Annotated in this window: 102 protein-coding genes, 2 tRNA genes, 1 other RNA gene, 4 riboswitches and 1 other annotated feature (2 of these 110 running past the window's edge); of the genes, 21 read left to right on the top strand and 84 right to left on the bottom strand. The window is 55.9% G+C overall.

Translation table 11 applies throughout. The annotated features are described in order from the left end of the window. The 6 genes in view from EL294_RS06380 to EL294_RS07895 are tightly spaced (at most 10 nt apart) and all read right to left on the bottom strand, a layout consistent with a single transcriptional unit that may run on beyond the window. Positions 1–3,150 carry the 5' portion of a phosphoribosylformylglycinamidine synthase gene (locus tag EL294_RS06380; protein ID WP_126465918.1) on the bottom strand. It extends 1,791 nt beyond the left edge of the window, so the window shows 3,150 of its 4,941 coding nt (coding positions 1–3,150); it begins with the start codon at positions 3,148–3,150; its stop codon lies off the left edge, out of view. Between the two features lie 9 nt (positions 3,151–3,159). Further along, positions 3,160–4,683, bottom strand: a complete 1,524-nt coding sequence (gene purH / locus EL294_RS06385; RefSeq protein ID WP_126465920.1) for a bifunctional phosphoribosylaminoimidazolecarboxamide formyltransferase/IMP cyclohydrolase — start codon at positions 4,681–4,683, stop codon at positions 3,160–3,162. Continuing rightward, on the bottom strand, positions 4,680–5,234 hold the full coding sequence (gene purN, locus EL294_RS06390) for a phosphoribosylglycinamide formyltransferase (protein WP_126465922.1): 555 nt from the start codon (positions 5,232–5,234) through the stop codon (positions 4,680–4,682). Before purN ends, purH begins: the two co-directional genes overlap by 4 nt. 2 nt (positions 5,235–5,236) lie before the next feature. Further along, entirely contained in the window at positions 5,237–6,268 is a 1,032-nt protein-coding gene (purM, locus tag EL294_RS06395) for a phosphoribosylformylglycinamidine cyclo-ligase (RefSeq protein WP_126465924.1), read from the bottom strand. 10 nt (positions 6,269–6,278) lie between these two features. Further along, complete coding sequence (gene purF / locus EL294_RS06400) at positions 6,279–7,625, bottom strand: amidophosphoribosyltransferase (protein ID WP_126465926.1); 1,347 nt, start codon at positions 7,623–7,625, stop codon at positions 6,279–6,281. Beyond that, complete coding sequence (locus tag EL294_RS07895) at positions 7,622–7,765, bottom strand: hypothetical protein (RefSeq protein ID WP_164715249.1); 144 nt, start codon at positions 7,763–7,765, stop codon at positions 7,622–7,624. Before EL294_RS07895 ends, purF begins: the two co-directional genes overlap by 4 nt. A 388-nt stretch (positions 7,766–8,153) precedes the next feature. Between EL294_RS07895 and EL294_RS06405 the strand changes: the two genes are divergently transcribed. After that, a complete protein-coding gene (locus EL294_RS06405) occupies positions 8,154–8,984 on the top strand; it encodes a patatin-like phospholipase family protein (protein WP_126465928.1) in 831 nt (276 codons plus the stop codon). 46 nt (positions 8,985–9,030) lie between these two features. Here EL294_RS06405 and EL294_RS06410 read toward each other — a convergent pair whose 3' ends face one another. After that, positions 9,031–10,380, bottom strand: coding sequence for an S-layer homology domain-containing protein (locus EL294_RS06410; RefSeq protein ID WP_164715250.1), 1,350 nt, complete (start codon positions 10,378–10,380; stop codon positions 9,031–9,033). A 345-nt stretch (positions 10,381–10,725) separates the two neighbouring features. On the opposite strand from EL294_RS06410, the gene EL294_RS06415 reads away from it, so the two are divergent. Next, positions 10,726–10,950, top strand: a complete 225-nt coding sequence (locus EL294_RS06415; protein WP_126465933.1) for a hypothetical protein — start codon at positions 10,726–10,728, stop codon at positions 10,948–10,950. Positions 10,951–11,295: 345 nt separating this feature from the next. On the opposite strand, the gene EL294_RS06420 is transcribed toward EL294_RS06415, so the two are convergent. Next, on the bottom strand, positions 11,296–11,766 hold the full coding sequence (locus EL294_RS06420; protein ID WP_126465935.1) for a hypothetical protein: 471 nt from the start codon (positions 11,764–11,766) through the stop codon (positions 11,296–11,298). 203 nt (positions 11,767–11,969) lie between these two features. On the opposite strand from EL294_RS06420, the gene EL294_RS06425 reads away from it, so the two are divergent. Next, positions 11,970–12,635 carry an S-layer homology domain-containing protein gene (locus EL294_RS06425; RefSeq protein WP_126465937.1) on the top strand — a complete coding sequence of 222 codons (666 nt, stop codon included), beginning with the start codon at positions 11,970–11,972 and terminating at the stop codon, positions 12,633–12,635. Positions 12,636–12,647: 12 nt separating this feature from the next. Next, complete coding sequence (locus EL294_RS06430; RefSeq protein WP_126465939.1) at positions 12,648–12,758, top strand: S-layer homology domain-containing protein; 111 nt, start codon at positions 12,648–12,650, stop codon at positions 12,756–12,758. A 38-nt stretch (positions 12,759–12,796) separates the two neighbouring features. Here EL294_RS06430 and EL294_RS06435 read toward each other — a convergent pair whose 3' ends face one another. Both EL294_RS06435 and EL294_RS06440 read right to left on the bottom strand, forming a co-directional pair. Next, positions 12,797–14,869, bottom strand: a complete 2,073-nt coding sequence (locus EL294_RS06435) for a catalase (protein WP_126465941.1) — start codon at positions 14,867–14,869, stop codon at positions 12,797–12,799. Positions 14,870–15,046: 177 nt separating this feature from the next. Further along, a tRNA-Pro gene (locus EL294_RS06440) sits at positions 15,047–15,123 on the bottom strand. Between the two features lie 151 nt (positions 15,124–15,274). On the opposite strand from EL294_RS06440, the gene EL294_RS06445 reads away from it, so the two are divergent. Continuing rightward, complete coding sequence (locus EL294_RS06445; protein ID WP_126465944.1) at positions 15,275–15,763, top strand: ferritin family protein; 489 nt, start codon at positions 15,275–15,277, stop codon at positions 15,761–15,763. Positions 15,764–15,846: 83 nt separating this feature from the next. Here EL294_RS06445 and EL294_RS06450 read toward each other — a convergent pair whose 3' ends face one another. The 13 genes from EL294_RS06450 to EL294_RS06510 form a co-directional block, all read right to left on the bottom strand. Beyond that, positions 15,847–16,572, bottom strand: a complete 726-nt coding sequence (locus EL294_RS06450; RefSeq protein ID WP_126465946.1) for an amidohydrolase family protein — start codon at positions 16,570–16,572, stop codon at positions 15,847–15,849. Next, positions 16,569–17,093 (bottom strand): ECF transporter S component, encoded by a 525-nt coding sequence (locus EL294_RS06455; RefSeq protein WP_126465948.1) that lies wholly within the window; start codon positions 17,091–17,093, stop codon positions 16,569–16,571. Before EL294_RS06455 ends, EL294_RS06450 begins: the two co-directional genes overlap by 4 nt. Before the next feature lie 768 nt (positions 17,094–17,861). Further along, positions 17,862–19,025 carry a double-cubane-cluster-containing anaerobic reductase gene (locus tag EL294_RS06460; protein WP_126465949.1) on the bottom strand — a complete coding sequence of 388 codons (1,164 nt, stop codon included), beginning with the start codon at positions 19,023–19,025 and terminating at the stop codon, positions 17,862–17,864. A gap of 24 nt (positions 19,026–19,049) precedes the next feature. Next, entirely contained in the window at positions 19,050–19,817 is a 768-nt protein-coding gene (locus EL294_RS06465; RefSeq protein WP_126465951.1) for an acyl-CoA dehydratase activase, read from the bottom strand. Position 19,818: 1 nt separating this feature from the next. Further along, on the bottom strand, positions 19,819–20,049 hold the full coding sequence (locus EL294_RS06470) for a putative Se/S carrier protein (protein ID WP_126465953.1): 231 nt from the start codon (positions 20,047–20,049) through the stop codon (positions 19,819–19,821). A 3-nt stretch (positions 20,050–20,052) separates the two neighbouring features. After that, positions 20,053–21,180 (bottom strand): aminotransferase class V-fold PLP-dependent enzyme, encoded by a 1,128-nt coding sequence (locus EL294_RS06475; RefSeq protein ID WP_126465955.1) that lies wholly within the window; start codon positions 21,178–21,180, stop codon positions 20,053–20,055. A 137-nt stretch (positions 21,181–21,317) separates the two neighbouring features. After that, positions 21,318–23,042: a hypothetical protein gene (locus EL294_RS06480; RefSeq protein WP_126465957.1), complete on the bottom strand. Its 1,725-nt coding sequence runs from the start codon at positions 23,040–23,042 to the stop codon at positions 21,318–21,320. Beyond that, positions 23,039–23,962 carry an AAA family ATPase gene (locus EL294_RS06485; RefSeq protein WP_371828954.1) on the bottom strand — a complete coding sequence of 308 codons (924 nt, stop codon included), beginning with the start codon at positions 23,960–23,962 and terminating at the stop codon, positions 23,039–23,041. Before EL294_RS06485 ends, EL294_RS06480 begins: the two co-directional genes overlap by 4 nt. Before the next feature lie 70 nt (positions 23,963–24,032). After that, positions 24,033–25,526: a murein biosynthesis integral membrane protein MurJ gene (gene murJ / locus EL294_RS06490; protein WP_126465959.1), complete on the bottom strand. Its 1,494-nt coding sequence runs from the start codon at positions 25,524–25,526 to the stop codon at positions 24,033–24,035. Between the two features lie 6 nt (positions 25,527–25,532). After that, positions 25,533–26,552: a polysaccharide deacetylase family protein gene (locus EL294_RS06495; RefSeq protein ID WP_126465961.1), complete on the bottom strand. Its 1,020-nt coding sequence runs from the start codon at positions 26,550–26,552 to the stop codon at positions 25,533–25,535. Positions 26,553–26,561: 9 nt separating this feature from the next. After that, complete coding sequence (locus EL294_RS06500) at positions 26,562–27,950, bottom strand: stalk domain-containing protein (RefSeq protein WP_126465963.1); 1,389 nt, start codon at positions 27,948–27,950, stop codon at positions 26,562–26,564. 68 nt (positions 27,951–28,018) lie between these two features. Beyond that, positions 28,019–29,680 (bottom strand): hypothetical protein, encoded by a 1,662-nt coding sequence (locus EL294_RS06505; protein ID WP_126465965.1) that lies wholly within the window; start codon positions 29,678–29,680, stop codon positions 28,019–28,021. After that, positions 29,673–30,593, bottom strand: coding sequence for an FUSC family protein (locus EL294_RS06510; protein ID WP_126465966.1), 921 nt, complete (start codon positions 30,591–30,593; stop codon positions 29,673–29,675). Before EL294_RS06510 ends, EL294_RS06505 begins: the two co-directional genes overlap by 8 nt. A gap of 126 nt (positions 30,594–30,719) precedes the next feature. Between EL294_RS06510 and hpf the strand changes: the two genes are divergently transcribed. Continuing rightward, positions 30,720–31,259, top strand: coding sequence for a ribosome hibernation-promoting factor, HPF/YfiA family (hpf, locus tag EL294_RS06515; protein WP_126465968.1), 540 nt, complete (start codon positions 30,720–30,722; stop codon positions 31,257–31,259). Between the two features lie 99 nt (positions 31,260–31,358). On the opposite strand, the gene EL294_RS06520 is transcribed toward hpf, so the two are convergent. Together EL294_RS06520 and EL294_RS06525 are read right to left on the bottom strand one after the other, a co-directional pair. Next, positions 31,359–32,627: a sensor histidine kinase gene (locus EL294_RS06520; RefSeq protein ID WP_126465970.1), complete on the bottom strand. Its 1,269-nt coding sequence runs from the start codon at positions 32,625–32,627 to the stop codon at positions 31,359–31,361. Further along, positions 32,627–33,322 carry a response regulator transcription factor gene (locus EL294_RS06525; protein WP_126465972.1) on the bottom strand — a complete coding sequence of 232 codons (696 nt, stop codon included), beginning with the start codon at positions 33,320–33,322 and terminating at the stop codon, positions 32,627–32,629. The genes EL294_RS06520 and EL294_RS06525 overlap by 1 nt, the downstream gene beginning before the upstream one ends. 73 nt (positions 33,323–33,395) lie before the next feature. Between EL294_RS06525 and EL294_RS06530 the strand changes: the two genes are divergently transcribed. Together EL294_RS06530 and EL294_RS06535 are read left to right on the top strand one after the other, a co-directional pair. After that, a complete protein-coding gene (locus tag EL294_RS06530; RefSeq protein ID WP_126465974.1) occupies positions 33,396–34,331 on the top strand; it encodes a YihY/virulence factor BrkB family protein in 936 nt (311 codons plus the stop codon). A 10-nt stretch (positions 34,332–34,341) separates the two neighbouring features. Next, the gene (locus EL294_RS06535) at positions 34,342–35,121 is read left to right on the top strand and encodes a PhzF family phenazine biosynthesis protein (RefSeq protein WP_126465976.1); all 780 of its coding nucleotides are present in this window, start codon (positions 34,342–34,344) and stop codon (positions 35,119–35,121) included. A gap of 43 nt (positions 35,122–35,164) precedes the next feature. Here the strand turns inward: EL294_RS06535 and EL294_RS06540 are convergent, their stop codons facing one another. From EL294_RS06540 to EL294_RS06605, 14 genes are all read right to left on the bottom strand, one after another. Further along, a complete protein-coding gene (locus EL294_RS06540) occupies positions 35,165–35,794 on the bottom strand; it encodes a ComF family protein (protein ID WP_126465978.1) in 630 nt (209 codons plus the stop codon). Continuing rightward, positions 35,769–37,973 (bottom strand): SF1B family DNA helicase RecD2, encoded by a 2,205-nt coding sequence (gene recD2 / locus EL294_RS06545; RefSeq protein ID WP_126465982.1) that lies wholly within the window; start codon positions 37,971–37,973, stop codon positions 35,769–35,771. The genes EL294_RS06540 and recD2 overlap by 26 nt, the downstream gene beginning before the upstream one ends. 7 nt (positions 37,974–37,980) lie before the next feature. Next, positions 37,981–39,165 carry a methionine adenosyltransferase gene (gene metK / locus EL294_RS06550; protein ID WP_126465984.1) on the bottom strand — a complete coding sequence of 395 codons (1,185 nt, stop codon included), beginning with the start codon at positions 39,163–39,165 and terminating at the stop codon, positions 37,981–37,983. A 43-nt stretch (positions 39,166–39,208) separates the two neighbouring features. Beyond that, positions 39,209–39,305, bottom strand: a riboswitch (SAM riboswitch). A 112-nt stretch (positions 39,306–39,417) separates the two neighbouring features. Continuing rightward, on the bottom strand, positions 39,418–40,758 hold the full coding sequence (locus EL294_RS06555; RefSeq protein ID WP_126465986.1) for a butyryl-CoA:acetate CoA-transferase: 1,341 nt from the start codon (positions 40,756–40,758) through the stop codon (positions 39,418–39,420). A gap of 302 nt (positions 40,759–41,060) precedes the next feature. Further along, complete coding sequence (locus tag EL294_RS06560; RefSeq protein ID WP_126465988.1) at positions 41,061–41,510, bottom strand: OsmC family protein; 450 nt, start codon at positions 41,508–41,510, stop codon at positions 41,061–41,063. Next, the gene (locus EL294_RS06565) at positions 41,497–42,681 is read right to left on the bottom strand and encodes a cobalamin-independent methionine synthase II family protein (protein WP_126465990.1); all 1,185 of its coding nucleotides are present in this window, start codon (positions 42,679–42,681) and stop codon (positions 41,497–41,499) included. Before EL294_RS06565 ends, EL294_RS06560 begins: the two co-directional genes overlap by 14 nt. Beyond that, positions 42,656–43,489 (bottom strand): phosphate/phosphite/phosphonate ABC transporter substrate-binding protein, encoded by an 834-nt coding sequence (locus EL294_RS06570; RefSeq protein ID WP_126465992.1) that lies wholly within the window; start codon positions 43,487–43,489, stop codon positions 42,656–42,658. Before EL294_RS06570 ends, EL294_RS06565 begins: the two co-directional genes overlap by 26 nt. Positions 43,490–43,502: 13 nt before the next feature. Next, positions 43,503–44,627 carry an acyl-CoA dehydrogenase family protein gene (locus EL294_RS06575; RefSeq protein WP_126465994.1) on the bottom strand — a complete coding sequence of 375 codons (1,125 nt, stop codon included), beginning with the start codon at positions 44,625–44,627 and terminating at the stop codon, positions 43,503–43,505. Between the two features lie 175 nt (positions 44,628–44,802). Then, the gene (gene lysS, locus EL294_RS06580) at positions 44,803–46,314 is read right to left on the bottom strand and encodes a lysine--tRNA ligase (RefSeq protein WP_126465995.1); all 1,512 of its coding nucleotides are present in this window, start codon (positions 46,312–46,314) and stop codon (positions 44,803–44,805) included. A gap of 23 nt (positions 46,315–46,337) precedes the next feature. Beyond that, a complete protein-coding gene (gene greA, locus EL294_RS06585) occupies positions 46,338–46,814 on the bottom strand; it encodes a transcription elongation factor GreA (protein ID WP_126465996.1) in 477 nt (158 codons plus the stop codon). A gap of 128 nt (positions 46,815–46,942) precedes the next feature. Further along, positions 46,943–47,887 (bottom strand): tRNA dihydrouridine synthase, encoded by a 945-nt coding sequence (locus EL294_RS06590; RefSeq protein WP_126465997.1) that lies wholly within the window; start codon positions 47,885–47,887, stop codon positions 46,943–46,945. Beyond that, positions 47,888–48,661, bottom strand: a complete 774-nt coding sequence (locus EL294_RS06595; RefSeq protein ID WP_126465998.1) for a type III pantothenate kinase — start codon at positions 48,659–48,661, stop codon at positions 47,888–47,890. Positions 48,662–48,679: 18 nt separating this feature from the next. After that, positions 48,680–49,450, bottom strand: coding sequence for an ECF transporter S component (locus EL294_RS06600; protein ID WP_126465999.1), 771 nt, complete (start codon positions 49,448–49,450; stop codon positions 48,680–48,682). Between the two features lie 36 nt (positions 49,451–49,486). Then, positions 49,487–50,434, bottom strand: coding sequence for a P1 family peptidase (locus EL294_RS06605; protein ID WP_126466001.1), 948 nt, complete (start codon positions 50,432–50,434; stop codon positions 49,487–49,489). A 206-nt stretch (positions 50,435–50,640) separates the two neighbouring features. Here EL294_RS06605 and EL294_RS06610 point away from each other — a divergent pair, with 206 nt between their 5' ends. Next, positions 50,641–53,067: a transglycosylase domain-containing protein gene (locus EL294_RS06610; protein ID WP_126466002.1), complete on the top strand. Its 2,427-nt coding sequence runs from the start codon at positions 50,641–50,643 to the stop codon at positions 53,065–53,067. 93 nt (positions 53,068–53,160) lie between these two features. Here the strand turns inward: EL294_RS06610 and thiC are convergent, their stop codons facing one another. The 10 genes from thiC to thiS all read right to left on the bottom strand — a co-directional run bounded on the left by thiC (position 53,161) and on the right by thiS (position 61,215). Next, positions 53,161–54,462 carry a phosphomethylpyrimidine synthase ThiC gene (gene thiC / locus EL294_RS06615; RefSeq protein WP_126466004.1) on the bottom strand — a complete coding sequence of 434 codons (1,302 nt, stop codon included), beginning with the start codon at positions 54,460–54,462 and terminating at the stop codon, positions 53,161–53,163. 1 nt (position 54,463) lies between these two features. Beyond that, positions 54,464–55,243: a bifunctional hydroxymethylpyrimidine kinase/phosphomethylpyrimidine kinase gene (gene thiD / locus EL294_RS06620; RefSeq protein ID WP_126466006.1), complete on the bottom strand. Its 780-nt coding sequence runs from the start codon at positions 55,241–55,243 to the stop codon at positions 54,464–54,466. Further along, positions 55,240–55,929: a thiamine phosphate synthase gene (locus tag EL294_RS06625; RefSeq protein ID WP_126466008.1), complete on the bottom strand. Its 690-nt coding sequence runs from the start codon at positions 55,927–55,929 to the stop codon at positions 55,240–55,242. Before EL294_RS06625 ends, thiD begins: the two co-directional genes overlap by 4 nt. 1 nt (position 55,930) lies before the next feature. Beyond that, complete coding sequence (thiM, locus tag EL294_RS06630) at positions 55,931–56,746, bottom strand: hydroxyethylthiazole kinase (protein ID WP_126466010.1); 816 nt, start codon at positions 56,744–56,746, stop codon at positions 55,931–55,933. A 65-nt stretch (positions 56,747–56,811) separates the two neighbouring features. Further along, a riboswitch (TPP riboswitch) is annotated at positions 56,812–56,908 on the bottom strand. 157 nt (positions 56,909–57,065) lie between these two features. Then, on the bottom strand, positions 57,066–57,845 hold the full coding sequence (locus tag EL294_RS06635; RefSeq protein ID WP_126466012.1) for an EFR1 family ferrodoxin: 780 nt from the start codon (positions 57,843–57,845) through the stop codon (positions 57,066–57,068). A gap of 36 nt (positions 57,846–57,881) precedes the next feature. Beyond that, positions 57,882–58,496 (bottom strand): thiamine phosphate synthase, encoded by a 615-nt coding sequence (gene thiE, locus EL294_RS06640; RefSeq protein ID WP_126466014.1) that lies wholly within the window; start codon positions 58,494–58,496, stop codon positions 57,882–57,884. After that, a complete protein-coding gene (gene thiH / locus EL294_RS06645; protein WP_126466016.1) occupies positions 58,493–59,656 on the bottom strand; it encodes a 2-iminoacetate synthase ThiH in 1,164 nt (387 codons plus the stop codon). Before thiH ends, thiE begins: the two co-directional genes overlap by 4 nt. 12 nt (positions 59,657–59,668) lie before the next feature. After that, positions 59,669–60,430: a thiazole synthase gene (locus tag EL294_RS06650; RefSeq protein WP_126466018.1), complete on the bottom strand. Its 762-nt coding sequence runs from the start codon at positions 60,428–60,430 to the stop codon at positions 59,669–59,671. Position 60,431: 1 nt separating this feature from the next. Then, positions 60,432–61,031 carry a sulfur carrier protein ThiS adenylyltransferase ThiF gene (thiF, locus tag EL294_RS06655; protein ID WP_164715252.1) on the bottom strand — a complete coding sequence of 200 codons (600 nt, stop codon included), beginning with the start codon at positions 61,029–61,031 and terminating at the stop codon, positions 60,432–60,434. Then, a complete protein-coding gene (gene thiS, locus EL294_RS06660) occupies positions 61,021–61,215 on the bottom strand; it encodes a sulfur carrier protein ThiS (RefSeq protein WP_126466021.1) in 195 nt (64 codons plus the stop codon). The genes thiF and thiS overlap by 11 nt, the downstream gene beginning before the upstream one ends. A 199-nt stretch (positions 61,216–61,414) precedes the next feature. Here thiS and EL294_RS06665 point away from each other — a divergent pair, with 199 nt between their 5' ends. The 5 genes from EL294_RS06665 (at position 61,415) to gorA (ending at position 67,534) form a co-directional block, all read left to right on the top strand. Further along, the gene (locus EL294_RS06665; protein ID WP_126466023.1) at positions 61,415–62,605 is read left to right on the top strand and encodes a quaternary amine ABC transporter ATP-binding protein; all 1,191 of its coding nucleotides are present in this window, start codon (positions 61,415–61,417) and stop codon (positions 62,603–62,605) included. Continuing rightward, entirely contained in the window at positions 62,595–63,437 is an 843-nt protein-coding gene (locus tag EL294_RS06670; RefSeq protein ID WP_126466025.1) for an ABC transporter permease, read from the top strand. The genes EL294_RS06665 and EL294_RS06670 overlap by 11 nt, the downstream gene beginning before the upstream one ends. Further along, positions 63,434–64,306, top strand: coding sequence for a glycine betaine ABC transporter substrate-binding protein (locus EL294_RS06675; protein ID WP_126466027.1), 873 nt, complete (start codon positions 63,434–63,436; stop codon positions 64,304–64,306). Before EL294_RS06670 ends, EL294_RS06675 begins: the two co-directional genes overlap by 4 nt. Positions 64,307–64,674: 368 nt before the next feature. Continuing rightward, positions 64,675–66,054: an alanine/glycine:cation symporter family protein gene (locus EL294_RS06680; protein WP_126466029.1), complete on the top strand. Its 1,380-nt coding sequence runs from the start codon at positions 64,675–64,677 to the stop codon at positions 66,052–66,054. A gap of 124 nt (positions 66,055–66,178) precedes the next feature. After that, positions 66,179–67,534: a glutathione-disulfide reductase gene (gene gorA / locus EL294_RS06685; RefSeq protein WP_126466031.1), complete on the top strand. Its 1,356-nt coding sequence runs from the start codon at positions 66,179–66,181 to the stop codon at positions 67,532–67,534. A gap of 83 nt (positions 67,535–67,617) precedes the next feature. Here gorA and EL294_RS06690 read toward each other — a convergent pair whose 3' ends face one another. The 5 genes from EL294_RS06690 to EL294_RS06710 form a co-directional block, all read right to left on the bottom strand. Further along, positions 67,618–71,283, bottom strand: coding sequence for an S-layer homology domain-containing protein (locus EL294_RS06690; RefSeq protein WP_126466033.1), 3,666 nt, complete (start codon positions 71,281–71,283; stop codon positions 67,618–67,620). Between the two features lie 211 nt (positions 71,284–71,494). Next, on the bottom strand, positions 71,495–72,703 hold the full coding sequence (locus tag EL294_RS06695; protein WP_126466035.1) for an FprA family A-type flavoprotein: 1,209 nt from the start codon (positions 72,701–72,703) through the stop codon (positions 71,495–71,497). 78 nt (positions 72,704–72,781) lie between these two features. Next, positions 72,782–73,537: an exodeoxyribonuclease III gene (locus tag EL294_RS06700; RefSeq protein WP_126466037.1), complete on the bottom strand. Its 756-nt coding sequence runs from the start codon at positions 73,535–73,537 to the stop codon at positions 72,782–72,784. Position 73,538: 1 nt separating this feature from the next. Further along, entirely contained in the window at positions 73,539–74,357 is an 819-nt protein-coding gene (locus EL294_RS06705) for a tRNA 2-thiocytidine biosynthesis TtcA family protein (RefSeq protein ID WP_126466039.1), read from the bottom strand. Positions 74,358–74,500: 143 nt separating this feature from the next. Beyond that, positions 74,501–75,181 (bottom strand): phosphoribosylaminoimidazolesuccinocarboxamide synthase, encoded by a 681-nt coding sequence (locus tag EL294_RS06710; protein ID WP_126466041.1) that lies wholly within the window; start codon positions 75,179–75,181, stop codon positions 74,501–74,503. A gap of 583 nt (positions 75,182–75,764) precedes the next feature. On the opposite strand from EL294_RS06710, the gene EL294_RS06715 reads away from it, so the two are divergent. Both EL294_RS06715 and EL294_RS06720 read left to right on the top strand, forming a co-directional pair. Next, positions 75,765–75,840, top strand: a tRNA-Thr gene (locus EL294_RS06715). A gap of 142 nt (positions 75,841–75,982) precedes the next feature. Continuing rightward, entirely contained in the window at positions 75,983–76,942 is a 960-nt protein-coding gene (locus tag EL294_RS06720) for a stalk domain-containing protein (protein ID WP_126466043.1), read from the top strand. A 42-nt stretch (positions 76,943–76,984) separates the two neighbouring features. Here the strand turns inward: EL294_RS06720 and EL294_RS06725 are convergent, their stop codons facing one another. The 15 genes from EL294_RS06725 to EL294_RS06795 form a co-directional block, all read right to left on the bottom strand. Further along, positions 76,985–78,343: an amidase family protein gene (locus EL294_RS06725; protein WP_126466045.1), complete on the bottom strand. Its 1,359-nt coding sequence runs from the start codon at positions 78,341–78,343 to the stop codon at positions 76,985–76,987. Positions 78,344–78,392: 49 nt separating this feature from the next. Continuing rightward, complete coding sequence (truA, locus tag EL294_RS06730) at positions 78,393–79,136, bottom strand: tRNA pseudouridine(38-40) synthase TruA (RefSeq protein ID WP_126466047.1); 744 nt, start codon at positions 79,134–79,136, stop codon at positions 78,393–78,395. Continuing rightward, the gene (locus tag EL294_RS06735; protein ID WP_126466049.1) at positions 79,133–79,939 is read right to left on the bottom strand and encodes an energy-coupling factor transporter transmembrane component T family protein; all 807 of its coding nucleotides are present in this window, start codon (positions 79,937–79,939) and stop codon (positions 79,133–79,135) included. The genes truA and EL294_RS06735 overlap by 4 nt, the downstream gene beginning before the upstream one ends. Beyond that, on the bottom strand, positions 79,932–80,795 hold the full coding sequence (locus tag EL294_RS06740) for an energy-coupling factor transporter ATPase (protein WP_126466051.1): 864 nt from the start codon (positions 80,793–80,795) through the stop codon (positions 79,932–79,934). Before EL294_RS06740 ends, EL294_RS06735 begins: the two co-directional genes overlap by 8 nt. Then, entirely contained in the window at positions 80,768–81,601 is an 834-nt protein-coding gene (locus EL294_RS06745) for an energy-coupling factor transporter ATPase (RefSeq protein WP_126466053.1), read from the bottom strand. Before EL294_RS06745 ends, EL294_RS06740 begins: the two co-directional genes overlap by 28 nt. Before the next feature lie 914 nt (positions 81,602–82,515). Further along, positions 82,516–83,025, bottom strand: coding sequence for a tryptophan transporter (locus tag EL294_RS06750; protein ID WP_126466055.1), 510 nt, complete (start codon positions 83,023–83,025; stop codon positions 82,516–82,518). A gap of 355 nt (positions 83,026–83,380) precedes the next feature. After that, a complete protein-coding gene (gene thiW / locus EL294_RS06755) occupies positions 83,381–83,857 on the bottom strand; it encodes an energy coupling factor transporter S component ThiW (protein WP_126466057.1) in 477 nt (158 codons plus the stop codon). Between the two features lie 115 nt (positions 83,858–83,972). Then, on the bottom strand, positions 83,973–85,448 hold the full coding sequence (locus tag EL294_RS06760; RefSeq protein WP_126466059.1) for a D-alanine--D-alanine ligase family protein: 1,476 nt from the start codon (positions 85,446–85,448) through the stop codon (positions 83,973–83,975). Positions 85,449–85,515: 67 nt separating this feature from the next. Continuing rightward, complete coding sequence (gene carB, locus EL294_RS06765) at positions 85,516–88,734, bottom strand: carbamoyl-phosphate synthase large subunit (RefSeq protein ID WP_126466060.1); 3,219 nt, start codon at positions 88,732–88,734, stop codon at positions 85,516–85,518. Positions 88,735–88,746: 12 nt separating this feature from the next. Continuing rightward, the gene (locus EL294_RS06770; protein ID WP_126466062.1) at positions 88,747–89,793 is read right to left on the bottom strand and encodes a carbamoyl phosphate synthase small subunit; all 1,047 of its coding nucleotides are present in this window, start codon (positions 89,791–89,793) and stop codon (positions 88,747–88,749) included. Between the two features lie 9 nt (positions 89,794–89,802). Further along, entirely contained in the window at positions 89,803–90,699 is an 897-nt protein-coding gene (locus tag EL294_RS06775) for a dihydroorotate dehydrogenase (RefSeq protein ID WP_126466064.1), read from the bottom strand. Next, the gene (locus EL294_RS06780) at positions 90,687–91,364 is read right to left on the bottom strand and encodes an iron-sulfur cluster-binding protein (RefSeq protein ID WP_126466066.1); all 678 of its coding nucleotides are present in this window, start codon (positions 91,362–91,364) and stop codon (positions 90,687–90,689) included. Before EL294_RS06780 ends, EL294_RS06775 begins: the two co-directional genes overlap by 13 nt. After that, entirely contained in the window at positions 91,345–92,268 is a 924-nt protein-coding gene (gene pyrB, locus EL294_RS06785; RefSeq protein ID WP_126466068.1) for an aspartate carbamoyltransferase, read from the bottom strand. The genes EL294_RS06780 and pyrB overlap by 20 nt, the downstream gene beginning before the upstream one ends. A 217-nt stretch (positions 92,269–92,485) precedes the next feature. Further along, positions 92,486–92,665: non-coding RNA, 6S RNA (gene ssrS / locus EL294_RS06790), on the bottom strand. 17 nt (positions 92,666–92,682) lie between these two features. Beyond that, positions 92,683–93,561 (bottom strand): RluA family pseudouridine synthase, encoded by an 879-nt coding sequence (locus EL294_RS06795; protein ID WP_126466070.1) that lies wholly within the window; start codon positions 93,559–93,561, stop codon positions 92,683–92,685. A 51-nt stretch (positions 93,562–93,612) separates the two neighbouring features. On the opposite strand from EL294_RS06795, the gene EL294_RS06800 reads away from it, so the two are divergent. After that, complete coding sequence (locus EL294_RS06800) at positions 93,613–94,413, top strand: NAD(+)/NADH kinase (protein WP_126466071.1); 801 nt, start codon at positions 93,613–93,615, stop codon at positions 94,411–94,413. A gap of 23 nt (positions 94,414–94,436) precedes the next feature. Here EL294_RS06800 and EL294_RS06805 read toward each other — a convergent pair whose 3' ends face one another. The 15 genes from EL294_RS06805 to murB form a co-directional block, all read right to left on the bottom strand. Next, the gene (locus tag EL294_RS06805; RefSeq protein ID WP_126466073.1) at positions 94,437–95,666 is read right to left on the bottom strand and encodes a glycosyltransferase; all 1,230 of its coding nucleotides are present in this window, start codon (positions 95,664–95,666) and stop codon (positions 94,437–94,439) included. Positions 95,667–95,679: 13 nt separating this feature from the next. Continuing rightward, positions 95,680–96,474, bottom strand: a complete 795-nt coding sequence (locus tag EL294_RS06810; protein WP_126466075.1) for a J domain-containing protein — start codon at positions 96,472–96,474, stop codon at positions 95,680–95,682. Continuing rightward, positions 96,467–96,832, bottom strand: coding sequence for a metallopeptidase family protein (locus tag EL294_RS06815; RefSeq protein ID WP_164715253.1), 366 nt, complete (start codon positions 96,830–96,832; stop codon positions 96,467–96,469). Before EL294_RS06815 ends, EL294_RS06810 begins: the two co-directional genes overlap by 8 nt. Positions 96,833–97,643: 811 nt before the next feature. Next, positions 97,644–99,257 (bottom strand): Na+/H+ antiporter NhaC family protein, encoded by a 1,614-nt coding sequence (locus tag EL294_RS06820; protein WP_126466079.1) that lies wholly within the window; start codon positions 99,255–99,257, stop codon positions 97,644–97,646. 93 nt (positions 99,258–99,350) lie between these two features. Beyond that, positions 99,351–99,522: riboswitch (Lysine riboswitch) on the bottom strand. Between the two features lie 64 nt (positions 99,523–99,586). Further along, complete coding sequence (zupT, locus tag EL294_RS06825) at positions 99,587–100,381, bottom strand: zinc transporter ZupT (RefSeq protein ID WP_126466081.1); 795 nt, start codon at positions 100,379–100,381, stop codon at positions 99,587–99,589. An 8-nt stretch (positions 100,382–100,389) separates the two neighbouring features. Beyond that, positions 100,390–100,695 carry a DUF4298 domain-containing protein gene (locus EL294_RS06830; protein WP_126466083.1) on the bottom strand — a complete coding sequence of 102 codons (306 nt, stop codon included), beginning with the start codon at positions 100,693–100,695 and terminating at the stop codon, positions 100,390–100,392. A 49-nt stretch (positions 100,696–100,744) separates the two neighbouring features. Then, the gene (locus EL294_RS06835) at positions 100,745–101,251 is read right to left on the bottom strand and encodes a folate family ECF transporter S component (protein WP_126466085.1); all 507 of its coding nucleotides are present in this window, start codon (positions 101,249–101,251) and stop codon (positions 100,745–100,747) included. Between the two features lie 30 nt (positions 101,252–101,281). Beyond that, positions 101,282–101,376: riboswitch (THF riboswitch) on the bottom strand. 69 nt (positions 101,377–101,445) lie between these two features. After that, positions 101,446–103,191 carry a pyruvate kinase gene (gene pyk / locus EL294_RS06840; protein WP_126466087.1) on the bottom strand — a complete coding sequence of 582 codons (1,746 nt, stop codon included), beginning with the start codon at positions 103,189–103,191 and terminating at the stop codon, positions 101,446–101,448. A 9-nt stretch (positions 103,192–103,200) separates the two neighbouring features. Next, positions 103,201–104,157, bottom strand: coding sequence for an ATP-dependent 6-phosphofructokinase (locus EL294_RS06845; protein ID WP_126466089.1), 957 nt, complete (start codon positions 104,155–104,157; stop codon positions 103,201–103,203). A 7-nt stretch (positions 104,158–104,164) separates the two neighbouring features. Further along, positions 104,165–107,596 carry a DNA polymerase III subunit alpha gene (locus tag EL294_RS06850; RefSeq protein ID WP_126466090.1) on the bottom strand — a complete coding sequence of 1,144 codons (3,432 nt, stop codon included), beginning with the start codon at positions 107,594–107,596 and terminating at the stop codon, positions 104,165–104,167. A 57-nt stretch (positions 107,597–107,653) separates the two neighbouring features. Beyond that, entirely contained in the window at positions 107,654–107,911 is a 258-nt protein-coding gene (locus tag EL294_RS06855; protein WP_126466092.1) for an HPr family phosphocarrier protein, read from the bottom strand. Further along, positions 107,898–108,857, bottom strand: coding sequence for a DNA-binding protein WhiA (gene whiA / locus EL294_RS06860; protein ID WP_126466094.1), 960 nt, complete (start codon positions 108,855–108,857; stop codon positions 107,898–107,900). Before whiA ends, EL294_RS06855 begins: the two co-directional genes overlap by 14 nt. Before the next feature lie 28 nt (positions 108,858–108,885). Continuing rightward, positions 108,886–109,896 carry a gluconeogenesis factor YvcK family protein gene (locus EL294_RS06865; protein ID WP_126466095.1) on the bottom strand — a complete coding sequence of 337 codons (1,011 nt, stop codon included), beginning with the start codon at positions 109,894–109,896 and terminating at the stop codon, positions 108,886–108,888. Then, positions 109,889–110,734, bottom strand: coding sequence for an RNase adapter RapZ (gene rapZ / locus EL294_RS06870; RefSeq protein ID WP_126466096.1), 846 nt, complete (start codon positions 110,732–110,734; stop codon positions 109,889–109,891). The genes EL294_RS06865 and rapZ overlap by 8 nt, the downstream gene beginning before the upstream one ends. 3 nt (positions 110,735–110,737) lie before the next feature. Continuing rightward, on the bottom strand, positions 110,738–111,619 hold the full coding sequence (murB, locus tag EL294_RS06875; RefSeq protein WP_126466097.1) for a UDP-N-acetylmuramate dehydrogenase: 882 nt from the start codon (positions 111,617–111,619) through the stop codon (positions 110,738–110,740). A 108-nt stretch (positions 111,620–111,727) separates the two neighbouring features. Then, positions 111,728–111,961: a binding site (T-box leader), on the top strand. A 72-nt stretch (positions 111,962–112,033) separates the two neighbouring features. Between murB and EL294_RS06880 the strand changes: the two genes are divergently transcribed. The 4 genes from EL294_RS06880 to EL294_RS06895 all read left to right on the top strand — a co-directional run. After that, positions 112,034–113,074, top strand: a complete 1,041-nt coding sequence (locus EL294_RS06880) for a methionine ABC transporter ATP-binding protein (RefSeq protein ID WP_126466098.1) — start codon at positions 112,034–112,036, stop codon at positions 113,072–113,074. Further along, complete coding sequence (locus EL294_RS06885) at positions 113,074–113,739, top strand: methionine ABC transporter permease (protein WP_126466099.1); 666 nt, start codon at positions 113,074–113,076, stop codon at positions 113,737–113,739. The genes EL294_RS06880 and EL294_RS06885 overlap by 1 nt, the downstream gene beginning before the upstream one ends. Positions 113,740–113,764: 25 nt before the next feature. Further along, on the top strand, positions 113,765–114,643 hold the full coding sequence (locus tag EL294_RS06890) for a MetQ/NlpA family ABC transporter substrate-binding protein (RefSeq protein ID WP_126466100.1): 879 nt from the start codon (positions 113,765–113,767) through the stop codon (positions 114,641–114,643). 177 nt (positions 114,644–114,820) lie between these two features. Further along, positions 114,821–115,343, top strand: the 5' portion of a protein-coding gene (locus EL294_RS06895; protein WP_126466101.1) for a MetQ/NlpA family ABC transporter substrate-binding protein. Its footprint extends 344 nt past the window's final position; 523 of the gene's 867 nt are visible here — the first part of the coding sequence; the start codon lies at positions 114,821–114,823; its stop codon lies beyond the right edge, outside the window.

Consider the following 115,343-nt stretch of genomic DNA (forward strand, 5'->3'; position numbering starts at 1 on the left):
GTCGTCATAGCGGTTCAGGTAATGGCATTTTGCGTCCGCTTCCACTACGACCTTTTGTCGGCGCGCGGTCCCCGCGGTCTCGATAAAGGCGCGGTCCAATTCGGCGATCAGCACATCGCCGTAGTACATGCGCATATAGGGATCGGCGATGACTTCCGCCACGACGGTGAGTTCGAGATTTTCCTTCTTACATTCTTCTTCGAACAACGCGAGGTCTTCTTTTTCGATGACCACCGCCATCCGCTCTTGGGATTCGGAAAGGGCGATCTCACGCGGTGCGAGCCCTTCGTATTTTAAGGGCACCTTGTCGAGGTGGATCTCGAGGCCGTCGGCGAGCTCTCCGATGGCGACCGATACGCCGCCGGCGCCGAAGTCGTTACAGCGCTTGATTCTCGATGCCACTTGGGATTTGCGGAACAGGCGCAGGAGCTTTCTTTCCATGGGGGCGTTGCCCTTTTGAACTTCCGCCGATGCGGTATACAGAGACGATGCCGTGTGTTCCTTACTGGAACCCGTGGCGCCGCCGATGCCGTCGCGGCCCGTGCGACCGCCCAAGAGCAGAATCAAATCTCCCGGTTCGGGCGTGCCGCGCCATACGTCTTTTTCCGCCACGGCGCCCACCACCGCGCCGACTTCCATGCGCTTTGCCATATAGCCGGGGTGGTAGATCTCTTCGACGAGACCTGCGGGCAGGCCGATTTGGTTGCCGTAGGAGGCGTAGCCCACCGCCGCTTCGGTGGTGATTTTCTTTTGGGGCAGTTTGTTTTCCCAGGTCTCCTCCAACGGCGTACGGGGATCCGCCGATCCGGTGACGCGCATGGCCTGATAGACAAAGGCGCGGCCGGACAGCGGGTCGCGAATACAACCGCCCAGACAGGTAGAGGCACCGCCAAAGGGTTCGATCTCGGTGGGGTGGTTGTGGGTTTCGTTCTTAAACATCAAGAGATAGGGAATGGTCTCTTTCTCTTTCGTCGCCAAATCCTCCGCCTCGATCTCGATGCAAATGGAGCAGGCATTGATCTCTTCGGATTCTTCGATATTGGTCTTGATGCCCTTCGCCTTGAGGTGCTTTACCACAATGGTGCCCAGATCCATCAAGCTGACGGGTTTGGTGCGGTTCAGCGCGGCGCGCGTGGCTTCGTAGCGTCGGAAGGCCTCTTTGATATAGGGAGCGACGCCTTCTTCGAATTCGACGTCCAACTCCGTCAAGAAGGTGGTGTGCCGGCAGTGGTCGGACCAATAGGTGTCGAGGATGGCGAGTTCCGTTTCGTTGATGTCGCGGCCCAGTTCCCGAAAGTGGGCTTGAATAAAGGCAAAGTCCTCGATGCTCATGGCGAGATCCCGCGCTTCGAATTGCGCCTTTAAGGTCTCTTCGTCCCAGCTCGTAAAGCCTTCGACCACGGGGTTTTCGAGATTCTTTTCGCTTTCGCTCTGCAAGGTGGTGGGCACGCCGAAGAGGCTGCCGACCCGCTGGTCGACGGGATTGACCATCACCGATACGATTTCGTCGAAGTCCCCTTCTTCCAAATCGCCGCGGAAGTCGTAGACCGTGGCGGTGGCAGAGGTCAAATGCGTGTGGCCGAAGATCGCCGTCGCCGTGTCCATCACGCCGGCATTGCGCTGGTCGTATTGGCCGGGGAGGTATTCCACCACCAGGCCGTGGTCCATTCCGGCCGCCAGGGCATAGGCGTCTTCGTCGATATAATAGCGGTCGGTGGCGGGTTCGGCGAGCACCTCCCGGGCGAGTCGATCGACTTCTTCTCGCGTCAGGCCTTCGAGGTCGTATCTCGCGTAGATCTTTACGGCATCGAGCGCGATCCCCGATTCCTCGGCGAGTTGTGCCGAAAGCGCCTTGGCGCTCTCGTCAAAGCCTTCGCGTCGCTCCACATACACGCGGCTGACTTTGGGGCCGATGTCTCGTCGTATCTGCTTGTTCTCGAATCGGATCGCATCCGCCGCGGCATACACCTTTTCCATAGCGCGGTCGAAGTCGGCATCCGTCGCGGTGACCGTTAGCACGCGGCCGCCGTCGGTCACGAGCGCATCGCCTTCTCGTCGGGTGCCGGCGTGAAAGATCTTTACGTCCTTTGCCGCACCCAAGCCTTCGATGGCGACGCCCTTTTCCGAAGACGCCGGGTAGCCGCCGCTCGCGAGGGTCAAAGAGACGACCTTTTGTTCGTTTTCTTTCACTTCGACTGCCCCGAGGCGTCCCTCTGCCGTGGCGCACAAGATCGTGAGCAGATCGCCGTCTAAGCGCTCGAGCACCGATTGGGTTTCGGGATCGCCGAATCGGCAGTTAAATTCCAGGACCTGCGGCCCGTCGTTTCCGATCATGATGCCGATAAAGATCAGCCCGCGGTAGTCCATTCCATCGGCCGCAAGGCCCGCCATAAAGGGATTTACGATCGCATCTTCGATCTCCTCCAACAAGGGCAGCGCCTCCACATTGGGAGCATAGGTACCCATACCGCCCGTATTCGGGCCGCGACCGCCTTCGTAGATGGACTTGTGGTCCTTGGCGGTAGAGAGCGCCTTAAAGTCCTTGCTGTCGCAGAAGGCGAGCAGGCTCATCTCGAAGCCTTCCAAAAATGCCTCTACCACGACCTTGTCCGATTCGAACTTGCCTTCGTCGAAGACGTCGTTTACAAAGGCCTCCACTTCCGCCTCACTGCGGACGATTTTGACACCCTTGCCGGCGGCGAGTCCGTCGGCCTTCAGCACGCAGACCCTGTCTTTTTCCAACAGATTGCGCGCCGCCTGGCGTACGGCGTCTTCGTTTTCGGTCTCTATATACGCCGCCGTCGGAATGCCGTGGCGCACGCAGAAGTCCTTGGCAAAGGCCTTGCTGCCTTCCAAACGCGCCGCCGCTTTTTTCGGCCCGAAGATCGAAAGGCCCTCCGCCTCAAAGCGGTCGACGATGCCGTCGACCAAGGGCGCCTCGGGGCCTACGACGGTAAAGTCGATTTCCATTTCTTTGGCAAAGCGCACCAAGCCGCCGATGTCTGCGGTTTCGATGGCGATATTTTCTCCGATTTCCGATGTGCCGCCGTTTCCGGGGGCAAAATAAATCTTCTCTACCTCTTTGTTCTTTGCGATGGCCGCGCCGATGGCGTGTTCTCTTCCGCCGGCGCCTACGATTAATATCTTCACGGCTCCTCCTTAATGTCTGAAGTGGCGGATGCCGGTAAACACCATGGCCATCCCCGCCTCGTTACATGCCTTTACAGAGTCCTCGTCGCGGATCGATCCGCCGGGTTGAATGACGGCGCTTACGCCCTTTTCGGCCGCTGCCTTAACGCAGTCGTCGAAGGGGAAAAACGCATCGCTCGCCAAGGACGCCCCGGCAAAGTCGCGTTCGGGATGGTGGTGGAAGATATTTTCCAGCGCCCAGATCCGGCTGGTCTCACCGCCGCCGATCCCCAATGTCTTTTTGTCCTTCACCAACACCACGGCATTGCTTCGGACGTACTTGACCACCTTCATGCCGAAGAGCAGATCCACGTTTTCCGCCGATGTCGGCGCCTTTTCCGTCACCACATCGTAGCCCTCTTCGCCGTCTGTATCGGTATCTTGAATCAACACCTTGCCCGAAGCGAGGCGCAGTTCCTTCTCCGGCGCGCCGGCTTCGTAATCCACCTTGAGCACGCGGAGATTCTTCTTTTTCGTAAAGATTTCGAGCGCTTCGGGGGTGAAGTCCTTGGCCGCGACCACTTCCAAAAAGATCTTTACCATCTCCTCGGCACAGGCCGCATCTACCACGCCGTTAAAGGCGACGATGCCGCCGAAAATCGAGGTGTCGTCCGCCTCGAACATCCCCTTATACGCATCGAGCGCGCTGTCTGCGAGCGCCACGCCGCAGGGGGTGGCGTGCTTTAAGCCCACGCATACGATGCCCTCTTCCTCGACGAATTCGCCGGCGAGAGAGACCGCCGTGTTTAGGTCGTTTAAATTGTTATAGGAAAGTTCCTTGCCCTGAAACTGCTGCAGATGCGAAAAATAGCCTTCGGTCATGGGGTCGGTATAGACCGCCGCCTTTTGATGGGGGTTTTCGCCATAGCGCAGATCGCCGTCTTTTTTGAGCCCCAGGGTAAAGGTCTTCGCCTCGGAGTTCGTGGCTTCGGCAAAATAGCGGGCGATCATCGAATCGTAATACGCCGTTAGGCTGAACGCCTTCATAGCGAGTTCGCGGCGGAGGGCCATCTGATCGCCGCCTGTGCGGATCGCTTCGAGCACTTTTTCGTAGTCCGCGGGATCGGTGACGATATAGACGTCTTTGTGGTTCTTGGCGGCGGAGCGCACCATAGACGGGCCGCCGATGTCGATGTTTTCGATCAGTTCGTCGTCGCTTTTTTTGCTTAAGTAGGTTTCTTCGAAGGGATAGAGATTCACGCAGACCAAGTCGATATCTCCGATTTCGGAGGCTCGTACCGTCTCTTTGTGTTCCGCATCGTCCCGCTTATACAGAATCCCGCCGTGCACCTTAGGGTGTAAGGTCTTTACCCGGCCGCCGAGCATTTCGGGAAATCCGGTGTAGTCCTCCACGGCGAGGGCCTCGATCCCCGCTTCTCGAATCGCCGCGAGGGTGCCGCCGGTGGACAGGATCGTAAATCCCGCCTCTGCGAGTCCCCGGGCAAAAGATGCAATGTCGGTCTTGTCCGTTACGGACAGGAGTGCGTACTTCATAGTCTTTCCTCCTCACACAATCGAACGGCGATTTTTAAGAGCTGGTGTTCCAATACGAGCACCGTCTGTTGAATTTCCTCGGGAGATTGCAGGCGCGAAATGTCCACCGCGGTCTGCAGCAGGATGCGGCCGCCGTCGATGTCTTCGTTCACATAGTGCACCGTGGCGCCGCTGATTTTTTCGTTGTTTTCGAATACCGCTTCGTGCACCCGCATGCCGTACATCCCCTTGCCGCCGTATTTGGGCAAAAGCGACGGGTGGATATTGAGAATCCGCCCCTCGTAGCGTTCCAAGAGATCCGCTTCCAATATCTTCAGATACCCGGCGAGGACGAGAAAGTCGATCCCTTCCGCTTCCAGAGCGTCGAGCAGATCCCCATCGCCGGTTACAAAAGTTTTCTTTCCGTATGTTTCCGCCCGCACCAAACCGTAGGCGTCGGGCTTACTGGAGACCACCAGGGCGATCTCCGATTCAAAAAATCCTTCCCGCTCCGCTTCGAGCAGCGCTTCCAGATTGCTGCCGGAGCCGGAGATCAATACCGCAACCCGCATGATTACAGGAGCACGATGCCGCTGCCCGGCTGAATTTCGCCGATGCCATAGGCGATATCGTCGGTCTCTTCTCGTACACAGCGAAGCACCGCATCGGCCTCGTCTGCGGAGACAATCAGCACCATGCCGATTCCCATATTAAAGGAACGATAGAGTTCGGCTTCTTCTACGGCGCCGGTGTTTTCGATAAAGCGGAATAGTTCGCCCTTATCCCAGCTGTCCGCTTGTACCACACAGTCCAAATCCTCGGGCAGAATGCGCGGTACATTTTCCACCAAGCCGCCGCCGGTGATGTTCGAAATGCCCTTCACGCCGAATTGTTCCACAAGTTTCAGAACGGTCTTTACGTAAATCTTGGTGGGGGCGAGGAGCGCCTCGCCCACCGTCGTCGAAAGGCCTTCCGCTTCGCCGTCGACGTCCAGGCCCAGGTGGTCGAAGAAGAGCTTGCGCGCCAAACTGTAGCCATTGGAGTGCAGCCCCGTAGAGGCGAGGCCGATCACCACGTCGCCGGCTTGTATCTTTGCCCCGTCGATAATCTTCGCCTTGTCGGTAAGACCCACGGCAAAGCCCGCAAGATCGTATTCGTCTTCTTCATAAAGCCCCGGCATCTCGGCGGTCTCACCGCCGATCAGCGCACAGCCCGCTTGGCGACAGCCTTCTGCCACGCCCTCTACGATCTGCTGCATCTTTTCGGCATCGACGCGTCCGGTGGCGACGTAATCCAAAAAGAACAGAGGCTTCGCGCCCTGGCAGATCAGGTCGTTTACGCTCATCGCCACCAAATCGATCCCCACCGTATTGTGGACGTCCATCATTTGGGCGACGAGGAGCTTGGTGCCCACCCCATCGGTGGCGCCCAACAGCACGGGTTCTTCCATCGCCTTGGCGCCGGGAATGGCATATCCGCCGGAAAACAGGCCGATTTCGCCCAATACATTCTCGTCGTATGTGGAAGCGACGGATTTTTTCATCAATTCTACGGCGCGATTTCCTTCGGAAATGTCGACGCCTGCGTCTTTGTAGGACAGTTTCATACTCTTCCTCCTAAATCACCGTGGGATCGACGGGATAATCCCCATCGAAACAAGCCGTGCAGTAGCGGGAAATCTCTTTCTTGCCGGCGCTCGCCAGCCCCTCCAGAGAGATAAAGGCCAGGGAATCGGCCCCGATATTTTCTTCGATCTCGCGAATCGTCTGGTTCGCCGCGATCAGATTTTTCCGATTCGGCGTATCGATCCCGTAATAACAGGAATACTTCACCGGCGGCGAGGTGATGCGCATATGCACTTCCTTCGCCCCCGCCTCGCGCAACCGGTGGATCAGATTGCGGCTGGTGGTACCCCGCACAATCGAGTCGTCCAACAAGACGATGGACTTGCCGCGGACCACATCGACCAACGGGTTCAGCTTCAATTTGACCGCCATTTCCCGCTCTTTTTGGGTGGGCTTGATAAAGGTGCGGCCCATATAGCGGTTCTTCACCAACCCTTCGCCGAAGGGAATCCCCGATGCCTGGGCGTAGCCGATGGCCGAGGGAATGCCGCTGTCCGGCACCGGCACCACCAAATCCACATCGCAGGGCGCCTCTTTCCAGAGGATTTCCCCGCAGCGCCGGCGGAAGGTATAGGCGTTGATGTCGTCGAGATTCGCGTCGTTTCGCGCAAAGTAGACGTATTCGAAGATACAGTTGCGCGCGCGATTCTCGCCCTCGTAGGGGTACGAGTGGATTCCGGTCTCGTCGATCACCAAAATCTCTCCGGCCTCTACATTCCGCGTCATCTCGCCGCCGATAATCTCGATGGGGGCATTTTCACTGGCGACGATCACATCATCTCCGTCGCGCCCCAAAACCAGCGGGCGAAACCCGCTGGGATCGCGGAAGGCGACGACCTGTCCCTTCATCAGCGCCGTCACCGAATAGGCGCCCTCGATCACATCCATCGTGCGGCGAATTGCCTCCACGATGTCGCTCTCGTAGTAGCGGGTAATCAAGTACAGAATGACCTCCGTGTCGTTGGTGGTCTGAAACATCATCCCCTCTTCTTCGAGACGGGCGCGCAAAAGCTGGTAGTTGACCAGATTGCCGTCGTGGGCGATGGCGATCGTCTCGCCGCCGATAAAGCCCATCACCGGCTGAATATTATAGTCGTGTGCGCCGCCCGCTTTGGAATAGCGCACGTGCCCGATGCCGATATTGCCCGGCAGCTCCGCCAGCGTCTCTTCGTCGAACCCGTCGATCACCAGGCCCATGGCGCGCTTTCTGAGGATCTCTTCCCCGTTAAAGACCGCCATGCCCGCGGACTCCTGTCCCCGGTGTTGCAGGGAATTTAAGCCGTAAAATAGGCTCGGACTCACCGCATTGTTACTGTAAATACCGATAACACCGCTCATCGCTTGTTCAGAATCCTTTCCGATCCCAGAGCGACGAACCCGCTACGGGACGCCGCCTTTGTGTTTTTGTATCTCTCGTCCGATTGTCCCGACATTCCGGGACGGAAGACGATCATTCCGCCGCGAAGCACATCGCGCATGGCACCCTCCTAAACGCAAGAAAGAGATACGGTAGCCGTATCTCTTTTACCAACCGGCTACTGGGCCGGAGCAATCACACTCGTCGTCGGGGAAAACGTAGCCGCGCTGCGGGACGACATTTTCTTTTGCACTGATACAAAAAATCGCGCTTCTCCGCAGATCATCGAGTAAAATTCCCCCTTTTTCGCAAATATTGTATCATACTTCCCGCAGGGGAACAACGCTCTATCGGCGAAATTTCCGCACAACAGAGCGCCCCTCTTTTCACGCGTTTGCGACAAACCAATACCCCGCCTCCCGGTTGGCGTTGTTTCTTTGTCTGTTCTTAACCTACATTTCACAGAAAAGTGTTATCATTATAAGAAGAAACAGAAAGGATATGGTTGTATGCTCGGAATCATAGACGTGGGCGGCGGTACCCGAGGCATCTTCGGGGCCGGCGTTTTGGATTGCTGCCTCGACAAAAATATACAATTCGATTACTGCTCCGGCGTATCTGCCGGAGCGGCAAATCTTATCAGCTATGTGGCAAAACAACATGGCCGTTGCCGCACCTTTTATATGGAATACGCCTTTCGAGACGAGTATATGGGCTGGTCCCATTTTCGGGAGAGCGGCGATTTTATCAATCTGCGTTATATCTACGCCACCCTCTCCAATTCCGGAGGCGAAAACCCGCTGGATTATAACGCCATCGAAGCCTCTTCCCAGCGATTCGTCTGTACCACCACCGAGGCCGAAACGGGACGCCCCGCTTACTTTACCGAGGCGGATCTTGCCCGCGACAATTACCGCATCATCGCCGCCTCCTCCTGCGTACCCGTACTCAATCGACCGGTGGAAATCGACGGCCGCCCCTATGTAGACGGCGGCGTATCCGATCCCATTCCCGTCAAAAAGGCGCGCGAAGACGGCATAGAGCGCGTGGTCGTCATCCTCACCCGCCCCAAAGACTACTTTCGCCGCGCGCGCAAGGACCTTTACTTCGCCCTGCGCCTTCGGAGAAAATACCCCCGCCTCGCCCGCGCCATGGCGAATCGGGCAAAGACCTACAACCGCTCTCTCCGCGAGATCCTCGCCGAAGACGGAAAAGATATCCTCATCCTCGCGCCGAAAAGTACCGCCCATATGCGCACCCTCACCCTGAACAAAGACGCCATGGCCGCCATGTACGAAGAAGGCTATGCGATGGCACAAAGAATCGAAGATTGGCTATAAAAAAATGTCGCGATCCGAATGCGGATCGCGACATTTTTATGATCTGTTATTCGCGAAAATCATCATAGGTATAGTCAAAGGCCCATTCGGCGCCAGGATCATAGAGAATCCCCTTTACATAGCGCCAATCCTTCTTAGTTCTTGCCTTCTCTTTCTCGTATTCCGCTTTGTCTACCAGAACCAGACTGCCTGCCGGGGTGTCTTTTACGTCCTTGAGAATCAGAATCTTATCGGCGTCGTAGCCCGGCAGTTCTTCGAGTTTGCGGCAATAGTCCTTTAATCCCGCCGCTTCCAAGGTCTCGATGAAAATCGCCTTTTCCGTTTCTTCGTCGATCTTCGGATCTTGCGATTCTAACAACGCTTCATATACTTTTTCGTCGCCCCGGGCCATTTTCCGGACGCTGTCGGAAAATTTTTCTCCGTTCTCAGATTCGATCATATCGCGGATCGCGAAAGTATCGCCTTCGGGAACGAAGTGAATCTCTAAGGGCATCGCTCCGCCGGAGGTGTTATGGAATACCCCGTCTGTAAATTCATAGTTCTTATAGAAGATATTGGCAAGGACAATCACTTGCCCCCGATCCTGAAAGACTTTGACCGGCGTGGCAGAAATCCATTGGATCAGTGAAGCCTTTTCTTTGGGGAAGGTATCTCTCAAGCTTTGGCGCAAAAACGGTGCCAGTTTTTCCCCTTGGGGAAAGTCCGCCAACAAATCCCGATCGTCGGGTCCGCCGTCGCGGGTCATTTCGTTGATCGTCACGAGAATCTTCGCGAGCTCGGCGCGCGTCGTCTCATCGGCAGGACGGAACCGACCCGCTTCGTCGCCGCGCAGTATGCCCCAGCCGCGCAGGGTATCGGCCGCTTCTTTCGCGTACGACGCAATTTCCTCCGCATCGGCAAAGGGTTCGGCGGCGCGCTTCGGCACGGGCAATTCGAGTACGCCGGTGAGATAGCGGTACACGATCGTCGCCATTTCCTCGCGGCTTACGGCGCGGTCGGGCCGAAAACTCGCATCTTCATAGCCCTTTACCATGCCGTTCGCCTTGGCCCAGCGTGCGGCGTCACTATACCACGATCCCTTTTGCACGTCCTTGAAGGAATCGCCCGCCGCTTCCGGCGAGCCGGCTTGACGATACAGACCCGTTACCAACATGGCGCGGCTTACGGTCCCATTGGGCAGAAACTTCCCTTCGCCCACGCCCTGCATCAACTTTTGCGAAAAGGCGTCTTCGATAAAAGTCTTTGCCCAGTGCTTCTCAATGTCTCCGAAAACCGGCTTTGTCGCCGCAACCGCCTTGGGCTTCGGTGCCTCTTTTCCATAGATCGCTGTCGGTGCGGCGATCCCCGCCGCCAGCGCCATCGCCAAAGCGGATATCGCGATTTGCTTCTTCTTCATACTTCGCTCCTTTCCCATTAAAACTATACCTGTTCTGATTCTTAGTTTACCCTGAAAAAGCGCAGGGAAAGCGAGTTTTGCCGGAAACTAGATATTATATACTTTTTGTTCCGGATTGACGGAGAAACTCCTTCGCCCATAGGTCGGCATCCTACGACTATATATCTTACCGCGATAAATCGATATATTTCCATATCGCGTTTCTACACCGTTTCTCGTGAGAAACGAACCTCGCTCGACAAAAATTTTGTATTGCAGGGGGAATGTGATTTTTGTAGGATAAGAAAGACCGTTTAGTTTACGTATATTTAACACTTTATTTACCATAACTTGATTGGAGGTTCTATGCAAAGAAAACCCCTTATCGCCTGCGCCTTGGCCGCAAGTTGCCTTACATCCGTATTGGGCCCCGCGAACATCTATGCGGCGTCCGTAGCGCACTTGCCCGCCGCCGCGACCGCCGCCGCACAAAGGCAATCTCCGGCCGAAGAAATTCACAAGGTCGTCGTCAAACTGGAAAAGGACGGAAAGCCCTTAAAAGATAAGAACGTCGCTTTGTTCGTCATCTAAGAAAATACAGACCAAGAAGCGATCCCCGAGAGAAAGCGAATCACCCAAGAGCGCACGGAGAATCGCGGCGAAATCGCCTTTACCGTCGATCTGTCGAAGGCGTACTACATCGTCGCCGTGCAAGATGTCGAATTAGAATATATCCGAAGAGAACAATACTTCAGTACCGACGAAAAAGGCTCGGTCTACTTTTTGGGCGACAATCATATCGGACGCCCCGAAGAAGCCCGCCTCGAATTTACGGCGCTCGACAAAGACAAAGTCAAAAACCGGGCGCCCCTCACCGTCGTGGCAAAAGACAAAGAGACGGGCGCGCCGATCCCCGATCTAACGTTCCACATTCGCTTAAACAGCATACCCGGTATCGACTACATCAGTCAAACCACCGACGGTACGGGGGAAATGCAGTTTTTTCTCACCGCCGAACCGAATCCGGGCCGCGAATACTTCCTGGTGCCGGATCCGAGCGCGATGGAACTCTACGACTTCGATACGCCCCTCTTCGACTTTATGGTTGGGGAAACATACGACGATGTCGCCGGCCGTCTCGAGTATGGAATTATGCACGACAATCGTCCGGTCCTCGGAAAGTTCGAGATCCTCGCGACAAAAAAGGAAAAGAAACCCAATCTCGACGTCTTGCAACAAGCCATGCAAGCCGCGAGGGACTTCCTCCACGGGCATCGTTTTGTAGACACGCCGGAATCCTTGGCCGCTGAGGGCGCCCTTAAAAATAGCATTATCGCCACAGAAAAAACCCTGGGAGAACCCCGCATCGGAAAGGCGGAGGTAGATCGCCTCGTCGGCGAATTGCAAAACGGCGTCAAGGAGCTGCAGAAATATATCCGATCGCCGGAGGGTAACCCCAAGGATCCGGAGAATAAGAAACCGGAAAATGTCGTCCCCGGCAAGGGACAAGGCCCCGAAAAACCCGCGCCCGGCGAAGAAAAGAAACCCGACGAGCAGGTACCGACCCCCGATGCCCCGAATCCGACCCCAAGGCGCCGGAAGACGGAAAAATGCCGCAAAAACCCGGCGCTCCCGAGACCGAAAAAAATCCGGATGCCAAAACCCCCGGCGAGAAAAATCCCGCGCCGTGGAAACCGGCACCCGAGGGCGACAAAAAGCCCGAAAAACCCATGCCCGATTCGAATAAAAAACCCGAAGAAAAGAAATCCGCCCCCAAAGGCGATGCCGATCGCAAATCTGCGCCCAAATTCAAACCCCAATCCCCGCGCAAACCCGAAACGCCGAAGGCATCCGCCTTCCCCTTCACGGATGTGGCAGAAAACCACTGGGCGCGCCCCGCCATCGCCTATGTGGCGGAGAAGGGCTACTTCAACGGCAAGGACAAGGCCGTGTTTGCCCCGAACGACGCCGTCACCCGCGGCGAGTTCGTCACGGTACTCGGCCGCATGGCGAAGGTCCGCACCGCCGAGTACACCGGCGGCGATTTCGTCGACGTAGCGCGCGACCGCTACTACGCCCCCTATATTCACTGGGCGGCACAGGCGGGCTTGGTACAGGGCATCGGCAACCGCAAATTCGACCCCGATCGCCCCGTCACCCGCGAAGAAATGGCGAAGATCGTCGAAGCCTATATCCAATATCTCAAAAAGCAACCGGCACAAGGCGCATCCGTCGCTTTTCAAGACGCAGACCGCATCGCCCCCTGGGCCAAATAGAGCGTCGATGCCCTGGCAAAGGCCGGCATTTTGAAAGGCGATGCCGACGGCAACTTCGCCCCCAAATCTCCCTTTACCCGCGCCCAAGTGGCACAGGTGCTCTTTACCATCGATCATATGTAAAAAAAGGACCCTAGGGTCCTTTTTTTATTCGCAACTATTTATTTCGTAAGGTCGCGTTCCCAGTACCGCATTTCGGTGACGAGGTCGACCACTTTGTCGGCGCCGTCCTCCATGAGCATCAGCACGCCGGGTTCGCCCCTGCGCCCTTCGTCGAGATACGATTCGGAATCGGAGGCGACGATCAGGGGCTTGTAGTACTTGTAGGCGTCTTCGACGAATTGGCGAATCTCGCCTTTGAATTTGGGATCCAGCCCCTCGAGTCCCGCCACGTAGATGGCGTCGTAGAGCACGGTGTCGGTGGAGATAAAGGTCTCTTTGATCTCGTGTTCTTTTTTGCCCACGGTGAGGGTGCCGAGTTTGTCGGAGATGATGTTTACATACATCCCCGCCGCTTCCATGGCGTCTAGAACGGGAGCGACTTCTTTTTCGTCAAATCCTTCCCGAATCAATACGCCCACTTTGAGCGTTTCGGGTTTTTTGGGCTGATTGGCGAGGGACAGGGCGGGCGATTTGTCCACCGACTTGCCCTCGTACTTCAATTCTTCGCCCGGATCGGCGCCGGTGGTGTCGTCTTCGTGGGGGTTTTTCGCATCTTCCGGCGTAAGTCCCAAGTACGCGCCCACATCCTTCGCCGCCTCTTCGTCGACCCGCATCAGCAGATTGACCACTTGTTGACGCACTTCGGGCTTGGTAACCTTGGTCAGCTCGAACTTAAAGCCCGCCAAAGTGTGCTCGCGCTCCCAATCGGACAGAGAGTGGAAGTACAACCGCGCCTGGGTGTAGAAGTCGAGGAATTTCGCCGGCTTGGAACGGGTCTTAAAGCCCGACACCGCCTGCCTGAGTTCTTCAAAGCCGCCATCCGCCTTCGGATCGTTGTCCGAGAGCGAGTTGTGGGAGTAGTTGGTCTCGGAGGTGTGGATCTTCATCTGGTGTTGCCCGTCCCGCTGGTTGTTCGCCACATCGACCAGCGGCCGGTTGATGGGCAAATGCTGGAAGTTGGGTCCGCCGAGGCGGTGCATTTGCGTGTCGGTATAAGAGAAGATCCGCCCCTGCAGAAGCGGGTCGTTAGAGGGTTCGATCCCCGGCACGAAGTTGCCCGGGTGGAACGCCGCCTGCTCGGTTTCGGCGAAGAAGTTTTCTACATTGCGATTGAGCTCCAATACGCCGAATTCGGTGACCGGCACGATCTCTTCGGGCCACAGTTTGGTGGGGTCCAAAATGTCGAAGTCGAACATAAACTCTTGGTCCTCTTCGATAATCTGTGCGCCGAAAGTCCAACGCGGATAGTCGCCCTTTTCGATGGCCTCGATCAGATCCCGACGGTGGAAGTCCGGGTCCCGGCCTTGGAGTTTTTGCGCTTCGTCCCAGATCAGGGAGTGGGCGCCTAGCTCGGGCTTAAAGTGGAAGCGAATAAAATGCGCCACGCCCTCGTCGTTGACCAGGCGGTAGGTATGGATCCCGAAGCCTTCTACCATTCGCATGGAACGGGGAATCGCCCGGTCGCTCATTTGCCAGAATACATTGTGAATCGTCTCCGGATTGTTGGCGACGAAGTCCCAGAAGTTGGTATGGGCGGACTGCCCTTGGGGGATCTCGGTTTTGGGTTCGGGCTTAACGGAATGGATCAGGTCGGGAAACTTGATCGCATCTTGAATAAAGAACACCGCATGGGTGAGGCCCGGAATGTCGAAATTCCCCTCTTGGGTGTAGAACTTTACCGCAAACCCGTGGGGGTCGCGCACCGTATCGGCAGAGCCCTTCGAGCCCTGCACCGTAGAGAACCGCAAAAATACCGGCGTCTCTTTGCCCTCACCCCGCAAAAAGTCGGCGGAGGTATAGGCGCTCATATCGTTGGTGACCGTAAAGGTACCGTGGGCGCCGACGCCCCGGGCGTGCACCACCCGTTCGGGAATCCGCTCCCGGTCGAAGTGCTGCATTTTTTCCTGATGGTGAAAGTCCTGCAACAGCGACGGACCGCGCTGCCCCGCCTTTAAGGTCTCGGTATCGTGTGCTACCCTTACCCCTTCATTGGTGGTCATGGACTTGCCTTTTTCGTCTGTATAGTGCGCTTCCAGTTGTGTGCGCTTGTCGTCTTTTTTCGCGTTCGCCATAGATTTCTCCTTTCGAAACGGGTACTCTTACTGTGCTTCGATCGCTACGGAATCGTAGAAATCATGGGTGTACTAAAGAATCATTTACCCGCAATAGAAAGGGATAAACATAGGATGGGAAGCGCGAGAAAAAAGACACAAAAAAAACCGCCACACTTTCGCGTGGCGGTTTTGCGTTGGTCGAGATGACAGGATTTGAACCTGCGACCCCATGTCCCCCAGACATGTACGCTACCAAACTGCGCTACATCTCGTCGTCAACAATAAGTATTATAGCAACTTTACATAATGATTGCAACAACTTTATCTAAAAAAATGCGGGTTCGTATCTTTCGTCCGCACCAATATTTTTGGGCGAGACGGGTATAAGTATATGGAATCAATAAAAGCGAACCAGGAGGTATTATGAGTCACAAAGTAGACGGTCACGCAATTCTCGAATTATTGGCACAAAATGAAACCGAGGTCGCCCGCGTATATCGCGAGATGGCGGACAACGCCAAGATCGGCGACAAATTCTTCGAAAATCTCGCCGAAGACGAAGACTATCACCACGGCGTGTATTTGAAACTCGCCCAACAGGCAAAAGACGAAGGCGGCTGGGTCGTAGAGGAAGACGACTACGATTATTTCCGCCTGCGCCTACAACGCAGTCTCTTGGCAAAGCCCGAAGATCTGTACGAACGCGCCACCAAACTGCGCGATAAGATGGAAGTCTTCGAACTCGCCGAACGGGTAGAACGCGAAACCGTAGAGATCGTTCGCGAGCTCCGGGAGATCGTGCCCCGCTTTGCGCCGGAAGAATTGGAGAAAATCGAACGCCAGGAAAAAGGCCACTTGAAGATGATCACCGAGCGGATTCGCGACAATTTCCTGAATCCCCGCGGCCTGTAAATCGTCATCCTTTCCGACCGCCTTCGGGCGGTTTTTTGTTGCGCAAAAAAAGAGATGTGTCCACACATCTCTTTTGGCCGCGCTTATAGCTTGAGCAGTTTCTTGGCGTTGTTGTAAAACACATCCTGAAGGGCATCGTCGTCGAGCCCGCAGGTCAGCACCTTTTGAATCTCGACAGTGGGATGGTGAAAGGGCGAGTCGATCCCGAAGAGAATGCGGTCCTTGCCGACGGTCTCGTACGCCTCTTTGATCTTTACGCCCATGGGCATGCCGCTCATCTCGAGATACAAATTGTCGTATCTGCGCGCCATATTCAGCGCCGCCTCGATATACACCCCGTGGCCGTGGCCCATATGGATCATAGTGACGTCGACTTCGGGATACCGCTCCGCCAAAAGGGCAATGCTCCAGGGCAGCGAAAACGGCGGGTGTCCGCAGTGGATAAAGACGGGCACGTCGTGCGCTTTGGCAAATTCCATAACCGGATCCACCACCGGATCGTCGGCGACAAAGGCGTCGAATAGGGGCTGCATTTTAATGCCCATAAAGCCCTCGTCGACGATATAGCGCTCGAGCTTTTGATCCACATCGTCGAGCAAGGGGTTTACCCATACAAAGGGCACCACGGCGTCGGGATAACTTTGAAAGGCGTCCACGACCCGATCATTGTCGTGAAAAGAGCTGCCGGTGACAAAGGTCTTTTCGATATCATAGGTCTTCATTTGCTCGATCAGGACTTCTTTGGTAAAGGCGACATTTGCCCAGCCGCCGAAATCGCCCAGGTGGGTGTGTGCATCGATCTTTTTCATTCCAATCCTCCTTGTGCCATCTCCTTCAGTCGATTGCCGATCTTCGACGCCTCGAGGCGATTGACCATAATATTGCCCAGTACATAGCCGATCAGCGTCTGCATGGCAAGGGGCAAGAGCGCCGAGATCGCGGTGGCTATGCCGCCCACAACGACCCAAACCACACTGTATGCGGCGACGTGAAATACGCCGCCGATCAGGCCGCCGAGGAGAAATCCCCGAAAGCGGCCCTCGCCGTATTTCTCGGCGACGAGACCGATCAGAGCGGCGAATACGAATTTGATGACAAAGGTCGGGAGCGCCCATACGGCAAACCCCGATGCAATGTCGGCGATCGCCGCGCCGATCCCCGCGGCAAAGGGGGCGTATTTGCGGCCCAGCATCCATACGGAGATGATGATAAACATATCGCCCAAATGCGCATAGCCCAGCATGCCCCCTTCCGGAACCTTAAACGTGAAGGTGAACAGAAAGACCAGGGCCGCAAAAAGCCCGGTCATGGTGATATTTTTGGCTTTCACAATACCTCCTTGTAATATGTAAACTTGCAAACGATTGTAAGGCGCGCAAAAACGCCTTTACTGAAATATCATACCATAGAATGTTATGTAAATTTTACAAAGTATGGTTGAAAGTGTAAAAAGGATGGTATGCCTTTCGGCGGTGATACTTCCTTGTCATCCTGAGCGGAGAGAAGCGGAGTCGAAGGATCTCCGTATCCTATTGCGGGACGGCTGTTTTCACGATACCTATTACGTGTATCGTCGCCCGAAACAAGAGGGGACGTCACGCGTTTTGGCCTAGGCTTCTTTGCAAATACTTTACAGCGAAAGAGATTCTTCGACTCGGAACTAAGTTCCTCGCTCAGAATGACAATAAGGGGTGGTTGTGCGTTCCAAAGATGGCTATTGCGACACTCTTCCTTGTCATCCTGAGCGGAGAGAATCGGAGTCGGGCCGCTGCGTAGCCGTAAGCTATTGCATCCTCACCCTGTCATCCTGAGCGGAGCGAAGCGGAGTCGAATGGATCTCCGTACCCTATTGCGGGTCGACTGTTTTCACGATACCTATTACGTGTATCGTCGCCCGAAACAAGTGGGGACGTCACGCGTTTTGGCCTAGGCTTCTTTGCAAATACTTTACAGCGAAAGAGATTCTTCGACTCGGAACCAAGTTCCTCGCTCAGAATGACAATAAGGGGTGGTCGTGCGCCCGAAAAAGACTATTGCGCCCCTCTTCCTTTGCGATATGTAAAAAGACCCGCCATGGCGGATCTTTTTATGGTCCCTTTTACAGCATTTCGATAAATGCGGTAAGACGGGTGTTGAGTTGTCCTACGTCGGCTTGGGAGTAGTCGGTTTCTACGCTGATGTAGGGGATATTCTTTTCCTCGTTGACGAATTTTTGAATCGACTTGGATTCGATATTGTAGGTGTGGCAGGCGGTGAGGACGATTTCTACCACGCCGTCCACTTTGTATTCGTCGATCAAGCGATCTAAGAGTTCGTAGCGATTGGGGTTCGGGGTCATAACGGAGCAGCCGATGTCGATATAGCGATCGGCGAGGGCGTCTACCAATTCGTCGACGGTCTTGCCGCTTTCGTCGACAAAGCCGTTGGATTGTTTTTCGCCGGTGCAGTTTTCGAAGCTCACGACTACGGCGCCGTTGTCTTCGAGCGCCTTAATCACTTTTTCGGGCGCGCCGCCGGAGGGGCAGCCGGTGATGAGGATTCTGGGTTTCTTTTCCCGTCCTTCGCCGCCCTTATATTCTTCCATGATCTTGTCGCGGAGGGCATAGAGCTCGTCGGCGACGACGGATTTGTCGAACTTAAAGGTGGTGCCGTAGAGCGCCTTGTGCATTTCGAGGCCGTCGACGGGGGTGGGGTCGTTTGCCATAACGCGGGCGAGTTCCTGACGGGCCTTGCGGATGCCGTTTTCGGTCTTGATGGCATCGAGCAGGTTTTCGTAGGTCATTTTCGCGCCGAGCTTTTCTTCCAGGTATTCGATGGTCTTGTAGATCTCTTTCTTCCAGAGTTCGCTCGCCTCGGGGGATTGCGAATTTGGAAGCTCCATGACGTGTACGTCTTTAAACTCACGCATCAGCTCGTACATCTTCTTCTTGCCGTCACAGGTGGTCTCGCCGATGACGATGTCGGAGAAGTGGAAGTAGGGACATTTGTCGGTCTTTCCGAATCCGTAGCTGGATTTGATCAAGGGGCAAAGGTTCTTGGGCAGATCCTTTTCCGCCTCGGCGATGGTTTCGTCGCTGGTGGAGCAGAGGCCCACAGTGGCGGCGCCCAATGCGTTGGCGATTTCTTGGGGGAAATAGGTACAGTAGGCCCCCACCACGGGAATGCCCTGGTCTTTGATTTTTTTAACGGTCATAAAGCCTTGTTTTCTGGCGTCTGCAAATTCGTCGAAGATTTCCGGTAAGTCCTTTACGATGGTTTTCATAATTCCTCCTGCCATTCTATGTTGTCAATTTCTTTTTTTCTTTTCCTTGGCCAGAAGCGCCGCGCCCAAAGCGCCGGCGAACTGTCCCCGTTCGTCGATCTGTACTTCGCGTTCGAGCTTTTCAGAGAGCACGTCCGCAAAGTAGGGAATGCGGCTCAGGCCCCCGGTAAGGAGCACCGTTTCGGGAAAGTCCATCCGCGCGCTCAGGCCCGCGACCTTTTCCGCCACGGAATCCACCACGCCGGCGGCGATGTCCTCTCGGGGTCTTCCCTCGCCGATATAGCTGATGATCTCGGATTCGGCAAACACCGTACATAGAGAGCTGATGGGGGTCTTCTCCCCCACGCGCGCCATCTCGAAGAGGTTCGGCATATCCACCGCCAGGCGGTTTGCCATGACCTCGAGGAACTTGCCGGTGCCGGCGGAACACTTGTCGTTCATCAAAAAGTCCCGCACCATGCCGTCTTCCACCAAAATCACCTTGGTGTCCTGGCCGCCGACGTCGATGACGCCGACCGAATCGCCGGCGATTTCGCGGGCGCCGCGGCCGTGGCAGGTGATCTCGGTGATGACGAAGTCCGCATAGTCTACGGAAATGCGCCCGTATCCCGTCGCCACCACCCGCACTGCATCGGAGGTGACGTCGATGCCTGCCTCTAACAGGCGCTCTTTGATCTCCCGTGCGGTCTCTACGGAGCTCCAGCCGGTGGGCTGCACGAAGTGGATGTCCTTTTCGCCGAAGCCCCACACCTTTGCCGCCGTAGATCCTATATCGATGCCGATGTACTGCACTTTATCGCTCCAATTCTATCAATGATTCGTACGCGACTGCTCCCCGGGCGAGAAATGCCTTTAGCGCTTCTTCCCCGGGGGCCGCCTCGCGCCAGGCGTAGCCGCAGCCGGCGGAGAGCACATCCGGCAAGGGGATTATCTTGCCGGTGAGCCCTTCTTCCGCCGCAGCCACCTCGAATGCCATGGCGTCGGTAATGCTTTCAAATGTAACGATCCATTCTGTCTCTTGCAATGCTTACCTCCCGGCGATTTCCGATAAGGCGCGGATCGCCGTATCGATCTCGTCTTCCGTGTTGAAATGGGTGAAGGAAAAGCGTACCGCTCCCCGGTCCCGCGTGCCCAGCGCCTCGTGCATTAAAGGCGCACAATGGGCGCCGGTGCGGGTGATGATGCCGTAGTCCGATTCCAGAATCTCCCCGACCTTCGACGAGGTGTAGTCCCCGACATTGACACTCACCACTGCCGTCTTCTTTTCGACATTGCGACTGCCATAGATCGCGATGTTCGGAATGTTTTCGATGCCTTCCAAAAATCGCGCGACGAGCGCGCTTTCTCGAGCGCGGATCCGCTCGATCCCCGTTCGCTTCAAATAGGTGAGCGCCCCGTAGAGCCCGGCGATGCCGTGGCCGTTTTGCGTGCCCGCCTCCAGCGCCTCGGGCATGGCGGAAGGATGCGCCTTGTTATAGGAATCGATACCGCTTCCGCCCACCTTAAGGGGCGAAACGCGGACGCCTTCGCGCACGTAGATGCCGCCAGTCCCTTGAGGCCCGAACAGCGACTTGTGCCCAGTAAAAGCGAGGATGTCGATTCCGGCCTTTTCTACGTCGATGGGTACGGCCCCCGCCGTCTGGCTCGCATCGACGATACACAAGAGATCGTGCCTTCGACAAAATGCGCCGACGGCAGAAATATCCGCGATATTTCCCGTCACATTGGAGGCATGATTTACGATCACCGCGCGGGTGTTGTCTTTGCGCCCGGATTCGAGGCGCGATAGATCCACAATGCCTTCTTCATCCACGGGCAAAAAATCGATCCCGCAATCCAGCCGGTACAGGGGTCTGAGCACGGAATTGTGTTCGGTCACCGTGGTGATTACGTGGTCCTCCGCCCCCAGTGTGCCGTAGATCGCTTCGTTTAACGCCTCGGTCGCATTCATGCAGAAGGCGATCCGCTTGGGGCTCTTTGCCCCGAACAGCTCGGCGAGCAAAAGGCGGGTCTGAAAGATCTTTCGGGCGGCCGCCAGGGCGCTTTCGCCGCTTCCCCGGCCCGAATTGCCCTGGCTCGAAAGCGCCGTACAAATCTCGCGCGCCACCTCCGGCGGCTTGCTGCGCGTCGTGGCGGCATTGTCCATGTAAATCATAACCTTCCTCCTTTTCGATCTATTTACAAATATAACACAAAAAAGACCCCAATGCGTTTCGGGATCTTTTATTGAAAAATATTATAGGCTTACGTTCTTATTCTTTATATCTATATGTCGGCGCGGTTTTAAACCCGCTATTGCGTGCGCTCTACCACGCTTTTGAGATACTTACCGACGATGACCGAAAAGCGATTCAGATCGCGAATCCGCACGAAATCGGTGCCGAAGATCAGCCGCTCGCTGTCGAGCTCGTCGTCATCGCCGGTAAAGACGCCGAGGACCGCCTTTTGTTTGAGCTTGCCTTTGAGCACCTCGGCCGCGGTGTCGTAGACCGCGACGTCGTCCTCGTAATCCGCCACCTGAATCGGCGCACGATCAATCCCCACGGAGATGTGGTCGTTGGGCATGCCGTCGGAAAGGACGATCAACACCCGCGTTTCGGCGTCGATCTCTTCCATGGTCTTAAAGACGTAGCGCAGGGCGAAGCCGTCGCGATTGCTGCCGCTCGCCTTGTAGCTGAAGATTTCGCGATTCTCCTTGCGCTCGTCGCGATAATCGCGGAAGATGCGGATAATCTGGTAGTGAAAGAGATTACAAAAACCCATCACCCGCGTCGGAATCCGAAGGGAGGTGAGCGCCTCGGCGATCAGATAGCCTTGGATCGCTACCGCTTCTTGTCGCTCCTGCTGCGAACCGCTCATATCCAAGAGGATGTCGACGGCGAATGAGGTCTCCTCTTCCACTTGGTTCTTCTTGAAGATCTTGTCGTCGCCCAATACGGCATGGCGCCACAATAAGGAGGTGTCGATCGCCCCGTTCGATGCCACCACCGGGGCCCGGGCGGCATCGTCCAGTAGGTTTTTGCGTATGATTTCGCGCAATTCGAAAATGGACCGCTCGTAGATATGCCGGTCGGCGTCGTAGATTTCCTCGGTCGCCTTTCTCTGGGCAAAAATCTGCTCCTCAAAAAAGCGCGCGCTCATGTCGTTTTCGAACTCCCCGCGGGTCACGTGCAGCCGCATGCCCTTGTGAATGCCCGTGGCGAGATCGTCCTCGAGCTTTCGGATCTTTCCGGCAGAACCCACCTCCATGCCGAAGTGCTTGCGCACCCGCTTTAGGCTCAGGCTCTCGTCTTCGAGATTGACGCGGTTGATATTGACGTCGGATTCCACCGCCTTGGACGGGTCCCGGGTGACGTGGGTAAACTCGGCGGATTCTACCATATCCGGCGCCCCTTCGGGGATCTCTTCTTTTTTCGCCTCGACGATATTGCGCTTTTTCTTTTTGGGCGCCCGGGGCGGCTCTTGGGGCTCATCTTTGCGCTCGGTCTCCTGCTCCACCTCAAAGGTAAGGGTCGGATTGACGTGAAAAAAGTCCTCCCACAAGGACTTGAGGTAGAGATAAAACTCCCCTTCCCGCGTGAGTTTTTCCCCGTCGATCAACCGGCGCATCAACGGTTCCAAAAACGTGCCGGCGCTCATGGGCTTTTGAATCCGATACGCCGCATACTGCATCCGGATTTCTTCGGAGATGTCGCGCTTATTTTGATACCACAGTTCGCGGTAGCGCTCCCTATACGCCCGCTGTTCCATGGCGGCGATGCCGGGCCGCTCCGCCATCAGGGCTTTTTTGGTGTATTGGATCGCGAGGATCTCCGCTACCGTCTTCAAATCCTTGCCGTTGGATACCTGCGAGGCGTTTTTTTCGACGAAATTGCGCAGTCGATTTTTGGGAAAGGCGCGGTCGACCATCGCCGCTTCCGCCACGCGAAAGGCATCGCCCTCGCCGGGGTACTTGCGCTGGTAGTTGCCCCCCACGGTCCAATAAATATTCTGCCGACGCCGATCCGACAGCTTCATCGAAACAACATCTCCGTATCGGTGTCCGCGGGAAAGAGCGTATCGATCACATCTTCTACGATTTCCTTTTCAAAGCGGTCGAAGGACTTGTTGACGATCCCCATATCCAGCGCCGCATGCACCGAAAGGCCGCGGCGAATCATGGTCAGGGCGCCGAAAAGGCCCCGCATATCTACGGTCTTGGAAGAGATCTCGCCCTCCAGGCTCTTGTTCTGCAGATCCATAAAGAGCCGGGCAAAGAGCTCCATGCCCGCTTCGTTGAGTTCGGTCTCTTCGCGCAGGATCTGCTTGAGCCCCTCCCCTTCGAGGATCGGCATCTCGATGACCATAAAGCGGCTGATCAGGGCCTCGTTCAGCTCGCGGGTGCCCATATAGCCGTAGTTCATCGTGCCGATAAAGCGGGTGGCATCGTTTAGGGGAATGCGGTCGTAACCCGCCACGTCGATCATGCGGCGAAAGTCCAAGGCGGAGTGCACCACCGAAAGGGACTCGTTTTTCGCCATATTGATCTCGTCGAAGATCGCAAAGCCGCCGACCTCCGCCGCCAGGGTTACGGGTCCTTTTTTGAGCACCACTTCCCCGTCCTTAAAGGTGTCCACGCCGATCAAAGAGGCGCTGTCCACATTGACATTCAGCGACATATTCCACATGGGCCGGCAAAAGAGTTGGGCCAGATTTTCGGAGAACACATTTTTCCCCGTCGCCTTGGGCCCGGAAAGGAGAATATGGTAGCCGGAGAGAATGGCATAGATCCCCTTTTCCCAGATCTCCTTGCCGTAGTAGCGAAAGGTAGAAGACGGGATGCGGTCTTTCCATTCTTCTTTGACGGGATGGGCGACGACGAAATCTTCCACCGCATCCAGCAATTTTTGATCTATATCTTGTCGTTGTAAAAATTCAATCAGTTCGCTTCGTTTCATAGAGGTCCTTTCTTTTTTTCCATATCTTACCATACTCCTATGGATTTCCATAGCGCGCTGTGCTTTCCGCTTACGAAAAAAATCGCTCGCGAATCGCCTTCGTCTCCTGGATTTTTAAGATCCATATCGCGACGAGATAGACAATCCCCGCGACGGCGATCGCCCCCAAGAGGGCGAGATTGTTCGAGAGCACGCGACATAGCCATCGGTACGCGCCGAGGGCGCACGCCCCCATTACGGCGGATGCGCCGCAGATTTTGAGGAAGTTTTTCGCCACCCTAAAAAGTCCCAGCCCGCCCATATTTCGTCGAAGGTGCAAGAGCATTCCGGCGGCGCCGATCCAAAGCGAGATCGCCGTCGCGATGGCGAGGCCCTTTAGACCCGCGGCGCGGCCCAACAGTACACTCAAGACGATATTGGCGAGCACCATATAGGCGGAGTTCACGACGGGGATGCGGGTCTGTTTTTTGCTATAAAAAATGCGCACCCCGATCTCCCGAATGCCGATGGCGAAAAGCCCCAGTCCATAAAAGAGGAGCACCTCGCCGGTGATCGCCACATCGCCCGCAGAAAAGGCACCGCCCAAAAAGAGCAGCCGCACGATCTCCTTGTGAAAGCAGAGGACCCCCACCGTGGCGGGTACGACCAACGCCCCCATCAAGGACAGGCTTTCAGCAAAGACGCGCTTGAGGGCCGCGTCCTCCTTCACCAGCGCCGCCATCTTCGGGTAGGTGACAGTGACGATGCTCGTTACGACGATGCCGGTGACAAAGCCCTGAATCTTGGTGGCGTAGTTGATGACCGCGACCCCGGCGGTCGAAATCATCGAAGCGAGGGATTTGCTCACCACCACATTGATCTCGAGCACCGAAGTCGAAATTAAGATCGGCAGAATCAAATACAGCAGCTGGCGCAGAGCTCTCTCGTCTTTGTCGCCTATATGCAGGCGAAAGCCGCTTTTTTTCAGATAGGGCAAAAAGAAAATATACTGAAAGACAAAGGCAAAGAGAATCCCCAGGGCGAGGAGCGTCGTATTGCCGCCGCGTCCCAAAATCATGGTGAGGATCAGTACCGAATTCATCACCACCGAATGGGAAATGGAGACGATAAAGTGGTTATAGATCTGCAGATAGGATTTAAAGATCGAAAAAACCGCCGTCGTCACCACGCTCAAGGCGGTGATGCGGCTCATATAGACCGTCTGTTCGAATACCGCGCCCGTAAAACCCCGCGCCATCAAATGCACCAACTGCGGCGCAAAGACCGCCGCGCATACACCGACGGCGAGGGCGATATATGCCACCAGGCGCGCAAGATGCGTGGTAAAGGCATCGGCCGCCTCGCGTCCCTTTCTGTCTTTGAGTTCGGTGTAGACGGGAATAAATCCCCCTGCCAGCGAACCCGCAAAGAGATTGGAGACCAACATGGGCAAAGTAAAGGCGATGAGGAAAATATTCGCCATCGCCGAAGTACCAAAAAAATGGGCCAAGGCTTTTTCCCTGGCCAATCCGAAACACTTGGTAAATATCGTTATCAACATCAAAACGAGAGAGGTGTTTTGCATAATCTCCTACTTTAAGATTCCGAACTCGTAGCCCTGGCTCTTCAAAGAATCAATGACATCGCCCAGCGCATTGGCGGTAAGTTGCTTCGATTCCGCATCGTGCATCAAAATCACCACTACCGAGTTATCGGTATTGGCGGCGATCGAGCGATTCATAAATTCCACCAGTCCCGGTTCCGTGGTAGGCCGGCGACTTTTCGGCTCCGCATCCCCGGTGAGGGCGTTCCAGTCGATCCAACTGATGTCCTGCGCCTTAAGCGCGGCATCGGCCGCGTCCAGTCCGCTCCAGCTCATATGGCCGCCGGGATAGCGCCAAACGCCGCTGTGAAAATCCGAAGAGATCACCTTTTGCAGGGCTTCTTGTGCGCGCTTCGCCTCGCTTCCGATCGCATCCGCATTGCCCACGCGCGAGGGATAGAGTTTGTGGTAATCGTGGCTGAAAGAGTGGAGCGCCAGCGCGTGGCCGTCCGCCAATTCCCGAAGCAGCACGTCGCGATTGTCCTCGGTGATGCTCTTTCCCACCAAAAAGAAGGTGGCATACGCCTCTTTTTCCCGCAGTGTGTCTAAGATCTGCGGGGTAATCTTGTGGTTGGGCCCGTCGTCAAAGGTGAGAAATGCCCACTTCGTTTCGCCGGTGTATTCGGTCTTTCCCTCAATAATATCGCTGATCTCGCCGGCGTCAAAGGCGTAGGGATCCGCCTGATTGATGTGGTTTTGGCCCTTTTGCAGGCGGATTTCAATCCGGTCGTTGATGATGTTATTGGTCAGATTGATCGCATTTTGCGGCGCATAGGCGGTGTCCGCATCCAATAGATCCAGATTTTTGAGCACGAACCAATCGGCTTCCTGCCCATAGGCGTAGCCGTCGTCTGTTTTCAGGCCGCTTTTTATCTTGCCGAGGGCGAACACGCCGCCGACTGCGATCAACAAAAGAAGCAGCAGGCCCCGAAGGCGGGCGCGATTGCGTCTTTGGCGCATGCGTTCCCTTCTGCGTCTTCGCTCTCTGTCCATTTCTTCTCTGTTCATAATCTCTCCTTACATATGCACCGTCACGCATTGGGCGATCTTTTTGCCCTCTGCCTGCACATAGCCCTTCAGCAGATTGCCGTTCCACTGCCAGATCACTTTTCGCCCCCGCACGGCGGGCGCGATATTCAGCAGATCCAGATTGTGTTTGCCTTCCCCGGCGAGGTCCCTGAGGATCACCTTCGTGCCCCGCCCCACCGCCAGGTAGCGACCGCCGGTGATGCGGACGCTGTGGACCGCACCCTGTTCATAGGGAATGGCTGAAATCAATTTTCTCGTATTCATATCGTACACCTTCACGATGCCGAGCGCGGTATCGTCCGACAGGATATACGGCGCATCGAGTACGTATTCCCCGCCGGTTTCCGGCAGGAGCCAGGCGCCGTCGCCTTGAAAGAGGCCGCTGCGCCCGCCGCGGGAATACAATATCCGCCCGCCGCCGACATCGAAGCTGTCCGCTTCTCCGTCGAAGACGCGGCGCACCGCGCGGCTGCTCTCGCGAAAGGAATAGATGCCGTCGTCGGTCAAAAAATAAAGGGTATCGCCATCGATCCGCATCTGCTTTGCCCCTACGAGCATCGAAGGAATCGCGATCGTGCGCTTTTTGCCCCGCAAAAGATCGTACAGGACGATAGCATCGCCGTCGATGGCCGCCGCGGTATTCGTCTCGGCGTCGTAATCCTCGGGCACCGGATCGGCACAGAGGGGCGAATAGAGGATATTGCCCTCTTCGGTGATCCGAAAGAGCGAGGCGAGCCCGCCCGGCACTTTGTCGCCCCGGGCGAGGATGGTGCTGCCCTCCAGATCGTAGATCTCGGTCAGCATGCGCCCTTCCCGATAGGGTTCGATGCCCGCCACGGCGATCTGGCGGAGCGGTACCACCGAAGTCGCTTTTCGCGGCGGAACGATCAAAATCGTATTCTTCTCTGCCGCATAGTTTACGGTATATCCCATCTCTTCCAGCAAAAAGCGCAGGGGTACGTAGAGCGTGCCGCCGACATAGGTCGGGTACACCGAAACCAACGCCCGATTGGATTGTTTGGTATAGACCGGCCGATCCACCGACATGGCGACGCGGTTGATCTGGTTCAGATACAGGATCTCCTTTTCGGGATCGAAATGCACCCGCTTCTGCCCGGCGACGGCCTGCAAATCCTCGAGGGCGATCATGGCGCTTCCCGCCATATTGCGGAGGGGAAACTCCGTCTGCACCGCCCGCGGCTCTTCGTCTTCGGCTTCAAAGGCCAAAAGCGCCGCCGTCTCTTCTTCCATCGCGGGCGGCCGTACCTTTTCGACGCCTTCGAAAAATGCCGCATCCGCCGGGTAGGCCGATCCGCCCAATAGGACCGAGAGGGCGCAGAGCAAGAGGAGTGCCTGTATTTTAAGAATGTATTTCATCTCTGCCTCCAAAGGATATTTTACCACAGGCAGATTCCCGTTTCTTTACAAAGCGCGAACAAATGCCGTCAATTGTCGAAGAGCGGCACGACATTTTCGCGTTTTTCGATGCCCATATACTCCAACACCGCTCGTCCCAAGGGCGACCACTCCAGGGCGTCCTCGCTGCTTTTGGGGAAGGTATAGAGCTTGAGCGCCCGTCCCGCCTTGAGGATGATCTTCTGCATCTTCGCCTCGCGGCTTTCCCCGGCCTTTAAGAGCGCTTCAAAGGGCGAGTGCTTGAACCGGCGAAAGGCCTCTTCGAACTTCCATTCCTCAAAATAGGGATCTCGCTCGATCAGATTGGGGTGAAAGAGGGTGCTGAGCCACAAACTGAGCTTTTCTTCTTCGCTGAACTGGAGGTACTGCTCCATACGCAGCGTATCGGCGATATGACCGCTCTCGTCGATGCGGATCATGTCCTTTAGGATCGCGAAGTGGCGGAATAAGACCAGCTCGGGAAAGCTGCCTTCCCGTAGGGTGGGCTTCACCGAAGCGGGGTCGATCCCCAATACCGGCAGCACATAGCCCAAGGAGCGGCGGTTTAAGGCGCCGGTCTCGGTGGTGGCAAGCTCCCGTTCGATTAAGACCTCGAGATAGGCGTCGAAGGCGTCGATAAAACGCCCCCGCTCCCGCACGGAGTCAGCGATCACCGCGTCGAAGTACTCGTTTCGGTAAATTCCCTCCACCGAGCGCTCGAGCTTGGTCTTCCAGGTAAGAATGTCGTCTTCCGCCCCTTCCAGAGAGCGGCGCGCCGCGGGATTCTTCTCTTCCAACGTCCACTGCCGAAACAGCCGCAGAATTCTAAGCATCTGCTCGTCGTCTGAAAATTCGCCCGTCGCGGCGGAATCGTCCATCAATTCGCCGTAAGCGGAAAACGAGCGGTCCCCGAAGGTCTTTCCCTCTTCCAGGAGTAAGCGGTTTTCCATCCGCTCCAGCACATACATATCGCCGATGGCGACCTCGGGATCGACGGCGCCCTCCGAAGCCAGTTGGTAGATCCCCTCCCGGTCGTCCTCTTCCGGATAGAACTCCTCCTCAAAGGCATCGAAGTCCTCGAATTCCTCGTCCCGCGCCCGGTCCATGGCGAGGGAAAACAGAAAGAGCATCTCGGGATTGCCGTCCTTGAGGGTCTGTTTATACATCGCCGCATCTTGGGTGAGTAGCGGCTGCAGGGCGAGCATCTGCTCGGTCTTTTCGGCAAAGGGCTCGCGGAGTTCCTCCGGCACCACCCGGGCGATGCGAAAGGCGAAGTTGCCCGCGTCGGTAAAGAGAATACGGCCGAAGAAGATGTCCCCTTCGACCAGTTTTTGGGAGGCTTCGGTCACCGCAATCACCGAAGCCGGTTCGCGGAAAATTAAATTTTGAATATAGATCTTTTGCGCGTCGGCATAGTTGACGCAGTAAATCGAAAGATAGGAATCGAAGACGCGTTCCAAAAACGGCTCCACGGGATGGCTCTTTTGCAGATGCCGCCAAAATTGGGCAATCAGCATCGTCGTAGTCTCTCGATTCTCCTCGGTGTCGAACATCAGCCAAGAGGCGAGGTCGACATCGGGAATATTTTCTTTCATCGGTTCGTAGAGGCGTTCGTCGTCGAACATATCCTGCAAGGGGATGCTGTATTGCGCCGAATCTACGATGGCCGCCAGATCCTTGATGGTTCGTAGCCAAAGCCTCTGATCAGACATGAGTGACTCCTTTATCGTAAAGTTCCTGTATTTGCACTAATTTTTCTAAAATCGACTTGACGTGGTAGTTCACGACGGCATCGGGAACGACCTCATCTCGTCCTTCGTACATCTCGGTATAGTGGAAGATCTCCTGAATGCGCAGCTTGTTGTCCACCGTAAACTTATGGGCGGACACGTCGAGCTTGACGAGAATCTGCAAGAGCAGAAATACGTCTTCGTACAATCCCAAGAGCTGCTCCACCCCGCCGATTTTCATCTCGCCGGAAAAGGGCTCGTCGACTTCTTTTCGGATCAGCTGGAAGGAGGCCTCCGCCTCGTCTAGTTCCTTTGCCAGCTCGTCGAGTATCGGCGTCTCGTCGGCGAGGATGATTTCTTCCGACAGGCGGAATATATCCGCATACGCCTTTTCCAGCACGCTCTCGAAATTGCCCTTCGGCGTGGGCTTGGCGATCAAATAATTAATCGCCACCGATACAAAGATACCCAATAGCGTACCGATCAGCCGGTTGATGCCGTAGACCAACTGGGATTGGCGCGAAGCAAAACTCGCCACGAAGATAATATTGGTCAGATTGATAAACCGATTCAGCTGAAACCGGTTCAGAATGAGTATAATGATAATAATGCCGATGCCCGCGATCAGCGGCCGAATGTAGATGTTTCGGGTGATCAGAGAGAGGAAATATCCCAGTACCACCCCCATGACACAGGTAAACACCCTGAGCCGCACGGCCCGATGGGTCTCGTGGACAGAGGGTTGCATGGTGGTCATAGAGGCGATGGCCACAAACAGCGGCGTGTTCAATCCCAAATAGTTCGATAAAAATAGGGAAATGACCACGGAAAGTGCCGTCTTAAAGGTTCGCATGCCGATATGGGGAAAAGGTATAATGCTCTTAATCCGTCGCAATGATTCACTCCATTCTCCTTAGTATAAAAAAGTATAGCAAAACGAAGAATATCTGCAAGCGCGATTGTCGTTTCAGATTGTTAAGATCGGGTAAGATATAGAAAAGAAGTGAGAGGAGACATGGATATGCGTATTGAATTTTTCGGAAAGAACATCGAACTCACCCAAGCATTGAAAAACCAGGCGGAAAAGAAGCTCTCTAAGCTCGACAAATACTTCGCCGAAGAGGTGGAGGCGAAGGTGACCTTCTCTACCATGAAGGGCAACCACACCACCGAGATTACGGTGTTTCTGCCCAATACAATTATGCGCGCAGAAGAGACCACAGAGGACATGTACGCCTCGATCGATTTGGCGATGGACGTGCTCGAACGTCAGGTCCGCAAATACAAGACGCGGCTGAAAAATCGCCATCAGGGGAGCGAAACCATTCGGTTCGAAAACTTCGAGCAGGCCCTGCCCGAAAAGCCCGAGGACACCCAAGGCAAGATCGTCTCCAAGCGCAAGCATTTTCACCTGCAACCCATGGTAGAAGAAGAAGCGGCGCTGCAGATGGAGCTCTTGAACCACAACTTCTTTATCTTCCTCGACGCCGACATCGAAGAACCGGCCCTCTTGTATAAGAGACGCGACGGCAATTTCGGTCGCATCGACTTTGAATTCTGATTCTCCCTTTTCCATACCCGTACGGAGCCGACGCGTTCGGCTCCTTTTTTATGGCCATAATTTCTCGTACAAAAAAAACCGAAGCGCGCCGCTTCGGTCTTACGATTCGATTTCCTTGGGCAGTTCTACGAACACCTGGAAGCGGTCTTCGTCGACGATAATGCGAAACTCGCCGCCCAAAATCTCCACCAGATTCCTCGCGATATACAGCCCCAGGCCGCTCCCCTCGGTGGTACGGCTCTTGTCGCCGCGGATAAACTGGTTCTGCAGATCCGCCGAGGATACGCTGAGTTTGTTTTTGGTAATATTCTTTAGACTGAAAAAGATCTTATCTTCCACCACCGAGGCGCGCCCTTCTACGGTGGTGCCCTCCTTGGCGTATTTATACACATTGCTGAAAAGGTTTTGAATCACCCGACTCAACACATTGCCGTCGGTATAGATGGGGATGTCCTCCGTCTGCGCCTCGTAGACAAATTCGAGTGCCTTGGTCTCGTAATCGGCGTCGAAGTCGCCGTAGATCTGGCCGATGAGTTCGTTAAAGTCGATGATCACCGGCTCTAAGGTCACATTGCCGCTCCCGGTCTTGGAGGCGTCGATCAGATTGATAATCATGCTCTTCAGCCGTTCGGAGTTGCGCCCCAGAATGCGAATATAGTTTTTGGCCTCCTCGTCCATCACCTCTTTTTTGCTCAATATGTCCGAGTAATTGATAATGCTCGTAAGAGGGGTCTTGAGATCGTGGCTTATATTGGTGATCAGCTCGGTCTTCATTTTTTGCGACTGCACCTGCGCCTGGGCGGCGGAATACATAGAGTCTTTGATCCGCGTGAGGTCCATCAGCGCCTCATAGGTGGATTCGCGCACCATGGGCGAAAACACCGTGAGATCCACATAGCTCTGGGTCTCCATAATCGCCGCTCGAAGAATGCGGTTTTGAATCACCTCGTCCTCGCCCATGACCATCAGCCTAAGAACCGGCATCATCCACAGGCCGTAGATCACCGGCAGTCCCTGAAGGACCATAAAGACATATACGGGGATGGCGATATTCGCCGCAAAGAAAAAGCGGTAGATGGTCTCTTTTTTGTTCTCGCGCAGCAAATAGACAAACAGCCAGCGCCGGGAAGGGCCGCGCATCAGCATCTTCGCCAGCCAAAACAGTCCCGCCGCCGCACAGGCGAAGGCGATATGGATCAAAGCCATGGCAGGATCGTAGATGTCCGCGCCGAAGAAAAAGAAAACGAGACTCAAAAGGCCGATGACAAACCAAATGTCGATCCAAATGATCTCCATATAGTTCTCGCGACAATAGCGAAGAAATTTCTCCTTAATGCCCGCCCGCCACTCGTCTCTTTTGGCTTTCATCAGCCGATGTCCTCGAATTTATAGCCCATGCCGTAGACGGACTTGATGTAGTCGGGCTTGCGGGGGTTGATCTCTACTTTGTCCCGCAGATGCGAAATATGGACCGAGATGACCTTTTTTACATCGTGCGCCGCCTCTTCCCACACGATCTCGTAGATCTCGTCGCTGGAAAATACCCGTCCCTTGTTTTTGATCAATAGGCGCAGGATCTTGTACTCGTGGGGCGTGAGATTGGCGATCTCGCCGTCGACGCGCACTTCTTTGGCGTTGTCGTTTAGGGTAATGCGGCCGCCGGTATAGTTGCCGTCGTCGATTTCCGCCGCCCCCAAAGAGGTAAAGCGGCGAATGCCGGAGTTGACCCGCGCGATCAGCTCGATGGCGTTAAAGGGTTTGATAATGTAATCGTCGGCGCCCATATTGAGCCCGATAATTTTGTCGGTGATCTCGCTTTTGGCGCTTAGGATGATAATGGGGATATTGTGGGTTTCCCGAATCTTTAAGATGGCGGAAATCCCGTCCATCTTCGGCATCATCAGATCCATCAGCACCAGGTGTATCTCTTCTTTTTCCATCACTTCCAGCGCCTCTTCCCCGTTGTAGGCGCAAAAGACGCGGTAGCCTTCGGCCTCCAAATAGATGCGTATGGCGGAAACGATGTCCTTTTCGTCGTCGCAAACCAAGATATTATACTGCATAGATCCTCCTTTTTACTCTTCCTGTATTCTATCATAACTGTGTTATAATCTCCTCAGGAGGATACAGGAATCTATGAACAAGTGGAAAAGGAAACTCAAAGGTTTCGTAACAAAAAAACCTTTTGCCTTCTTCGACATTCTTATTTATACCATTTTGGACAAAGGACTCTTTTTGCAGGGAGCGGGTTTGTCCTATTTTTTGATACTCGCGATCTTTCCCTTTTTGATCGCCCTCTTAAATATCGTGCGATTTGTCGATGCGAGTTTTCTTCCCCGACTGATCGATTCCTTCGAGAGCCTGCCGCCGGATATCGACGCCATTCTATTGAGCTTTGTGCGGGATTTGGAGGTCAATTCCTCCGGTACCCTGCTTTCGGTATCGCTGTTGGGTACGATCTATGTGGCGAGTAACGGCATTAAGCAGTTGGTGCGGAGCATCAACGACGGCATCTCGGGCACCGAAAAACGCGGCTTTTTGTCCCTTACGCTCCTCTCCCTCGCCATGACCGTGTCTCTGTTTGTCTTGATCCTAATGCTCATGATCGCCCAGGTGGTGGGGAGTAACCTCCTCGACTATCTCTTTCACTTTCTCCGCGTTCCCGAAAGCGCCTTCGGCGCGATTTCCCTTACGCTGCAGCTGGTGCCCTTGGGCTTTATGTTCCTCAGCTTCTTTTGCCTGTACTACTTTTCCCCGAAATGGCCCGCGGGCGGCAAGCCCCCCGTCAAGATCAATTTGCTGAGCGCGCTGTTTTCTATGGGCGCCACGGTGATCGCCACAAAGGGCTTTAACTACTATGTGTCGAACTTCGCATCCTATTCCGCCACTTACGGCTCTTTGGCGGGTATCATTATCTTTTTGGTATGGCTCTATCTCTTCGGGTTGATTTTGCTCGTGGGCGGCGCCATCCAATCGACGCTGTTTTCCCTCGACCAAAACGGCGCCCGCTGGCCCCGAGAGGAAACCCTGTTTTCCGGCGTGGTGGCAAGCCACACCCGCATCAACGATTAGGAGGATTTTTATGAAACAATGTATTGTCGACGCCTTTACCGATCGCGTATTCGCGGGCAATCCCGCCGCGGTCGTCTTTCTCGATGCGCCCCTTGACGATGCCACGATGCTTTCGATCGCCAAAGAAAACAATCTGTCCGAGACCGCCTTCGTCAAAAAAGAAGGAGACGGCTATCGCCTGCGCTGGTTTACCCCCAAAGAAGAAATCGACCTCTGCGGGCACGCCACTTTGGCGACGGCCTATGCCCTCTTTCGATTCGAAGACGCCGAAAGCCCCCTCGCCTTTCAAACTCTATCCGGCACGCTGACGGTGCGCAGGGAAGAAGATCTCTACGCCATGGATTTTCCCGCCTACGATCTAAAGGAGGTCCCCGTCACCGACGCCATGGAAGCCGCAATCGGCATCCGCCCCGAGGCGGCATATATGGACCGCGATCTCGTGATGGTCTTTGACGCCGATGCGGATTTAGAATCCATCGCCCCGAAGGAAGAAGATCTCCTCGCCTTAGACGGACTGTTGCAACACGTCACCAAGCCCGGTACCGAGCACGACTGTATCTCCCGCTCCTTTGCGCCCAAGGTGGGCATCTACGAAGATCCCGTCTGCGGCTCGGGGCACTGCCATATCTCGGTCTACTGGAAAGAGCGCCTCGAAAAAGAAGACATCCTCGCCTATCAAGCGAGCCCCCGCGGCGGCACGCTCTACACCCGCGTAGAAGGCGATCGGGTCACCCTCGCCGGACACGCCGCCCTCTTCTCGAAGGGCGAGATTCTCACCGACGAAGCCTAGACGATCGATACAAAAAGCCGCGTGCGAAAGTGCACGCGGCTATTTATATGCCCTTTATTATTTTTGCCCGCACCATGACGAGACCCGTCACCGATTCCGCCCCCGCTTGCAGGAGCGCTTCGGCGCAGGCGGAGACGGTCGCGCCGGTGGTATAGGTATCGTCGATCAAAAGCAGGCGATTCGATACGGCCTGCGCCGAAAAGGCGCCCCGCACATTCTCCGCCCGCTCGCGGGCGCCGAGGCCGATCTGATCGCGCACCCGCCGGTTGAACGAAAGCGGCTCGATGACGGGAAGATCGATCCTTCGGCTGAGGGCGCGGGCGATCTCTTGGGGCGGGTTATACCCCCGCAGGCGCAGCTTTTTTGCCGTCGTGGGCACGGCGCAAATCGCATCGAAGTCGCGGCGTCCCGTCTCGAACAAAAATTCCGCCGAAAGGTCGGCGAACACCTCCGCCCAGTATCGCTCGCGCTTGTACTTTAGGCCCCCGATCATCGCCTTCGACAGGGCATTTTCCCCGAGGAGCGGATACACCGTCGGTCCTGTATGTTCGCGGATCCCCTCCCCCAAAAAGACGAGCGCGTCTTTGCAGTCGTCGCAGAGGGCGAGGCGAGGGGCCGCCGTCTCCAAACAGAGCGGGCAGCCGCCCCTATAAAAGAGTTTTCTGAGATCCATCGATTCTCTCCTTGATGCGCGCATCCAGCGCCGAATAGCGGTCTTCGATTCGGTTGTTCTCGACCATATGCCGCAGCGTGGCACGGTTTCCCACCACCACGACGAGCTTTTTGGCCCGGGTGATGGCGGTATAGAGGAGATTGCGCGTCAAGAACATGGGCGGCCCGCTCACCACCGGGAGCACCACCACGGGAAACTCCGAACCCTGGGATTTGTGAATCGTCGCCGCATAGGCGGGGGCGAGTTCGTTTAAGTGTTCGCGCTCGTAGGTGCAGACTTTGTCGTCAAAGGCGACCTTGAGCGTTTCGGATTCGCGATCGACAAATCCCACCGTGCCCAAATCGCCGTTAAAGACGCCCTTGCCCTTCGAATCGAAGACCCGGCTCTTGGACTTCCACTCCATTTCGTAATTGTTTTTGGTCTGCATGACTTTGTCGCCGACTTTATAGGTAAAGCCGCCGCGGCTGAGGCCGCCCGGGCCGGGATTAAGCGCCGCCTGCAGGGTGAGATTCAGGTTTTCGACGCCGCAGACCCCCTTTTTCATGGGAGCGAGCACCTGAATGTCTTCCACCGGATCGATGCCGTAAAAATTCGGCAATCGCTCCTTGACCAGCGATGCCACCAGCGCGAGCGCCGCCTCGGGATCCGGCGTTTCCATAAAAAAGAAGTCGGTGCCCGGCGCATTCACCACGGGATATTCCCCCCGGTTGATGCGGTGGGCGTTTTTTACGATGGCAGAGGTCTCCGCTTGGCGAAACACCTTGTCGAGATGCACCGCTTCCACCGCCTTCGAGGCAATCAGATCCCGCAGTACGTTCCCCGCGCCCACCGACGGCAGCTGGTCCACATCGCCCACCAGAATCAGGCGCGTATCCTCCTTGAGCGAAGTCAACAGATCGCGCATCAATAGCAGATCGATCATACTCGCCTCGTCGACGATCACCACATCGGCGTCCACCTCGTCGCCGGATACGCGCGATTCCGTGCCGTCTTCGGAAATATAATCGTAGGACAAGAGGCGGTGGATGGTAGAAGCGCTCCTGCCCGTCGCTTCTTCCATGCGCTTTGCCGCCCGCCCCGTCGGCGCCGCGAGCGCCACCGAAAGGCGGAGGCGCTCCATGGCATCGACGATGGCCCTAAGCGTCGTGGTCTTTCCCGTGCCGGGCCCGCCGGTGATAATCAAGAGATTCGAATCGATGGCGCGCGCCAACGCTTCTTTCTGTCGCTCGGCGAGATCGGCGGGAGATTTGGCGAGCACCGCCGCAATCACATCTTCCGCCATATGCGCCGGCAGATCGACTTTGCCCCGCCGTGCGATCTCCTCGGCCACCACGTCCTCCGCGCGGTAGTAGGGAAGCAGATAGATGCGCAAGGTGCCTTCCACCTCCCGCACATAGATGGCGGGGTCCACCGCGAGCTTTACGATGTGCTCGTCGAGAAAATCCATATCGAGATCCAACAGCGTTTGAGAGGCGGCGAGCAACTTTTCTTTCGGCAAAAAACAGTGCCCGTCCGAAACGGCGGCGTTTAGGACGTATTTCATGCCGGCGATCACCCGCGCCTCGTCGTCCTTGGGAATTCCGGATTTTTGCGCCACGGCATCGGCGATCTGAAAGCCGATCCCGCGCACCGTATCCGCCAGGCGATAGGGGTCGCGCCGCAATATATCCGAGGAGGCGTCGCCGAAGACTTTATAGATCGCCATGGCGCGGGCGTTGGGGAGCTCGAACTCCTGCGCGTCCAACAAAAATTCCCGCATGCCCTTCTGGCTTTCCAATGAGTCGACGATGACGGCGAGCTTCTTCTTGCCGATCCCCTCCACTTCGCCCAAGCGGACGGGTTCTTCTTCGATGATGCGCATGGTCTCCTCGCCGAAGGTGTCGACGATGCGCTTGGCCGTCACCTTTCCCACATGGGGAATAAGGCCGCCGGAAAGGTAGGCGACGATCGCCTTTTCCCCCCGGGGCCTTATCTTTTCCACTGCGCTGAATTGAAACTGCTCCCCGTATTTCGGGTGGTAGATCAGTTCCCCCTCCAGGCGCAAATTTTCCTTTTCGAACAAAGACATATGGGACCCGACGACGGTAATATCGCCGTCTTCGGCCAAAAACTGCGCGACGGTATAGCCGTTTTCTTCGTTCCGAAAAATGATCCGATCCAATATGCCTTCGATTTTCAAACGTTTCCTACTTTCTGTCCTTTAAGGCTTGTTGAATGGCTTCCACCTTGTCGGTCGCCTCCCAAGGCACATCCACGTCCTCGCGGCCGAAGTGGCCATATGCCGCCACGTTTTTGTAGATGGGGCGGAGCAGGTCGAGTTCCCTGATGATGGCGGCGGGGCGCAAATCGAAGACCTCGTTGACCAATTCCTCGATCTCGTTGTCGCTCAGCTCGCTGGTGCCGTAGCTTTCCACATAGACCGAAAGCGGACGGGCGATGCCGATGGCATAGCTCAAGCCGATTTCACATTTGTCGCAGACGCCGGCGGCGACGAGATTCTTCGCCACATAGCGCGCCGCATAGGCGGCGGAGCGGTCTACCTTGGTCGGGTCCTTGCCGCTAAAGCAACCGCCGCCGTGGCGCGCGTAACCGCCGTAGGTATCGACGATAATCTTGCGCCCGGTGAGGCCCGCATCGGCCACAGGACCGCCGATGACAAAGCGGCCGGTGGGGTTTACGAAGATCTTCGTGTCATCGTCGATCAGCTCTTTTGCGACCACGGGACGGATGACGTGCTTTTCGATGTCTTCGCGAATCGTGGTAAGCTCGACGTCGGGATCGTGCTGGGTGCTCACGACGATATTTTCAAGACGCACCGGCACGCCGTCGTGGTATTCCACCGTCACCTGGGTCTTGCCGTCGGGCTTCAAATACGGGAGCGTACCGTCTTTTCGGACTTCCGAAAGGCGTCTTGCCATCGTATGGGCGAGCGAAATCGGAAGGGGCATCAGCTCGTCGGTTTCTTTGCAGGCGTAGCCAAACATAATGCCCTGGTCCCCCGCGCCGAAAGCGTCCATCTCTTCGACGCCCATTTCCTTAAAGCGGTCCACGCCCATGGCGATATCGCCGCTTTGTTCCTTGATCGCCGAAATCACCGCCACGGACTCCGCCTCAAAACCCGGCTGTACGCCGTGCACATAGCCGATATCCTTTAAGGTGTTTCTGACGACTTCGGTAAAGTCCACGTATTCCCGCGTGCTGATCTCGCCGGTGATGACGACCATCCCCGTAGAGACGAGACTTTCGCACGCCACGCGGGCGCCCGAGTCCTGCGCGAGAATCGCGTCCAAAATTCCGTCCGAAATCTGGTCGCAAACCTTATCCGGATGTCCTTCCGTTACGGATTCCGACGAAAATAACCATTTGTCCATTGTTTCCTCCTCAATAAAAAAACCTGCACGCGGCAGGCTCGGATTCTTATCTTTCAGACCTGTCGCGTCTGTAGGAATTGGCACCTCGTAAGGTTGCCGGGCTTCACAGTGCCTAGTCACTCCGCCACTCTAAATAAGAAATTCTGTTTTAAGTATACTCTAAGGAAAAACAAATTGCAACCGCGGCCCATGTGGCGGGTTTCGTTTCAAACACAAAAAAAGCCGGCCGAAGCCGACTTTTTATATCTAGATTTAGCGCTTGTTGCTTGCGCGCCAAATGCCCATTTCTTCTGCATTTTTAATGAGCTCGTCGCGGAAATCCGGGTGTGCCAGTTCGATCAGACCTTCGGCGCGTTCCCAGGTGGTACGGCCCTTGCAATTGAAGATGCCGTATTCCGTTACGATGTAATGGGTGTTGGGACGTGCCACGGTGATCGCGGAACCCGTCGCAAAGTTGGGGAGAATGCGAGAAACAGTTTCGCCCTTTTTGTTCGTAAAGGTGGAGCTCAAGCAGATAAAGCTCTTGCCGCCCTTCGAGAGATACGCACCCAGCGCGAAGTCCAGCTGTCCGCCCGCACCCGAGATGTGGCGCAGACCCGTAGATTCGGAGCTGACTTGGCCCCAGAGGTCCACGTTCAACGCGTTGTTGATAGAAATAAAGTTGTCGATTTCCTTTACCACTTCGGCACCGTTCGTGTAGTTGACCGGCGCTGCCATACATTCGGGGTTGTGGTCGAGGTATTCATAGAGTTCAGCACTGCCCGCGGCAAATGCGTATACCTGACGATACTTGTCGATGGTCTTCTTGGAGCCGTTGACCTTGCCTTTTTTCGCCATATCCACAAAGGCGTCTACATACATTTCGGAGTGAACGCCCAGGTCCTTTAAGTCGCTGTCAGCGATCAAAGCGCCTACGGCATTGGGCATGCCGCCGATACCCAATTGGAGGGTTGCGCCGTCGGGAATTTCGTTGACGATAAATTCGGCGACCTTCTCGTCCACTTCGCCATAGCTTCCCTTGGGCACTTCCGCCAAGGGGACATTGCCGGCTTCGACGATAAAGTCTACGCGGTCGATATGCACTTCGGACTCGCATTTGCCCGGGCAATAGGGCATCGCTTCGTTCACCTCTACGATGACCATCTTCGCCTTTTCGATGCCCGCCATGGTATGGGACGCATTCAAACCGAAGTTAAAGTAGCCGTGTTTGTCCATCGGCGTCGTGGTCACGATGGCGACGTCGAGTTCCACTTCGTCGCGGTAATACTTCGGAAGTTCCGAATAGCGCAGCGGATTATAGAACGCGCCCGGACCGGCGTTCACTGCCTTGCGTTCGGGACCGCCTGCGTGCCAGGAGTTCCAGATGAAATGTTTTCCTTCGGGATCCGCCGAAAGAACTTGCGGCGCCTTAAAGGTAACGCCGCCGCGCAGCTTCACATCTTCCAATTCGTCCATGCGCTTGGCGAGTTCCGCATCCACCGCGGTGCTCGTGCCGGCGCCCCAGCCGTATTCGACCCAGTCGCCGGATTTAATCTTGGCGGCGGCCTCTTTGGCGGTAATCAACTTCTGATCATACAGTTTCTTATAGTCCATGGTACCCTCCATACTTCCATTTAATACTTTACTAAGCCTAATATACACGATAAAGTATCTTTTTTCAATCGGGAAGCCCGCCCAAATAATAAGGTTTTCCCGCCCGATAGAAAACTTTTCGTTCCACCATGAAAGGGGCGCGGGAAGATCAAATCCGCCTGTTAAAATATTTTCAATCGACAAATTTTACTTCCTTTGTCGAAAATTTCGCCCTCTGTATATACTCGCTCGGCAGCATTCGTTGACCGAATAAAAAGGGATCTACGAAAAAGGGACAGCGATCGCTTTCGATCGCTGTCCTTCTACAATACAGGATGAAATTCTACTGATACCCTTTCCCCTAAGCTATTTGAGACCACCGCACGCTCTAATACTTTTTCCTCAAAGTATATCCTCTCTTCTGAATCCAGAAATGAAAAGTAATAGACGGTCACCGAAATATTTCGTATCCTTGCCGCTTCCTCATAGCCTCTTACGCCGAGAAGACGCAGAGGATTCCCCAGTATCAGGACCGCCTTTGCTTCCAAGTCCTGCAGGACGATATGATCCCTTTTGGCGACAAAGCGCATGGACAGGACGATTTCTGAAAGAACGGCACTGACGAGCAGATCCAGTGCTGTAAATTCCTCTTTTTCCGCATCAAAGGCGACGGCTTTATCGACCTCTACGTAAGATTTCTCGTTATAAACCTTTACCGATTCGGCGCCGTTTACGGCGCGATAGCGCTTTTCAAAGGCATCAAAGAGATCCATGTTCTTGCCTCAAGCGATCCCGGGCCGCGAGCATCGCGCCGATTTTTTCGGAAATATGCTCGTATTCATTGACAGGGCGGTTTGAAAAGGTGGCAAAACCACAGTCGGGATTTAGCCAAAGCAGATTCGGATCTACATACTCCAATGCCTCTTTCGCGCGGCAATAGATCGCCTCCACATCTTCCCGCCCATCGAGGCGGGGATTGATTACGCCGAGCCCCAATATCGTATCTCGAAAACGCACATCCGCCAAAAGTGCAGAAAGCTCGCCAGCACGCGGTGTAGAAAATTCCAGCGCCAAAATATCAGCACCGACATAGGCAAACAGATCTAAGAGCGGTGTATACGCCCCTTCTAGGAGAATGCTCTCGTCTTTGCTCCAATTGCCCCGACACACATGTAGAGCGGCCTGAGATTTTTCCCGATCTATCGAATGCATGGCACCGCGGATCAAATAAGCGGCAAATTCCAATTCTTCGGTAGGATCTTTCCGCTCGGAAAGGGACGCACACATAAAGGTACGCGGTCTGCCTTCGGTAAAGACGACCTCAGTCAAAACTGGCTCGTCGAACTGGATGACATCCACGCCGATTTCCTGAAGATGCCGAATCTCTTGCTCATAGATCTTGAGAACGTCCTCTCCCAGCGCCTCCTTGCTGTCGTAAAACGAGCCGCTTACATTGGCGAGCCACATGGAACGGGTCACCAAATAGGGACCGGGCATGGTGATTTTTACCGGTCGATCAGTGAGAGACTTCATCATTCTCAGTTCTTTTGCGACGATCTCGCCACGATACCCGAGTTTCCCCGTGCAAATGGCATTTTTCATCGAATTTGCCGGCACATCCAAGGTGTTCAAAATGTTTTCGAATTCTCGCTTGTCATCGACATACTCAAGCATTTCACCCATACTCATTTCTGTAACGCCATCGAGTTTTTCGGCAATAAACGAGACATAATTGTCTCTTTCGATCTCCCCGGAGGTAATGATATCCACATCCAAATCTTCCTGCATGCGTATCACGTCCCGCGTCTTCTCATACACCAGGCTTTGATAGTCTTCTTCTGCGATCATGCCCGCCCGCAACTTTCTACGCGCGAGCAGGATTTGTTCCCCACGGGGCAATGATCCCATCAGCGAAGCGCTAAAGGGCTTCATGGTTAAACGCATCTACAAAACCGCCTAAATACGCGTCGGCAGCGGTGATCGGTCCATATCCGTCGGTTCGCCCTTCAACCCATTTCTTCAGGCCTTCCAAATCCAGAATTTCGCGGTCCGGTTCTTTTCCGTAGTCCATTTCCATGAGAATTGCATCAAACGCCTTGATTTCTTCGTCGTCGATACCTTCTCGGAAAGTAAAGATGCAGTGATCGAAGGGATCGGTGGTATCCAACACGCGCACCACATTCTTATCAATAGAGCCGTCTTTGGTCCACGCTTCATAGTTGGCGGCCAGCGCAAAAGAAGCGTCCACTTCCCCCGCGACCAGAGCCATGGCCGCGTCTTTTTCGCCACCTACGTGATCCCCGTGTAAACCCACGCCGATGTCAAATCGCTTTTCTACATAGTCTTTTTCGAATTCCAAACCGTTTCGGTGCAAATGTTCGATCGGAATCAAGCGCGCCTGGGGCGAATCCACCGCGCCGAAAGCGATCGTCTTACCCTTCAAGTCTTCTAAGGTTCCGATCCCGCTATCTGCCCTTACCAGAAGACAGGTGTGTAGGTCTCGGTCGGTATCTCGCATGCAGCCGATTTTTTCTTTTCCCTCTAAACGCTTATGGGCATCGAGGTGCGCTAGAGGCGAATTCCATGCACCGTCGATTTCTCCGTTCACCAAGGCATCGACCTGCAGGCGATAATCCTTAAAAAATACAGCTTCGATTTCTTGTCCCCGTTCCTTAAAAAAATCTTCGATCATTTCCCAGATGACGGTAACGCGGGGATCGTACACCACGGCCCCGATCTTTAATGTTTTCATTCTGAACCTCCTCTTATACCAACGGCTGTCCGGTAATCGCCCTGCCCAACCAAACATTGAGAATATCTAAAGAGGGTGCCATAATCTGACCGGCATAGGCATCGCGCATCAAACGCTGAATCTCCGATCCTTGATTGTACGTTTTTCCACCACCGACGCGCATGGCAAGTGTGGAAGACTCGATGGCATTTTCAATAGCCACAGTCCGCGCAGCGATAATCTTCGCCACGGCATCTTCTTCTCCGTCAACCATTGCCTTGGCAGCGCGTTCGGTAAGGGCTTTGGCGCTTTGCGCATTGGCGTAGATCTTTCCCAGATGTACTTGTACGGTTTCGATCTGCGCGAGAGACTGTCCGTCGGGGTATTTTCGTTTCAGTGCATACTCGCAGGTAATATCAGATAAGCGCAGTGCCAATCCCGAATACACGCTCGCAAGACCCAGGATAAAGTAGGTGGCAACGACTTGAAATACTTGTTCCTGACCGCTGCCAGCCTCTCCTATGCGACGGTATTCCGGAAGCGCGACATTGTTCAAGCGCAAGGGACAACTTACATTGCCCTTCATGCCGATGCCTTTCCAGTGATCCATCTTAAATTCCATGCCTTCACTCTCGAGGGGTACGAGCCAGTTGTCGATGCCGTCTTCCACGTCAGACGCTGCAAGGACTAAGTAATAGCTTGCGTGGGTCGCGCTGGTTACCATTGATTTGGTGCCGTTAAAAACATATTCTTCTCCGCGCTTTTCCACACTGATTTCCGGCATATAAAAATGTGTCCCGGTACCGAATTCAGAATACGCCAGTGCCATAAATCGACCGTTGTTGACGATGTCTGCCACTACTTCTTCTTTTAAGCGGTCGTTGCCATAATTCAAAAGGCACATCAACGCCACATTGTGCATCATATAGCACAGTCCGGCGGTGGGATTGGATTCCGCAAAGGCCATGACCGCTTCTTGATGTTCTTTCGCGGTAAGGCCCAGCCCACCCATTTCTTTGGGAATTAAGAGCTTAAAATAGCCTTTCTCTCCCATGGCGCGGAAAGATTCTTCCGGGAACCGTCCCGCTTCGTCGGATTCTTTGGCATACGGTGCAATGTACGCTTCGGCAAACGCCTTGGCTTCTTCGTAAAAATTCATTCTATACCTCCTTAAGGTCACTTTTATGTGTACGACCATATTGTATACCAATGTATACCAATTTAGTATTTTGTTTTTTAATCTGTCTTTTTATGCATAGGTTTTATAAATATACCTTTATTGTAAAGAATCCCGGCAACAAAAAAAGACCCCGCCGAAGCGGAGTCTTCTCTCTTTATTCTTCTTCGCTTTCTTCGTCCCAGCTTTCCACATCTTGGCCTTCCAAGGGTTTCATGGTGGGGAAGAAGAGAATGTCGCGTATGCTAGTTTGGTCGGTCAAAAGCATAATGACGCGGTCGATGCCGACGCCCAGGCCGCCGGTGGGAGGCATGCCGACTTCGATGGCGTTGATAAAGTCGTAATCCATGGGGTGGGCTTCGTCGTCGCCCTTTTCCTGGTCTTTGACTTGCTCTTCGAAGCGCTCTCTTTGGTCGATCGGGTCGTTCAACTCGCTAAAGGCATTGGCGATTTCCCACGTGTTGATAAATGCCTCGAATCGCCGGGTGATCCGGGGATCTTCGGGGTCGCGCTTGGCGAGGGGCGACACTTCTACGGGGTGGCCCGTAATAAAAGTGGGCTGCACCATATGTTCCTCGCAGTATTCCTCGAACATTTCGCTGATGACGTGACCGCGGGTCCAGAAGGGCTGTACCTCGAGGCCCTTTTCCTTGGCCACGGCGAGGGCCTCTTCGTCGGTTTCGATGGCATCGAAGTCCACGCCGCTGTATTCTTTGACGGCATCCTGCATGCGAATGCGCTTCCACGGCGGGGTAAGGTCCAATGTCTTGCCCTGGTATTCGATGACGGCGCTCCCGAGGACTTCTTCGGCGCAGAATGCCACCAGTTCTTCGGTGATGCGCATCATTTCGTCCATATCCACATAGGCCTGGTAGAGTTCCATATTGGTGAATTCGGGATTGTGACGGGCGTCCATTCCCTCGTTGCGGAACATTTTTCCCATTTCATAGACTTTGTCGAAGCCGCCGACGATAAGACGCTTTAAGAAGAGTTCGTTGGCGATCCGCATTTGCAGGTCGATGTCCAGCGCGTTGTGGTGGGTCAGGAAGGGACGGGCATTGGCGCCGCCGGCCACATTGCCGAGAATGGGGGTTTCCACTTCCAAAAATCCGCGCGCGTCGAGGAATTTGCGTACCGCCTTGATGATGGCGCTGCGCTTAAAGAATACTTCCTTGACCTCGGGATTGACGATCAGGTCTACGTAGCGCTGGCGATACCGAAGGTCCATGTCTTTGAGGCCGTGGAATTTTTCGGGCAGCACCTGAATGCTCTTCGAGAGCAGCTGTACCGCTTTCGCCTCGACGGAGATCGCGCCCGCCTGGGTGCGAATGACTTCGCCCTTTACGCCGAGAAAATCCCCCACGTCCACACCTTTGATGACTTCGTATTCTTCTTCGAGATTGTTTTTCTTGGCGAAGATCTGAACCTGTCCGTAGGTGTCCAGAATGTCCAAGAAGGCGATCTTGCCGTGGCGTCTTTTGCTGATGACCCGGCCGGCGACCGATACGGTCTTGCCTTCCATCTCGTCGAAATTGTCTACGATGGCGTTCGTGTAGGTGTCTACATCGTACTTCTCCGCCAAATAGGGACTGTTGCCTTCGTCGATCAGGTTTTGGACCTTCTCGAGCTTTCTGTCCCTAACTTCGCTGCTCTTTTGACCTTGTGCCATTTTCTGCCTCCCGCTATTGTCTATCAAATCGATATCTTCAGCACTTCCAGTTGAACCTTGCCCTGGGGCACTTCGATTTCCGCCACATCGCCGACGCTTTTGCCCATAAGGCCCGCGCCGATGGGGCTTTCGTTGGAGATCTTGCCTTCCAGGGGATCGGCTTCCGCACTGCCTACTATATCATAGGTGTCCTCATCGCCGGTCTCGATATCTTTGACGACGACGGTGGAACCGACATTGACGATGTCTTCGTTCAGGTCGTCTTCTTTGACGACCTTGGCATTTCTCGCCATATATTCGAGCTTTGCGATGCGCTCTTCCACTTGCGCCTGCTCGTTTTTCGCCTCATCGTATTCCGAGTTTTCCGAGAGGTCGCCGTAGCCCAACGCCACTTTGATCCGTTCGGCCACTTCTTTGCGTCGAACGGTCTTTAAGTATTCGATTTCGTCCTCGATCTTTTGCAGACCTTCCTCGGTAATAAATACGTCCTTATCTACCATTTGATCACTCCCATTCGGCGATGCGCTCGCCTTTCTATCCATTTATTAAGAAAGGACCCGCAATTGGGTCCCGGTACTCAAGTTTCCCCATTATATAAAAAATGGCTTTTTCTGTCAATCGGGCGGGGCTATTCTACGGGGATCGCGTCCAAAAATTTTAAGATCTCCGCCTCGGTGGCAAGCGAAAGGATTTCTGCGCGCAGTTTTTTTGCGCCGGGAAAGCCCTTCAGATAGCCGATAAAATGCTTGCGCATCTCGACCACGCCCAGCCGCTCTCCCTTTTGCGCCACGCTCCAGGCGAGGTGGGTCTTGGCGACGCGCAGGATCTCCGCATCCGATATCGGTAGGGGGTCCTCGCCTAAAAGGAACCGCTTACAGTCGCGAAATAAAAAGGGATTGCCGATGACGCCCCGCCCTATGGCGACACCCGCCACGCCGTAGTCCCGTGCATGGGCGATGTCTTCGGCCCGGGCGATGTCGCCGTTTCCGATGACGGGGATCGTCACCGCATTCGAAACGCGGCCGATAAAATCCCAATCGGCGAGGCCGCTGTAATACGCCTCGCGGCTCCTTCCGTGCACGGTAAGGGCCGAGATGCCCGCATCTTGGGCGATTTTGGCGATCTCGAACCCCTGCGTCTCCCCTTCCAAAAAGCCCTTTCGAACCTTTACGGTGACGGGCACGGAGGAGGCCTTGACGGCGGCTTCCATCATCGCCTTAGCCCGGGGCAGATCCCGCATAAGCGCGCTTCCGGCGCCGGTCTTTACGATTTTCGGCGCGGGACAGCCCATATTGAGGTCCACGAAGGCGAACGCGTCGAGCCCGCCGCTTTCAGAAAGGTCCGCGAGAACCTGCTCCAAAATTGCGGGATCCTCGCCGAATAGCTGCAGCCCCACCGGTGCCTCGTCCTCTGCCACCGCCATCAGCCGCTTCGTCTTTTTGTCTCCGTAATAAAGCGCCTTGACGCTTACCATCTCGGTGGTGGCGTAGTCCATCCCGTAACGGGAGGCAATTCGCCGAAAGCTGAGATCGGTATAGCCAGCCATAGGCGCCAGTGCGATCGTAAATTTCATTTAACGGTTCAACTCATAGAGAATGCGCAGGCCGTCCAACGTCAGGTCCCGATCGATAAGGATGTCGTAGATGCTGTCGGAGACCAAGAGATTGGCAAACCCGCCGGTGGCGATGATCTTGAGTTCGTCGGGTCCCAAGCCCATCTCGCGAATGATATGGGTGACGATGCCGTCGATCATCGACGAAAATCCGTAGTAGAGCCCGTTTTGCATACTGCTCACGGTGGTCTTTCCGATGACCTTCTCGGGCTTGATGATCTCGATTTTGGGGAGCTTCGAGGTTCTCGACACCAGGGCATCCGCCGAGATGCTGATGCCCGGTATAATCAACCCGCCCAAATAGTTCTTCTTATCGTCGACCACACAGAAGGTGACCGCCGTGCCCAGATCGATGATAATGCACGGTCCGCCATAGCGTTCAATCGCCGCCACGGCGTTTACGATCCGGTCCGCCCCCACTTCCCTGGGGTTGTCGTAGCGGATGTTGATGCCGGTCTTTACGCCCACGCCCACGACGATGGGGTATTGGTGGAAGTATTTGATCACCATATTCTGCAGCGTATACATTAAGTTCGGCACCACCGAGGAGATGATAACCGCCTCTATATCGACGGGTTTCAGCTGCACATTGTCCAGTATTTGCGTAATCAACATGCCGAATTCGTCGCTGGTCTTGGATTGGTCCGAGGAGATCCGCCAGTCGTGGATCAATTCCTCGCCCTTATAGGCTCCGAAGACGATATTTGTGTTTCCGACGTCTATGACTAATAACATATCTCACCTGACTGTCCGTTATTTTTTCTTGATACTTGCCAATCGGGCGGTCACCACGCCGGTCGTAATGATCGCCGCCAGAATGCCCTCGGGCACGCCCGATGTGATAATGGTGCCGAAGATCACCGTGTTCACCACTTCCATAGAGGCGCCTACGCCCTTTACAAATTCCTCCGCAAAAAAGATATAAATGCCGCTCATCACCATCGCCGAGTGGAAGATGGTCGATACAAAGGCGGCGAGCACCACCGCGGCACTTTTGGACTCGGACTTCCACATGCCGTAGAAGAGCCCCGCAGAAAGGAGGAGAAAGAAGATATTGAGAAAGAACGACGCGCCGTATTCGCCCGCCGAAATATTGCCCCATAGGCCGCGAAGCAAAAAGGCCAGGGCGCCGATCCAGCACAAAATCCCCACCTTTTTCAGCGCGTTGCCGTCGATCTTTCGGAAGCCCGCATATAGATAATAGCTCACGATGCCCAAGAGGACGCGGGGCAGGATCGAAATCAGCGGATTGTAGAATACGATCGAAATCGGCGTCGGTCGGGTGATGGCGTTAAACAGGGAGCTGAGTCCGAAGATCAAACCCACGAACCCGCCCACCACCGGCCCCTCCAAAAAGGCGGCGACGAGGACGGGAATGTGCATGGTGGTCGCATTCAAGGGCCCGATGGGAACAAAGCCCAAGGGCGTCAGTCCCAATACGACGGTGATCGCCCCCAAAATGCCGATAATGACGATCTGCCGCGTCGACAGCAGCCCGTCCTTCTTGCCTTTGTGTGTTTGCATAGTTTCCCTCCGATCCGGTTCCCCACGGGATACCGGTCATATAGTTTCGCTCGCTGTATTATCTTTTTGTACGCTGTAAATGCCGTTTGCCACCGCCCGTGCGAGCACCTTGGGCAGATAGTGGCCGGCGGCCTGCATAGAGATGTCGACCTCGTTGGTGGCGAGAGAAAAGATCGTATCGCCGTCGAGTTCGGTGTGTACCGGTTGAATGCTTCGGGCGAGGCCGTTGTGGCTCCTACCCGCGAGCTTACAGAGCGCGGTCTTATCGAATTTTCCGTTGGTCGCGACGATGGCGAGGGTCGTATTTTTGTGTCCCGCCTCGGCAAAGGATAAGGGCCCCCGAAGTAGCGCTTCCTCAAAGGGCACCGCCTCGCCGTCCACCACGGGCATGGCGAGGGCGCGTCCCGCTTCGGCATCGTAAATATTGCCGAAGGCATTCACCGCGACGATGGCGGCAAATACCGCATCGCCCACCTGTATGGCGGCGGAGCCGATGCCGGATTTCTTTGCGTATTCTGTGCCCATGCTCTTTGCCGCCGTGCAACCGCAACCGGCGCCCACCGAACCTTGTCGTCTCATTTCGGTACTCGCCTGGTTGTAGGCCGAAAGGCCCATTTCCATATCGGGCCATACGTCGGGGTTTTTGTAGGTCAAGTCGAAGAGAATGGCCGAGGGGACGATGGGGACGATTCCCACGCCCACGGAATAGCCGATGCCGTCGGCGCGCAAGCCGCGCATTACGCCGCTCGCCGCCTCGAGTCCATAGGCGGAGCCACCGCTTAAGACCACGGCGTGCACCGTATCCATGGCGTATTCGGGCCGCAGCAAGATACACTCCCGGGTGCCGGGTCCGCCGCCGCGTACATCGACGCCGGCGGTGGTGCCCGCCGGAGGCACGACGACCGTCACGCCGGTGCCGCCCTCCGCATCTTCCATATGTCCCACGGCGATGCCGGGAACGTCGGTTATATGTCCGGAATACATATTACACCTCTTTCACGCGAAACGATTATACCATAACTATACGGGGTTTCTACCCGGTATGTAAAAATTTTAACAGGACGCCGCCTATATTTCTAATATCCGTCTAATTCTCGCGGAGAATTTGCCCGAACGCCTATATTTCACAGAATCTTATGCCTCTCTCTGTGCCCTTTTGGTATAATAGTCAAATATAGAAGGAGGTTTCTATGACAAGAAAGACCAGAGCGGAGGGGCGCGAAGCCCATTCCCTGCGTTGGAGCTCCGCCTTCAAGATCTTATTTTTAATCATTATTATAATCGGGATCACGACGGCCGGGCTGGCCGCGGCCTATGCCGTTACCGCCATCAGCCAATCGCCTGAGATTGACCCCACAAATGTACGCGAGGCCATCGCCGAGACATCGGTCGTTTTGGACAAAAACGGCGATCCGGTGGAAAAACTCGTGCAGAACGAATTTAGCGAATACGTGCCGATCGACAAAATGCCCGAGCACTTAAAACAGGCGGCCGTCGCCATCGAAGACCAGCGGTTTTACGAGCACAACGGCGTCGACTTTCGCCGGCTGATTTCCGCCACGGTGCGGAACCTGCGGAATATGAGCTTCTCCCAGGGGGGATCCACCATCACCATGCAGGTGGCAAAAAACCTCTATACCTCGCAGGTACAGAGCTTTGCGCGAAAGTTTCAGGACATCTACTACGCCTTTCAACTGGAGAGCAATCTGAGCAAAGAACAGATCCTCGAGGCGTATTTGAACTCCGCCGCCTTCTCCAAGGGCACCATCGGCGTACAGGCCGCCGCCAAGACCTTTTTCGACAAAGACGTGTCGGATCTCACCTTGGCGGAATCCGCCATGATTATCGGCATCACCAACCGCCCTTCGGACTATACGCCCTATAAGCTCGCCCCCTTCGAGGACGGCGAGGGCATCGACAACCTCGAAATTACGCTGGTGGCGGCGGACTCGCTGGGCGAAGAATCCACCGATCGGGACAAGGAACTCGGCAAGGCACTCTTCGAGGCCGACGAGATCGACTCCTTCGAATACAGCCAAGTCTTATCGGGCGATATGCTCGTGCGCAAGGCGGTGTCGAATCCCACCAGCAAAAAGCGGCAAAAGCTGATCCTGCATAAAATGCACGATCTGGGTATGATCGAAGAATCTACCATGACCGCCGCCATCGACGAGCCCATAGAGCTGGATCTCGGCGCGAGAACCACCAAGGGCATCTCCTCGTATTATGTGGATGCCGTCAAAGACGAAGTGCTCGACATCCTCAAAGAACAGGGACACGACTCGAAAGAGGCGCAGCAAATTCTCTACAACGGCGGTCTGCGCATAGAAACCCCCATGGATCTGGATATCCAAAAGATCGTCGAGGAAAAAGTAAGCCAGAATACCTACTTCCCCGGCCGCCACAAGGACAAAAAAGGCATCATTCAGCCCCAGGTCGGGATCGTCATTATGGACCACCAGACCGGACGCGTCGCTTCGATTGTCGGCGGAAGGGGCATCGGCGGCAACAACATCCTAAACCGCGCCAAAAACCCGCGCCAGCCCGGTTCGGCAATCAAGCCCATCGGCCCCTATCTCGCCCTCTTTAACAAGGGGGGTACCGCGGGCGATGTGTACCGTGACCTGCCGCGCCCCGGCGGCTGGCCCAAAAACTCCACGGGGTATAAGGGCTATACCACCGTGCGGAATCTGATCGTCAACTCGTCGAATGTCGGCGCCTATCTCGTCGGCAAGGGACTCGCCAAAGGCGAGGACGAGGCGAGCAAGATGATGATCGAAAATCTGGAAAAGATGAATGTCAGCTCTATCGTAGAGCCTGAAGACAACGAGCGCTACGTCAATATCGACACCAAAAAATACAACGATATGAACCTCGCCTCCCTCACACTCGGCGGCATGACGGTGGGAATCAGTCCCCTGGAAATGGCGGGCGCATTCAGTACCTTCCCCAATCAAGGCAACTTTATCGCTCCCTCCTTTGTCGACAAGATCACCGACAAAAGCGGCAAGGTCATCTACGAAAACCCCCGGGAAGAAGTGGAAATCATCTCGCCCCAAAACGCCTATATTATGACCGATATCTTAGAGAACGTCGTCAGCCGCGGTACCGGTACCTACGCAAACTTCTCCGGCATGCACATCGCCGGCAAGACCGGTACCACCAACCGCAAGCGCGACAGCTGGTTTGTGGGCTATACCCCCTACTACACGGCATCGGTCTGGATCGGAAACGACGACAACACGCCCCTATGGGACTACTCCCGTATGGCGGCGAGACTGTGGCGGGCGATTATGTCCGACGTGCACAAAGATCTCGCGGACAAAAAGTTCGAGGCGCCGGAAGACGGCCTGTACCGCAAATATATTCCGGTGGCGGGCTATACCGAACTCTTTGCCGAAAGCACCGCCCCCAGCGGCCTGAGAAACCTCTATAAGAACATTCCTCCGAAGCCCAAAAAGCCGAAGGTGGAAAAGAAAGAGGACAATCAGGAACAGAACGATAACAATAACAACGGCAACAGCCAGCAACAGGGCCAAGGACAAGGTCAGGGTCAAGGTCAAGGACAAGGACAAGGACAAGGCCAGGGCCAAGGACAAGGCGATCAACAAAACTAGAAAAGGTGCGGACAATCCGCACCTTTTTTTATTTTGGGCATACAAAAAGAGCCTCTCGGGAGGCTCTTTTTTTGCCGCGATTCTTTTGTGGGCTTAGAGGATATCTACTTTTTCTCCGCTGAGCGCCTTGTTCATGCTGCGCACGGCACAGAACTTGCCGCACATGGAGCAGGTTTCTTCCACTTCGGGGCTTCGTTCGTCGCGCACGCGGCGTGCGGTTTCGGGATCCATGGCGTGGGCGAACATCTTCTCCCAGTCCAATTCCCGGCGCGCATCCCCCATGGCGTCGTCTTCGTCGCGGGCACCGGGAACGCCCTTGGCGATATCCGCGGCGTGAGCGGCGATCTTCGAGGCCATAATGCCCGCCTTGACATCCGCCGCATTGGGAAGCGCCAAGTGTTCCGCCGGGGTTACATAGCAGAGGAAGGCGGCGCCGTGGGCAGCGGCCACCGCCCCGCCGATGGCGGCGGTGATGTGGTCATAGCCCGGTGCGATGTCGGTAACCAAGGGTCCCAATACGTAGAAGGGCGCGCCGGCACAGATGGTCTGTTGAATTTCCATATTGGCGGCGACTTCGTTTAGGGGCACGTGTCCCGGTCCTTCGACCATGACCTGCACGTCTTTTTCCCATGCGCGCTTGGTCAGCTCGCCCAAACGTACCAGCTCTTCGATCTGCAGCAGATCGCCCGCATCGGCGAGACAGCCGGGGCGTGCGCCGTCGCCCAAAGAGATGGTCATATCGTATTCGCGGCAGATGTCGAGGATTTCGTCATAGTATTCGAAGAAGGGGTTTTCTTCGCCGGTCATGCTCATCCACGCAAAGATCAAAGACCCTCCGCGGGATACGATATTGGTCTTTCTGCCGAAGCGCTTCAGTTGTTCCACCGTGCGCTTGGTCAGGCCGCAGTGCAGGGTGACGAAGTCGACCCCGTCTTCCCCGTGGGCGCGGATGACTTCCAAAAAGTCCTCGGCGGTAAGTTCGCCCAGATCGCGTTGGTGATAGATGACCGAGTCGTAGATCGGCACGGTACCGATCATCGCCGGGCACTCGTCGGTGAGCTTGTTGCGGAAGATCTTGGTGTCTCCATGGGTCGAGAGGTCCATGATGGCATCCGCCCCGAGTTCCACAGCGTGGTTTACTTTTTCCATCTCCGATTCCCAGTCGGCGACGTCGCGGGAAACCCCGAGGTTGACATTGATCTTGGTCTTTAACATAGAACCGATGCCCGCGGGATCTAAGCTCTTGTGGTTTTTATTGGCGGGAATGGCGACCTTGCCTTCCGCCACCCAGGCGCGAATCTCTTCCGCCGTGCGGTTTTCCTTTTCGGCGACGATTTCCATCTCACGGGTGATAATCCCCTGTCTTGCCGCGTCCATTTGTGTTGCGTATGCCATTTTATTTTCCTCCTATATTCATATGATTCAAAGGCGCCTTGCCCGAACCCAGATTCGGCGCACTTTCTATCGCGTTATATACGTATTCCTTCGCCTTCTCGACCGCCACAGGAAGCGGCGCGCCGAGACTCAAATAACAGGCGATCGCCGAAGAGAGCGTGCACCCCGTGCCGTGGGGATCGGCGCCCTCTACGCGAGGCTTGGTAAAGTAGTGTATTGCTCCGTCATAGAGCACATCCGTCGCATCGCCCTCGGCATGTCCGCCCTTTACGAGCACGGCAAGGGAGTAGCGCTTCGCCAAGTATGCGGCGGTCTGCGCCATATCCCCGTCTTCTATGCGCTCCTGTTCCAAAAGCACCGCCGCCTCGGGGAGATTGGGCGTAATCAGATCGCACACGGGAAAGAGGCAGTCGGTCAGCGCGGTAAGCGCCTCTTTCTCCAATAGCCGCGCGCCGCTCGATGCGACGAGCACGGGGTCGACGACGACCGGTCCCGCATAGTCCCGAAGGCAGCGGGCCACGGTGCGAATGGTCTCGGCGGACGAGAGCATGCCGATTTTTACCGCATCGGGCGGAATGTCTTCGAGAATCGCGCGCATTTGCGCCTCTACCGCCTCCGGCGGCAGCACGTCGATGCGGCGAATCCCCATGGTGTTTTGGGCGGTGATCGCTGTAATCGCAGACGTCGCATAGACGCCAAGGGCGGTGGCGGTCTTGATGTCCGCCTGAATCCCCGCCCCGCCGGATGCGTCGCTCCCCGCCACGGTCATCATCGTCTTCATCGGGCGTGATCCCAAATCTCGACGAGCTCCCTTGCCGCCGCCCCGGGATCGTCTGCCCCCGCCACGGCAGAGACCACGAAGAAGCCGTGAATCCCCGTCGCCGCGAGCGCTTCGAGATCCTCCGCCTTTACGCCGCCGCCCACCGTCACCCGCAGGGGTGAAATCTCCGCCAAGTGAGTGAGTTCGTCGAGGGTGCGTACGATCAGATTGCCCTCGGCGTCGAGCCCGCAGTCCCGCTTGGTGTCGGTGGGATGGAGCGGCCCCGCGCCGAAGTAGTCGATCTGCGAAAAATCGCCCTTCTCGATATAGTGCACCAGATCCCCGGTGGGGGCGGAAAGCCCGACGATCGCATCGTCGCCGAGATACTTGCGGCAGATTTCGGGATAGATGTCCGACTGGCCGACGTGAATGCCGTCGACTTTGGCGCCCCGTTCCCGGGCGGCGAGGACCACATCCAAGCGATCGTCCGCCACCAGGGCCACCGAATCGCTCTTTCCCATCTCCCGAAGCAGGCGGGAGGTATCTTCCAACAGGACGATCAACTCCCGTGCCGACGCGGTCTTCGAGCGAATCTGCAAAAAGGTAAAGCCCGCTTCCACCGCCGCGCGAATGATCGGGAGCACGGGACGGCCGCCGGTGTTTTCGGGGCCCACGACGAAGTATTTTTCGATGCTGAAGTCCTTCATCTTACACCTCTTCCATTTCGCAGGCGGCGATGTCCTCGGCGGTGAGATTCGAGAGCGCATCCAAGAACTCTACTTGAAAACTCGCGGTGCCCCGCGCTTGCGCCTCGGCTCGTTTTCCCGCCACATTGTAGGCGTTGGTCGCCGCGAGCGCCGCCACAAAGGGATCCGCCACGGCGAGATACACCGCCGCTACCCCGCCCAGGGAACAGCCGCTCCCGGTGATGCGGGTAAAATACGCGCTGCCGCCCTTCGATACCACGGTCCTTTTTCCGTCGGTGACGAGGTCTTCTTTTCCCGAAACCGCCACCGCACCGCCGATATAGGCGGCCAAGTGCTCTGCCGCTGCGCGGGCGGTCTCCACCGATTCGGTGGCATCCACCCCGCGCACCTTGCCCGATGTGCCGTCGATCAGGCCCCACAGCTTTGCCACCGTGAGGATCTCCGAGGCATTGCCGCGGATAATGCGCGGCGGATACGCCTTCATATATTGCAGAAGCTCCGTGCGCAAATCGCCCATGCCGGCTGCCACCGGATCCAATACATAGGCGGCGTTTTCGCGGGCGCACTTTACCGTGCGGGGTACGGTCTCTTTATGGGAAGGGATCAGCGTCCCCACATTGATATAGATGCTCTTTGCGAGGCGGCACATCGCCTCTCCCTCGTCGGGCAGATAGACCATCGCCGCGGAGCCGCCGATCGCGAGCTGGGCGTTGGCGACAAATTCCACCGTGACGAAATTCGTAATCGACGGCGCGACGGGATTCGTTTTCCCGACCGCCCTATGGGCGTCTATTAACGCTTCTCTGATTTCTCTCATACAGCCTTCTTTCCACAAAAAAAGGTATCTTCGTGAGAAGATACCTTAAGTCCGACGCCGGATACTCGGTCGCCGAATTGCATTCCTACCATAGTATTAACTAACAGGTTCAAAGGGTCAGGTTTTACCTTCTCAACTTTACAAGTCCCCCTTGCAAAATATTGGATTAAATTCACCTTAACACCATGAAACCCGTTTGTCAAATATATATGAAATTACGGCACCCGAAAAACGCCTTCCTTCCCAAAGTTTTCTTCGAAAATAAGGCGTACGATTCGGATATTTCGAGGACGAAAGCACAGTACCGCGCGCTACCTAATTAATTTTCGGCATCTTTTTTCGGCGTAGGGCGCGCCTCTTTTTCAACCGATTCGAAAGTATAGCGCACCTTTCCCGCCGTGCGGCGGCCGTATTCGATCGCCTCTACCGGGCAGTAATTGATACAGGCCATGCAATGAATGCAGCGGTCATGCCAGAGGGGCCTCTGCGCTTTCATCTCGATATTGGCGGTCATGCAACGGCGCGCACACTCGCCGCAGCCGATGCAGCTGTCCTTAACGCGAAAGGGCCGCGCCGTTACGATACAGGCATCGAACAGGGGCGCCATGCCGGAAAGCAGGCGACCTTTCCATGTGGGGGCATCGCCGATAGCACTTCCCGCTTCGATCGCCGATGCGATCTCATCAATCCGCTCCTCCGCTCGCCCGATAATGGCACGCGCTTCTTCTTGGGGCGGCGGAGAGAATAGCGCGGTGTAGTTTTCGGGCATCACGACGCCCGCCAAACCTCCGAATGCGACCTTCTTTTCTCGGGCGAGCGCCTCGGCGTACTTCGATGCCGCGCCGATGCCGCTTCCGCAGGTGAGAATAAAATAGATCCGTTCCGCTCGTATATCGATCTGCCGCAGATACTCCTCTACGATTCGGGGCATGCGCCAACAATATGTGGGCGTGAGTACGATCAATCGCGCGCTCTCGACGGGCGAAAAATCGCCGGCGCGGATCTTGGGCGTCATATCGACGATCTCTTCTCGGAGCCGCTCGCCCAAAACGCGCGCACAGTGGGCGGTATTGCCCGTGCCGCTCATGTAAATAATCATAGTCTCCCTCCTACGGGGAGTATAACACAGCCTAAATCAAATGCTTTCGAGCAGGCGCCGCAGGCGGCGCACCGCCTCTTCGGGAACCTCGGCGTATTGGATCGCCGATACCACACAGATGCCGTCTAAGGGCAGGCCTTTTAATTCAGGGAGCGTCTGTTCGTTGATGCCCCCGATGCCGAATACCGGCACGTCCACCGTCTCTTTGATGGCGCAAAAGTCGTCGAAGGAGGTGCGCCGGGTGATGACCTTGGTGGTGGTGGGAAAGAGCGCGCCGGTGCCGAAATAATCCGCCCCTTCCGCTTCGGCCTCTTTCGCGCGCTCTACGGTCTTTACCGATGCGCCGATCAGCGCCTTATCGCCTAAAATTTCTCGCGCGACGGAAATGGGCAGATCGTCGGTTCCCAAGTGCACGCCTGACTCCGTCGCCTTGGCGACATCGACCCGATCGTCGACGATAAACTCCGTGCCGTATTGTCGAGCTTTGTCGTGCAGGGCATCGGCGAGACGCAGCACATCCAGGTCGCCGCGATTTTTCTCCCGCAGCTGCAAGTAGTCGATCCCGCCTTTTAACGCGGATTCGACGGAGCGAAAGAAAGCGTCCCGATCGGAAAATGCCTCGGAATTGGTGACAAAATATAGCTTTCTCATAGCCGAATGTAGTCGTTTCTCAGCACATACATCCCCATTTCGGCGAGATCCTTCTCGATATCGTCGAGGGTGCGCTGATCGTCGATGACGAATTGTTCTTCCCCTTCGGCTTCCTTGCGGTTTTCTTCGGTGCGGCGGCCGATCCCCGTATCCACCGAAGCGGAAATCTTCGTCGCGCCGTAGTACATGGCGGCGTTTCGGAAGGACTCGCCTTCCCGCGTGGAAATGGTGATGGAGGCAAAGGGCAAAAAGATGCGGATGGCGAGGAGATACTGCATCAGCTTCTTCTCGTCGATGCGGTTCTCGTTTTCCACTTCCTCGGCGCCGTGGGTGGGTCGAATGCGCGGCAGGGACACGGCGATTTCTCCGTGGGGGTATTTGCGTTGCAGCAAGTGCGCGTGCAGCCCCAACGAATACGCATCCCGCAGAGGATCGCTCAGGCCGAACAACGCTCCGAATCCTACGCCGCGCATGCCGCCCATCAACGCCCGCTCTTGGGTGTTCATGCGGTAGTTCATGGCGCGTTTATGCCCGTGGGGGTGGTAGTATTCGTAGGCCACCGGGTCATAGGTCTCCTGAAAGACCGTGACGAAATCCGCACCGGCCTCGCGGAAGCGCGCGTAGTCTTTTACATTGGCGGGATAGATTTCGAGGCCGATCACGCGGAAGTACTTCTTTGCGAGTTCCACCGCCCGGGCGATGTATTCCACCGAGGAATATTTGGAGGATTCGCCGGTGAGGATCAGCACGTCTTCGATCCCGTCTTTGGCCAGCGCCTCCATTTCCCGTTCGATTTCTTCTTCGTTCAGCATGGAGCGCTGAATGCCGCTTTTGGCGTTAAAGCCGCAGTAGCGACAGCCGTTTTCGCAGTAATTGGCGATATACAGCGGCGAGAAGGCATACACATTGTCGCCGAAATACTGCTTTCTGAGCATGCGCGCCCGCTCCGCCATGGGCTTTAGATACGCCTCCGCCGCATCGCTCAATAGGGCAAAGTAGTCGTCCGGGTCCAGGCGGTCTTTTTGTAGCGCCGCCATCACCTCCGCGCCGGTGACGACGCGGTCTTTTTGTCGTTCGTAGCTTTCGCGAATGGCATCGGGAATTTCTTCGCCGATATTGTCCATTTCCGGAAAATATTCGTGCACATCTTGAATGTTCATACTATGCGCCTCTCAATCGAAAAAGTCCCGCAGAGGAGAAGACGGATCCGCGCCCCGTTCCAGAATGCGGCCGGGCTTGGCGAGGTATCCCAATCTTCCGGCTTCGATCCCCTTCTTAAAGGCCTCTGCCATCATGGTGATATCCGATGCCGTGGCGATTCCCGTATTGGCCATAATCGCGGCGGCGCCCATTTCCATGGCTTCTGCCGCCTGGGAAGGCCGGCCGATTCCCGCATCGACGATAATGGGCAGGTCGATCTCGTCGATTAAGATTTGAATAAAGGGTTTGGTGCCCAGCCCCTTATTGGAGCCGATGGGGGAGGCCAGGGGCATAATCGAAGCCGCACCGGCATCGCGCATATCGCGGGCAAAGTTTAAGTCCGGATACATATAGGGCATGACGATAAAATCTTCCTTCGCCAAAATCTCGGTCGCCTTTAGAGTCTCGGCATTGTCCGGCAGAAGGTATTTGGAATCGCGCATAATCTCGATCTTTACCAGATTGCCGCAGCCCATTTCCTTGGCGAGGCGGGCGATGCGCACGGCCTCGTCGGCATTGCGCGCGCCGCTAGTGTTGGGAATCAGCGTCACGCCTTCGGGGATATAATCGAGGATGTTTTTTACATCCGCCGTATTGGCCCGGCGCAGGGCGACGGTGATCATCTCGGCGCCGGCGTGTTCCACCGCGGCATCGATCAACTCGGGGGCGTATTTGCCCGATCCCAAAATAAAGCGGGATGTAAACTCTCGGTCTCCTAATTTCCAGGTATCCATTCTATTCCTCCTCATTCCATAACAGTTCCAACACCGTCTGCGCCTCTAGGGCGGCGATGGTCATCACCTTCGGTATATAGCAATCGTTTCGGTCTTCGCCGTCGAAGTCGCCGGCGATATGGACATTGCCGATCGTTCGGCGCTCTACTTCCCCGCGCGGCCCGGCGACGCCGGTGGTACAGACATAGGGCTTTTCTTTCTCGATAAAGTAATCGAAACAAGCGGCCTTGGTTTCTTTGCCGTCGAACGCCTCGACGAAAATATCCGCCGTCCCGTAGATTCGATCCAGCACAGCCCGGTCCACGGTTTCGTAATGGGGAATCACCTCCGCAAAGGGAAGCGCCGCTGCGATCGCCCGCGCCGTCGCCTCTACCTTGGGCGCGCCGATATCACCTATGCCGTAGCACTGGCGGTTCAAGTTCGACGGCTCGATCACATCATAATCGAAGATGTGGATGATGCCGATCCCCAGGCGGGCAAGCATCCAGGCGATGTTGCTACCCAGGCCGCCGCAGCCCAAAACCGCCACGGTCGCATTCTTCGCGCGTTCGTTCCATGCCTCGTTTTGGCGGGCGAGGACCGCTTTTCTATCAACCCCCACCGGTAAACGAAAACACCTCCACAATATCGTCGTCTTCGACGAGATAGTCCTGCATATCCGCGCGGCGGACGAGATTTCGATTTACCTCGCATACCACCGCGCCGGCATCGTAGCCCGCCGCCTCGAGGACGCGGACGAGGGACCGTTCTCCGTCTGCAGAAAACGCCTTGCCGTTAATAATCACAACACACCTCCCGGAGTCAAAAAAAAGAGCACGAAGAAAACTACACCCGCGGTGGTGTACCCCTTCGTGCTCTTGCACTCTAGATGTATAGTACCATATGCACAACCATAAGACAAGGCTTTCCCCGACTTCCTATAGGAGAATTTATCTTTTCTTCGCCCCTTCGACTGGGTACACATTTTATAATAGGAGGAATGCCATGCAGAAAATCGTAGTGGAACAATTGACAAAAATATTCGGCAAGGACCCCAAAAAGGGACTCGAAATGCTGAAGGACGGAAAACACAAAGACGAGATCTTAGAGGAAATCGGCGCGACCGTCGGCGTCAACCGCGCAAGCTTTACCGTAGAAGAGGGCGAAGTGTTCGTTATTATGGGGCTTTCCGGCAGCGGAAAATCTACCCTGATTCGCCTGGTAAATCGCATGATCGAACCCACCGCCGGCAAAGTGTATATCGACGGCGAAGAATTGACGGCCATGGACAAGGAAACCCTGCGCCTCGCCCGGCGGGAAAAGATGAGCATGGTGTTTCAGAGTTTTGCCTTATTCCCCCACAAGACCGTATTGGAAAACGCCGCCTACGGCCTGACCATAAAAAGCGTCGGACGCGAAGAAGCAAATCGGCGCGCCGAAGAGGCGCTCTTAAAGGTGGGCCTCGACGGCTACACGGATCAATACCCCGACCAGCTCTCCGGCGGTATGCAGCAGCGAGTCGGACTCGCCCGCGCCCTCGCCGCCGACACCAACATTTTGATTATGGACGAGGCATTTTCGGCCCTCGACCCCTTAATCCGAAAAGAAATGCAGGACGAACTGTTGATCCTCCAAAGCGAAATGCAAAAGACCGTCCTCTTTATCACCCACGACCTGAACGAGGCGCTCAAGCTGGGCGATCGCATCGCCCTGATGAAAGACGGCGAGATCGTGCAGATCGGCACGCCCGACGAACTCTTAAACTCCCCCACCAACGACTTTGTGGAGGAATTCGTCCGCGACGTGGACCGCTCCAAAATTCTCGATGCCGCGAGCGTTATGATTCGCCCCGACACCATCAATATTTCAAAAAACGGACCCCGCTCCGCCCTGATGAAAATGCGCTCCACGGGCAATTCGTCGGTCTATGTGGTTAACAACCTACGGGAACTCCAGGGCGTCGTCACCGCCGACGATGCCCTCGCCGCCGTTCGGGAGGGAAACGAAAACCTCGAATCCATCCTCATTCGAGACATCCCCACCGCATCGGCGGACACCCAGCTGGATACGCTGATCGACGAAATCTACGACTCCAAACTGCCCATCGCCATCGTCGAAGGCAAGCGACTCAAGGGCATCGTCATTCGCGGAACGGTCCTCGCGGCCCTGGCCGGAAAGGAGGTGCATGATGCATAAATTGCCCATACCTCAGTGGTTTGACGCCATCGTCGAATGGATGCGCCTAAACCTGGTGTTTCTGTTCGAGCCGATCAAAAACGGCATCAACGCCCTGGTCGAACTCTTCGGCTTTGTCCTCTCCCTCTTTCACCCGGCGGTCTTTATCGTCCTGGTGATGGGGATCTTGTTTTTTGCCAATCACAAAAAACTCAAGCCGATCGTCTTGATAGGCGGCCTCTCCTTCCTCTTTATATGGAACCAGGGCATTTGGGACGATATGATCCTCACCCTGAGCTTGGTCCTCGTCTCTGCCCTATTGGCCGTCGTCTTGGGCGTGCCCTTGGGCATCTGGATGAGCAAAAGCGATGTGGCGCAAGCCGTCATTATGCCCATCCTCGACTTTATGCAGACCATGCCCGCCTTCGTCTACCTGATCCCCGCCGTGAGTTTTTTCGGGATCGGCATGGCCCCCGGCGTGGTTTCCTCGATTATTTTTGCCATGCCCCCGGTGGTGCGCATGACCAATTTGGGCATTCGCCAAGTGCCCAAAGAGCTGATCGAGGCGACCGAATCCTTCGGCGCCGACGGCAGACAGCGCCTCTTCGGCACCGAGATTCCCCTGGCGAAAAAGAGCATTATGGCGGGCGTCAATCAGACCCTAATGCTCACACTCTCCATGGTCGTGGTGGCATCGATGATCGGCGCTCCGGGCCTCGGCAACCGCATTTATGTCGCGGTCTCGCGCAACGAGGTCGGACCGGGCTTTATCACCGGCATCGCCATCGTCATCTTGGCGATCCTCTTAGACCGCATCACCCGCGCCCTCACCGAAGATCGGAGGCGAGATTGAAATACCGTAAACTGTGGCTCCTCTTTGCGGCGCTCTTCCTGTGGGGCTGTGCCCCTCAAGCGCCGGAAGAAGAGGAGATTACCGACTACAATCCGAAAAACGTAATTATCGGCATCGAACCGGGCAGCGGCGTCTTTCACTCCGCCCGGGAGGCCGTAGAAGCCTATGATCTTCCCCAAACCCTCCACAGCGGCTCCTCGGCGGTAATGACCCAGCTCCTCTCCGATGCCTACAAAAAGAAAGAACCCATCGTCGTCACCGGCTGGGCGCCCCACTGGAAATTTGTCAATATGGATCTGAAATTTTTAGACGATCCCAAAAACATCTTCGGCGAAGAGCGGATCCACACCTTTTCGCGAAAGGGATTTCGCGAGGACGATCCCGACGCCGCCGAGATCTTGGACCGCTTCTACTGGACCATCGACGAGTTGCAGGAAGTCCTCGCCGAAGTCAACGCCGGCGAAAAGGACATCGAAGAGATCGCGAGCGGCTGGCTGGACCGCAATCCCGAGCGCTTGCGCGAATGGACCGAAGGCGTCCCCAAAGGCGATGGCAGAACCGTCACCTTGACCCACGTTATGTGGGACAGCGAATATGCCTCCACCTACGTGATCGGCGAGGCCCTACGCCGCCACGGCTTTACGGTGCGCATGATCGCCGTCGAGGCGGGACCGTCCTTTATCGCCTTAGAAAACGGCGACGCCGACGCCACCGTTTGCGTATGGCTCCCCAATTCTTCGGCCTTCTACGTCAAAAAACACGGCAAAAACGTGGTCGATATGGGCCCCAATCTCGAAGGGGCGCGCACCGGCTTGGTCGTCCCCGCCTATATGGACATCGACAGCATCGAAGATCTCAAAAATCTATAACGCAATCCCCGCCTGTGGCGATGCCACGGCGGGGTTTTTTATATATTTTTTCACCCATACGATGTATGTTTTCATTTTATTGATGTATTTTGCCTCTATTCGCGACCGATTCGTCGGTCATTTTCTATATGTGTAAAATATACGAATTGAAATTCATTGCTGTTTCTGCGATCGGTATAAAAATTTATAAACTCACACCATTTTCTAATTGATATTTTTAATACAAGTCGTTATTTTACCGTCAATCTTATTTTTCCGAATTTTTGTAAATTTTTGTATTTTATGCTTTAACTTTTTGAATCCATGTGTATAATATATACAGAAGCAGTCATCGTACCGTATATTCTTTTCTCAGTCGGAGGTGTCATATGTCATTTGCAGAATTTTTGACCAAATTTGACGAGGTGTTCTGGGGCCTTCCCCTGATCGTCCTACTCCTCGGCGCCGGCATCGTGCTGACGATTCGTACGCGTTTTATACAATTCCGGCGCTTCCCCTATATAATAAAACACACCCTCGGAAAGATTTTTGAAAAGGGCGAGATCGAAGAGGGCGCCATCAGCCCCTTCCAGGCCCTATCTACCGCCCTGGCGGCCACCGTCGGTACCGGCAATATCGTCGGCGTTTCCGTCGCGATCTTGGGCGGCGGACCCGGCGCCGTGTTCTGGATGTGGGTTGCCGCCTTTTTTGGGATGTGTACCAAATTCTCGGAAGTCAACCTCGCCATCGCCTATCGGGTGAAAACCGCGCAGGGCGGCTATGCCGGCGGTCCCATGTACTATATCGAGCGGGGATTGAAAAAACCCTGGCTCGGCAAGGCCTTTGCGTTGTTCGCCGCCATCGCCACCCTGGGGATCGGCAACTCCGTACAATCCAATGCCATCGCCAATACCTTAAACGGCAGTTTTAATGTGCCGAAGTTCGTCACCGCGGTCATTATCACCGCGCTCGCCGCCGTCGTCGTTATCGGCGGCATCCAATCCATTGCCAAAGTGACCGAAAAACTGGTTCCCTTTATGGCAACCTTCTATATTATCGGCGGTCTGATTATCATTTTCTCGAATATCGATACTTTGGGCAGTGCCATCGCTTCGATCTTTATCGGCGCATTCAATCCCCAAGCCGTCGGCGGCGGCGCTCTCGGCTACACCATCATGATGGCGATGCGAAACGGCATCAGCCGCGGCGTATTCACCAACGAAGCAGGCCTCGGCTCCTCGCCCATCGCCCACGCCACCGCTTCCACCGACCACCCCACCCGCCAAGGTATTTGGGGCGTCACCGAAGTATTTTTGGACACCTTTATCGTATGTACCATCACCGCCCTGGTCATCCTGACCTCCGGCGTATTGGACGACGGCATCACCGACCCCTCGGTACTGGTCTCCCACGCCTTTGCCACCAAATTCGTCCTCGGCAAATACATCGTGTCCATCGGTCTGTTGCTCTTCGCCTTCTCGACCATCCTCAGCTGGGAATACTATGGCGAGACCTCGATCCGCTACCTCTTGGGCGACAAAGTCAGCATCCCCTACAAGGTCGTCTATCTGATCTTGACCTTTATCGGCTGCACCATGAACCTCGGCCTCGCCTGGACCGTGGCGAACATCTTAAACGGGTTTATGGCCATCCCCAACCTGATCGCCCTGATCGGGCTTTCCGGTGTGGTATACGCCCTCGCGAAGGACTTCTTCGCCGACGACCGGGTGCGCAAATCGCCCGACGAGTACAAACATCTCTTACGATAACTGCCTACCGACCGCCCTCTTTGTGGGGGCGGTTTTTTGGATTTGTATCGTTAATTTATTCACTTTCTGCGAATGAGCCCCGTCCCCTTTGGGTATATAGATCCGGAAAGGAAAGGGGTAAATTATGGAGCAAGTAGAACAATTTGATTATATCGTCATCGGCGGCGGCAGCGGCGGCATCGCTACCGCCAACCGCGCGGCGGAATACGGCGCCAAAGTCGCCGTCATAGAAGAACAAGATTTGGGCGGCACCTGCGTCAACCGGGGTTGCGTGCCCAAAAAGGTACTCTGGTACGCATCGTCCATTCGCCGAACCTTTGTGGTGGAGGCGCCGGGCTTCGGCTTTGACGCAGACGATTTGGCATTCGAATACGGGAAACTGCGCGAAAGCCAAATCGCCTATATGGACCGGGCGAGAAGCGCCTACGAGCGCCGACTCAAAAAAAACGAAATCACCCGCATTACGGGTCGGGCGCGCTTCGTCGATCCCCATACCGTCGAGGTGGACGGCAAGGCCTACCGCGCCGATCACATCACCATCGCCACCGGCGCCTCCCCCGCCCGCTGCAAGCTGCCGGGGAACGAACTGGTAGACTACTCCACCGACTTCTTCCGCTGGACGGATCTGCCCAAATCCGTCGCGGTGGTGGGCGGCGGCTATATCGGCACCGAACTCTCGGGATTTTTGGCGGGAATGGGCGTCGCCACCCACTTCCTCGTGCGGGGCGACAGCATCCTGAAAAACTTCGATCCCTATATCACCGAAGGCGTTACCCACGAAATGGAAAGCCACGGCGTACACTTCCACTTTCGCAAGAGCGCCGCTTCGTTTAAAGCCGTGCCCGAAGGCGTAGAAATCACCTTCGAAGACGGAGAGACCGCCGTCTTCGAGCGCGTCATCTGGGCGGCGGGCATCGCCCCCAACACCGACGACATGGGACTCGAAAACACCGCGGTGGAAACCAAGACCTCGGGCCATATCGTATCCGATACCTACGAACGCACCGCCGAAGAGGGCATCTACGCCATCGGCGATGTCACCGGAAAGCTCGACCTCACCCCCGTCGCCATCGCCGCCGGTCGCTTCCTCTCCGATCGGCTCTTCGGCGGCAAAGAAGACGCCCACCTCGACTACGACAATGTGCCCACCGTCGTGTTCACCCACCCCGCCATGGGAAGCGTCGGCCTTACCGAACAAGCCGCGCGAGAGGCCCACGGCGCGGAAAATATAAAGACCTACAAGACACAGTTTACCGACATGCGCTCCGCCGTCTCCGGCGACCGCATCGAAAACCGCATGCTGCTCGTGTGCGCCGGCCCCGAAGAAAAAATCGTCGGCATCCACGCCATGGGCGAAGGCGTCGACGAAATGATGCAGGGCTTCGGCGTCACCGTAAAAATCGGCGCCACCAAAGCCGACTTCGACGCCACCGTGGCCATCCACCCCACCGGCGCCGAAGAAATGGTTACCATGCGCTAAAATTTCCTATCGACAACATTTCCATGCACGGAAAAACCCCGCTTCGTGATTGCGAGGCGGGGTTTTTATATGGGGAAAACGCCTTATTCCATCTCTCGGTCTAGCCGATATAAAATTTGTGCGATTTCTGCACGCGTGGAGCACGCTTTGGGATCAAATATGCCCGTCTCCCGTCCACGAACCAATCCCGCCCGGTTGAGCTTTTCTACCGATTTCTTCGCCCAATCGGACACCTCATCCAGATCGCTTACGGTGGGAACGGCAGAGAACTGCCATGTAATACGAGCATAAGCCGCGTATCGGTCGAGCATCGTCGCCATCTCTTCTCGTGTTATGGGGGCATCCGGCGCGAAGCAATCCTCACCTATCCCTTCCACGATGTGATTGTCCCTGGCCCAGCGGATATAGGCCGCTGAATAGGCATTTTTCTTTACATCCCGAAAGCCCGCATCGGTATCTTTTCTCGAGATGCCAGATCGTCTTCCCAAGACGGTCACAAACATTTCGCGCGTCATCTCGCCGTCTGGAGCGAATTGCGTAGGCGATATGCCCTTAAAATAGCCTTTTTCGACGACATATCGAATCGGCTCTGCTGCCCAGTGGCCGATACTATCGATAAATGCCGGCTGTTCAGGCATTGCCTTTTCATTCGGGCTATTTTCCGTCTTCTCGAGCGCAAGACGCTGCGATCCCACATTCCCGTCGGGTCTCCACTTCGGCGCACTCTGCCGCGGTACTTCCTTTTCTTCTTCCCTTACAGACGGGTCGGCAAAGGAAAGAACACCGTCTTGAATCTTCCACGATTTTAGTATGATTCCATCAAGAGAGTCGCCCTTCAGCCAAAGAGAGATCGCCGCATCGATCCGCTCCCGCTTCGGCCCCCGGTTGAGTGCACCCACGGCTTCTTGAATATAGGCACTGCCGTTGTCCGCAACCTCTCCTTTTACCTCTTTGGTGCCTTCCACTACGGTGCCGATCGCTTTTGGCTTTGTCGTCTTTCCCGCCACAACGGGAACCTTATCGGGATGGTAAAAGTTATCGTACATATAACCGATGCCGGTATTTCTACCCGCTACGGTACCCGCATCGCCTGTGGGATTTGCGGCATGAACAAAGACATCGGCATAAAAGTTCGACAATACCCCAGCATTCATACCGACGATACCGCCTACCATGGCGCGATTCAGTGCCGTTTCCGCCTGCACCGTACCTGCGGCGATTCCATTTAAGAGAAGCGAACGATTGTTGAGCCCCACGACGCCGCCCGCATAAATATTTCTGGAGCCGGATTTCGCTATAAGATCTGCTTTCGAGCGCACGTTAACGATACGGCTCTTGTCCGTTTGGGAAAATAGGCCGCCCGCATAAATTTCAGCGGCATCTGTATCAATCGCCATCGTTCCGCTCGCCTCTATGCCATTGACCATTCCGTTCTTTATATGCGGAGCCACAGCACCGACAAATGCCTTTTGGTCTGACTTGCCTTTGACGTGAATTTCGTAATTTTTCAAGCGCAAATCGTGAATTTCTCCGCCATCGATATAGGTGAACAGACCTGCAAATTTGCCTGTATACGGGGCATCCTTTGTGCCAATGCACATATTGTAAATTGTATGACCCCCACCGTTAAAGTGTCCCTTGAAGGGCCACTTCCCGCCTGATCCGGCAGGCATCCACACATCCGTTAGAATCATATCCGCATCCAGCCGGATGTACTTGTCCGCATAGGACTCGTCGGCATTAATGCTCGCGGCAAAATTTATAAATTGCTCCCGCGTTTGGATTATGTAGGGATCTTCGACCGTGCCTTTCCCCGCCGCAAAAATCGATTCTACATCCGCCATACCATATCCCGTAAAGTCGCGATTTTTCGAACGCAGCATCACATCGCGAATCGCTTCTTTCAGCGCACTCTTCGGCAAATTTTCGTAGTCGGCTTCTCCCCGCAGCAATTTGCCGATCGCCGCCGCATCGACCGAACCCGAAAGTGTCTCGATTTTCTGCCATGCACCGCTATCGTCTATTTCTGCCCTTATCAATACCGAGCCGTCCCTGCTCCTGCCGTAAAACGCGCCGGGAAGCAAATGTTCGTCGGCCTTTGGTAGTAGCGACTCAATCCGCGCCGAAGTTTTGGCATCGTATGCAGGGCGAATCCTTTCTTCTATAAGCGAAGGCTTATCATTCAAAACCCAGCGATTCAGTGCATTTTCGGATTGTGAGGGTTTCCAATGCCCCTCTTGGCGACCGCCCTTCGAAAGATCCGCGCAAAGCTTTGTAATATTCGCATCGAGTTTTTTTGTCGCCCCCTGCAGATCCGCCGCTTCTACATCCAGGGCGACACTTCCCGTGTAGGGCACGCCATCTTCTGTTACGCCGGCGCCAACCGCCCATCCGATAGGAATCGAAGGGGAAACAACGTGCCGATCTTTGGTTTTATCGTCGACCACCAAGATCGAATTCGCGTCATAGTACGATTGAAAAGTATCGGCGATGCCCGTCGCCCATCCAACCACGGCGCCGACATAGTGCGTGTAGCTATCCGAAACGATATCCATGCACGAGTATGTATTGACAATCGTTCCCCCGTTTACACCGGCAATTCCGCCAAATGCCGTCATACCTTCTTCCTGTACGCGATCGGTAGAGCCTCCGATTTTTCCCGTCGAGCGGCAATTGGCCACAATACCGCGATTGGTGATCCCCACAATGCCCCCGGCCTCGGCCGTTCCGCCCACCGCTGTCGAGCGGAGATCTACATTCGCCGTACAATTATAGATTTCCTGCTTCATACCGCTGCCGACAATACCGCCGACAAAGAGGTTGCTCTTTCGATGTGTGGTCTCGGCGACGATCGTAGCCGTCACATCGATTCGATCGAGGCGAGATTCCCGTGCTGTGCCCGCTAAGGCACCCACCATATATGCTCCGTCGGATATGGCATAGATTTTTGCGTCGATCGCAAGATTGCGTATGTTAGCGCCCGCTACATTCCCGAAGAATCCGTCACTTATGTTTCTTTTTTTAGCGGGATCCTCTTTGCTCCCTATATGAAGCCCCGTAATGCAATGTCCGCGACCGTCGAAATCTCCCTTAAAAGGATGGGCCAATGAACCGATGGGCTTCCATTCTCCCGTAAGTGCTACATCGGAATCCAATGCAATATATACACCCGCATAATCATTCACCTTGCCCTCGACATCGACTGCCTCGGTCGACTGAGCAAACTGCTGCAAAGTCTGCGCACTGCTAATTATGTACGGATCCTCTGCCGTTCCCGTGCCGCCGTCAAAAATCGACGCGGGATCCACGACAACTTCTTCTTCGGCCGCAGGTTTTTCCGCCGCACTGTTTGCGGCATCGATCGCCTTTCCCGTGGCTTCCAGTACCGCACGAGAGCTCACCGTGGCTTTTGATACGGTATCGACGCCGTCGGGACCTCCGTTTTCTTTAATCGTATCCAAAAGTCCCGCGTCCTCCAGCAACTTCCATTTCGATTCCGTCTCAGCACCGCGATCGGCACGAATCGCATCGATTCGGATCTCGCCGTTTTGTTCCGACACATCTACGGCTACTTTTACCTCTCCCCGATAGCCGTTCGCAGACGCCGTATATGTACCTGGGCGAAACGCATCCGCCGCTCTCACTGCAAAGGCATTTATAGGCACTGCCGTCGCGAGAATCGCCCCCGCCAAAGCCAAATATGATTTCTTACTATGTATTCGGAGTTGTTTTCGATCATTCTTTTGCATATGTGTCTCCTTTGTTGATAAGTGATATCATTTTTATAATTGTATTCTATCCACCTCCACGATCGCCGTCAAGTCCATTCTCTGTCTCCAAATTATAATTCTCTTCGTTTTTCCATAAATTCAATCAAAAACGCGCCCCCTTGGAGGAGGCGCGACAGTTAAATCGACCCATTCATTTTCCGCAAAAAATCTCCCCGCAGGGAGATCTTTCTTAGCGATATTTTGCCAGTGCTTCGGCCATTTCTTTTGCCATTTGGCGACATTTTTCGAGATCTTCGTCTTCCGGTGCGCCCATCACATCGATGGTGGTGGGGAGCACTTCCCACTTGCTCTCTTCGGCAAAGGCGGCCATTTGCTTTTCGGCGCCGCCGCCCCAACTATAGTTGGTGAAGGTGCCGAGGATGTGGTTTTTCATCTTTTGTTTTTTGAGGGTTTCCACCAAGGTGCGCATGGGCGGGAAGAGGTCCACATTGTAGGTGGGGCAGCCCAGGATAATGCCGCGGTAGTTCCAGGTTTCGCTGATCAAATAGCTCAGGTGGGTTTTGGACACGTCGCGAATGCGAATATTGCGTACGCCTTCTTCGGTAAGGGCGCGCGCGATGGCTTCGGCCATCATTTCGGTGTTGCCGTACATAGAACCGTAAACGATCAGCACGCCGTCTTCGGTTTTTTGTTCGCTGAGATCGCTATACAGCTTGACGATAGGCTCGATGTTTTCGCGCCAAATGGGACCGTGGTCCGGGCAGATCATCTTGATGTCCAGCCCTTCGAGCTTCTTTAGGGCGCGGGTTACCTGTACGCTGTACTTGCCGACGATATTGGTGTAGTAGCGCACGGTTTCGTCGCGATACTTGTCCCATTCGATCTGATCGTCGAAGATCGCCCCGTCGAGGGTGCCGTATCCGCCGAAGGCGTCTTGGGAGAAGAGCGTGCCGGTGGCTTCCTCAAAGCAGACCATAGACTCGGGCCAATGCACCATGGGGGTAGAGTAGAAGGTCAGTTCGCGCTCGCCGATCTTTACCGTGTCGCCGTCGCCCACGAGGACCACGCGATCTTCGCCGATGCCGTAGAAGTTTTCCATCATCTTGACGGCCTTGGAGTTGGTAATGACCTTGCAGCCGGGGAAAGACTCTACTACCGCCTTCAGCGAAGAGGTATGGTCCGGTTCCATGTGGTTGACCACGACATAGTCGAGGCCGCGTCCGCCCAGTACGCTACGGAGCTTTTCCATAAACTCGATAATGGAATCGATCTTTACGCAGTCGATCAAGCAGGTTTCGCTGCCTCCGTCCAGCAGATAGGAGTTGTAGCTGATGCCGTCGGGCAGGGGCCACATGGCCTCAAACAGATGGGTGTAGCGGTCGTTGACGCCGATATAGTGCAGTTGGTCGTGGATCTTTACAAATCTAGTATTCGCCATGTTCTCACCTTTCTCTTATGGATTGATATTTCTTATACGATTTTAAACCCTTTGGCGGGATAATGCAATGAAAAGCTTTCAAATCCCCAGTTCGAGCGTAACCGGACAGTGGTCCGAGCCGTATACGTCGTCGCGGATGTCCGCATCGAGAATTTGATCCGTCAGGGCGTCGCTTACGACAAAATAGTCGATGCGCCACCCCGCATTTCGCTCCCGCGCCTTGGTAATGTAACTCCACCAGCTGTACCGATCCGTCGCGTCGGGATATAAGTGGCGGAACGAATCCGTGTACCCTGTACGCAACAGATTCGTAAATTGATTGCGCTCCTCGTCGGTAAAGCCGGCATTTCTCCGATTGCTGGACGGGTTCTTGAGGTCGATCTCCTTGTGCGCCACATTCAAATCGCCACAGAGCACCACGGGTTTTACCGTCTCCAACATGGTTAAATATGCCCGAAACGCGTCTTCCCAAACCATGCGGTAATCCAATCTGGCCAGCCCTCGCTTGGAATTAGGCGTATAGCAGTTCACCAAAAAGAACTCCTCAAATTCGCAGGTAATCACCCGGCCCTCGCGGTCGTGTTCGTCGTCGCCGATGCCGAAGGTCACGTGGATCGGCGAAATCTTCGTAAACACCGCCGTGCCGCTGTATCCCTTCTTTTCGGCGTAATTCCAGTACTGCTCGTAGCCGTCGAGTTCCAGTTCCAGCTGGCCCGCCGAGAGCTTCGTCTCCTGGAGACAGAAAATATCCGCATCCGCCGCCTCGAAGAAATCCATAAACCCCTTCTTGAGCGCGGCGCGAATGCCGTTTACATTCCAAGATACCAATTTCATACTATTCTCCTTTGTCGTAGACTTCCAAAAAGTCGTGGCGCGCCCCGGCAGGGTCCTTATAGCCCAGAATCGCGCCCATTTCGACATTTTGTGCCGAGCGGAAAATCGACATCTCCACATTCGGATTTTCCGCCTTGATCTCGCGGATCAGATTCTTTACATAGGCGCGGGCGCCGAAGTTTTCCTTCGCCGTCACCGTACAGGCGCAGTCGATGGGGGACAAATCGTTATACGCCACCCAGCTGCGAATGTCGTCCTCGCGAATATAGATCATGGGCCGGATCAGCTCCATCCCCGAAAAATTCGTCGAATGGAGCTTCGGCATCATCGTCTTGTAGCTGCCGCCGAAGAGCACATTCATCATCACCGTCTCGATCACATCGTCGAAGTGATGCCCCAAGGCAAGCTTATTGCAGCCCAGCGACTTCGCCTTGTCGTACAGACTCCCCCGCCGCATGCGGGCGCAGATATAACAGGGCTTTTCGCCGCCCATATCCTCCGCCACATCGAACACATTGGAGCCGTACATCTCCAGGGGAATCCCCGCCTTCTCGCTGTTTTCTTTCACCTGCGTAACGATCTCGGGCAAATACCCCGGGTCCATCGCGATAAACCGGAGCGAAAATTCTTTCTTGCCGTGGCGCTTCAGCTCCTGCAACAACTTTGCCAAAAGCAACGAATCCTTGCCCCCGCTCATGGCGACGGCGATCACATCCCCGTCCTCGATCATCTCGAACTCGTTGATCCCCTTGATAAAGCGGCGCCAAATATCTTTTCGGAACTTTTTTATAATACTTCTCTCTATTTCCTGAACGGACATAACACTCCAGTCTCTCTAAAAAAAGCCCGGTTGGCCCGGGCATCAGATCCTATATCAATTCCATCGTACTATACTACGGACGCAAATTCAATCCGGCAAAACAGAGAGAAAAAAAGAAGTGCCGCAGCACTTCTTCCCGCTCCTTATTCACCCAAAAGCAATCCGGGGAGCTTTAAGGGCTCTACATATTCGTCGCCCTTGTAAGCGCGCATATTGCCGCCGGAAATCTCGTCGACCAACATAATCTTTCCGTCGTCGCGGCCGAATTCCAACTTGATGTCGTAGAGGTCGATGCCCTTTTCATTGAGCACCGCCTTTACCTCGTCGGAAATTTCGCGCGTAAGGCGCTTCAGCGTGTCGTACTCTTCGGCAGTCAGAATCCCCAGCATCACCAAGCCGTCCTTTGTAATCGGCGGGTCTCCTGCCGCGTCGTCCTTCAGCGTCACTTCCACAAAGCCGTCCAAATCCTGCCCTTCTTCGGCATAGAGCCCATAGCGGCGCAAGAAACTGCCCACCGCCTTATAGCGGCAGATAAATTCCAGCCCCTTGCCGAACATAGTGCCCGGCTTTACCTCCATCGCCTTCTCGTCGATGTCTGCGGAAATAAAGTGCGTGGGAATCCCCTTTTCCTTCAGCCGCTCAAAGAAAAACACCGTCAAAGACAGCGCCGCCCGGCCCGAACCTTCCATCGTGAGGCCCACCTCATTGGCGCCCGGATCGAACACCCCGTCCTTGCCCGTGACATCGTCCTTAAACTTTAAGAGATAATTTCCGTTTTCCAGCTTGAAAACATCCTTCGTCTTGCCCTTATAAATCGCTTCCATTGCGACCTCCTTTAATTCATCTAAGCATTATTTTACGCCTCAATGCGTATGTATACAAATAAAAGATAAAGCCGGTTCAAAAAAATTTCGACGCCATACCGACGCCCAAACAAGGAGGATTGTACCCCATTTGTGTGGATTTTACACAGAAGAATGGGAAAAGGAGAGAACTCCGTTCCGAAGCGAAGAATCTCATTCCCCAGAAGGGGCATGCATAGAGGCCACCGACGAAACGCACAACGTTTTTTCCCTTGTCGGTCAATCAGACACGCAATAGGCACCGTGCAATCCATCGACCCGCAATAGCTCAGGGAGATCCTTGACTCCGCCTGTCGGCTCCGCTCAGGATGACAAAATTATTATTCACGATCGCTCCCTATTGTCATTCTGAGCGAGGAACTCCGTTCCGAGTCGAAGAATCTCTTTCGCTGTATGGAGAACATAAAGAAGCCGTTACCGAACCACACGTCGCACCCTCTTGTTTCAGGCAATAAGAATCACCCACTCCTTTACAAACCACAAACATTCCCCTAATATGCACTTGCATTTTCAGGGCGTTTCCACTAAAATATAGAGAGTATTCGCTAACGTGGCTCAGGTGGTAGAGCAGCTGATTCGTAATCAGCAGGTCAGGAGTTCGAGTCTCCTCGTTAGCTCCAAGTATTGCCGTCGGCTTTGGCCGGCGGTTTTTTTATTGTAATCTTTCTCCTCACCCCGTTATTTTTTTGTCGTTTTGTGATACGATGGTAAAAACATCTATCTCTATATTCTAAAAAGAAAGTAGTGGGAAAGGAGTTTGTGATGAAACGGCTCATCGGAGCGATTTTTCTCGCCCTATTGTTTATTTTTCCTTCGGCAAATGCCTATGCGGAAGGCCCCACGAAAGCGTGGACGGGCGGCCATTATGTGGATCAGAATATCCCCATTATTCAAGACGCGAAAAAGACGTATATACCGGTGGATCTCGTGGCCAAATATTTGGGGAAATATTCGTTTTATAAGCCGGATGAAAAAACTTTGATCGTCGCAAAGCCGAGCCCGAACCCTTCCTGTGATGCGGATGCGCTGCATACAAATCTGCCCTTTACCTATGTTGCCGACTTCGAAACTATCCAATGTTATTTTTCAGAGGCGCCATTTTACCGCTCGGGCCATGTGTACCAGACGGTCGAAGACGCGAGTCTCTTTTTTGACAAGACGATAGTCTACGACGCGGCGAATCGGGTGGTCTTTATCGGCGACGGATATGTGCCGGGCGCACCGGAACAGCAGATTCATATCGTGGCAAACGGTAGGCCGATGCCGAAAGATCTTCACCCCTTCATTCAGCATGACCGGACGATGGTGCCGGTACGCTTTGTAGCGGAATCCTTAGGAGCGGAGGTGTATTGGCATCCGGAAAAAATCGACGGGATGCAGGGGCTCACGATCTCTTCTCCTACCGATCCGACGATGGGACTCACGATGTATATCGACAAATGCGGCGCCTCTGAATCGGAGCTGTTTTTCCGAAACGATACCTTTCCCGTACTCCGAAACGGCACGACCTATGTACCCATTCGTTTGATCGCCGACTATTTGGGGATCGATGTAAAATGGGATGCCTCGACCCACACGCTGACGCTGAACCCCAAAGATTCCGTCGAATTCCTTGCCTATGACCGCATGGCCGGCTATCTGAGTCCGATTATGGATCAAAAGTTTGAGGATTTTATTGCCATGCCGTCCCAACCCGGCTGCTATGCCGCCATTTTTGACTAAATCCGTCCATACAAAAACGCGACGCATCGACGTCGCGTTTTTTTATTGCCCGCGTTCTCCCCGTAAATATCCGCGTTCCTCGAAGTAGGACGCCGCGGCGAGAAGCGCCCGGTCGTTTCCGGGAGCGGCGGTGAGCAGTACGCCGATGGGAAGGCCCGTCGAGGCGATGTATAGGGGCAGGCTTATGCTCGGGCAGCCGAAGAGGTTGTAGGTCAGGGCGTAGGGAGAATGCGCGGTGCCGGGGTCCAAGAGCCGGTGCATATGCGCCACGAGTTCTGCCGTGGAGAGAGCACGGAAGTCGTCGATGCCGCACAGGCTTTTTTTCACGCCGTCTAAGAGATCGAGTTTGGGAGCGGTGCGGGCGGTGGCGGGTTGTATATAGATGTCGTATGAACGGAAAAAGGCGAAGAGTGCGGCGCCGCTCTTTTGCACGGCCTCCGCCTCTAAGGGCGCTTCTCCGGTTTTACACAGTCGCTCGCCTAGGGTGTAGAGGAGGACGTTGCCGTCTTCGGACATGCCCCGGGCGAGTTCGATGCCCTCTTTTTGAAAGCGGCGGTACTGTTCCGCCGCGGTGGCGAGAAAGGCGCGCCGATAGAGTTCTCGCTCCGCCACTTCGGGCCGCACGCACACGGCTTGTATGCCGCCTTCCCATAAGTGCTCGACGGCCATCTGCACCGCGTCTTCGGCGTCTTTTGAAATCGCGATGTCGTGGTCGGTGGCGGTGTGAAAGGCGAAGCGGAGGTCGTGTGGGGGGATGTCTTTTCCGCTTCCATATAAGCCGGCGTACAATGTCGCGGCATCTCGCACGGTGTGGGTGATGGCAAACTGTACCCGGTGCCCGGTGGGCTTAAAACCGACGAGGCCGCAGAAACTCGCGGGGATGCGAATGGAGCCCCCGCCGTCGTTGGCCGCGGCGATGGGCACCATGCCCCTTTTCACCGCACACGCCGCCCCGCCGCTGGATCCGCCGGCGTGGTATCTCGGGTCGACGGGATTTTTGACGGCGCCGTAATAGGCGGAGTCGCTTACGAATTTGATGCCGAATTCCGACACATTGCTGTGTCCCACCGGCACGAAGCCCAGGCGTAAGAGGCGCTTTACATAGGGAGCGGTGGCGGGTTCGATCCGACCTGCGTACAAGCGCGATCCCTCGGTCAAAGGATGGCCGGCGAGGCCCTGGCGGATGTCTTTTAAGAGGATGGGCACCCCGGCAAAGGGCGCATCCGCGGGAACCTGTGCCGCATGGTGCAGCGCCGTTTCGGGGTAGGTGCGCACCACCGCGCGGTATATGCCGTTTTCTGCGGCGATGCGCCGAAGGCTCTCTTCTGCCGCTTCTTTAGGCGAAATAATTTTTTTGCGAATGGCCGCGGCCGTCGACACGGCATCTCGTATGGCTTTCACAAGCGCCTCCTTTCAAATAAAAAAGCCGGCGGATGGCCGCCGACGATGATTATGTGTATTGGATGTCCATGAGGATAAGCCCCTGTGCCGGCGCCGTGGGCCCCAAATCGCCCCGATTTTTGGTCAGCGTGGCGTTGTAGAGGGCGTCGACGGGTTTCAGTCCCCGCCCGATTTCCATGGCACAGCCCATAATGATGCGGATTTGGTTTTTGAGAAAACTCATGGCGTAGAAGTCGACTTCGATAAAATCGCCCCGCCGCACGAGTCGAATCTCGTCGATGGCGCGCACCGGGTTCGCCGGCGATGCGTAACGCCCCTCGAAGGCGCTGAAATCGTGCTCGCCGACGATCATAGAGAGCGCCGCTTCCATGGCATCGGCATCGAGCGGAAAGGGCATATGGGTGTGGGAGCGGTCCAAAAATCCGTTGCGATTTCGCCGGTTGTAGATGCGGTAGCGGTAATGCTTGCGCTTGGCCCCGTAGCGGGCGTGAAAGTCATCGGGCACCGCCTGCGCGCGCACAATGCTCAGATCCTTGGGCAAATGGTAGTTCACCACTTTGGGGAAATTCCCCAGGTCAATGGCGGTGTCGGCGCGGAAGTTCGCCCGCTGCCCCATGGCGTGCACGCCCTTATCGGTCCTTCCCGCCGATTGCAGGCGCACCTCGTGCCCCACGGTCGCCTCCAGTGCCTCGCGCAATAGTCCTTCTACGGTGCGCAGCGGCTTGGGTCGCTGGTCCTGATAGCCGTGAAAATCCGTGCCGTCGTAGGCGATGGTGAGTAAAATATTTCTCATGGCAAGGGGAAGATGCGAAGGGCGCAGACGAGGATCAAAAACGCGCTGTTGCCGACAAAATAGATCCAGTCGGTGGAGGTGACCTCCAGCGGATTGAGCTTGGTGCGGTTTTCATCGCCCCGATAGCAGCGGCTTTCCATCGCCGTCGCCAGCTCTTCCGCCCGCCTGAGGGCGTTTAGGATCAAAGGCACCAAAAGCGGAATCAGATTCTTTGCCCGCTCGAGAATATTTCCCGACTCGAAGTCCGCTCCCCGCGCCATCTGCGCCTTCATAATCTTGTCGGTCTCGTCGATCAAGGTGGGAATAAAGCGCAGCGCGATGGTTATCATCATGGCGATGGCATGGGCGGGAAAGCCCACGCGCTTTAGGGGGGTCAAGAGCTTTTCGATCCCTTCGGTGAGTTCCAGGGGCGAGGTGGTAAGGGTCAACAGGCTCGTACCCAACACCAAGAGTACCAGTCGGATCCCCATAAAGATCGCCTGGTTGAGGCCCTCTTCGGTGATGCGCAAAAAGCCGAAGCGGAAGATCTCGGTACCGGGGATAAAAAACAGGTTCATAATAAAGGTGAAGATAAGGATCATACGCAGGGGCTTGAGGCCCTTTACCACGAGCTTCACCGGTATCTTTGCCGCGATAATCGTAAGGATCAGCCACGCCGCCACCAGGACATAGGGCGAATAGGAATTGATAAAAAACAGGCTCACGATAAACAGCGTCATGATCAGGATCTTAAACCGCGGATCCAGGCTGTGTACCGGGGATTCGGCGGGGAAATACTGGCCGATGGTTATGTCTTTAAGCATGGGTCTTTTCCCACCACCTTTCGATTTCTTCGAATGCCTCCTCGACGGTAATGCAGTTCTCGTCGACGGGGATGCCCGCTTGCACCAATTTTCCCATGGCACTTCGTACCTGGGGCACGCCCAGTCCCATCGCGCGGAGTTCTTCTTCCCGGGCAAAGAGTTCCCGTGGCGTGCCGTCCATTTTTACCTCGCCGTGATCCATCACGATCAGCCGCGTGGCGAGGCGCGCCACCTCCTCCATGCTATGGGATACGAAGACAATGGTCGTGTCCGTGGTCTCGAAAATGCCGCGGATCTCCTCGAGAATCTCCCGGCTGCCGTGGGGGTCGAGGCCCGCGGTGGGCTCGTCGAGCACCAGGACCTCGGGTTCCATGGCGAGGATCCCCGCAATGGCGACCCGCCGCTTTTGCCCGCCGGAGAGGGAGAAGGGACTCTCTTCGCCGATCTCGTCGTACGAAAGTCCCACCCGCGCCATGGCGCTTCGGACCCGCCGATCCACTTCCTCGTCGCCGAGACCTAGGTTTTTCGCGCCAAAGGCGATGTCCCTGATGACCGTCTCCTCGAAGAGTTGGTACTCGGGATACTGAAACACCAGGCCCACCTTTTGCCGCAGGGCGGAGAGCTTTTTGCCTTTCTTACGGTAGTCGATGCCGTCGTAGAGAATTTCGCCCCGCGTGGGCGCATAGAGCCCGTTTAGATGCTGCACCAAAGTCGACTTGCCGCTTCCGGTATGGCCGATCAGGCCGATAAACTCGTCCTTTTCGATGTCGAGGTTGATGTCTTTTAAGGCGACTTTTTCAAAGGGCATGCCCTCGTTGTAGATATAGCTTACATTTCGGATGCTGAGACGCGACATAGGGCTTCTACAAACTCCTCTCTTGTGAGTATTCCCGCAGGCAGGGGAATCCCCCGCTGCTTGAGCCGGTAGGCGAGTTCGGTGACCTGCGGCACGTCGAGCCCGATGCGCTTCATGGTCTCTACCTCGTCGAATACCGTATGCGGCGCGCCTTCCAAGAGCACGCGGCCCTTTTCCATCACCACCACCCGATCGGCGAGCACCGCCTCGTCCATAAAGTGGGTGATGAGAAGCACGGTCTTATTCTGCTCCCGATTGAGGCGAAGAATCGTATCCATGACCTCGCGCCGCCCCACGGGGTCGAGCATGGCGGTGGGCTCGTCGAGCACGATATAGTCGGGGTTCATGGCGAGGATCCCCGCGATGGCGACCCGCTGCTTCTGTCCGCCCGAGAGTTGGTGCGGTTGGTCGAAGCGGCGGTCGTACATCTCTACCGCCTTTAAGGCGTAGTCGACGCGACGGCGCATTTCCTCGCGCTCGATGCCCAAGTTTTCGGCGCCGAAGGCCACGTCTTCTTCTACCACTGTGGCGACGATCTGGTTGTCGGGATTTTGAAAGACCATCCCCGCCCGCGCGCGAATGTTCCAGATCTCCTCTTCGTCTTTGGTGTTCATGCCGTCGACGATCACATCCCCGGCGGTGGGCGTGTAGAGGCCGTTGATGCACTTTGCCATGGTGGACTTGCCGCTGCCGTTGTGCCCCAGTACGGCGACGAACTCCCCTTTTTCTACCGAAAGGGTGACGCCGTCGACGGCGTTTACATCGGCGCCCTCGTATTTAAATTCCAGGTTCTGTATCTCTAACATAAATGCTCCTTACGCATACAAACAAGCATTTTAACCTATTTACTATACCATATCGCAGGCCTTTCCCTCAACGGTTTCGCAATCCCCCGCGATTGTCATAGAAGATGTGCAGAAACGTACGACGTTTCTTTTCCTTGTCGGGCAACAAGACACGCAATAGCCACCGCGCAACCTATCGACCCGCAATAGCTTACTTGAGATCCTTCGACTCCGCTGCGCTCCGCTCAGGATGACAAAATCATTGTTCACGATCGCTCCCTATTGTCATTCTGAGCGAGGAACTTTGTTCCGAGTCGAAGAATCTCGTTCTCTAGAAAAAAAGACCGGAGAAACCACCGCCGAAACGCACGACGTCTTTTCTCTTGTCGGGCAACAAGACACGCAATAGCCACCGTGCAACCTATCGACCCGCAATAGCCGACGGAGATCCGTTCGACTCCGCTGCGCTCCGCTCAGGATGACAAAATCATTATTCACGATCGCTCCCTATTGTCATTCTGAGCGAGGAACTTCGTTCCCAGTCGAAGAATCTCGTTCTCTAGAAAAAAAGACCGGAGAAACCACCGCCGAAACGCACGACGTCTTTTCTCTTGTCGGGCAACAAGACACGCAATAGCCACCGTGCAACCTATCGACCCGCAATAGCTTACTTGAGATCCTTCGACTCCGCCTGTCGGCTCCGCTCAGGATGACAAAATCATTATTCACGACCGCTCCCTATTGTCATTCTGAGCGAGGAACTTTGTTCCGAGTCGAAGAATCTCTTTCCCTAGAGAAAACGACCGGAGAAACCACCGCCGAAACGCGCGACGTTTCTTTTTCCTTCTCCACGCAAAAGACATAAAAGTGAGGGCAGACGGTCGCTCAAAAAAGGGAGCGAGTATCGAAGTTATCCTCCGCTCGCTCCCGCTTCCTTACCGTATACGACTGTGCCGAAAATGAACGGCGACGACTTTTTCGAAGACGACGCCGCAAACGCCGGTGAGGACCGCCGTGGGAAGGACCACCGCCGCAAACATGGCGCCGAAGGGCGCACCGCCGGGCAGTCCCACCAAAAACATAGCGGAGGCGAGGAAGATGGTACCGCTCACCATGGTCGCCAAGAAGTAGACCAATGCCTTTTTAACGACCCCCGCCTCGGGAAATACCCGTGCCATGGCCATTACCGCCAAGGCGGTGATGATCTTATCGATCAGACTCGGCAGCTGTCCCCCGGGAAATTGGGTGGTAACCGCCGCCATCAGCCCCATGGCGACGCCCATGGCGAGGGCGCTTTTCACATCGGGGTAGATCAGTACAAAGGCGATCATAAAAAACAACATAAAATCCGGTTTCATTCCGTTAAAAAATCCGGGAACCACATAGTGTAACATCGTGCCCAATGCGATAAAGATCGCGCCCTGTACCAATGTCTTCGTCTTCATAATTTCTCCTTTTCTCGGCACTAAAAAAACCACTTGCCCGGTTTAGGAGCAAATGGTAAATTCGCGGTGCCATCCTAGTGACGTCGCAAAGCGACGCATCTCTGTTTAGATACTAACATATCCTATCTCGATAACGGGAGAACCGGCGCAGATACTCAATTCACTTTGCACTCACAGACCCATTCGCGCTCGGTTGCCTCGCCGGTTCGCACCCACCACCGGTTCTCTGAGAGGATCCCCTGACGCTACTTACTTCTGTTCGTCGTTTTCATATTGTTTAGGATTACTTACAGTATAGCAGACGATCGGGATTTTGCAACGACTTTTCTGCCGATCGCAAGAATTTTACCTCGCCTTAACGCCGTATGGCACCGGAAGAGATGAGCCCCACCAGTACCGCCGCGCCGATGGAGGCGCCCACGGCCGCAGAGGGTACAAAAAAGGGGATGTAGTAAAAGGGACTGCCGAGATCGAGCCCGAAGAGGTATTTCATAAAGGGATAGCTCAGGATCGCACTCAAAATGCCCGTGCCGATGACTTCGCCGATCCATGCCGCGCCGATGCGGCGGAATCGCCGGTACAAAAGCGCGCTCAACAGCGCCCCCACTACGGCGCCGGTTACCGCCGTAAAGGGCTTGCCCATGCCCATGCGGATCAGGCCGGTCAAGAGGGCGCAGAGAAAATTGTACTTCGGTCCCAATACCACGGCGCCGATGACATTGATGCAGTGCTGAAAGGGCGCCATATTGGGAAAGACCACCATGGTAGATAGGCTGACGGAGACGGCGGTCATTACCCCGGTCAGCACGATTTTTTGGGTCGTTTTTTCCATACTTCCTCCGATTTCGTGCGGGTTTTGCCCCGCGTTTTTCTCAGTATACCGAACTCCGCGCCAAAGGACAAACGCAACAAAAAAAGACGCCCGAAGGCGTCCTTTTCTCTTCTCGTTATCTGCGCTGTTCCAAAATGCGGATGCGCTCTTCCAGTGCGTGAATGCGCGCTTCGAGTGCCCGGTATCTCGCGTCGGAATCGGACGCGTAGGAAGGCGCGTTTTGCGGCTGCTGCGGCTGTTCTTGTGCCGGGTAGCCGCTTCCGTAGGGCGCCCAGCCCCGTCCCGCCGCGCGCACGGGGGTCTCGTTCGCCGCGTCTTTAAGATAGTCTACGGCCTGGTCGCGCTTATCGCGCACATCTTTGAGTCCCCGCCGGTATTCCTCTTCCCAGCGCTCTTTGTTCAGCTCGTAGCCGCGCTCGATGCTGTGATACGCCTCTTTGCCGCGCCGCTCGAGTTCGTCGCGGGTGGCGCGCACGGAGTCCTTGGCGCCTTCGAAGGCGCGTTTCGCCTTTTGATCGGGCCGATTGGCAAAGGCCGCTTCGGCGTTTTTGCGGGCGAGGCGGTTTTCTTCGGCGCGCTGTTTCGCAATATCTTGCGCGTCGTTCGCCCTTCCGTTATCGGTAAGGCCCTCTCGCGCAATGGCGATTTCCGCGAGTTTTTGGATAAAGGCGTCGTAGGAGTAGCCCGCCGCCTTCGCCATTTTTATGATGTCGGAACTTTCGGGGTGCAGACCCGCCAAGGCGTTGACCTCGAGAACATAGGCCTTGCCGTCCCGAATGCGCATGTCCACGCGGCAGTAGTCTCGGATCTGCAGCAGCTCGAATGCCTTTTTCGCGGTCTCTTCGACGGTCTTTCGTTCCGCGTCGCTTAAGCGGGCGGGCACGTGGTATTCCACATCGTCCTCGTGTTTGACCTCGAAGCTGAAGATCTTTTCCCGATTGCCGGAGACATTCGAAAAGTCGACTTCTACCGCGGGAAGAACTTCCACATCTGCGCCGTTTCCGATGACGCCGACGGTCACTTCTTTGCCCTCGATATATTCGGTCACCAGGAGTTTGTCGTTGTAGGCGAACATCTTGCGCACCAATCGGAACAATTCCTCGTCGCTACGAACCACGGCGTCGTCGCCGATGCCGCGGCTAGAACCTTCGTTGTTGGGCTTTACGAGTACGGGATACTTGGGCGCCAGGCGCGCCAAATCCACCGGGGATTCGAGGACGACGGTCTCGGGGTGGGCGATGCCGTTTCGGGCGAGGACGGCGGTGGCGAGCGCCTTGTCGTCGGCCACGCCGTGGCCCATGGCACCGGATCCGGTGTGGGGGATGCCCGCCTGTTTTAAGAGGCTCGGCAGTTCGGTGCGGTCGTTGATGTCCTCCCGGCCGTTTGCCAAATTAAAGACCAGGTCGATCTTGTCTTCCGCGAGTTTGTCCAAAAGGTGCTCGTCGAAGACGTAATCGATGACGTCGTACTTATCTTTCAGGGCGGCGGTGACGGATTCTACCACATCGTCTTGATAACTTTGTTCCGCGAGGGCCGCTTCTTCTGTTTTTCGATGAATCTGAGATACATCTCTTACGATACCGATTCGCATATTCCACGCTCCTTTTCATAGAATCAACTATCGGGATTTTACCCGACTTTATGAAAAGTCAATCAATTTACATGGAATAGTCGTCGAGTTCGTATACGTGCAGCGCCTCTTTTAGGGGGTTGTCTTTTAGGGTTTCGACGAACACTTTCGCCTTGTCGAGATTGGTAAAGAGCTCCACATCGCTTTCGATGCTGGTGCGACGAATCAAAAATCCGTCGCGCTTGGAGTCGTTGCCCTTGGTGGGGGTGTTAAAGACCATGTGGATCTTGCCGCCTCGAATATAGTCGATCATGGTGGGCGGCGCTTCCTCTACGCGGCGCACCAGCTTTGCGTCGATGCCTAAATCGGCGAGATAGGCTTTGGTGCCTTCGGTGGCATAAAATTCGTAGCCCAGCGCGTCCATTTCCCGGGCGATGGGGGCGAATTCCCGTTTGTCGCGGTCGCGCACGGTACATAAAATGCGCCGCTTTTTGTCCTCGATGTCCATGCCGGCGGCCAAAAATCCCTTTGCCATCGCCTCTTCTTCGGTAGCGCCGACGCCCAGCACCTCGCCGGTGGAGCGCATTTCGGGCCCGAGGGAGGCCTCGACGCGGTGGAGTTTTTCGGTCGAAAATACGGGGATCTTGACGCAGGTATAGGCCGCTTTTTTGCCGATGCCGGTGGCGTATCCCATGTCTTTGAGGCTATGGCCCAGCATGACCTTGGTGGCGAGCTCGGTGATATTGATGCCCGTCACCTTCGAGAGATAGGGCACGGTGCGGGAACTGCGGGGGTTGACCTCGATCATATACAGCACCTCGTCTTTGATGATGTACTGGATATTAATCATGCCGATGACGCCGAGTTCCAGGGCGACTTTTTTGGTCGCCTCCAGAATTTCCGCTTCCATCTGTTCGCTGATATGCCGGGAGGGATAAATGCTGATGGAGTCGCCGCTGTGCACGCCGGCGCGCTCCAAGTGTTCCATAATGCCCGGCAGGAATACGTCGGCGCCGTCGCAGATGGCATCGACCTCGCATTCCATGCCCTCGATATACTGGTCGATCAGCACGGTGCGCTCGGGATCTAAGGCAAAGGACTCTTCGAGATAGTACCGGAGGTCTTCGTCGTTGGTGCAGATCTCCATGCCCTGGCCGCCCAGCACATAAGAAGGCCGTACCAATACGGGATATCCCAGCGCCTTGGCGCCTTCCATTCCCTCTTCTACGCCGTGGACGCCGATGCCCTCCGGCCGCATCAGCTGGAGGTCTTCGAGCATGGCGTCGAATTTTTCGCGGTCTTCCGCCCGGTCGATGGCGGTGGGGTCGGTGCCCAAAATGGGAATGCGCGCTTCCTTAAAGGCGCCGGCGAGTTTGATGGCGGTCTGTCCGCCGAATTGGAGGATGACCCCTTCCGGCTGTTCTTTTTCCAGGATATTGAGGCTGTCTTCTGCCGTCAACGGCTCAAAGTACAGCTTGTCCGATATGTCGAAGTCGGTGGATACGGTCTCGGGATTGTTGTTGATGATGATGGTTTCGTACCCTTCTCGGCGCAGGGTCTTGACACAGTGGACCGAGGCGTAGTCGAATTCCACGCCCTGGCCGATGCGAATGGGGCCGCTCCCGATGACGACGATGCGGCGCCTGTCCGCAGATACCGGCGATTCGTCCTCACCTTCGTAGGCGGAGTAGAGATAGTTCACTTGGGGATCGGCGAGTCCGCCGCAGGTATCCACCTTGCGGTATTTGGCCTCGATGCCGAAGAGCTTTCGCAGCTCGCGGATAAACTTTTCCGTGACATCCAGCCGATTGGCGATGATCTCGTCGGAAAAGCCCATGCGCTTCATCAGCCGCAGTTTTTCCTCCGAGAGGTCTTCTTTCTTCATGCGCTCGAGTTCCGCCTCCAGGTCGACGATGCCCTTGATAATGCGCAGAAAATACGCATCCATCCCGGTCTCGCGGCTCAAACGCGCGATGTCGTAGCCGGTGTTTAAGAGGGCGGAGAGGTAGAACAGGCGCTCGTCGTTGGGGCGCTTTACATTTTCCTTTAAGGTCTCTATGTCCATCTTCTTAAATCGGGGGTGCAGCAGGCTGAAGGCGCCGATCTCCAAGGAGCGCAGTCCCTTTAGGAGCGCCACTTCGAGGGTGGGTCCGATCGCCATTACCTCGCCCGTCGCCATCATCTTGGTGCCGAGATTGCGATCGGCGTTAAAGAATTTGTCGAAGGGCCATTTGGGGAGCTTGACCACCACATAGTCGATGGAGGGCTCGAAGGCCGAGGAGGCGTCGCCCGTCACCTTGTTTTCGATCTCGTCGAGAGAAAGCCCCAGGGCGATCTTCGAAGCCACCCGCGCAATGGGGTATCCCGTCGCCTTGGAGGCGAGCGCCGAAGAGCGGCTGACCCGGGGGTTGATCTCGATCACGGCGTATTCCAAGCTGTGGGGTTCCAGGGCGAACTGCACATTGCAGCCCCCTTCGATCCCCACGCCTTCTAAAATCTTAAAGGCGGAGCGGCGCAGCATATTGTGCTCCACATCGCTTAGGGTCTGGGTGGGCGCCACCACGATGGAATCGCCTGTATGGACGCCGACGGGGTCGATGTTTTCCATATTGCAGACGCAGATACAGGTGCCCTTTGCGTCGCGGATCACTTCGTACTCGATTTCCTTCCAGCCGGTGATGCACTTTTCGATCAGCACCTGCCCCACACGGGAAAGGTGAATGCCCGAGCGGGCGATGTTTTCGAGCTCGTCCGCGTCCTCGCAGATGCCGCCGCCGGTGCCGCCCAGGGTAAAGGCGGGGCGCACGACCACGGGGTAGCCGATCTCGTCGGCATAGGCGAGGGCGTCTTCGACGCTTTCGACGGTCTTGGATTCGATGATCGGTTCGCCGATTTCTTCCATCAGCTGGCGAAATTGTTCGCGGTCCTCGCCCTTTTTGATCGACGGGATCGAGGTGCCGATAATCTGTACGCCGTATTTTTCCAAAATCCCCTTGTCGTAGAGTTCGATCGAAAGATTCAGCCCGGTCTGCCCGCCCATGCCGGCGATCAAGCTGTCGGGACGCTCCCGTTCGATGATCTTTTCGATCACATCGACGGCGAGCGGCTCGATATAGACCTTATCCGCCACTTCGCGGTCGGTCATAATGGTGGCGGGGTTGGAGTTGACGAGGACGACCTCGACCCCCTCTTCCCGCAGGGATTCACAGGCCTGGGTGCCGGAATAATCGAATTCCGCCGCCTGGCCGATGACGATAGGGCCGCTGCCGATCACGAGTACTTTCTGTATATCTTCTCTTTTGGGCATTTTCGATTCCTCCTATGCGAATGTCGAAAGGCGATCGCCTTCCGCTTGTTCCAGACCTCTCGCGCCGCTCAACCCGAAGGGATCGAACAGTACGCCGTAGGCGCGTCGTTCGGCGTCGTAAAAGCCTTCGATGCTCTGATCCGAGACGTGGGTGTAGATGCGCTCCACATCCTCCGGCAGATCGTCGACGATGTATTCGTGGTTTTGGCTCGTCATATACACGCGCCCGTCCGCGGCCTTTACGGGAATGGAGGCGCCGCAGTGGCCCTGTTCGAGTTTTTGCAGGCTCCCGCCCAGCGCCATGCCGAGAAACTGTGCCCCGAGGCCCGTGGCATAGATGGGCACCTTGCCGAGGATCTCGCGAATGTCTTGAATGATGTCCACATATTGGGCGGCGATGCCCGGCCCGGAGCTCAAAAACAGAATGTCCGGCCGATCGGCGAGAATCGCGTCAAAATTCGTCATGGCGGGGTAGACCACCACGCTGAAGCCCAGTTCGCGCAGTTTTTCCATGGTGCCGTCTTTTACGCCGAAATCCCACAGGGCGACGGTCTTTTCGCCGCCTTCGATCTCGGCCACTTCTACGGCGCTGACCGCCTCGATGGTGTTGGGGTTTTCCGCCGCAAAGAAGCGCTCCATCTCCGAGGGCGTAAGCAGCCGGTCGGTGATGATGCCGCGCTGGCCGCCGCTCTTTCTGAGGTGGCGGATCAACCCGCGGGTATCCGCCTCCTCGACGCCCACCACGTCGTGGTAGTCGAGATACGCCTTGAGGTCCATTTCGCTCCGAAAGTTGGTCGCATTTTCCATCGCCTTTCGGCAGATCAGCGCCGAGATGGTGGGGCCTTCGGACTGGTTGTCCTCAAAGTTCATGCCGTAGCCGCCGACCAAAGGATAGGTAAAGATCAAGAGGCGATCGAGATTGGCGGGGTCGGTCATCACCTCTTCGTGGCCGATCATGGTGCCGTGTACGAGAAAGTGGCCCCCGACTTTTTTTCGACGTCCGGCGAACTGCCGCCCCTTAAATACCGTGCCGTCTTCCAATTGGATAAAGGTCTCCATATTTGCCTCCTATACGATGCCGCGGATCTCATCTAAAGACCCGATGTTCTCACGCGCTGTATATGCCTTCAAATCGTTGATGATGGTTTCCATACAATGGGGGTCGGCAAAGTTCATGGTGCCGATCTCCACCGCCTCCGCCCCCGCCATAATCATAGCGATCACATCTTCCGCCGAGCGGATGCCGCCGATCCCCACCACGGGAATTGAAACCGCCCGCGCCACATCGCGCACCATGCGCAGAGCGATGGGAAAGATCGCAGGGCCCGAAAGGCCGGCGTAGATATTGTCGAAGACGGCCTTTTTCTCGTCCACATCGATGGCGAACGCCTGGAAGGTATTCACCAGGCTGATGCCGTCCGCCCCCGCCGCTTCGCACGCTTTGGCGAGCTCCGCCGGGGCATCGCCGTTGGGCGAAAGCTTCACGATCACCGGGTGCTTGGTGCGTGCCTTCACCGCCCGGGTGATGGCAGCGGCGTCTTGGCAGTGCAGGCCGAAGGCCATGCCACCCGATGCCACATTGGGGCAGGAAATATTGAGCTCGATCATATGGATGTCGGTGTCATTGAGCATTTCGGCGGCCTCGAGATAGTCCTCGGTGCTGTTGCCGCCCAGGTTCACGAGCACAGTGGTGTCGATCTTTCGCATCTCGGGCCAAATCTCTTCGATAAAAGCCGAAACGCCCGGGTTTTCCAGGCCGATCGAGTTCATAATCCCCGATGACGTCTCGTAAATCCGCACGCCGGTGTTGCCTTCTTTGGGCCGCAGGGTGAGCCCTTTCGAGGCGATGCCGCCCAAAATCGCGGGGTCGTAAAAGCGGGCGTATTCCGCGCCGAAGCCGAAGGTGCCCGAGGCGCCGATCAAGGGGTTTTTGAGGGTTCTGCCCCCGAGTTTTACTTCCAGCATACGGACCTCCCTTCGAATACCGGGCCCTCTACGCAGACCCGCTCGCGGTGCTCTTTCACCTTACAGGTACAGGCGAGGCAGGCGCCGAAACCGCAGCCCATGCGCGATTCCAGCGACACATATACGTCGCCCTTTGCCTCCTCTACCGCCCGCTGCATCATGCCGGCGGGGCCGCAGGTGTAGATCGTCTCGTCCCCGACGGTGAGATCGCGGAAGATGTCGTCGCCGATATAAAAGCGCACCCGATCGCCATAGGGCGCATAGAGCGCCTCCAGCGCGGGATTCGGCGCGCGTAGGCCGATGGCTACGCGCAGGTGTTTCTTTGCGTCGGATTCCAACAGGTGAAAGGACGGCGCAATCCCCGTGCCCCCGCCGATAAATAGCGTCGGCGCTTCCAAGGGCGGAAAGCCGTTCCCGTAGGGACCCTCTACGTCGATCGAATCGCCGGGGCGCAGACGCCGAAAGCCTTCGGTGCCTTCTCCCACCGCCTTAATCAGAAAGGAAAGTCCGTCGATGGCCGAAAACACCGAGAGCGGCCGCCCCAGCAATCGGGAGCGGTCGTTGGGCCGCAGCATAAAAAACTGCCCCGGCACGACCGTCGATTCCCCGTCCAGTCGCAGGAGAAAGAGATCTTCCCCCAGCGCTTTATTTTCCAAAACTCGCATCGCTCGCCTCCAATAATGTCAGTATCAGCGCCATGCGCATATACATGCCGTTTTTCGCCTGCTTAAAATACAGCGCCCGCGGGTCGTCGTCCACCTCGGTCGCAATCTCGTCAACCCGGGGCAGCGGGTGAAGTACGATGAGATCGTCTCGCCCCCGATCGAGCACCGTTTGGTTCAGAATATAGGAGCCGCGGTAGCGCGCCGCCTCCTCGGAACTGGCGAAACGCTCCCGCTGTACCCGGGTCATATAGAGCACGTCGAGGTCTCCGATCGCCTGCGCCAAATCCCCGGTCTCGGTATAGGGGCAATTCGACTTTTCCAAATACACCGCGGGCATCTCGAGCCCTTCCGGCGAAATAAAGACGAATTCGTTGTCGTAGTGGTTCAAAAACTCAAAGAGCGAATGCACCGCCCGGCCGTAGCGCAGATCGCCGCAAAATCCCACCTTTAAGCCCGACCAGGCGCCCTTTTCGTCGCGAATGGTAAAGATGTCCGCAAGGGTCTGGGTGGGGTGGGCGTTGTCGCCGTCGCCGGCGTTGATCAAGGGCATGGTGGTAAGCAGCTTGGCGACCTCGTGCTGGGTATGTGCCACGGGGTGGCGCATGGCGCAGATATCGGCGTATTGCTCGGCGATCTTTACCGTATCCCCTTCGCTCTCGCCCTTTGCCAACGACGACACCTTTGCATCGCCCAGATGGAGTACGTCGCCCCCCAGGCGATACATCGCCGCGTCGAAGGACATGCGGGTCCGGGTGGAGGGCTCAAAAAAAAGACTGGCCAAGATCTTCCCGTCGCATCTGTGTCGATACAATGCGGGATTTTCTGCGATGTCCGCTGCCAGTCTGAATAATGTGTCGTACTCTCTCGAGGTAAAGTCATCCGGTTCGATCAGGTGTCTGAGCATATTGCCTCCTATACAAAAAAAGCTTTTATCGGAAGGATAAAAGGCACAAAGAGAGACCCGTCCCGCGAGGGGAAGGGGGTATTCTGTTTTGCGACCTTTTTAGTGTCCCGCACTAAATTAAAAGTTCGTTTTCTATGGTTATACTACGCTTTTCGGCGCTGCGCGTCAAGCCAAAAGCAAAAACGCGCAAAAAAAAACCCGGCAAAGCCGGGCCTCTTGAGTCTCCGCCTAGCCGGTCTCCATTTAATTCAGACCCGCCCTAAAATTAAGGTGGGTAATCTGCTAACTACTTCTAACTTCCACGCAGTGGAGGCTTGTTATAGGGAGCTAGACACAATTTCCCGTGTCTGATTTGTCGGTTGAATTAATGTGAAGATATCGTACGCGGCAGAGATCTACCTTGTGGTTATTATACTACTTTTCGCCCTTTTGTGCAAGATCGCAGGTGCCGGCGGGCGCATTGAAAAAGTATTGCGGAATTTTTGAAAAAAGCTGTATTCTTCTGCCGTCGCGGGGATGCAGAAACGCCATCGTATATACGTGGAGCCGCATGGGCCCCGCCCCACCGCCGTACAGATCGTCGCCCACGACGGGATGGCCCAAATGCGCCATATGGCAGCGAATCTGGTGACAGCGGCCGGTCTCGAGGGCGATCTCGACCAGGGTGTTGTCCCCGCGCCGCACGGGCCGGTAGCGGGTCAGCGCCCGCTGCCCGTCTGCGCGCACCTCGCGCACCAGCGACGCATCCCCCGGGCCGATGGGCGCATCGATCGTGCCCGCCTTTTCGATTCGCCCGCGGCACAGGGCGATATAGCGCTTGCTCTCGGTGTGTTGCGATGCCAACTTGCCGTATGCGTAGGGGTTTTTGGCGACCACGAGGATCCCCGTGGTCTCCTTGTCGAGCCGCCCGAGCATGCGCACCTTACGCCGGATGCCCCGCGTGCGAAAATAGCCACAGATCTCGTTGGCGAGCGTCCCCGTCGGGTATTGGGCACAGGGCATAGTGGGAATCACGCCCTTTTCGACGGCGAGAAGATCGGCATCTTCGTAGAGGACCCGCTGGCGAAAGGGCGACGGCACCGTATTCGTCTCTTCATCGGCGAAGGCGAGGGCGATCGTCTCGCCGGCCTTCACCGGCTGAAAGTTTTTGATGGGTTCTCCCGCGCGGGTGATTCGCCCGCTTCGAAAGGCGCGCTTCATCAATCCGCGCGAAAGTCCCGCCCGCTTGCAAAGCGCATCGCAGCGCGTGTACTCTTTTGTCGCCGTAAAATTTATACTGTCATCGCTTTTCATTTGTCTCCTTTTGCTTTACGATATAATAGATGGCATGAATTGAGGTGAACGATGGCCAATAAACTGATCAATATTATTTCGAATTCGAATTTTGAAAGTCGCAAGACCACCAAGCGGCTGATCCAAAAACTCAAACAGCATAATTATAATCCGACCACCACACTCTCCCCCCGGGCGGCGCTCACCATCACCGTCGGGGGCGACGGCGCCTTTATCAAGGCGGTCAACCGCACCAAGTTTTCCGATACGCCCATCGTCGGCATCAACACAGGGCATTTGGGATTTTTTCAGGAAATCAGTCCCGAACAGCTGGACGCCTTTATCGACGCCTACGACAACAATCACTACCGGATCGAGCGATTGCCGATCCTCGGCGCGGAGGTCTATACCAATCAGAAGAACTTTTTTCTCTACGCCGTAAACGAGGTCGTCCTCAAGGCGCAGAATTCCAAAGTCATCCATATGAACATTTTTATCGACCGCAACCACCTGGAAAAATTCTCGGGCGACGGTATTCTGGTCGCCACCCCGGCGGGTTCCACCGGCTACAATATGTCCTTGGGCGGCGGCATCGTCCACCCGGGGGTCGAGGCCATGTCGGTGACCCCGATGGCGGGGATCTCGTCGCACTCGTATCGCTCGCTCCGCTCTAGCCTCGTCATTCCCGGCAACCACGTCGTCAGTCTGGTGCCCGAGCGCCGATACGCCAATTCCAATCTGATCCTCGTCGACGGGCGCGAGCACACCTACAATCAGCTGAAGCGGGTCAATATCCGCTTCGCCGACCGGCACCTGAATCGCCTCGTTATCGACAGCAACTACTGGGAAAATATCAAGAGCAAATTCCTCTAATCGGCTCCTTCGCGGGGCCTTTTTTATTGCCCGGAACTTTCCGCGATCTCTTTGATCTTCTCGTATTCCCGCTCGACGATGCGCCGCCAGGAATGGTTGCGGATCTTGTCGTAGACCGCATCGGAAAAGGGCTGTTTTTGCCGCAATCTTAGAATCTGCTTTTCGATCGCCTCTTCCAAGCGCTCGACATACCCGTCGATCTCGAGCTTATAGGGCTTGTCGAGCTCATAGAGATTCGGCAGCTTTACGATCTCGATCTCATCAGCGTTCACGACCGCATTGCCCAAGAGCTCCATCAACCCGTCGAGCTCGGCGGTGACCAGGCGCATACGGCACGCCAGCGCCTCGATCGCCGTAAGTCCCAGTCCCTCGTAATAGCTGGGCAGCACGAAAATATCGCAAGTCTTCATATGGGCGCCCAGCGCCTTTTGGTCGATGACATTGTGAATCCGAAAGCCCTCTTTGTAGTGGGCGCACTCGAAGATGCGGTCCTTGTGCTCCAAGGATTCCTCGCCGATAAATTCCATCGTGATCTCCGGGTACTTGCGCTTGAGATTGGGGTAGGCCTTCGCGAGCTCGTAGACCCCCTTTGCCCGGGAGAGCTTGCCGGCGTAGACGATCTTGATGATCTCCTCCTCGCGCCAAATGCCCTGGTCGTTAAAGACCGACTCATTATACCCGCCGCCCATAACGGTGATCCGCTCCTCGGGAATTTGAAAGATGCGCGATACCCCCGCCTTGTCCTTGCGAGAGAGCGCAAAGACGTGGGCGAGTTCGTGTATGCGGGGCGCGTGGGCCTCGGCGAGCGCCTCGTGGTTTTCCGCCTGACGCAAATCCGTGCCGTGGGCAATCCCCACCACAGGAACGCCGGGAAATGCCTCGATCACCATATTCGTCAAATACCACAGGTGGTGGGCGACGATCACATCGGGCGTAAACTCCGACTTGATCGCATCGAGCCGACGCCGAAACGCCGCCTTCCACCGGTAAAGCGTCTCCTCGTCCATGGCGGAGTACACCGTGTTGGGATAGGGCATCTCGTCGCTCATGCCCGCGATGGGAAAGGGCAGCTCCTCGCTTAAAAAGCGCACCGGATAACTCGCCTCTTCGAAGTGGAATTCGTAGGGATCCTGTACGGCATACAGCAGCCGATTCTCCACCCCCTCCCGCTTGAGTCCCGCGAGGAGATTGCTAAAATAGACGCCGCTCCCGGTGCGGGTCGGCAGTTGCGCTAAAGTGTGTAGTATCTTCATGGATCTCTCCTGTTTACCCCTGTCCGTACATCTGTTTGTAGCGGGCGATATTTTCGTCGGACAAAAATTCGTTGGCGGCGTTGATTTCTTGGAAGAGCCGCGTCGTGTCCTCGCCGAGATTCAAATCGGGATGGTACTTCTTCGCGAGCTTTTTATACGCCAGGCGGATCTCATACTTATCTGCGTCGGTACTTACGCCCAAACGGCGCGCCGCGGTCTCGTATTTTTCCTTAAATCCGCCGTCGAAGGTCGTATTGCCGTAACCCGCGCTTCCGTAGTCGTAGCCGCCCTGTCGGTAACCGCCTTGGTTGTAGCCGCCGAAGCGCGCGTCATTAAAGAACGCCTCGAACTGCCGGCGGAACATCTCCTCCTCCAGCCGCTGACGTTCTTCCGCCTGCCGCTTTCGTTCTTCTTCGATTTTGCGGGCGTAGCGACGGCCATAGTCGCCCATCGTGTCGTAGGTGACATTCTTGCCCAAAAGATAATAGTCCGCCCGCTCGTAAAAATACTCCGTCGCCATATACTGCAGATACTTGAGCCGGGTGATGGCAAAAGAACCCGCCACCGGAAAGACCAGCACAAACAGCACGATCCAAAACCAGGGAATCCCGTCGCGACTGCCGAAGCTCAGCGGAATCCAGAGGATAAAAAAGAACAGACAGCCCCCGAAAAACAACAGCGAGATCAACAGACTGCGAAACGAGCGAAAGACCTCCACCAAAAGGCTGAACACCGTAATAAAAAACTCCAACACATAGTCGATGACGATGCCGATATATTTATAAAAATTTCCGCGAATCTTATCCATTGTCTCTCCTGTACTCGTCCATAAACGCCCGATCTTCTCGTACCAAATCGTCCTCTCCCGCCAGCGTCTCCAAATGGTGGGTCAGCTCGTGATAGAGCGTCTTCTTGAGCTCCTCGTACAGCGCCGCTTTGGGAAGAGACCCGTACATCGCGAGAAACGATCCGTAATACAGCACGATACTCTGGCCGATGGGTTCCTGTTTATAGTGGCCGAGAATATACAGCTCGGGGTAGTCTTCGTCCCGCATCGTCTCTTCGGAAAAGAGCACCCCGCCGTTTAGGCCGCGAAAGTATTCGGCGGGCAGCGCATCGACGATGTCGTCGAGCATTTCCGCCATTTCTTCAAATCTTTCCTCCATAATGATTGCCTCCTGAACCTTCATTATATGGGATTCTTAGGGGAATGAAAAGGTTTCGGGAATAGAAAATGGGCACTGCGACGTACCCCCATTGTCATTCTGGGGGGACTCACTCCGAGTCGAAGGATCTCTTTCCCTGTATGGGGAATACAGAGAAGCCGATGCCGAAACGCACGGCGTACCCTTTTCTTGAACAACAAGACACGCAGTAAGTACCATGCAACCCATCGACCCGTTACCCCCTATTGTCATTCTGAGCGAGGAACTTGTTCCGAGTCGAAGAATCTCGTTCCCTACATAAAGTTCGCAGAGAAGCCGATGCCGGAACGCACGACGTATCCTTTTCTTGAACAACAAGACTCGCAGGAAGTACCATGCAACCCATCGACCCGTTACCCCCTATTGTCATTCTGAGCGAGGAACCCCGTTCCGAGTCGAAGAATCTCGTTCCCTACATAAAGTTCGCAGAGAAGCCGGTGCCGAAACGCACGGCGTACCCTTTTCTTGAACAACAAGACTCGCAGGAAGTACCATGCAAGCAGTCGACCCGCAATAGCCCACGGAGATCCGTTCGACTCCGCCTTCGGCGTCGCTCAGGATGACAAGGCTTTTTTCACGCCCTGTCTTTGTTTGCGTACCCCCCCATTGTCATTCTGAGCGAGGAACCCCGTTCCGAGTCGAAGAATCTCGTTCCCTACATAAAGTTCGCAGAGAAGCCGGTGCCGGAACGCACGACGTATCCTTTTCCCCTTCCACCCCCTTTCCGGCACAAAAAAAGAGGCATACGCGCGGTATGCCTCTCACTTCTATTTTACAGTTGTTCTCTTAAGTCCTTATGGGTGTTGCGATTCCCCATATAGGTCAAAAATCCGCCGACGGTAATGATGCCGACGATAAGGGGAATCCACGGATTTTGCACGAATCCCGCCACGATGTAGGACAGGAAGCTCGCCGCCGCCACCATCACCGCATAGGGAATCTGGGTGGACACGTGATCGACGTGATTGCAGCCCGCCCCGGCGGAGGACATGATGGTGGTATCGCTAATGGGCGAGCAGTGGTCGCCGCAGACGGCGCCGGCAAGGCAAGCCGACAGGCCGATAAAGAACAGAGGGTCGGACACGTCGAACATGCTGACGACGATGGGGATCAAGATCCCGAAGGTACCCCAAGAGGTGCCGGTGGCGAAGGCCAAAAACGCCGCGACGACGAAGATGACCGCCGGCAGGAACAGTTGCAGTTCTCCCGCCACATTGCCCATTATGCCCGCCACGAACTCGGCGCTGCCCAACAGGTCGTTGGAGATATTTTTGAGGGCGGTGGCCATGGTGAGGATCATAATCGCCGCCACCATGGAGTTAAAGCCTTCGGTAAAGCAATCCATGGACGCCGAGAAGGTGAGCACCTTTCTTAGAATCAAATAGATCAGAGTGAAGATCAGGGTGATCATCGCGCCCCAGGGGAGCGCCACGGTGGCATCGGTGTTTCCGAATGCGCCGATAAAATCGCCCGCGAATTCGCCGCCCGCTTCAAAGAATCCGCCGACATAGACCAGAGATAATACCGAGGTCACGATCAAAAACAGGATCGGCACCACGAGATCGCGCATATGGGCGCGGTCGTTCTGTACGGTGGAGGTGACGTCGGTGAGGAGCGCGCTGGAGTCTTCGCCGCCGAGGGCTTCTTCTTCAAACTTCAGCATGGTCCCGAAGTCGTCGCGCATCATGATCAGTACCACGACGAAAAGGAGCGTCAACAGGGAGTAGAAGTTGTAGGGAATCGCCTTGACGAACATGGTGATGCCGCTCATGCCGGTGCCCGAAGCGTAGCCCGAGACCGCCGCCGCCCAGGAACTGATGGGGGCGATCATACAGATCGGTGCCGCCGTGGCGTCGATGATATAGGCGAGCTTGGCGCGGGAGATCTTGTAGCGGTCGGTGATGGGCCGCATCACAGAACCCGCGGTAAGGCAATTAAAGTAGTCGTCGATAAAGATCAAAATTCCGAGGAAGAAGGTGGCGAGTTGCGCGCCCCTACGGGAGGTGATGTGCTTTGCCGCCCATTCTCCAAAGGCGGTGGTGCCGCCGCTCTTGTTGATCAAAGAGACCAAGATCCCCAAAAGCACGAGAAAGAGGAAGATCCCCGCCGTGCCTGAAATGGAGTTGATGAGCCCTTCGTTGATGACATAGTCCATGGTCTTGGGAAGCGAGCCGCCGGAGGCCAAGAGGGCGCCGACGAAGATGCCCGCAAAGAGGGAGGGAAAGACCTCCTTGGTGATGAGCGCCAGGGTGATGGCCACCACCGGGGGCACCAGCGCCCAGAAGGTGGCGGCGGTCTCGACGCCCGAGGCGGCGACGAAGAAGCTGCCGATGACGGCGATTGCCGCCAGGATCAATGCGATACGTAAATTTCTTTGGTTGTTCATGGTATACATCCTTTCTTAGAATTTCAATCGAAACAAAAAGAGCCATGATGCAGTCATGGCTCCTGAAATTCTGTATGAAAAGAATACCTCAAAAGACACGACAGCTCTCCGTCCTCGTGGACGACAGTACGCAGAATATTTTCCTGCGTCCCGGTGAATGACACCCGTGGACACGAATGCCAGACCCTCGGCACGACACCCTTTCCCGCCGATCCATTGACCGGAGATCCGCGGTACTGATGTGCAATGCGCCTCTATCATGTAAATTCGATTGTGTAACGAGTATATCCGCCCTGTGGGAAAATGTCAAGGAAAAAGCAAATTTACGCCTAGAGAAGTACCAGACTGATTCCCATCACCGCCATGCCGAAGATAAGGCCCAACAAGGAAAGGTGGGTCTCGCCATAGGCACGGGAGGCGGGCAAGAGTTCGTCGAAGGAGATTAAGACCATAATGCCCGCCACGGCGGAAAACACGATGCCGAACAGAAACGGACTCAAAAACGGCATCAGGACAAAATAGGCGATCAGCGCGCCCACGGGCTCGGAAAATCCGCTTAAAAACGTGAGCCAGAGCGCCCGCTTTTTATCCCCCGTCGCAAAATAAATGGGCGCCGCCACGCCAATCCCCTCGGGAATATTGTGGATGGCGATGGCCACGGCGATCGAAAAGCCCAAAGTCGGGTTCGCCACCGTCGACATAAAGGTCACCATGCCCTCGGGAAAGTTGTGGACCCCGATGGCGACGGCGCTTTTGACGCCGACTTTTTTGAGCGCCAAATCCTCTTTGTGCGCTTCCATTTCCTCTTGGGTGCGGATCTCGTGGGGCTCATCGGCGTCGGGCACCAAGTGCGAGATCAACCCCACCAGCGCCATGGCGCCGAAAAACGCGCCGAGCATCCACAGACTCGCCACCGCTTCGGAGGCGCCTTCCATAAAGTGCTCTTTGGCGGTGGGGAGCATTTCCATAAAGGAAATATAGATCATCACGCCGGCGGAAAAGCCCAGGGCGGCGGATAGGAATTTCTTGTTTTCGGAGTCGGTGAAAAATACGATCACCGCCCCGAGCATGGTGGCGAGGCCGGCGAGGGCGGACGCCAAAAACGCGATTAGAATATCGGACATATTGCCTCCTAAAATTGTTCGAAGATCTTTTGGGCGCCCGCGAGCATTTGTAGGCCCAGCGCATAGCGCGCACCCATCATATTATAGACGGCATCCTCCGAAAGCACGCCCCGGGGAATGCCTTCGAGGCCGCCTTCCGCCTCATAGGAGAGATCGGCGTCCATCTCGTTGCTGCCGTAATAGCGGCGCAACTTTTCGTATTCGTCCGCCCGCTCTAAAAAGCGCGAAAGGGCATTTTCTATGTTTTTTATGTCTTCGATTTGGGCATTGAGGATCGCTTCCATCGCCTGTACCCGTTCGATCTGTTCGTTCATCTCTCCTCCTTTATACTAACCGAATAAAAAAACGCCTCTCGGCGCCTTTTTACTGAAAGAGACGCGACGCCTCTTTCGTCAACTTTTCCAGGATCAATATTTGTACCACGATCTTGATCACCAACATCAAGAGTTGGAAGGGCATTTTTGTCATCAGGAGCGGTATAAATTCGCTGCCGAAGAGTATGTTCAGCCACAAGGTGCCCAAAATCATGTTTACAAATACGGTCACCACCACATTGGCCAAGGCGATGCGGCCTTTGGTCAAGGGCTTTTTGTAGAAAAACCATCCATAAATGGCGGCGGACAAAAACGCACTCGCGGTAAATCCGGGAAAGTACGGTCCGGTGGGCTTCGAAATATAGCCGACGATGTCCGCGACCACCGAGCCGATGCCCGAAAGCCACGGTCCCAGCGTCGCCGATGCCAGGGTCACGGGGATAAAGGAAAAGCTGATCCGTTGATAGTTTCCCAGTTCGATCCCCAGCGTCCGGGCAAATACGATCTGCAGTGCCACCATAACCGCCAAAAAGGTCAGTTTTTTCGTGTTTTTCAATTGTTTCCTCCTCAAGCCGCTTAAGAGGACAGCAGCGGATGCGACAAAAGATAGCGAGCCTCTTTCTCTTCGTTTGGAGGCAACTTCCCATCCCCCAACACTTAACGCCTTTTGTCTACTCTACTCGTGATGTCCATTATAGTCGCTTTCGGAGCGGTCCACAAGGGCGCGCGTCCCTTTCTCGCAAAAATCCTTTATCTCGCCTTTACATTGCCCAAGAAGATCTCGCCGGTATCGCCGTTGACGGTGATCATACTGCCGGGTTTTAGGCCGCCGGTAATCCCCTTGGCGCCGATGACCGTGGTTTTTTCGAGTCCCAGCCCCGCGATCGCCGAGGGCGAGGTGAGCCCCTCTTCTTCCGAAACCAGACCGCCCGCCCGCTGCAGATACGGGGCGAGATCCTTGTGGTAGCTTTGAATCACGAGAATATCGCCGTCGGAGAAGTCGCGCACATAGTCCTGGGAACCCGCGACGATCCGCGCCCGCGCGGTGTGCACGCCGCCGCCCAGACCCATGCCCTTGTGCAGCGTCGTCGTGACTTGGTGCACCTTGAGGACATTGGTGCTTCCCGCCACGCCTTGGGGAATGCCCGCCACGATGATAATCAAGTCGCCGTCTTCGATCCGGCCGGCATTTTTGGCGACCTTGGCGGTGTCGTCGAAGATATGCTCGCCGCGATTGTCGCCGAGTACGCCTTCTACGCCCCACTGCAGGCCCATCTGCCGCAATACGCGCGGGTCTTCGGTGACGGCGATGACCCGGGTGCGGGGGCGAAATTTGGAGAGGTTTCTCGAACTGTAGCCGGTGGCGGTGGCGATGACGATGGCATCGGCCGAGAGCTTTTCCGCCATTTCTACGGCATTGTGGACCACCACATTGGTGGTGGTGTAGCTGAACTTTTCGCCCTTCTTCAAGATGGCGTCGTAGTCCAGCGACCCCTCGGTCACCCGGCAGATCTTCGCCATGGTGCGCACCGCCGCCAAGGGATACTTGCCGCTTGCGGTCTCGCCCGAGAGCATCACCGCGCTGGTGCCGTCGATAATAGCGTTGGCGACGTCGTTGACCTCCGCCCGGGTGGGTCGGGGGTTGCGGATCATGGAGTCGAGCATTTGGGTGGCGGTGATGACGGGAATCCCCTCGGCGATGGATTTTTCGATCAGCCGCTTTTGTACGATGGGCACGTACTCGGTCTCGATCTCGACGCCCATATCGCCCCGGGCGACCATAATGCCGTCGGCGAGGTTTACAATCTCGTCGATGTTTTCGATCCCCTGGCGGTTTTCGATCTTGGCGATGATCTTAATGTCCTCGCCGCCGCTCCGTTCCAAGATCTCGCGGATGACAAAGAGGTCCTCTTTTTTGCGGATAAAGGAGGCGGCGATAAAGTCGACCCCTTCTCGAATGCCGAAGAGGATGTCCGCCCGGTCCTTATCGGTAAGCGCCGGCAGCCGGACGCGAGCGCCGGGCACATTGATGCCCTTGTGGTCGCTTACCTCGCCTCCGTTTACGACCTCGGTGCGGATCACGCCTTCTTCGACGGCGACGGTGCGCAGTTCGATGAGCCCGTCGTCGATCAGGATGGGCTGGCCGATCTCCACGTCCTTCCAGAGGGAGGGGTATGTAATCGACACCCCTTCCCCGTCGCCTTCTCTCTCCTCGGCGTATAGGCTGAAGGCATCTCCCGTCGAAAGGGTAACCCCGCCCCCCGAGAAAGTGCCGGTGCGGATCTCCGGTCCCTTGGTGTCGAGCATAATGGCGACGGGCAGCTCCAATGCCTCCCGCACCCGCTTAATGGCGTCGATGGTCTGTTTATGGCTTGCGTGGTCTCCGTGGGAAAAATTGAGGCGACAGACGTCTACCCCTTCTCCCATCAGCGCGGCGAGGGTCTCCTCGTCCGCCGATGCCGGCCCGATGGTGGCGACGATCTTCGTCTTTTTCATGGAATCCTCCTAAATGGAAATCTTATCCAATGTGTCGTAGAGCGCGCGGTCGAATGTCTTTTCGATCTCCAGGGCCTCTGCGAGGTCCATAGAGAGTACGTCCCCTTTCTTCATACCCAATGCGATCGACACGGGCCCATCGGCACAGGCGCGTACCGCCGCCGTCCCCAGGCGCGATGCGTTGATGCGGTCGGCCACCGAAGGCGAACCGCCGCGCTGCAGATAGCCAAGCACCGTGACCCGGGTTTCTACGCCGGTAGAAGCCTCCACATCCTCCGCCAGCGCATAGGGCGAGATTAAGCCTTCGGTCACGAGGATAATGTGGTGCCGCTTGCCTCGCGCCTTGCCGGAGAGCACCTTGTTTTTGATGCGCGCCACATCCATGGGGAGTTCGGGCACCAAAATACTTTCCGCGCCGCCCGCGATGCCGGCGCATAGGGCGAGGTCGCCGCATTTTCTGCCCATCACTTCGACGATATTCGCCCGCCGGTGGGAACTGGAGGTGTCCCGAATCTTTCCGATGGCATCGGTGATGGTCTCGATGGCGGTATAAAATCCGATGCTCGCCTGTTGGTAGCCCAGGTCGTTGTCGATGGTGGCGGGAATACACACCGCGGACTGCCCGCGCTTGGAAAGGGCGAGCGCCCCCGCCATGGAGCCATTGCCGCCGATCACGATCAAGTGATCGATCCCCATCGCCTTGAGGTTCTCCCGCGCCTGTTCTTGGCCTTCTTCCGTCATCATCGCCTCGGAGCGCCCGGTGCCGAGGACGGTGCCGCCCCGGTGGATGATGTCGGCCACCGACGAAAGGTCCATTTCCTCGGTCTCCCTGTGTAAGATGCCGTCGAACCCGTTGTGGATCCCCACGACCTCCATGTCCTCGTAGCGCGCCCCCCGCACCACGGCGCGTATCGCCGCGTTCATGCCCGGGGCGTCGCCGCCGCTGGTCAAAATTCCGATCCGCATATCTTCCTCACTTTCTGATCAGGTCCTTTTCGGGATCTATATACCCCTTTAGCGCCTCGATCAGTCCGTCGTCCACGCGCACCGCCAGATTCTCGGGCAGGCCGATCGCCTTTTTCTCCTCGGTGAAGTAGAGCACCACGGGGAGCGAGCCGGAATATTTCTCCAAAATCCCCTCAACCGCTTTCTGATCGCGCGCATCCTTTAGGCGAATATAGAGCTTTTCCCGATCGTCGAGATCCACGAGAGGGCGAATGTCTTCGACGAGGATCTTGCCCTCTTCCACATCGCTTCCCTCGACGCGGCCCGACACCAATAGGAGCTTGCCTTCTTCGAAAACGCCTCGGCCCATGGCGGCGTAGGTACGCGGGAATATCACCAGTTCGATGGTGCCGTACAAATCTTCCAGCACGCCGAAGGCCATCATGGTGTTTTTCTTCGTCACCATGGTCCGCGTCTCCCGGAGCATGCCGCCCAGTCGCACGCCGTAGATCGTATCCTGTGTCTCGAGGCGCTCGCGAATGCGCGCGGTATCAGTGTTTCCCTGTACCTTGAGGCTTTCTGTATAGGACTCCAGCGGGTGGCCCGAAACGTAGATCCCCATCACCTCGCGCTCGTACTCGAGTTTCTGCTTGCGGTCGAAGTCCTTGAGCTTGGGCAGGCTCTCTTCCAAAGGCACCGCCGTCCCGAACAGGCTCACCTGGCCGGGAATGTTCCGCTTCGCCTCGCCCTGAATGTGATCCATATACCGGTCATAGACCGCGAGGTACTGGGGCCGGTTGCCGCCCAAGACGTCGAAGGCGCCCGCCTTGATCAACGACTCCATAGAGCGCTTGTTCATAGCGCCCGGCGCCGCCTTTTCCACCCGGCGAATAAAATCAGTCATCGAGGTAAAGGGCCCATCTTCTCGCGCCGTTTCGATGGCGCGCACAAAGTTTGCCCCCACGTTTTTTACCGCCTTTAGGCCGAAGCGTATGGCGCCGTCTTCCACATTGAACTTCAGGTAACTTTCGTTGATATTCGGCGGCAAAATCTCGATCCCCAGCGCCTTACATTCCTCGATATACATCCGCACGTGGTCGGTGTCGGACATAAACGAGGTGATCTGCGCCGCCATAAAGGCCGCGGGATAATATGTCTTGAGCCAGGCGGTGCGAAAGGCGATCACCGCGTAGGCGACCGAGTGCGATTTGTTAAAGGCGTAGTTCGCAAAGTCGATCATCAAATCGTAGATCGCGTTTGCGCTCGCATCGTCCACCCCGTTTCGGATCGCGCCGTCCACCGCCACATTGCCGTCGTCGTCGAGGCTGCCGTAGATAAAATTCTGCCGTTCCTGTTCCATAACAACCATCTTTTTTTTGCTCATGGCGCGGCGCACCAAATCCGCCTGCCCCAGCGAATAGCCGCCGATCTTTCGCACGATCTCCATCACCTGTTCCTGGTACACGATACAGCCGTAAGTCTCGCGCAAGATCTCTTCCAGGGAAGGGTGAATGTAGCTGATCTTCGAGGGGTCGTGCTTGGATTCGATAAACTTGGGGATCTGGTTCATGGGGCCCGGCCGAAACAGCGCGTTCGCCGCCGCGAGATCCGCAAATTTCGTGGGCTTCAGTTCCTTCAAAAAGGCGCGCATCCCGCCGCTTTCGAACTGGAACACCCCCAGGGTCTGCGCCCGCTGAAACAGGGCGAGGACCGCGGGGTCGTCGTAGTCGATGGCGTCGAAATCCACCTCGATTCCCTCGTCTCTTCGAATAAAGGCGAGGGCGTCGCGAATGACGGTGAGGGTCCGCAGCCCCAAAAAGTCCATCTTGAGCAGGCCCAATTCCTCGAGCTCGATCATATTGAATTGGGTCGAGATAATGTCGCCGTTTCGCGTTAGGGGCACATAGTCGGTAATGGGGTTTTCGCTGATCACCACCCCGGCGGCGTGGGTGGAGGTATGCCGGGGCACGCCCTCTAAGCGAAGCGCGAGGTCCAGGAGCTTGTGGGTCTCTTCGTCCTCGTCGTAAGATTTCTTCAAAGAGGGCGAAATCTCGAGCGCCCGCTTTAAGGTGATGTTCAGCTCGTTGGGCACCTGCTTCGCCACATAGTCCACCCGCCCGTAGGGCAGATCCATCACCCGGCCCACGTCGCGGATGGCGGCGCGGGCGCCCAGGGTACCGAAGGTGACGATCTGCGCCACGTGGTCCGCCCCGTATTTTTCGATGACGTAGTCGATGACCTCCTCGCGCCGTTCGTAGCAGAAGTCCACGTCGATATCGGGCATGCTCACCCGCTCGGGATTCAAAAAGCGCTCAAAGAGCAGGCCGAACTTCAGCGGATCCACGTCGATAATCTCGAGCGCATACGAAACCACGCTCCCCGCCGCGGACCCTCGGCCCGGCCCCACCTCGATGCCTTGGGAGCGGGCAAAGCGAATAAAATCCCATACGATCAAAAAATAGTCCGTATACCCCATCGACTCGATGGTCGAAAGCTCGAATTCCACGCGCTTTCGTATCGTGTCGTCTATGGTGCCGTAGCGCGCACGCAGTCCCTTTTCCACCAGTTCGCGCAGATACCCCGTATTGGTGTAGCCCGCGGGCAACTCGAAGTGGGGCAGGTGGAGATTGTGAAACTCCATCTCCACATTGCAGCGCTCGGCGATTCGCACCGTATTTTGAAGCGCCTCGGGGGCGTAATCGAACAGCGCCGCCATTTCCTCGGGGCTCTTGACGTAGAACTCGTCGGTGGGAAAGCGCATGCGATCGCCGTCTGCAAGGATCGAACCCGTCTGCACGCAGAGCAGGGCGTCGTGGGCGTCGGCATCTTCTTTGTGTAAGTAGTGGCAGTCGTTGGTGGCGATCAGGGGAATCCCCGTCTTTTCGGAGAGCGCCAGCAGCTTCAAATTCACTTCTTTTTGCTCCCGCATGCCGTGGTCCTGAAGCTCCAAAAAGAAATTCCCTTCGCCGAAGATCTCCTCGTAGCGGCGCGCCGCTTCCTCGGCGGCGGCTTCGTTGCCCTGCAAGAGCTCGTACTGCACTTCCCCGCCCAGGCAGGCGCTGGTGCAGATAATGCCCTCGCTCTTTCTCCTGAGATCGTCCATATCCACCCGGGGTTTGTAGTAAAAACCCTCCACATAGCCGATCGATACCAAAGACATTAAGTTCTCGTAGCCGGTGCGGTTTTCCGCCAACAGAATCAGGTGAAAACGGCGGTTGTCCTTGTCGGTCACGGTCTTGTCCTTTCGGGTAACATAGACCTCGCAGCCCAATATGGGCTTTATGCCCGCCGCCTTCGCCGCCTTGTAGAAGGCGACCATGCCGAACATATTTCCGTGATCGGTGAGCGCCACGGCGTCCATTCCCAGTTCTTTGGTGTGGCGGCAGAGCTCGTCGAGCTTGGTAAAGCCGTCCAACAGCGAGTACTCCGAGTGCAAATGCAAGTGTACGAACGGTTTCATACTGTTTCCCCTCTAAATAAAAAAAGAGTTGTCTTGCGGCAACTCTTTGGAATGCGTTTACAGTTCTTCTTTGACGAAGGCGACCAGTCCCTCGACAGCCTCGTCCTCGTCGGCGCCGTCGGCGCGGAGCACGATCTCCTGTCCCGAGAAGACCCCCAGGCTCATAATCCCGATAATGCTCTTGCCGTTGACTTCTTCGCCGTTTCGGAGGATGGTGATTTCCGAGGCAAATTGGTTCGCTTTACGCACAAACAGCGCCGCAGCCCTTGCGTGTAAACCCTCTTCGTTTTGTAATGTAACCTTAGACTCTTTCACTTGACACTCCTCTCAGCTTTTCCGCCAAGGCGCGAATCTTCTTAAATCGATGATTGACGCCGCTTCTCGACATCGCCGGTTGCATCATGGCGCCCAGCTCCTTCAGGCTCGCCTGAGGATGGGACAACCGAAGCTCCGCGACGCGGCGCACATCTTCTTTCAATCGATCCATGCCGTAGATCCTTTCGATCAGTTCGATGTCTTCGACCTGCCGCGCGCTGGCATCCACCGTCTTGGTGAGATTGGCCGTCTCGCAGTTGACCAGTCGATTTACCGAATTGCGCACGTCTTTTACGACCCGCGCGGATTCGAATTCCAGTACGGATCGGCTCGCGCCCATAAAGGCGAGCAAATCGGAAATTTTTTCCGCTTCCTTGATATAGACGATATAGTCGTCTTTTCTATATATGCCCTTTGCGCCGAGTTGTACTCGGTTCAACCACTTGCACAGATCCGCGCCGTGCGTGCGGTCGTGGGTAATAAACTCCAGATGGTAGCGCTTGGTGGGTGCGGTAATCGAACCCGCCCCCAAGAAACAGCCGCGAATATAGGCGCGGATCGCATCGGCGCTTCTTAAAAATTTTGCGTCCAAAGTGTAGTTCATCTGGAAGACATTGTCCTGTCTGAGGAAATCGCTATCCATAAGTAAGGCCTGGACCGAGTCGAGGTCTTCGACGCGAATTTTATAGTGCTTGTTTCTCTTCAGCTGCAGATTCTTCGACTGCATTACCTCGACCCCGCTGTCGGTCACCCGCTTTAAGACGGATACGATGCGTCGGGCGACGGGCGCGTTTTCGGTGACGAAGGAAAGCCCGATATTCAGGTCTTTCGTCAAAGAAATTACGCCGCAGGTGCGAATGTAAGCGGCGAGTTCCGCCTCGACGATTTCCATATCGTGCATGGGAACGCGCGCCAATTCATTTTTTACGTCTTTCGAAAAACTCACTTCGTCCTCGATCCTTTCCCGAGTTCCATTATAGTCCAGATTTCCTGCCTACGCAACGGTTTTCATGGCATCGATCCGCCACCGCCAACAGGCGCTGGGCGACCAAAAGACCGTTGTGGCGCACATAGCCCAAAGACTCGTCGAGGAAATCGCCTCGTTCGACGACGATCCCCGCTTCGGCAAGCCCTTCAAGCTCCGCCTCTTCCACCGGCACCGGATCCACGTCCTCCTCGTCTTTGTAGCGGGCGATAAGGGCGGGATCGGGGGCTTCGTCGTTTACGAGCACGATGTCCACCGGCCGCGTAAGGCCGTGGCGGGCGAGGGCCGTCAGGTGATCCGTAAGGCGCATGCCCCGGGTTTCGCCCCGCTGCTGCATAATATTGGCCACATAGATCAAGGGCGCCTCGCTCTTTTCGAGGGCGCGGGCGATTTCGGGTACCAAAATATTGGGAATCAAAGAGGTATACAGACTCCCGGGCCCGAGCACCAGAATATCCGCCCTAAGGATGGCCTCGATGCAGTCGGGGTTGGCGCGGGGGTTGCGGGGAATGAGGCGAATCTCCTCCACCGATGCGCCGGCGCGCACGCCGTAGGCGGGGATCTTGGATTCGCCTTCGACAGTAGCGCCGTCGGACATCCGCCCCGATAGGACGATGTTTTCGGTGGTCACGGGGAGGACCTTCCCCGTAATGCGAAGGACCTCCGCCGCTTCGCGCACCCCTTCGGCAAAGCCGCCGTACATATTCGATAAGGCGGCGATGATGAGGTTTCCCATATTCTGCCCTTCCAGTTCGCCGTCGACAAAGCGGTACTGGAGCAGGTTTTTTAAGGAAGGCTCGGCATTGGCGAGCGCCACCAGGCAGTTGCGCACATCCCCCGGCGGGAGCATGCCGTATTCGCGGCGCAGCATGCCGCTGGAGCCGCCGTCGTCGGCCATGGTGACGATGGCGGAGATCTCTTCGCTAAAGCGCTTGAGGCCCCGAAGCAGCACCGAAATGCCCGTGCCGCCGCCGATCACCACAAATCGAGGATCACGCATGGCCGCGCCCCAGATCCCGATGCCCCGCCACCACCGAGTATCCCGCGTCGTTAAAACGCTTCGTCAGCGCCTCGGCCACGGCGACGGAGCGGTGATAGCCGCCCGTACAGCCGATCCCGATGGTGAGCATATCCTTGCCTTCTTTGACATAACAGTCGCCGAATTTTACGATATAGCCTTCGACCCAATCCAAAAACGCCTGCGCCTCGGGCCGCTCCAATACGTAATCGGCGGTCTTTTCGCTCATGCCGCTAAAGGGCTTGAGCGCCGGCACATAAAAGGGGTTCGGCAAAAAGCGCATATCGAAGACGAGATCCGCCTCTTCCAAAATGCCGTGTTTGAAGCCGAAAGAGATCACCGAAAGGCCCAAAGTGCCCTGTTCTTGGCGCAGAATGCTCTTTAGCCGCAGCTTTAGATTGTAATTGGTGAGATGCGAGGTGTCGATAATATGGTCGGCGCGCTCCCGAAGGGGCTGCATCCGCTTTTTTTCCTCTTCGATGCCCCGCTCCAAGGTGGAACTCAGGGGGTGGGGCCGGCGAAGTTCCTTAAATCGCTTGATCAGCACGTGGCTGTCCGCCTCGAGATAGACCACCGTCACATCGCCCACCTCGCGGTTTAGGGTGTCGATGGCGACGTCGAGCTCCTTAAAAAACAGGCCGCTCCGTATATCGAGGGCGAGGGCCACCAGGGGCATCTGCGCCTCTTCCACCATCTCTATAAACTTGGGAAACAGCGCCGGGGGCAGATTGTCCACGCAGTAGTAGCCCATATCCTCCGCCGCCTTGAGCGCCTGGGACTTTCCCGCACCGGAAAGGCCGGTGATGACCAAGAGTTTCATCGATTATTCTCCTAAGACTTTGACTTCCGTCTCCAGTTCCACGCCGTGTTTGGCATAGACCGCTTCCTGCACCGTGCGGATCAGCTCCACCACGTCCTTGCAGGTGGCCCCGCCCCGGTTGATGACGAAGCCGCAGTGTTTTTCGGATACCTGGGCGCCACCGTGGGTAAGCCCCCGGAGCCCCGCGAGATCGATCAACTGGCCCGCATAGTGCCCTTCGGGCCGCTTAAAGGTACTGCCCGCCGAGGGGTATTCCAGGGGCTGTTTGTCGAGCCGGCGCTGCCACAGTTCTTCCATTTTTTCGGTGATGGCGTCTTTTTCGCCGGGAACGAGGCGGAAGGTCGCCTCGAGGACAATCAGTCCCTCCTCGTAGACCCGGCTGTTGCGGTAGCGAAAGTGCATCTCGTCGTTGGTATAGACGCGAATGTTCCCCGCGCGGTCCATGGCGCGCACCGTCTCTACCACATCTTTCATCTCGCCGCCATAGGCGCCGGCGTTCATCGTCATGGCGCCGCCGATCGCACCGGGAATCCCGTGGGCGAATTCCAGGCCACAAAGACGCGCATCCCGCGCCGCTTCGGCGACCTTGCGAAGGGACGCGCCGCTCTGTGCGATCACTCGATCGCCTTCTACGCGCACCTCTTCAAAATTCTTCTCCAAGCGCACCACCGCGCCCCGGATTCCCCGATCGGAAACGAGCATATTGGTGCCCTTTCCCATCACCATCCAGGGGATCTTTTCTTCTTCCAAGGCGCCGATCGCCGCGGACAGCTCCTCTTCGTCGACGGGCTCGATAAAATAATCCACGGCGCCGCCGATCTGAAAACTCGTGACTTCTTTCATGGGGAACTGTTCCCGCATATTCTCCGAAAATTTTCGGTGCATCGTTTCTTACCTCCTGTACTTTTACCGTTGGTACTATTGTATCAAAGGAATGCCAAGAAATGTCTAAAAAACACTTGACAGTTTTGCGAGCCCCTTGATACACTGGATCCATCGAGTTTGACGGGGAGAGTACCTCGAGAAGTATCGGACTACAGAGAAGCTTTGTTTGGTGAGAGAAGCGGTTTGGATCTTCGAGGGAATATGGCCCCCGACTCTAAGGATCGATATGAGGTCCTTACAGGTGCGCCTGTTACAGCGCCGGAGTATGATGGTACTCTTCGAGTCGGAAATCGCGAGGTTTCCGTAAAAAAAGGTGGTAACGCGATACATTTCGCCCTTTTCCCGATCGCGGGAAGAGGGCTTTTTTTATGAATAGATTCGGATCGGCATCGGCCGATCGAAGGAGAGGATATTTTGATCGACTTACAGAATATTTCCGTCGTATTTGAAAAGGGCGGACGACAATTTACGGCGGTGGACGATGTCTCCCTCCGGGTGGAAAAGGGCGATGTCTTCGGCATCGTCGGCTACTCCGGGGCGGGCAAGTCCACCCTGGTACGCACCATCAATCTGCTGCAGCCCCCCAGCGCGGGCAAGGTCGTCGTCGCCGGCGAAGACCTCACCGAACTTTCGGTCAAGGAGTTGCGCGCGCGGCGCAAAAAGATCGGTATGATTTTTCAGCACTTCAACCTGATGAACGCCCGCACCATCCTGGGCAATGTCCTCTATCCCCTCAGAAACAGCGGCCTCGGCGAGGCGGAAAAGAAGGAAAAGGCGATGAAGCTCTTAACGCTCGTCGGCATCGCCGAAAAGGCCGAGCAATACCCCCGGGAACTCTCGGGCGGCCAAAAGCAACGGGTCGCCATCGCCCGCGCCCTCGCCAACGACCCCAAGATCTTGCTCTGCGACGAGGCCACTTCGGCGCTGGACCCGCGTACCACCACCTCGATCCTGCACCTCTTAAAGCGGCTGAACCGCGAGATGGGCCTTACCATCGTCCTCATCACCCACGAAATGCAGGCGGTCAAGGAGATCTGCAATAAGGTCGCCGTGATGGAATCGGGCAAGGTCGTCGAGGCGGGCTCTTTGGTAAACATCTTCGCCGATCCGAAAGAGACCATTACCCGCCAGTTCGTAAACACCGCAAGCCACTGGGACGAGACCATCGAAAAGCTACGCACCCACGGCCTTTTGGCACAGAGCGATCCGGACAGCGAGCTGATTCACCTGCGCTACATCGGCCTCTCCGCCACCGAGCCGATTCTCAACGACGTCTTTACCAAATTCGGCGTAAAGACCAATATTCTCTCGGGCAATATCGAATTTTTGGAGGATATCCCCTTCGGAAACCTCGTGGTCCTCTTCGAGGGCGATCCCGACAGCGTATCGGCGGCAAAGGCCTATATGATCGAACACGGCGTACAACTAAGAGTATTGTATAAGGAGGTGGAATAATGGAATTCTTTTCCAATGTCATCGCATCGAAGGGCGACTTCGTCGTAGAGACCGGCGCGACCTTGTATATGGTGCTGGTCACCTCGCTGATCGCCGGCGTATTGGGGATGATTACGGGCTTTGTCCTCACCCTCACCAAAGAAGGGGGCCTGCTGGAAAACAAGCGGCTCTACTGGGTGCTCGACAAATTCGTAAACATCTTTCGCTCCATCCCCTTCGTCATCCTCTTGGCGCTGATCTCGCCCATTACCCGCGCCATCGTACACACCACCATCGGCAACACCGCCGCCATCGTACCTTTGGTATTCGGCAGTATGCCCTTTTACGCGCGGCAGATCGAAAACGCCCTGGCGGAAGTGGACCCCGGCATTATCGAAGCGGCAGAATCCATGGGCGATTCGCCCTTAGACATCGTCTTCGGCGTGTATATGAAGGAGGGGCTTCCCGCCATCTTGCGCGCCAGCGCCATGACCGTCATCAGCCTGATCGGCCTGACCGCCATGGCGGGGGCGGTGGGCGCGGGGGGCCTCGGCAACCTCGCCATCACCCGCGGCTACAACCGCTTCCAAAACGACATCATCATCGTCTCTACGGTGCTGATTCTGATTCTGGTATTTATCACCCAAGCGCTCTTCGACTTCTGGGTGAAGAAGATACAACACTAAATATCCCTTTGAAAGGAGACCTTGTATGAAACATCTATGGAAAAAAATCACCGCAATCGCCCTGCTTTCAGCCCTGGTGCTCACCGGCTGTGCCGGTGGCGAAAAGAAAGCCGACGGCGGCGCCCAAGACACCGTAAAGATCGGCGTGGTCGGCGACGACCAACGCCTTTGGGAAAAGGCGGCAGAGACCGCCAAAGAAGACGGCGTCACCTTGGACATCGTGGTCTTTAACGACTACAACACCCCCAACGACGCCCTCGCCAACGGCGAACTGGACTTAAACGCCTTCCAACACAAGGCATTCCTCGACGCCTATAACAAGGACAAAAACACCGACCTCGTGCCCATCGGCATGACCTATCTCTCCCCCATCGGTGTGTATTCCGAAAAGATCAAGGACTTAAAGGACCTCGCCGAAAACGCCAAAGTCGCCATCCCCAACGATACCACCAACGGCGGCCGCGCCCTCTTGGTACTGGAACAAGCCGGCGTCATCCAACTCAAAGACGATGCGGGCCTCACCCCGGCGATCGGTGATGTGGCAGAAAACCCTAAAAACATCCAAATCGAAGAACTCGACGCCGCCCAAGTGGCGCGCTCCCTCCCCGACGTGGACGCCGCCGTCATCAACGGCAATATGGCCGTCGATGCGGGCCTCGACCCCCGCAAAGACACCATCTATGTAGAAGAGATGAGCGAAAACATCGCCCCCTATATCAACTATGTGGTGGCAAGGGCGGAAGACAAGGATAACGAACTCTACAAAAAAGTTGTCGGCTATTACCAAACCGACGAAGTGGACGAACTGCTCCAAGAACTCTATAAGGGCAGCCAATACGCCGCCTGGAAGCTGGATCTGGAAAACCTCGCCCAATACGAAGACGGAAAGACCGAAGCTAAATAACCCCAATGCATAAAAGAGAGGAAGACAGCATGACGACAAACGAACGAATGCGCTCGTCCCGTCTTTCGACTACCTGATCCCGGCAATGCTCCGGGCGGGTGCGAAGGGCGCGGACGTCACCACGAAAGCGAACGCCGAACCCCACGGAACCATTGCAACACAGAAAGGGATCTTACCATGCATATTTTGAAGAAACTGTCCGCCATCGTCCTCGTCGCCGCCCTGCTCCTCACCGGTTGCAGCGCAGGCGGCACGTCCTCCGCACAAAAAGTGCGCCTGGGCGTGGTCGGCGACGACCAGCGCCTTTGGGAAAAAGCCGCGGAACTCGCGAAAAAAGACGGCATCGAGATCGAACTCGTGCCCTTCTCCGACTACAACACCCCCAACGACGCCCTGGTAAACGGCGACACCGATCTGAACGCCTTTCAGCACAAGGCATTCCTCGACGCCTACAACAAGGACAAGGGGACTGATCTCGTGCCCATCGGCCGCACCTTCCTCTCGCCCATCGGCGCCTATTCGCAAAAGGTCAAAGACCTCGCGGACGTGCCCCAAGGCGGAAAGATCGCCATCCCCAACGACGCCACCAACGGCGGACGGGCGCTGATCTTGCTCGAGACCGCGAGGCTGATCGCCCTAAACGACGACGCGGGGGTATCGCCCACCGTATCGGACATCGCCGAAAACCCCAAGAACCTCT

This window comes from Aedoeadaptatus ivorii, assembly GCF_900638585.1.
Taxonomy (GTDB): Bacteria; Bacillota; Clostridia; order Tissierellales; family Peptoniphilaceae; genus Aedoeadaptatus; species Aedoeadaptatus ivorii.

Coding starts and splice junctions, on each gene's coding strand:
- EL294_RS06625 (WP_126466008.1), bottom strand. CDS start 55,929: ATGAAGGACTTCAGCATCGAAAAATACTTCGTCGTGGGCCCCGAAAAC.
- EL294_RS06805 (WP_126466073.1), bottom strand. CDS start 95,666: ATGAAGATACTACACACTTTAGCGCAACTGCCGACCCGCACCGGGAGC.
- EL294_RS06610 (WP_126466002.1), top strand. CDS start 50,641: ATGACAAGAAAGACCAGAGCGGAGGGGCGCGAAGCCCATTCCCTGCGT.
- zupT (WP_126466081.1), bottom strand. CDS start 100,381: ATGTCCGATATTCTAATCGCGTTTTTGGCGTCCGCCCTCGCCGGCCTC.
- EL294_RS06450 (WP_126465946.1), bottom strand. CDS start 16,572: ATGAAAAAGATCGATGCACACACCCACCTGGGCGATTTCGGCGGCTGG.
- EL294_RS06890 (WP_126466100.1), top strand. CDS start 113,765: ATGAAACATCTATGGAAAAAAATCACCGCAATCGCCCTGCTTTCAGCC.
- EL294_RS06745 (WP_126466053.1), bottom strand. CDS start 81,601: ATGTTAGAGATACAGAACCTGGAATTTAAATACGAGGGCGCCGATGTA.
- EL294_RS06600 (WP_126465999.1), bottom strand. CDS start 49,450: ATGCAAACACACAAAGGCAAGAAGGACGGGCTGCTGTCGACGCGGCAG.
- EL294_RS06560 (WP_126465988.1), bottom strand. CDS start 41,510: ATGGATCTCTTTGATGCCTTTGAAAAGCGCTATCGCGCCGTAAACGGC.
- EL294_RS06530 (WP_126465974.1), top strand. CDS start 33,396: ATGAACAAGTGGAAAAGGAAACTCAAAGGTTTCGTAACAAAAAAACCT.
- EL294_RS06710 (WP_126466041.1), bottom strand. CDS start 75,181: ATGGAAGCGATTTATAAGGGCAAGACGAAGGATGTTTTCAAGCTGGAA.
- carB (WP_126466060.1), bottom strand. CDS start 88,734: ATGCCCAAAAGAGAAGATATACAGAAAGTACTCGTGATCGGCAGCGGC.
- EL294_RS06850 (WP_126466090.1), bottom strand. CDS start 107,596: ATGAAACCGTTCGTACACTTGCATTTGCACTCGGAGTACTCGCTGTTG.
- gorA (WP_126466031.1), top strand. CDS start 66,179: ATGGAGCAAGTAGAACAATTTGATTATATCGTCATCGGCGGCGGCAGC.
- thiM (WP_126466010.1), bottom strand. CDS start 56,746: ATGAGAGAAATCAGAGAAGCGTTAATAGACGCCCATAGGGCGGTCGGG.
- EL294_RS06885 (WP_126466099.1), top strand. CDS start 113,074: ATGGAATTCTTTTCCAATGTCATCGCATCGAAGGGCGACTTCGTCGTA.
- EL294_RS06635 (WP_126466012.1), bottom strand. CDS start 57,845: ATGATTATTTACATGAGCGGCACGGGCAATACCGCCCACTGTGCGCGC.
- purH (WP_126465920.1), bottom strand. CDS start 4,683: ATGAAGTACGCACTCCTGTCCGTAACGGACAAGACCGACATTGCATCT.
- EL294_RS06865 (WP_126466095.1), bottom strand. CDS start 109,896: ATGCGTGATCCTCGATTTGTGGTGATCGGCGGCGGCACGGGCATTTCG.
- EL294_RS06575 (WP_126465994.1), bottom strand. CDS start 44,627: ATGAATTTTTACGAAGAAGCCAAGGCGTTTGCCGAAGCGTACATTGCA.
- murJ (WP_126465959.1), bottom strand. CDS start 25,526: ATGCAAAACACCTCTCTCGTTTTGATGTTGATAACGATATTTACCAAG.
- lysS (WP_126465995.1), bottom strand. CDS start 46,314: ATGGCACAAGGTCAAAAGAGCAGCGAAGTTAGGGACAGAAAGCTCGAG.
- metK (WP_126465984.1), bottom strand. CDS start 39,165: ATGGACAAATGGTTATTTTCGTCGGAATCCGTAACGGAAGGACATCCG.
- EL294_RS06410 (WP_164715250.1), bottom strand. CDS start 10,380: ATGAAGAAGAAGCAAATCGCGATATCCGCTTTGGCGATGGCGCTGGCG.
- EL294_RS06535 (WP_126465976.1), top strand. CDS start 34,342: ATGAAACAATGTATTGTCGACGCCTTTACCGATCGCGTATTCGCGGGC.
- greA (WP_126465996.1), bottom strand. CDS start 46,814: ATGGTAGATAAGGACGTATTTATTACCGAGGAAGGTCTGCAAAAGATC.
- thiE (WP_126466014.1), bottom strand. CDS start 58,496: ATGAGAAAGCTATATTTTGTCACCAATTCCGAGGCATTTTCCGATCGG.
- purN (WP_126465922.1), bottom strand. CDS start 5,234: ATGCGGGTTGCGGTATTGATCTCCGGCTCCGGCAGCAATCTGGAAGCG.
- EL294_RS06555 (WP_126465986.1), bottom strand. CDS start 40,758: ATGGACTATAAGAAACTGTATGATCAGAAGTTGATTACCGCCAAAGAG.
- thiC (WP_126466004.1), bottom strand. CDS start 54,462: ATGGCATACGCAACACAAATGGACGCGGCAAGACAGGGGATTATCACC.
- EL294_RS06605 (WP_126466001.1), bottom strand. CDS start 50,434: ATGTATTCCGGACATATAACCGACGTTCCCGGCATCGCCGTGGGACAT.
- truA (WP_126466047.1), bottom strand. CDS start 79,136: ATGAGAAATATTTTACTCACCATCGCCTACGACGGCACGGATTTTCAC.
- purF (WP_126465926.1), bottom strand. CDS start 7,625: ATGAGCGGTGTTATCGGTATTTACAGTAACAATGCGGTGAGTCCGAGC.
- EL294_RS06520 (WP_126465970.1), bottom strand. CDS start 32,627: ATGAAAGCCAAAAGAGACGAGTGGCGGGCGGGCATTAAGGAGAAATTT.
- EL294_RS06845 (WP_126466089.1), bottom strand. CDS start 104,157: ATGCGGATCGGAATTTTGACCAGCGGCGGCGACGCCCCGGGCATGAAC.
- EL294_RS06750 (WP_126466055.1), bottom strand. CDS start 83,025: ATGAAGACGAAGACATTGGTACAGGGCGCGATCTTTATCGCATTGGGC.
- EL294_RS06720 (WP_126466043.1), top strand. CDS start 75,983: ATGAAACGGCTCATCGGAGCGATTTTTCTCGCCCTATTGTTTATTTTT.
- EL294_RS06505 (WP_126465965.1), bottom strand. CDS start 29,680: ATGTCTGATCAGAGGCTTTGGCTACGAACCATCAAGGATCTGGCGGCC.
- EL294_RS06540 (WP_126465978.1), bottom strand. CDS start 35,794: ATGGATCTCAGAAAACTCTTTTATAGGGGCGGCTGCCCGCTCTGTTTG.
- thiW (WP_126466057.1), bottom strand. CDS start 83,857: ATGGAAAAAACGACCCAAAAAATCGTGCTGACCGGGGTAATGACCGCC.
- EL294_RS06690 (WP_126466033.1), bottom strand. CDS start 71,283: ATGCAAAAGAATGATCGAAAACAACTCCGAATACATAGTAAGAAATCA.
- EL294_RS06775 (WP_126466064.1), bottom strand. CDS start 90,699: ATGCTGGAAGTAAAACTCGGGGGCAGAACCCTCAAAAACCCCTTGATC.
- EL294_RS06475 (WP_126465955.1), bottom strand. CDS start 21,180: ATGATTTACATGGACAATGCCGCCACGACGCGCAGCAAGCCGCCGGAG.
- EL294_RS06795 (WP_126466070.1), bottom strand. CDS start 93,561: ATGAAAAGCGATGACAGTATAAATTTTACGGCGACAAAAGAGTACACG.
- EL294_RS06680 (WP_126466029.1), top strand. CDS start 64,675: ATGTCATTTGCAGAATTTTTGACCAAATTTGACGAGGTGTTCTGGGGC.
- EL294_RS06435 (WP_126465941.1), bottom strand. CDS start 14,869: ATGGCGAACGCGAAAAAAGACGACAAGCGCACACAACTGGAAGCGCAC.
- EL294_RS06810 (WP_126466075.1), bottom strand. CDS start 96,474: ATGGATAAGATTCGCGGAAATTTTTATAAATATATCGGCATCGTCATC.
- EL294_RS06740 (WP_126466051.1), bottom strand. CDS start 80,795: ATGTCGCGTCTCAGCATCCGAAATGTAAGCTATATCTACAACGAGGGC.
- EL294_RS06415 (WP_126465933.1), top strand. CDS start 10,726: ATGCAAAGAAAACCCCTTATCGCCTGCGCCTTGGCCGCAAGTTGCCTT.
- EL294_RS06705 (WP_126466039.1), bottom strand. CDS start 74,357: ATGTCCGTTCAGGAAATAGAGAGAAGTATTATAAAAAAGTTCCGAAAA.
- EL294_RS06495 (WP_126465961.1), bottom strand. CDS start 26,552: ATGAACAGAGAAGAAATGGACAGAGAGCGAAGACGCAGAAGGGAACGC.
- EL294_RS06735 (WP_126466049.1), bottom strand. CDS start 79,939: ATGCTTAAAGACATAACCATCGGCCAGTATTTCCCCGCCGAATCCCCG.
- EL294_RS06770 (WP_126466062.1), bottom strand. CDS start 89,793: ATGGAGACCTTTATCCAATTGGAAGACGGCACGGTATTTAAGGGGCGG.
- pyk (WP_126466087.1), bottom strand. CDS start 103,191: ATGAAAAAGACGAAGATCGTCGCCACCATCGGGCCGGCATCGGCGGAC.
- EL294_RS07895 (WP_164715249.1), bottom strand. CDS start 7,765: ATGCGCGATGTGCTTCGCGGCGGAATGATCGTCTTCCGTCCCGGAATG.
- thiH (WP_126466016.1), bottom strand. CDS start 59,656: ATGAACATTCAAGATGTGCACGAATATTTTCCGGAAATGGACAATATC.
- thiD (WP_126466006.1), bottom strand. CDS start 55,243: ATGAAGACGATGATGACCGTGGCGGGGAGCGACGCATCCGGCGGGGCG.
- EL294_RS06525 (WP_126465972.1), bottom strand. CDS start 33,322: ATGCAGTATAATATCTTGGTTTGCGACGACGAAAAGGACATCGTTTCC.
- murB (WP_126466097.1), bottom strand. CDS start 111,619: ATGCACCGAAAATTTTCGGAGAATATGCGGGAACAGTTCCCCATGAAA.
- EL294_RS06650 (WP_126466018.1), bottom strand. CDS start 60,430: ATGGATACCTGGAAATTAGGAGACCGAGAGTTTACATCCCGCTTTATT.
- purM (WP_126465924.1), bottom strand. CDS start 6,268: ATGAAACTGTCCTACAAAGACGCAGGCGTCGACATTTCCGAAGGAAAT.
- EL294_RS06425 (WP_126465937.1), top strand. CDS start 11,970: ATGCCGCAAAAACCCGGCGCTCCCGAGACCGAAAAAAATCCGGATGCC.
- rapZ (WP_126466096.1), bottom strand. CDS start 110,734: ATGAAACTCTTGGTCATCACCGGCCTTTCCGGTGCGGGAAAGTCCCAG.
- EL294_RS06695 (WP_126466035.1), bottom strand. CDS start 72,703: ATGGCGAATACTAGATTTGTAAAGATCCACGACCAACTGCACTATATC.
- EL294_RS06460 (WP_126465949.1), bottom strand. CDS start 19,025: ATGAAAACCATCGTAAAGGACTTACCGGAAATCTTCGACGAATTTGCA.
- EL294_RS06700 (WP_126466037.1), bottom strand. CDS start 73,537: ATGAAATTGGTATCTTGGAATGTAAACGGCATTCGCGCCGCGCTCAAG.
- EL294_RS06820 (WP_126466079.1), bottom strand. CDS start 99,257: ATGAACAACCAAAGAAATTTACGTATCGCATTGATCCTGGCGGCAATC.
- EL294_RS06485 (WP_371828954.1), bottom strand. CDS start 23,962: ATGAAACGAAGCGAACTGATTGAATTTTTACAACGACAAGATATAGAT.
- EL294_RS06565 (WP_126465990.1), bottom strand. CDS start 42,681: ATGCGTTTAACCATGAAGCCCTTTAGCGCTTCGCTGATGGGATCATTG.
- EL294_RS06590 (WP_126465997.1), bottom strand. CDS start 47,887: ATGAAATTTACGATCGCACTGGCGCCTATGGCTGGCTATACCGATCTC.
- EL294_RS06670 (WP_126466025.1), top strand. CDS start 62,595: ATGATGCATAAATTGCCCATACCTCAGTGGTTTGACGCCATCGTCGAA.
- EL294_RS06480 (WP_126465957.1), bottom strand. CDS start 23,042: ATGAAGCTGTCGGATCGGCGTCGGCAGAATATTTATTGGACCGTGGGG.
- pyrB (WP_126466068.1), bottom strand. CDS start 92,268: ATGCTCAGACACCTGATCGAACCGGATGACTTTACCTCGAGAGAGTAC.
- hpf (WP_126465968.1), top strand. CDS start 30,720: ATGCGTATTGAATTTTTCGGAAAGAACATCGAACTCACCCAAGCATTG.
- EL294_RS06665 (WP_126466023.1), top strand. CDS start 61,415: ATGCAGAAAATCGTAGTGGAACAATTGACAAAAATATTCGGCAAGGAC.
- EL294_RS06595 (WP_126465998.1), bottom strand. CDS start 48,661: ATGTTATTAGTCATAGACGTCGGAAACACAAATATCGTCTTCGGAGCC.
- EL294_RS06800 (WP_126466071.1), top strand. CDS start 93,613: ATGGCCAATAAACTGATCAATATTATTTCGAATTCGAATTTTGAAAGT.
- EL294_RS06830 (WP_126466083.1), bottom strand. CDS start 100,695: ATGAACGAACAGATCGAACGGGTACAGGCGATGGAAGCGATCCTCAAT.
- EL294_RS06780 (WP_126466066.1), bottom strand. CDS start 91,364: ATGCGAGTTTTGGAAAATAAAGCGCTGGGGGAAGATCTCTTTCTCCTG.
- EL294_RS06760 (WP_126466059.1), bottom strand. CDS start 85,448: ATGCGAATCGGTATCGTAAGAGATGTATCTCAGATTCATCGAAAAACA.
- EL294_RS06445 (WP_126465944.1), top strand. CDS start 15,275: ATGAGTCACAAAGTAGACGGTCACGCAATTCTCGAATTATTGGCACAA.
- EL294_RS06570 (WP_126465992.1), bottom strand. CDS start 43,489: ATGAAAACATTAAAGATCGGGGCCGTGGTGTACGATCCCCGCGTTACC.
- EL294_RS06815 (WP_164715253.1), bottom strand. CDS start 96,832: ATGGAGGAAAGATTTGAAGAAATGGCGGAAATGCTCGACGACATCGTC.
- EL294_RS06405 (WP_126465928.1), top strand. CDS start 8,154: ATGCTCGGAATCATAGACGTGGGCGGCGGTACCCGAGGCATCTTCGGG.
- EL294_RS06500 (WP_126465963.1), bottom strand. CDS start 27,950: ATGAAATACATTCTTAAAATACAGGCACTCCTCTTGCTCTGCGCCCTC.